The organism is Acuticoccus sp. MNP-M23 (assembly GCF_031195445.1).
GTDB lineage: Bacteria > Pseudomonadota > Alphaproteobacteria > Rhizobiales > Amorphaceae > Acuticoccus.
The window spans coordinates 4,385,143-4,499,536 of sequence record NZ_CP133480.1 but is presented as its reverse complement, the minus strand read 5'-3'; the positions used below and the strand labels follow the sequence as shown (position 1 = coordinate 4,499,536).

The 114,394-nt window shown below is 65.9% G+C and carries 104 protein-coding genes, 1 tRNA gene and 1 riboswitch; of the genes, 60 read left to right on the top strand and 45 right to left on the bottom strand.

From position 1 onward, the window contains the following. Nucleotides 1-164: 164 nt before the first annotated feature. From RDV64_RS20710 to RDV64_RS20700, 3 genes are all read left to right on the top strand, one after another. Nucleotides 165-473 carry a helix-turn-helix domain-containing protein gene (locus RDV64_RS20710; RefSeq protein WP_309196861.1) on the top strand — a complete coding sequence of 103 codons (309 nt, stop codon included), beginning with the start codon at nt 165-167 and terminating at the stop codon, nt 471-473. A 244-nt stretch (nt 474-717) separates the two neighbouring features. Beyond that, complete coding sequence (locus RDV64_RS20705) at nt 718-1,257, top strand: sigma-70 family RNA polymerase sigma factor (RefSeq protein WP_309196860.1); 540 nt, start codon at nt 718-720, stop codon at nt 1,255-1,257. A gap of 2 nt (nt 1,258-1,259) precedes the next feature. After that, nucleotides 1,260-1,952 carry an anti-sigma factor domain-containing protein gene (locus RDV64_RS20700; protein ID WP_309196859.1) on the top strand — a complete coding sequence of 231 codons (693 nt, stop codon included), beginning with the start codon at nt 1,260-1,262 and terminating at the stop codon, nt 1,950-1,952. Nucleotides 1,953-2,565: 613 nt separating this feature from the next. Here the strand turns inward: RDV64_RS20700 and RDV64_RS20695 are convergent. The 3 genes from RDV64_RS20695 to RDV64_RS20685 form a co-directional block, all read right to left on the bottom strand. Then, complete coding sequence (locus RDV64_RS20695; RefSeq protein ID WP_309196858.1) at nt 2,566-2,841, bottom strand: hypothetical protein; 276 nt, start codon at nt 2,839-2,841, stop codon at nt 2,566-2,568. 186 nt (nt 2,842-3,027) lie between these two features. Next, nucleotides 3,028-5,292: a phosphoenolpyruvate--protein phosphotransferase gene (gene ptsP / locus RDV64_RS20690; RefSeq protein ID WP_309196856.1), complete on the bottom strand. Its 2,265-nt coding sequence runs from the start codon at nt 5,290-5,292 to the stop codon at nt 3,028-3,030. A 763-nt stretch (nt 5,293-6,055) separates the two neighbouring features. Beyond that, a complete protein-coding gene (locus tag RDV64_RS20685) occupies nt 6,056-7,285 on the bottom strand; it encodes an aspartate kinase (protein WP_309196855.1) in 1,230 nt (409 codons plus the stop codon). A gap of 83 nt (nt 7,286-7,368) precedes the next feature. On the opposite strand from RDV64_RS20685, the gene ubiG reads away from it, so the two are divergent. Then, nucleotides 7,369-8,127 (top strand): bifunctional 2-polyprenyl-6-hydroxyphenol methylase/3-demethylubiquinol 3-O-methyltransferase UbiG, encoded by a 759-nt coding sequence (gene ubiG, locus RDV64_RS20680; RefSeq protein WP_375143776.1) that lies wholly within the window; start codon nt 7,369-7,371, stop codon nt 8,125-8,127. An 18-nt stretch (nt 8,128-8,145) separates the two neighbouring features. Here ubiG and RDV64_RS20675 read toward each other — a convergent pair whose 3' ends face one another. The 4 genes from RDV64_RS20675 to RDV64_RS20660 all read right to left on the bottom strand — a co-directional run bounded on the left by RDV64_RS20675 (nt 8,146) and on the right by RDV64_RS20660 (nt 12,010). Beyond that, on the bottom strand, nt 8,146-9,516 hold the full coding sequence (locus tag RDV64_RS20675) for an amidase (RefSeq protein WP_309196853.1): 1,371 nt from the start codon (nt 9,514-9,516) through the stop codon (nt 8,146-8,148). A gap of 54 nt (nt 9,517-9,570) precedes the next feature. Next, a complete protein-coding gene (locus RDV64_RS20670) occupies nt 9,571-10,794 on the bottom strand; it encodes a Zn-dependent hydrolase (protein ID WP_309196852.1) in 1,224 nt (407 codons plus the stop codon). A 126-nt stretch (nt 10,795-10,920) separates the two neighbouring features. Beyond that, nucleotides 10,921-11,217 carry an AzlD domain-containing protein gene (locus tag RDV64_RS20665; protein ID WP_309196851.1) on the bottom strand — a complete coding sequence of 99 codons (297 nt, stop codon included), beginning with the start codon at nt 11,215-11,217 and terminating at the stop codon, nt 10,921-10,923. Continuing rightward, entirely contained in the window at nt 11,207-12,010 is an 804-nt protein-coding gene (locus RDV64_RS20660) for an AzlC family ABC transporter permease (RefSeq protein WP_309196850.1), read from the bottom strand. The genes RDV64_RS20665 and RDV64_RS20660 overlap by 11 nt, the downstream gene beginning before the upstream one ends. 128 nt (nt 12,011-12,138) lie before the next feature. On the opposite strand from RDV64_RS20660, the gene RDV64_RS20655 reads away from it, so the two are divergent. Then, nucleotides 12,139-13,635 (top strand): CoA-acylating methylmalonate-semialdehyde dehydrogenase, encoded by a 1,497-nt coding sequence (locus tag RDV64_RS20655; protein WP_309196848.1) that lies wholly within the window; start codon nt 12,139-12,141, stop codon nt 13,633-13,635. 33 nt (nt 13,636-13,668) lie between these two features. Here the strand turns inward: RDV64_RS20655 and RDV64_RS20650 are convergent, their stop codons facing one another. After that, complete coding sequence (locus RDV64_RS20650; RefSeq protein WP_309196847.1) at nt 13,669-13,989, bottom strand: antibiotic biosynthesis monooxygenase; 321 nt, start codon at nt 13,987-13,989, stop codon at nt 13,669-13,671. A 65-nt stretch (nt 13,990-14,054) separates the two neighbouring features. Further along, nucleotides 14,055-14,705 (bottom strand): septation protein IspZ, encoded by a 651-nt coding sequence (locus RDV64_RS20645; RefSeq protein WP_309196846.1) that lies wholly within the window; start codon nt 14,703-14,705, stop codon nt 14,055-14,057. 137 nt (nt 14,706-14,842) lie between these two features. On the opposite strand from RDV64_RS20645, the gene RDV64_RS20640 reads away from it, so the two are divergent. The 10 genes from RDV64_RS20640 (at nt 14,843) to RDV64_RS20595 (ending at nt 27,009) form a co-directional block, all read left to right on the top strand. After that, nucleotides 14,843-15,448: an ATP-dependent Clp protease proteolytic subunit gene (locus RDV64_RS20640; RefSeq protein WP_309196845.1), complete on the top strand. Its 606-nt coding sequence runs from the start codon at nt 14,843-14,845 to the stop codon at nt 15,446-15,448. Nucleotides 15,449-15,490: 42 nt separating this feature from the next. After that, on the top strand, nt 15,491-16,315 hold the full coding sequence (locus RDV64_RS20635; protein ID WP_309196844.1) for an aldo/keto reductase: 825 nt from the start codon (nt 15,491-15,493) through the stop codon (nt 16,313-16,315). Between the two features lie 207 nt (nt 16,316-16,522). After that, nucleotides 16,523-17,173 carry a glutathione S-transferase family protein gene (locus RDV64_RS20630; protein WP_309196843.1) on the top strand — a complete coding sequence of 217 codons (651 nt, stop codon included), beginning with the start codon at nt 16,523-16,525 and terminating at the stop codon, nt 17,171-17,173. 3 nt (nt 17,174-17,176) lie between these two features. Further along, nucleotides 17,177-18,451 (top strand): acyl-CoA dehydrogenase family protein, encoded by a 1,275-nt coding sequence (locus tag RDV64_RS20625; protein WP_309196842.1) that lies wholly within the window; start codon nt 17,177-17,179, stop codon nt 18,449-18,451. Next, the gene (locus RDV64_RS20620; protein ID WP_309196841.1) at nt 18,448-19,947 is read left to right on the top strand and encodes an AMP-binding protein; all 1,500 of its coding nucleotides are present in this window, start codon (nt 18,448-18,450) and stop codon (nt 19,945-19,947) included. Before RDV64_RS20625 ends, RDV64_RS20620 begins: the two co-directional genes overlap by 4 nt. A 16-nt stretch (nt 19,948-19,963) precedes the next feature. Beyond that, a tRNA-Val gene (locus RDV64_RS20615) sits at nt 19,964-20,038 on the top strand. Nucleotides 20,039-20,179: 141 nt separating this feature from the next. Continuing rightward, nucleotides 20,180-21,445 (top strand): DNA repair exonuclease, encoded by a 1,266-nt coding sequence (locus RDV64_RS20610; RefSeq protein ID WP_309196840.1) that lies wholly within the window; start codon nt 20,180-20,182, stop codon nt 21,443-21,445. Continuing rightward, entirely contained in the window at nt 21,442-24,837 is a 3,396-nt protein-coding gene (locus RDV64_RS20605; RefSeq protein ID WP_309196839.1) for an AAA family ATPase, read from the top strand. Before RDV64_RS20610 ends, RDV64_RS20605 begins: the two co-directional genes overlap by 4 nt. A gap of 260 nt (nt 24,838-25,097) precedes the next feature. Continuing rightward, nucleotides 25,098-26,264: a Ppx/GppA phosphatase family protein gene (locus tag RDV64_RS20600; RefSeq protein WP_309196838.1), complete on the top strand. Its 1,167-nt coding sequence runs from the start codon at nt 25,098-25,100 to the stop codon at nt 26,262-26,264. Nucleotides 26,265-26,268: 4 nt separating this feature from the next. Beyond that, nucleotides 26,269-27,009, top strand: a complete 741-nt coding sequence (locus RDV64_RS20595) for an RlmE family RNA methyltransferase (RefSeq protein WP_309196837.1) — start codon at nt 26,269-26,271, stop codon at nt 27,007-27,009. Here RDV64_RS20595 and RDV64_RS20590 read toward each other — a convergent pair. Beyond that, the gene (locus RDV64_RS20590; RefSeq protein WP_309196836.1) at nt 26,973-28,388 is read right to left on the bottom strand and encodes an MFS transporter; all 1,416 of its coding nucleotides are present in this window, start codon (nt 28,386-28,388) and stop codon (nt 26,973-26,975) included. The genes RDV64_RS20595 and RDV64_RS20590 overlap by 37 nt on opposite strands. Nucleotides 28,389-28,637: 249 nt before the next feature. On the opposite strand from RDV64_RS20590, the gene guaB reads away from it, so the two are divergent. The 7 genes from guaB (at nt 28,638) to thiC (ending at nt 37,360) form a co-directional block, all read left to right on the top strand. After that, the gene (guaB, locus tag RDV64_RS20585; RefSeq protein ID WP_309196835.1) at nt 28,638-30,137 is read left to right on the top strand and encodes an IMP dehydrogenase; all 1,500 of its coding nucleotides are present in this window, start codon (nt 28,638-28,640) and stop codon (nt 30,135-30,137) included. A 3-nt stretch (nt 30,138-30,140) separates the two neighbouring features. Continuing rightward, complete coding sequence (locus tag RDV64_RS20580) at nt 30,141-30,539, top strand: DUF2306 domain-containing protein (RefSeq protein WP_309196834.1); 399 nt, start codon at nt 30,141-30,143, stop codon at nt 30,537-30,539. A gap of 3 nt (nt 30,540-30,542) precedes the next feature. Next, nucleotides 30,543-31,832: an RsmB/NOP family class I SAM-dependent RNA methyltransferase gene (locus RDV64_RS20575; RefSeq protein ID WP_309196833.1), complete on the top strand. Its 1,290-nt coding sequence runs from the start codon at nt 30,543-30,545 to the stop codon at nt 31,830-31,832. A 34-nt stretch (nt 31,833-31,866) separates the two neighbouring features. Beyond that, entirely contained in the window at nt 31,867-33,414 is a 1,548-nt protein-coding gene (guaA, locus tag RDV64_RS20570) for a glutamine-hydrolyzing GMP synthase (protein ID WP_309196832.1), read from the top strand. Nucleotides 33,415-33,575: 161 nt separating this feature from the next. Then, entirely contained in the window at nt 33,576-35,105 is a 1,530-nt protein-coding gene (locus RDV64_RS20565; protein WP_309196831.1) for a cryptochrome/photolyase family protein, read from the top strand. After that, nucleotides 35,102-35,275, top strand: coding sequence for a DUF2256 domain-containing protein (locus RDV64_RS20560; protein ID WP_309196830.1), 174 nt, complete (start codon nt 35,102-35,104; stop codon nt 35,273-35,275). The genes RDV64_RS20565 and RDV64_RS20560 overlap by 4 nt, the downstream gene beginning before the upstream one ends. 55 nt (nt 35,276-35,330) lie before the next feature. Then, nucleotides 35,331-35,460, top strand: a riboswitch (TPP riboswitch). A gap of 97 nt (nt 35,461-35,557) precedes the next feature. After that, nucleotides 35,558-37,360 (top strand): phosphomethylpyrimidine synthase ThiC, encoded by a 1,803-nt coding sequence (gene thiC, locus RDV64_RS20555; protein ID WP_309196829.1) that lies wholly within the window; start codon nt 35,558-35,560, stop codon nt 37,358-37,360. A 59-nt stretch (nt 37,361-37,419) separates the two neighbouring features. Here the strand turns inward: thiC and RDV64_RS20550 are convergent, their stop codons facing one another. The 3 genes from RDV64_RS20550 to RDV64_RS20540 all read right to left on the bottom strand — a co-directional run bounded on the left by RDV64_RS20550 (nt 37,420) and on the right by RDV64_RS20540 (nt 40,609). Beyond that, complete coding sequence (locus RDV64_RS20550) at nt 37,420-39,000, bottom strand: EAL domain-containing protein (RefSeq protein WP_309196828.1); 1,581 nt, start codon at nt 38,998-39,000, stop codon at nt 37,420-37,422. A 486-nt stretch (nt 39,001-39,486) separates the two neighbouring features. Further along, a complete protein-coding gene (xth, locus tag RDV64_RS20545; RefSeq protein WP_309196827.1) occupies nt 39,487-40,269 on the bottom strand; it encodes an exodeoxyribonuclease III in 783 nt (260 codons plus the stop codon). A gap of 7 nt (nt 40,270-40,276) precedes the next feature. Next, nucleotides 40,277-40,609: an iron-sulfur cluster assembly accessory protein gene (locus tag RDV64_RS20540; protein ID WP_309196826.1), complete on the bottom strand. Its 333-nt coding sequence runs from the start codon at nt 40,607-40,609 to the stop codon at nt 40,277-40,279. Between the two features lie 101 nt (nt 40,610-40,710). Between RDV64_RS20540 and RDV64_RS20535 the strand changes: the two genes are divergently transcribed. The 13 genes from RDV64_RS20535 (at nt 40,711) to RDV64_RS20475 (ending at nt 54,585) form a co-directional block, all read left to right on the top strand. Beyond that, complete coding sequence (locus tag RDV64_RS20535) at nt 40,711-41,901, top strand: deoxyguanosinetriphosphate triphosphohydrolase (protein WP_309196825.1); 1,191 nt, start codon at nt 40,711-40,713, stop codon at nt 41,899-41,901. A gap of 141 nt (nt 41,902-42,042) precedes the next feature. Further along, on the top strand, nt 42,043-43,770 hold the full coding sequence (argS, locus tag RDV64_RS20530; protein ID WP_309196824.1) for an arginine--tRNA ligase: 1,728 nt from the start codon (nt 42,043-42,045) through the stop codon (nt 43,768-43,770). A 174-nt stretch (nt 43,771-43,944) separates the two neighbouring features. Further along, complete coding sequence (locus RDV64_RS20525; protein WP_309196823.1) at nt 43,945-45,987, top strand: SPOR domain-containing protein; 2,043 nt, start codon at nt 43,945-43,947, stop codon at nt 45,985-45,987. A gap of 5 nt (nt 45,988-45,992) precedes the next feature. Beyond that, nucleotides 45,993-46,991 carry a beta-N-acetylhexosaminidase gene (gene nagZ / locus RDV64_RS20520; protein WP_309196822.1) on the top strand — a complete coding sequence of 333 codons (999 nt, stop codon included), beginning with the start codon at nt 45,993-45,995 and terminating at the stop codon, nt 46,989-46,991. Next, nucleotides 46,988-47,764, top strand: coding sequence for a ScpA family protein (locus tag RDV64_RS20515; RefSeq protein WP_309196821.1), 777 nt, complete (start codon nt 46,988-46,990; stop codon nt 47,762-47,764). Before nagZ ends, RDV64_RS20515 begins: the two co-directional genes overlap by 4 nt. Further along, on the top strand, nt 47,757-48,479 hold the full coding sequence (gene scpB, locus RDV64_RS20510) for an SMC-Scp complex subunit ScpB (protein ID WP_309196820.1): 723 nt from the start codon (nt 47,757-47,759) through the stop codon (nt 48,477-48,479). Before RDV64_RS20515 ends, scpB begins: the two co-directional genes overlap by 8 nt. Continuing rightward, entirely contained in the window at nt 48,406-49,521 is a 1,116-nt protein-coding gene (locus RDV64_RS20505) for an ABC transporter ATP-binding protein (protein ID WP_309196819.1), read from the top strand. The genes scpB and RDV64_RS20505 overlap by 74 nt, the downstream gene beginning before the upstream one ends. A gap of 127 nt (nt 49,522-49,648) precedes the next feature. Beyond that, on the top strand, nt 49,649-49,864 hold the full coding sequence (locus RDV64_RS20500; protein WP_309196818.1) for a twin-arginine translocase TatA/TatE family subunit: 216 nt from the start codon (nt 49,649-49,651) through the stop codon (nt 49,862-49,864). A 21-nt stretch (nt 49,865-49,885) separates the two neighbouring features. Beyond that, nucleotides 49,886-50,398 (top strand): Sec-independent protein translocase protein TatB, encoded by a 513-nt coding sequence (gene tatB, locus RDV64_RS20495; RefSeq protein WP_309196817.1) that lies wholly within the window; start codon nt 49,886-49,888, stop codon nt 50,396-50,398. Next, the gene (tatC, locus tag RDV64_RS20490) at nt 50,395-51,186 is read left to right on the top strand and encodes a twin-arginine translocase subunit TatC (RefSeq protein ID WP_309196816.1); all 792 of its coding nucleotides are present in this window, start codon (nt 50,395-50,397) and stop codon (nt 51,184-51,186) included. Before tatB ends, tatC begins: the two co-directional genes overlap by 4 nt. A 69-nt stretch (nt 51,187-51,255) precedes the next feature. Next, nucleotides 51,256-52,530: a serine--tRNA ligase gene (gene serS / locus RDV64_RS20485; protein ID WP_309196815.1), complete on the top strand. Its 1,275-nt coding sequence runs from the start codon at nt 51,256-51,258 to the stop codon at nt 52,528-52,530. Beyond that, complete coding sequence (locus tag RDV64_RS20480; RefSeq protein ID WP_309196814.1) at nt 52,530-53,180, top strand: protein-L-isoaspartate(D-aspartate) O-methyltransferase; 651 nt, start codon at nt 52,530-52,532, stop codon at nt 53,178-53,180. Before serS ends, RDV64_RS20480 begins: the two co-directional genes overlap by 1 nt. 247 nt (nt 53,181-53,427) lie before the next feature. Beyond that, the gene (locus RDV64_RS20475) at nt 53,428-54,585 is read left to right on the top strand and encodes a peptidoglycan DD-metalloendopeptidase family protein (RefSeq protein WP_309196813.1); all 1,158 of its coding nucleotides are present in this window, start codon (nt 53,428-53,430) and stop codon (nt 54,583-54,585) included. A 102-nt stretch (nt 54,586-54,687) separates the two neighbouring features. On the opposite strand, the gene RDV64_RS20470 is transcribed toward RDV64_RS20475, so the two are convergent. Further along, complete coding sequence (locus tag RDV64_RS20470; protein ID WP_309196812.1) at nt 54,688-55,530, bottom strand: ATP-binding protein; 843 nt, start codon at nt 55,528-55,530, stop codon at nt 54,688-54,690. A gap of 185 nt (nt 55,531-55,715) precedes the next feature. Here RDV64_RS20470 and yajC point away from each other — a divergent pair, with 185 nt between their 5' ends. Genes yajC through RDV64_RS20440 form a run of 6 tightly spaced genes read left to right on the top strand, consistent with a single transcriptional unit; the run spans nt 55,716 to nt 60,988 of the window. Then, nucleotides 55,716-56,051, top strand: coding sequence for a preprotein translocase subunit YajC (yajC, locus tag RDV64_RS20465; RefSeq protein WP_309196811.1), 336 nt, complete (start codon nt 55,716-55,718; stop codon nt 56,049-56,051). 4 nt (nt 56,052-56,055) lie between these two features. Beyond that, complete coding sequence (secD, locus tag RDV64_RS20460) at nt 56,056-57,675, top strand: protein translocase subunit SecD (protein ID WP_309196810.1); 1,620 nt, start codon at nt 56,056-56,058, stop codon at nt 57,673-57,675. A 3-nt stretch (nt 57,676-57,678) separates the two neighbouring features. Then, nucleotides 57,679-58,626, top strand: a complete 948-nt coding sequence (gene secF, locus RDV64_RS20455; protein ID WP_309196809.1) for a protein translocase subunit SecF — start codon at nt 57,679-57,681, stop codon at nt 58,624-58,626. Next, nucleotides 58,623-59,009 (top strand): MTH938/NDUFAF3 family protein, encoded by a 387-nt coding sequence (locus RDV64_RS20450; protein WP_309199558.1) that lies wholly within the window; start codon nt 58,623-58,625, stop codon nt 59,007-59,009. Before secF ends, RDV64_RS20450 begins: the two co-directional genes overlap by 4 nt. Beyond that, nucleotides 59,009-59,866 carry a squalene/phytoene synthase family protein gene (locus RDV64_RS20445; RefSeq protein ID WP_309196808.1) on the top strand — a complete coding sequence of 286 codons (858 nt, stop codon included), beginning with the start codon at nt 59,009-59,011 and terminating at the stop codon, nt 59,864-59,866. The genes RDV64_RS20450 and RDV64_RS20445 overlap by 1 nt, the downstream gene beginning before the upstream one ends. A gap of 3 nt (nt 59,867-59,869) precedes the next feature. Continuing rightward, on the top strand, nt 59,870-60,988 hold the full coding sequence (locus RDV64_RS20440; RefSeq protein ID WP_309196807.1) for a hypothetical protein: 1,119 nt from the start codon (nt 59,870-59,872) through the stop codon (nt 60,986-60,988). A 3-nt stretch (nt 60,989-60,991) separates the two neighbouring features. Here the strand turns inward: RDV64_RS20440 and RDV64_RS20435 are convergent, their stop codons facing one another. Both RDV64_RS20435 and RDV64_RS20430 read right to left on the bottom strand, forming a co-directional pair. Further along, nucleotides 60,992-61,414: a thioesterase family protein gene (locus tag RDV64_RS20435; protein WP_309196805.1), complete on the bottom strand. Its 423-nt coding sequence runs from the start codon at nt 61,412-61,414 to the stop codon at nt 60,992-60,994. Then, on the bottom strand, nt 61,404-62,129 hold the full coding sequence (locus tag RDV64_RS20430; RefSeq protein ID WP_309196804.1) for an aspartate/glutamate racemase family protein: 726 nt from the start codon (nt 62,127-62,129) through the stop codon (nt 61,404-61,406). Before RDV64_RS20430 ends, RDV64_RS20435 begins: the two co-directional genes overlap by 11 nt. A 173-nt stretch (nt 62,130-62,302) precedes the next feature. Between RDV64_RS20430 and RDV64_RS20425 the strand changes: the two genes are divergently transcribed. From RDV64_RS20425 to RDV64_RS20400, 6 genes are all read left to right on the top strand, one after another. Next, entirely contained in the window at nt 62,303-64,006 is a 1,704-nt protein-coding gene (locus RDV64_RS20425; protein WP_309196803.1) for a thiamine pyrophosphate-binding protein, read from the top strand. After that, nucleotides 64,003-65,136, top strand: a complete 1,134-nt coding sequence (locus RDV64_RS20420; RefSeq protein WP_309196802.1) for an enolase C-terminal domain-like protein — start codon at nt 64,003-64,005, stop codon at nt 65,134-65,136. The genes RDV64_RS20425 and RDV64_RS20420 overlap by 4 nt, the downstream gene beginning before the upstream one ends. Then, entirely contained in the window at nt 65,133-66,386 is a 1,254-nt protein-coding gene (locus tag RDV64_RS20415; RefSeq protein WP_309196800.1) for an FAD-binding oxidoreductase, read from the top strand. Before RDV64_RS20420 ends, RDV64_RS20415 begins: the two co-directional genes overlap by 4 nt. Before the next feature lie 52 nt (nt 66,387-66,438). Next, the gene (locus RDV64_RS20410) at nt 66,439-67,410 is read left to right on the top strand and encodes a TRAP transporter substrate-binding protein (protein WP_309196799.1); all 972 of its coding nucleotides are present in this window, start codon (nt 66,439-66,441) and stop codon (nt 67,408-67,410) included. A gap of 218 nt (nt 67,411-67,628) precedes the next feature. After that, nucleotides 67,629-68,156 (top strand): TRAP transporter small permease, encoded by a 528-nt coding sequence (locus RDV64_RS20405; RefSeq protein ID WP_309196798.1) that lies wholly within the window; start codon nt 67,629-67,631, stop codon nt 68,154-68,156. Between the two features lie 4 nt (nt 68,157-68,160). Continuing rightward, nucleotides 68,161-69,477 (top strand): TRAP transporter large permease subunit, encoded by a 1,317-nt coding sequence (locus RDV64_RS20400; protein ID WP_309196797.1) that lies wholly within the window; start codon nt 68,161-68,163, stop codon nt 69,475-69,477. Between the two features lie 108 nt (nt 69,478-69,585). On the opposite strand, the gene RDV64_RS20395 is transcribed toward RDV64_RS20400, so the two are convergent. The 12 genes from RDV64_RS20395 to ilvD form a co-directional block, all read right to left on the bottom strand. Next, the gene (locus tag RDV64_RS20395; RefSeq protein ID WP_309196796.1) at nt 69,586-71,142 is read right to left on the bottom strand and encodes a catalase; all 1,557 of its coding nucleotides are present in this window, start codon (nt 71,140-71,142) and stop codon (nt 69,586-69,588) included. 138 nt (nt 71,143-71,280) lie between these two features. Then, nucleotides 71,281-71,847, bottom strand: coding sequence for a DUF1349 domain-containing protein (locus RDV64_RS20390; protein ID WP_309196795.1), 567 nt, complete (start codon nt 71,845-71,847; stop codon nt 71,281-71,283). 78 nt (nt 71,848-71,925) lie between these two features. Then, nucleotides 71,926-74,694, bottom strand: a complete 2,769-nt coding sequence (gene ppc / locus RDV64_RS20385; RefSeq protein WP_309196794.1) for a phosphoenolpyruvate carboxylase — start codon at nt 74,692-74,694, stop codon at nt 71,926-71,928. A gap of 180 nt (nt 74,695-74,874) precedes the next feature. Beyond that, nucleotides 74,875-75,141, bottom strand: coding sequence for a hypothetical protein (locus RDV64_RS20380; protein WP_309196793.1), 267 nt, complete (start codon nt 75,139-75,141; stop codon nt 74,875-74,877). Nucleotides 75,142-75,226: 85 nt separating this feature from the next. Next, a complete protein-coding gene (locus RDV64_RS20375; RefSeq protein ID WP_309196792.1) occupies nt 75,227-75,523 on the bottom strand; it encodes a hypothetical protein in 297 nt (98 codons plus the stop codon). A 114-nt stretch (nt 75,524-75,637) separates the two neighbouring features. Next, nucleotides 75,638-76,273 (bottom strand): nucleoside/nucleotide kinase family protein, encoded by a 636-nt coding sequence (locus RDV64_RS20370; RefSeq protein WP_309196791.1) that lies wholly within the window; start codon nt 76,271-76,273, stop codon nt 75,638-75,640. Continuing rightward, nucleotides 76,273-77,121, bottom strand: a complete 849-nt coding sequence (locus tag RDV64_RS20365; RefSeq protein WP_309196790.1) for a sugar phosphate isomerase/epimerase — start codon at nt 77,119-77,121, stop codon at nt 76,273-76,275. Before RDV64_RS20365 ends, RDV64_RS20370 begins: the two co-directional genes overlap by 1 nt. A 28-nt stretch (nt 77,122-77,149) precedes the next feature. Next, nucleotides 77,150-78,475 carry a TRAP transporter large permease gene (locus tag RDV64_RS20360; protein WP_309196789.1) on the bottom strand — a complete coding sequence of 442 codons (1,326 nt, stop codon included), beginning with the start codon at nt 78,473-78,475 and terminating at the stop codon, nt 77,150-77,152. After that, the gene (locus tag RDV64_RS20355; protein ID WP_309196788.1) at nt 78,475-78,975 is read right to left on the bottom strand and encodes a TRAP transporter small permease; all 501 of its coding nucleotides are present in this window, start codon (nt 78,973-78,975) and stop codon (nt 78,475-78,477) included. The genes RDV64_RS20360 and RDV64_RS20355 overlap by 1 nt, the downstream gene beginning before the upstream one ends. Nucleotides 78,976-78,979: 4 nt before the next feature. Next, complete coding sequence (locus RDV64_RS20350; protein WP_309196787.1) at nt 78,980-80,026, bottom strand: TRAP transporter substrate-binding protein; 1,047 nt, start codon at nt 80,024-80,026, stop codon at nt 78,980-78,982. Nucleotides 80,027-80,056: 30 nt separating this feature from the next. Then, nucleotides 80,057-80,935, bottom strand: a complete 879-nt coding sequence (locus tag RDV64_RS20345) for an NAD(P)-dependent oxidoreductase (RefSeq protein ID WP_309196786.1) — start codon at nt 80,933-80,935, stop codon at nt 80,057-80,059. Next, on the bottom strand, nt 80,932-82,647 hold the full coding sequence (ilvD, locus tag RDV64_RS20340; RefSeq protein WP_309196785.1) for a dihydroxy-acid dehydratase: 1,716 nt from the start codon (nt 82,645-82,647) through the stop codon (nt 80,932-80,934). Before ilvD ends, RDV64_RS20345 begins: the two co-directional genes overlap by 4 nt. A 157-nt stretch (nt 82,648-82,804) precedes the next feature. Here ilvD and RDV64_RS20335 point away from each other — a divergent pair, with 157 nt between their 5' ends. From RDV64_RS20335 to RDV64_RS20295, 9 genes are all read left to right on the top strand, one after another. Next, on the top strand, nt 82,805-83,512 hold the full coding sequence (locus RDV64_RS20335) for an endonuclease/exonuclease/phosphatase family protein (protein WP_309196783.1): 708 nt from the start codon (nt 82,805-82,807) through the stop codon (nt 83,510-83,512). Then, nucleotides 83,509-84,927, top strand: a complete 1,419-nt coding sequence (gene cls, locus RDV64_RS20330; protein ID WP_309196782.1) for a cardiolipin synthase — start codon at nt 83,509-83,511, stop codon at nt 84,925-84,927. The genes RDV64_RS20335 and cls overlap by 4 nt, the downstream gene beginning before the upstream one ends. A 181-nt stretch (nt 84,928-85,108) precedes the next feature. Beyond that, on the top strand, nt 85,109-86,116 hold the full coding sequence (locus RDV64_RS20325) for a TRAP transporter substrate-binding protein (protein WP_309196781.1): 1,008 nt from the start codon (nt 85,109-85,111) through the stop codon (nt 86,114-86,116). Between the two features lies 1 nt (nt 86,117). Next, nucleotides 86,118-86,612 (top strand): TRAP transporter small permease, encoded by a 495-nt coding sequence (locus RDV64_RS20320; protein ID WP_309196780.1) that lies wholly within the window; start codon nt 86,118-86,120, stop codon nt 86,610-86,612. Then, entirely contained in the window at nt 86,609-87,901 is a 1,293-nt protein-coding gene (locus RDV64_RS20315; RefSeq protein WP_309196779.1) for a TRAP transporter large permease, read from the top strand. The genes RDV64_RS20320 and RDV64_RS20315 overlap by 4 nt, the downstream gene beginning before the upstream one ends. Nucleotides 87,902-87,958: 57 nt before the next feature. After that, a complete protein-coding gene (locus tag RDV64_RS20310) occupies nt 87,959-89,095 on the top strand; it encodes an aminotransferase class V-fold PLP-dependent enzyme (protein ID WP_309196778.1) in 1,137 nt (378 codons plus the stop codon). Further along, entirely contained in the window at nt 89,092-89,541 is a 450-nt protein-coding gene (locus tag RDV64_RS20305; RefSeq protein WP_309196777.1) for a hypothetical protein, read from the top strand. Before RDV64_RS20310 ends, RDV64_RS20305 begins: the two co-directional genes overlap by 4 nt. Before the next feature lie 126 nt (nt 89,542-89,667). After that, nucleotides 89,668-90,612, top strand: a complete 945-nt coding sequence (locus RDV64_RS20300) for a substrate-binding domain-containing protein (RefSeq protein WP_309196776.1) — start codon at nt 89,668-89,670, stop codon at nt 90,610-90,612. Between the two features lie 79 nt (nt 90,613-90,691). Then, nucleotides 90,692-91,699 (top strand): ABC transporter permease, encoded by a 1,008-nt coding sequence (locus tag RDV64_RS20295; RefSeq protein WP_309196775.1) that lies wholly within the window; start codon nt 90,692-90,694, stop codon nt 91,697-91,699. A gap of 86 nt (nt 91,700-91,785) precedes the next feature. Here RDV64_RS20295 and RDV64_RS20290 read toward each other — a convergent pair whose 3' ends face one another. Both RDV64_RS20290 and RDV64_RS20285 read right to left on the bottom strand, forming a co-directional pair. Next, nucleotides 91,786-93,468 (bottom strand): methyltransferase domain-containing protein, encoded by a 1,683-nt coding sequence (locus RDV64_RS20290; RefSeq protein ID WP_309196774.1) that lies wholly within the window; start codon nt 93,466-93,468, stop codon nt 91,786-91,788. A 376-nt stretch (nt 93,469-93,844) separates the two neighbouring features. Next, complete coding sequence (locus tag RDV64_RS20285; RefSeq protein WP_309196773.1) at nt 93,845-95,578, bottom strand: ABC transporter substrate-binding protein; 1,734 nt, start codon at nt 95,576-95,578, stop codon at nt 93,845-93,847. A gap of 110 nt (nt 95,579-95,688) precedes the next feature. Between RDV64_RS20285 and RDV64_RS20280 the strand changes: the two genes are divergently transcribed. Next, the gene (locus RDV64_RS20280) at nt 95,689-96,018 is read left to right on the top strand and encodes a hypothetical protein (RefSeq protein ID WP_309196772.1); all 330 of its coding nucleotides are present in this window, start codon (nt 95,689-95,691) and stop codon (nt 96,016-96,018) included. Nucleotides 96,019-96,098: 80 nt separating this feature from the next. On the opposite strand, the gene RDV64_RS20275 is transcribed toward RDV64_RS20280, so the two are convergent. The 8 genes from RDV64_RS20275 to RDV64_RS20240 all read right to left on the bottom strand — a co-directional run bounded on the left by RDV64_RS20275 (nt 96,099) and on the right by RDV64_RS20240 (nt 104,831). Continuing rightward, nucleotides 96,099-96,395 carry a DUF2160 domain-containing protein gene (locus RDV64_RS20275; RefSeq protein WP_309196771.1) on the bottom strand — a complete coding sequence of 99 codons (297 nt, stop codon included), beginning with the start codon at nt 96,393-96,395 and terminating at the stop codon, nt 96,099-96,101. A gap of 6 nt (nt 96,396-96,401) precedes the next feature. After that, on the bottom strand, nt 96,402-97,154 hold the full coding sequence (locus RDV64_RS20270) for a carbohydrate ABC transporter permease (protein ID WP_309199557.1): 753 nt from the start codon (nt 97,152-97,154) through the stop codon (nt 96,402-96,404). A gap of 125 nt (nt 97,155-97,279) precedes the next feature. Beyond that, nucleotides 97,280-98,149: a sugar ABC transporter permease gene (locus RDV64_RS20265; protein WP_309196770.1), complete on the bottom strand. Its 870-nt coding sequence runs from the start codon at nt 98,147-98,149 to the stop codon at nt 97,280-97,282. Then, entirely contained in the window at nt 98,146-99,213 is a 1,068-nt protein-coding gene (locus RDV64_RS20260; RefSeq protein ID WP_309196769.1) for an ABC transporter ATP-binding protein, read from the bottom strand. Before RDV64_RS20260 ends, RDV64_RS20265 begins: the two co-directional genes overlap by 4 nt. Nucleotide 99,214: 1 nt before the next feature. Beyond that, the gene (locus RDV64_RS20255) at nt 99,215-100,306 is read right to left on the bottom strand and encodes an ABC transporter ATP-binding protein (protein ID WP_309196768.1); all 1,092 of its coding nucleotides are present in this window, start codon (nt 100,304-100,306) and stop codon (nt 99,215-99,217) included. A gap of 63 nt (nt 100,307-100,369) precedes the next feature. Continuing rightward, nucleotides 100,370-101,890: a glycerol-3-phosphate dehydrogenase gene (gene glpD, locus RDV64_RS20250; RefSeq protein ID WP_309196767.1), complete on the bottom strand. Its 1,521-nt coding sequence runs from the start codon at nt 101,888-101,890 to the stop codon at nt 100,370-100,372. Between the two features lie 76 nt (nt 101,891-101,966). After that, nucleotides 101,967-102,755 (bottom strand): DeoR/GlpR family DNA-binding transcription regulator, encoded by a 789-nt coding sequence (locus RDV64_RS20245; protein ID WP_309196766.1) that lies wholly within the window; start codon nt 102,753-102,755, stop codon nt 101,967-101,969. A 90-nt stretch (nt 102,756-102,845) separates the two neighbouring features. Then, nucleotides 102,846-104,831 carry a VTT domain-containing protein gene (locus RDV64_RS20240; protein ID WP_309196765.1) on the bottom strand — a complete coding sequence of 662 codons (1,986 nt, stop codon included), beginning with the start codon at nt 104,829-104,831 and terminating at the stop codon, nt 102,846-102,848. A 423-nt stretch (nt 104,832-105,254) separates the two neighbouring features. Here RDV64_RS20240 and RDV64_RS20235 point away from each other — a divergent pair, with 423 nt between their 5' ends. Both RDV64_RS20235 and kynA read left to right on the top strand, forming a co-directional pair. Beyond that, nucleotides 105,255-106,061, top strand: coding sequence for an alpha/beta hydrolase (locus tag RDV64_RS20235; protein ID WP_309196764.1), 807 nt, complete (start codon nt 105,255-105,257; stop codon nt 106,059-106,061). A gap of 11 nt (nt 106,062-106,072) precedes the next feature. Beyond that, on the top strand, nt 106,073-106,906 hold the full coding sequence (gene kynA / locus RDV64_RS20230; protein ID WP_309196763.1) for a tryptophan 2,3-dioxygenase: 834 nt from the start codon (nt 106,073-106,075) through the stop codon (nt 106,904-106,906). 18 nt (nt 106,907-106,924) lie between these two features. On the opposite strand, the gene RDV64_RS20225 is transcribed toward kynA, so the two are convergent. The 7 genes from RDV64_RS20225 to RDV64_RS20195 form a co-directional block, all read right to left on the bottom strand. Next, a complete protein-coding gene (locus tag RDV64_RS20225; protein ID WP_309196762.1) occupies nt 106,925-107,977 on the bottom strand; it encodes an aldo/keto reductase in 1,053 nt (350 codons plus the stop codon). Continuing rightward, complete coding sequence (locus RDV64_RS20220; protein WP_309196761.1) at nt 107,974-108,339, bottom strand: TIGR04076 family protein; 366 nt, start codon at nt 108,337-108,339, stop codon at nt 107,974-107,976. The genes RDV64_RS20225 and RDV64_RS20220 overlap by 4 nt, the downstream gene beginning before the upstream one ends. 159 nt (nt 108,340-108,498) lie before the next feature. Further along, nucleotides 108,499-109,278 (bottom strand): 3-oxoacyl-ACP reductase FabG, encoded by a 780-nt coding sequence (gene fabG, locus RDV64_RS20215; protein ID WP_309196760.1) that lies wholly within the window; start codon nt 109,276-109,278, stop codon nt 108,499-108,501. Nucleotide 109,279: 1 nt separating this feature from the next. Then, the gene (locus RDV64_RS20210) at nt 109,280-110,089 is read right to left on the bottom strand and encodes an ABC transporter permease (protein ID WP_309196759.1); all 810 of its coding nucleotides are present in this window, start codon (nt 110,087-110,089) and stop codon (nt 109,280-109,282) included. Next, nucleotides 110,089-110,943, bottom strand: a complete 855-nt coding sequence (locus RDV64_RS20205) for an ABC transporter permease (RefSeq protein WP_309196758.1) — start codon at nt 110,941-110,943, stop codon at nt 110,089-110,091. Before RDV64_RS20205 ends, RDV64_RS20210 begins: the two co-directional genes overlap by 1 nt. A gap of 1 nt (nt 110,944) precedes the next feature. Continuing rightward, entirely contained in the window at nt 110,945-112,066 is a 1,122-nt protein-coding gene (locus RDV64_RS20200; RefSeq protein WP_309196757.1) for an ABC transporter ATP-binding protein, read from the bottom strand. Continuing rightward, nucleotides 112,059-113,195 (bottom strand): PotD/PotF family extracellular solute-binding protein, encoded by a 1,137-nt coding sequence (locus RDV64_RS20195; protein ID WP_309196756.1) that lies wholly within the window; start codon nt 113,193-113,195, stop codon nt 112,059-112,061. The genes RDV64_RS20200 and RDV64_RS20195 overlap by 8 nt, the downstream gene beginning before the upstream one ends. A gap of 189 nt (nt 113,196-113,384) precedes the next feature. Here RDV64_RS20195 and RDV64_RS20190 point away from each other — a divergent pair, with 189 nt between their 5' ends. Then, the gene (locus tag RDV64_RS20190; RefSeq protein ID WP_309196755.1) at nt 113,385-114,374 is read left to right on the top strand and encodes a phosphotransferase; all 990 of its coding nucleotides are present in this window, start codon (nt 113,385-113,387) and stop codon (nt 114,372-114,374) included. The last annotated feature ends 20 nt before the right edge of the window (nt 114,375-114,394 follow it).

Sequence of the window (114,394 nt, the reverse complement as noted above, 5' to 3'; positions counted from 1 at the left end):
TGGGAAACAAGCTCCTTAACCGGATTGAGAAGCAGATCGCTCTGTCAACGGCTGTTCATCACTATTGGTCGCATTTCCTTCAGGCCGCTTATGTGCTTAACAAAATGAAGCAAGAATGGCGCTTGTACCTTAAAAATGTAGCGTGAATGTGGGGAGGGGTCTGAATGAGCTCGCTGAACAAGATTGATTCTCCGATCAGAAATCAGGCCGAGAGCGAGTTCCTGCTTAAGCTGGGTGAGCGCGTGAAACGAATGCGCACCGACGCCGGGCTGTCGCGCCGCAAGCTGGCCGACACGTCAGGCCTTTCGGAGCGGTTCATTGCGCAGCTGGAGCATGGAGAGGCAAACATCTCGGTCCTGCGCCTGTGCAACCTCGGTAAGGCGCTCGATGCTCCGGTGGAAGCCTTTCTGCCGCCGATGTTCAGCAAGACCCCGGCCCGCACCGCCGACGAGGGACCGTCCCGCGTCGCCTGACGCATCTGGATGCCCATCCTTCCGTACAAACGCACGGCCTTGCATTCGTCGCCCCGCTGCCACGTCGCTCTGTTCCGTCGGCAAGGTCATCCACGGCCTGAATGACGGCGACGATCTGCAATCTTCGCCGGGTCTGTGGCAACTTGACGCTTTTTAAGCTCGGGTGGCGATAAACTCGATCCCCCCGCAATTGTCAGTTCGGCGGGCCGCGCGTATGTCTCGCCGATAACAGCGGGATCGCCGGATGAACGACGTGGACTTCAACACCCTGATCGAGCGCACTGCTCTCGGCGACCGCGCTGCGTTCCGCACCCTTTATAATCGCTCGTCCCCTAAACTATTCGCCGTTGCGCTGCGTATCCTTCAAGAGCGCAATGAGGCGGAGGATGCCTTGCAGGACGCATACGTTAAGATCTGGCGCTATGCTGAGCGGTTCAGCGCGAGCAAGGCTGCCCCGATGACGTGGATGGCCGCCATTGTTCGCAATGTCGCGATCGACAGGCTGCGCGCCCGCAAGGCACCGTCCGCGGCGCTCGATGCGGCCGAGCGGGTAGCCGACACCACGTTGCGTCCCGACGAGAAGGCGATGGCGAACGGCTTTGCCCGCGTTCTTCTCAATTGCATCAATGGGCTTGGCGATCCCTACGCCCGGCTCGTGCGAATGGCGTATTTCGGCGGTGTGACCTACGCGGCGCTGGCGGAGCGCGACAACGTTCCGCTTGGGACCGTAAAGAGCCGAATGCGCCGCGCACTTGCAGACCTGAAAGGGTGCGTGAGCCAGTGAATGTGACCGACGACGACAAGATCGATGCCATGGAATATGTCCTCGGTCTGACCGGCGAGGACGAGCGGCGCCAGTTCGAGCTTTCCCTGCTCGACGACCCGGCGCTTGCTGCCGAGGTCTGGCGCGCGGAAGCTGAACTCGCACCGCTGGCCGAAGCGCTGCCCGCACGCAAGCCATCGGCGCGGGTCCTCGGCAATGTCGAGAAGAGCCTGTTTTTAGGAACCTCCGGTGCTTCAAAGCGCCGCGGCACGCCGGTTGCGCTGGCGTTCTGGCGCACTGCGGCGACCATGCTGGGCGCAGCGGCCGTCGGCGGGTTTGCTCTGGCTGCGATCCTCATCGTCCGGCCGGGCGTGATCCTCAGCCAGGAGGCGCTCGTCGCGGCAATCGTCGGCAGCGAAGACGGCGGGATCACCCTGGCCCGGCTGCAACGCGACGGCACTTTGGTAACTGCGCCGTTCGGCGCGGCCGTGTCCGATGAGCGCGACCCCGAGCTGTGGCTGGTGATCGATGGCACGGCCCCGGTGTCTCTGGGGCTGCTCAATTCTGCTGAGGGCAGCCGGATCAAATTGCCGCGCGAGAGCGATGCGGTGCTGCGCAACGCGCAACTTGTGGTGACGGCCGAGCCCGCAGGCGGCTCACCCACCGGCGCGCCGACCGGACCGGCATTGGCGCAGGGCGGCTTCCAGTCCCTCTGAGGCCTCAGGCCGGTTCCACCTGCGTCAACGCGATGATCAGGTCTCTCAGCGAATTCACCACGGCATAATGGCGGCCGACATCGCGCAGATTGCCGATGCGGCGTGCCTTCTTTCACGTCGCCGGAGCGTTTGCGCGGCAAAATCTCGCGGTCATCCTAGGATGCCAAGTCGGCAACGGATGCGCGCACGCAGCCGGGTGGGTTGCAGCCGACGATGATGGCGGTCTCACCCCGCTCCTTGACCTGAAATGAGATGGCCGGCGTCTGGAACAGGATCGATGGCGCCGATAATCTCGCCTGCGGTCAGCGGCTTTGTTGATCGAGGGGGCTGCCAGCAGCGCCTTCTGCACGGGCAGGCTGCGTTTTTGTTGCCCGGTCGGCCCACCGGCTCGTTGACGTATCGTTTGGTGCATTCCCAGCAGTTCTCCGCGAAAAAGGCGATGATCGCATCGCGCAAGGGGCCGCCCGGATGAGCTCGCCCAGGCTCAGCATCAGCGCGTCTCAGTTGCCATTCGTCTGGGCGATCGTTCACGGCGCGATAATTTCGCCCACCGTCACGTGGTCGGTGTTGGTGGAACCGTCGAGTTAGTCGCGCGGGGTCTGGGTGAAGCGCCTTAGTTGTGGCCGGTGGTGACCTTCACACTGGGGTTGCGTGCTCCAATGATTTGCGAGGCCAGGAATTCGGGCGGGATGCCACCTTGCCTGTCGATGAGCGCGATCGCGCAGATGTTCCTGCGCGCCGTGCACGCCTTGGTGTCGTAGGCCTTGCTGGGGGCGGTGTAGGTGGTGAGCTCGGCATGCTTGGCGATCAGGGCTTTCGCGTCGGCTGCGCCGGCGTGGGCAGGAAGGGCAAGGCAGCCGGCAGCGGCGGCGAAGGTGTGGGGGCACACAGCCGCACTAAACCGTCTGGCAGCGCAAAAGCCGAAAGCGCGGACCGGCGCTGTAACCAATCCCGCGCGCTGCGAACGGTCATTCTGGATGCAAACCATTCTTCGGAGCGCACGCGTGCGTTCCGCACCGGAGCCATAGGCTGAAGCGAGCTTGCGGGCGCAGAAACGCCGCGCAAGCTGCTGATGTCAGACCGGAATGTCGTTGGCGTCGGCGAAGCGGGCGAGGAGATGGCGCACGTCGTCGTTACCGCGGCCGGGCTCCAGGCGCGGCAGGAGCCGGGCGCGCAGGCGGCCGATGTCGGCCGCACGGATTGCGGATTTGACCGGGCCGATGGCGGCGGGCGGCATCGACAGGTTGGTGAAGCCGAGCGCTACGAGCGCCAGTGCCTCCAGCGGCCGGCTTGCGATATCGCCGCACACGGTGACCGGCACATTGGCCTCGCGCGCGCCGTCGGCAATACGCTTCAGCATTCTGAGGAATGACTGGCCCAGATTGTCGAACCGGCCGGCCACACGCACGTTGGACCGGTCTGCCGCCATGGCAAACTGGAACAGATCGTTGGTGCCGACGGAAATGAAGTCGGTCACGGCAAGGAGTTCCTCCAGCTCGAACAGGAGCGAGGGGGTTTCCACCATGGCGCCGAGCTGCGTCGATTCAGGCACCGGATAGCCGTGCAACTTGAGGAAACGGCGTTCCTTGTCGACCAGCGCGCGTGCGGCGTTGTATTCCGAAACCGTTGCGATCATCGGGAACATGAGCTTCAGCTCGCGGCCGGCTGCAGCGCGCAGGAGGGCGCGCACCTGGGTGCGGAACAGGCCCGGCCGGTCGAGGCCGAGGCGGATCGCGCGCCAGCCCATGGCCGGGTTTTCCTCCTCCAGCGTGGAGAGGTAGGGGAGGATCTTGTCGCCGCCGATGTCCAGCGAGCGGAAGGCGACGGGCTTGTCGCCGGCCAGCTGATAGATCTGCCGGTAAAGCTGCTCCTGCGCCTGCATTCGCGGCAGCGACGGCGCCACCATGAACAGGATCTCGGTCCGGAACAGGCCGATGCCGGTTGCGCCGCTTTCCGGCAGATGCGGCATGTCCGCCAGCATCCCGGCATTCATCGACATGGTGACGTCGAGCCCGTCACGGCTGATGGCGGGGAGGTCCTTGAGGCGGCGGTACTGGGCCTGTCTGCGGGCGCGGAAACGCACCTTCTCGGCGAACACGTTCTCCACGTCCGGGGAGGGGCGGATGTGCACGTCGCCGCCGTCAGCGTCGATGATGATCGCTTCGCCGCTCTCCACCATGGACGTGACGCCGTGCGCCTGGCCGACCACCGGGATTCCCAGCGCGCGGGCAATCAGCACCACGTGGCTTGCGGGCGTGCCTTCCTCCAGAACGAGGCCGCGGACGCGCGCGCGGTCGTAGTCCAGGAGTTCGGCAGGGCCCATGGAGCGGGCGACGATGATGGCATCGCCCGTGATCTCGGCCATGGCGGTGGAGTGACGGCCCTGAAGTTCGCGCAGGAGCCGGTTGGCCAGATCGTCAAGGTCGTGCAGGCGCTCGCGGACCATCCGGTCGGTCGAGCGCAGGAGCTTGGCGCGGTTGTCGGACTGGACGCGCTCCACCGCGGCTTCGGCGGTGAGGCCGGAGCGGATGACGTCGGCCATCTTGCGGGCCCAGCCGCGGTCCTGCGCGATCATCAGGAAGGCTTCCAGCACGTCGCGGCTCTCGTCGCGCGTGTTCACCTCCTGCCGTGACAGGTGCTGCTTGAGGTTGCCGCGCACCTTGTCGAGGGCGGTTTCGAGGCGCGACAGCTCGTGGTCCACATCGTCGGACAGAAGCTCGGTGATGACGACGCGCGGTTCGTGCAGGACGGCGCGGCCGAGGCCGACGCCCTCGTTCAGCATCGCGCCCGAGACATGGAGCTGACGCTTGATGTCGAGCGCTGCGACGTTCTGGGGAATCTGGTCGAGGTCGCCGGTGCCGGCAATTTCGGCAATCACCATGGCAACGGTCTGAAGTGCCTCCACTTCCTCGTTGTCATAGCGGCGGGGAGCACGGTTCTGCACCGTGAGGACGCCCAGCATCCGTCCAGCGCGCAGGACCGGCACGCCGAGGAAGGTGTTGTAGTCGTCCTCACCCACGTCCGGCAGGTAGGCAAAGCTCGGGTGCGAGCGTGGATTGGTGATGTTGAGCGGCTGCGCGGTTTTCGCGACGCGGCCGACGAGGCCTTCGCCGACGCGCAGCCCCGCGCGGTGAACGGCAGACGGATTGAGCCCGTGGGTGGCATAAAGTTCGAGCACAGCGTCGGACCGCAGGACGTAGAGGGACGAGACCTCGGCGACCATGTTGTTCGCGATCAGCCGCACAATTCCGTCCAGCCGCGCCTGCGCTTGCAGGGGGGCGGCCATGACGGCGTGAAGCTGTTTGATCAGCTGTCTCGGACCGGCGAGTGTATCGCGCATCCGTTTCTCCCCGCTCCCTAAACGTCCATCCCGGTCACCGGCGTTCCCGTGCATTCCGCTTGTTGCGAAATGCACGGGTAAACCTGCCGGTGCCGTGTGGCTGTTTGCCTTTGGGCACTTGGTCCGATGCCGTCTCCCGGTGTCGCCCTGATGACACCGGGTCCGTCATCGGCCCGGTTCTCTGACCGATGCCATTTATCTGATCGTATGACGGTCGACCCGTCCCGGAGCTGGTGCGTCAGCACGTCGCGCCATGACGGGGAGGTGGGGGCAGCCTTGGCGCGGTGCAATGCCGGCATCGGCATTTGAGGGTCAACACTTTGATAAAACTGCACGATATTCACCTCTCGGTGGGTATTTTTACCGGCATGCACGGTCAAGCGGAGCGGCACGTTCGCTCGCCCGGATAACAGCTGTGCACGAAACGAAACTGCCGCAATCGTCCGCGATTCATGGATCACGCAAGGTGCGCTGAAAAAACCGTTAAACCAAAAATTGAATCAGCGGGCTGGCTGCGCTTCTGCGGCGCATGTCAGGCTGATGCGTCCGCTAAACCGGGCGCACCGCCATAGAACCACAGAAGCAAGCCGCACGCCAGATTGCCGTGTCAGCATCGAGTTCCGGTCGCATCGCAGCAAATTTCCGGCCGGGGCTCGAATCCGGCCACAGCCGCGAAAGATCAGTGTGGCGGCGGGTTATCGCGCCTTGCAGTTCTGATTGCATCGTCGTTGCTCCGAATCTCGGTGCAACTTAGGCGTGTCTGTCAGCTCTTGTCCAGCCCATAAATCGAATGGAGCGTTCGCACCGCCAACTCGGTGTAGGCTGAATCGATCAGCACCGAGATCTTGATCTCGCTGGTGGTGATGGCGCGGATGTTGATGCCCTTTTCGCCCAGCGCCTTGAACGCAGTCGCCGCAACGCCGGCGTGGCTGCGCATGCCGACCCCAATGACGGAGACCTTCACCACGTCCTTGTCGCCGCTGAGCTTGTCGAACTTGATGTCGTCCTTCGCGGCTTCCAGCGTCGCCATGGCGCGGTCGTAGTCGGCTTCCGGCAGGGTGAAGGTGATGTCGGTGGAGGTGCCGTCGTCGGAAATGTTCTGGACGATCATGTCCACGTTGATGTTGGCCGCCGCCAGCGGGCCGAACACGCGGAACGCAACGCCGGGCGCATCGGACACGTCGCGCAGGGTCACCTGCGCCTCGTCACGGGCGTAGGCGATGGAGGTGACGGCTTCTTGTTCCATGATATCTTCGCCTGTGATGAGCGTGCCGGGCGGTGCGACGGCGGGGTCGGTAAAGGTGGAGCGGACCATCAGCGGCACGTCGTAGAGCATGGCAAGCTCCACGGAGCGCACGTGCAGGACCTTGGCGCCGAGGGACGCCATCTCCAGCATCTCCTCGTGCGAGATCTTCGGCAGGCGGCGGGCGGTCTTCACGATCCGCGGATCGGTGGTGTAGACGCCGTCGACGTCGGTGTAGATGTCACAGCGGTCGGCATCGAGTGCCGCCGCCAGCGCGACGGCCGTGGTGTCGGAGCCGCCGCGGCCGAGCGTGGTGATGCGGTTCTGCGGCGATAGGCCCTGGAAGCCGGCGACCACCGCCACCTGCTTCATGGCAAGGCGCTCCAGCACCACCTTGGCGTCGATGTCCTCGATCCGCGCAGCGCCGTGCGCGTCGTCGGTGCGCATGGTGATCTGCCAGCCCTGCCAGGACCGCGCGTCGATGCCCATCGACTGCAGAACGATGGCAAGGAGCCCTGAGGTGACGTTTTCCCCAGAAGAAACAATGGCATCATATTCCCGCGCATCGTGCAGCGGGGAGGCGTCGCGGCACAGCGAGACGAGCTTGTTAGTCTCCCCGGCCATGGCCGAGACCACCACGGCAACCTCGTTGCCGGCCTCGACTTCGCGGGCGACGTGGGCCGCCACATGGCGGATGCGGGACAGGTCGGCGACGGACGTACCGCCGAATTTCATGACGAGGCGAGGCATTGGAACGACTTCGAAGGATTGCGCGATCGGCAGGAACCGCTAGCTAGCAGCCTAAGGAACATCAAACAACCGCGGTGGGTGCCATGAGCGAGACAACGATCGACGCGCGCGAGGTGGACAAGTTCGACCGCCTGGCCGCCGAGTGGTGGAACCCGAACGGCAAGTTCAAGCCGCTGCACAAGTTCAACCCGGTGCGCCTGCGTTTCCTGCGCGAAAAACTGTGCCGCCACTTTGACCGGGACCCCCGTGCCGAGCGGCCGCTGGAGGGCCTGCGCATCCTCGATATCGGTTGCGGCGGGGGGCTGTTGTCGGAGCCGCTGGCCAACATGGGGGCAGATGTTGTGGGGGCGGACGCTGCGCCCACCAACATCGAGATCGCAAAGCGCCATGCCGAGCAGACCGGCGTGCCGGTCGACTACCGGGCGACGACCGCCGAGGCGCTGGCGTCCGCGGGCGAAGAGTTCGATGCGGTGCTGGCGATGGAGATCGTCGAGCATGTGTCGGACGTGGATGCCTTCGTGGCGGCGTGCTGCACGATGGTGCGGCCGGGCGGGATCACCGTGTTCGCCACCATCAACCGAACGCTGAAGGCGCTGGCGCTCGCCATCGTGGGCGCCGAATACGTGCTGCGCTGGCTGCCGCGCGGCACCCACAACTACGATCGGCTGGTAAAGCCACGCGAGCTGGAACGCGCGTTCACCGCCAACGGGATCACCCCGCAGGAGCCCATCGGGGTGGTCTACAATCCGGTCAAGGATGCCTGGTCGCTCTCAAAGGACAGCGACGTGAATTACATGATCATCGGCCTGCGCCCGGAGGCCAAGGCCCTTCCCGCCGCCTGAGCGGAAAGGGCGCGATCATCAACCGCCGCGCACCATGTTTTCCATGGCCCATGCGGCGGACAGCACCGTCTCGTCGGTGTTTGCAAGGCCGGAGACCAGAAGGCTGACCGGCATGGGCGAGGGGCTTGCGGCGGGCAGCGCCACGCCCGGCAGGTTGAGGAAGTTGCCCACCATCGTGTTGCGCAGCGAACGCATGTTCACGTCGTTGAAGAGGGCCGGGTCAGCGTCCAGCGGCGCGATCTCCGGCGCAATGTGGGCGACCGTGGGGTAGATGAGGAGCGCGCCGTTCAACGTTGAGGCAAGGCTGGCTGCCAGACGACGCCGGCCGATCTGAAGCTCCAGAAGGTCGTCCGCGCTCATGGTCTTGCCGCGCAGGATGCGGGCGGCAACGCGGCCGTCGATCTCCTCCACGTCCGGACCGTCCACGCGCTCCTTGTGGAAGTGATAGGCCTCCGCGTTGGCGATGGTGCCGTGGGTGGCCAGCATCTGGCTCGCCTCGGCAAGCTCGGCAAATTCGTGCCGCTCGATGGTGGCGCCGGCCTTAGCCAGCCGCTCCACCGCAGCCTCGAACGCGGTGAGCACAACCTCGTCGCAATCGTCCATGGGCAGCCCTTCGGCCACCACCAGCTTCAGGTCCGACAGGTTGCCGCGGGTCACGGTCGGCGACGTGCCGCGCAGGGCAGCGTCCGTCAGCACAGCGTCTTCCACGGTGCGGCAGAGCGGTCCGACAGTGTCGAGCGTGTAGGACAGCGGGTAGGCGCCGCGGGTGCTGATCCGCCCCTCGGACGATTTGGCGCCGACAAGGCCGTTGAAGGCTGCGGGCACGCGCACCGAGCCGCCGGTGTCGGAGCCGATGGCGACGGGCACCAGCCCGGCGGCCACCGCCACCGCCGAGCCGGACGAAGAGCCGCCCGGACAGCGCGGCGTTTCGGAATCCCACGGGTTGGCGCACGTGCCGTAATGCGGGTTGAGGCCGAGCGCGGAGAACGCAAATTCGGTGAGGTTGGTCTTGCCCACCGCCACCATGCCGGCAGCGGACAGCTGCGCAACCACCGGCGCGTCGGCCTCGGCCGGCGGGGCATGGCGCAGGAGGGCCGACCCTGCGGTGGTGACCTCGCCTTCCATGTCGAACAGGTCTTTCCAGGCCACCGGCACACCGTCGACCGGGGAAGCAGGGCGCCCGGCGGCGTAGCGGGCGCGCGATGCTTCCGCCTCGCGCCGCGCCCGGTCTTCGGTCACGGCAAGGAAGACGGAGGCGCCGCTCGCCTGCGCAATGCGCGACAGGCACACTTCGGTAACGGCGACCGGGTCGGCTTCGCCAAGGCGATAGGCGCGCGCGAGCGCTGCGACCGAGAGATCAGCGGCAGCGTCGGGGGTAAGTTCGGGCATCTTGGCTTTCCTGGGCGGCAGAGGGTGCGCCTGATCTTCGAAGGGTGGCGTTGATCAGCGGGCGAGGCGGAGGATGGTATCGAGCAGGATCTGGCCGCCGGCGGTACAGTGGCCGGGCGTCGCGCTTTCAAGCTCGTTGTGGCTGATCCCGTCCTTGCAGGGGATGAAGATCATCGCGGTGGGGCAGGTGGATGCCATGTAGAACGCATCGTGCCCGGCGCCGGAAATCATCTTGCGGTGCGGCAGGTCTTTCGCTGCGGATTCGATGGCGTCCACCACCAGCTTGTCGAACGTCGTCGGATCCTTGCGGAAGCTGCGGCGGGTCTCGATCGTCACGCGCCGTTCCGCAGCGATCGCCGCGATGCGGGTGGCAAGTTCCGTTTCCATCGCGCTGAGCGCGTCATTGTCCGGATGGCGGAATTCCGCCTTGAACGTGGCGGTGCCCGGAATGGTGTTGCGCGAACCCGGCAGGACGCGGACCTCGCCGACGGTGCCGACGCCTGCGGGGCCGTGCTGGCGCGCAATGTCCTCGATGGCGAGGGTGACGGCGGCAAGGGCGGTCATCGCATCGCGCCGGAGGGTCATCGGCGTCGTGCCGGCGTGGCTGTCCTGCCCGGTGATCGTGCCGTCGAACCACAGGAGGCCCTGGCCGCCGGTGACGACGCCGATGGTCTCGTCCGCCGCCTCCAGAAGCGGCCCCTGTTCGATGTGCAGCTCCACAAAGGCGTGAAAGCGCCGCTCGCCGATGGGCTCGTCGCCGGCGTAGCCGATCCGCGTGAGCTCGTCCTCGAACGTATGGCCGTCGCCATCGACGCCGGCCAGGACGGGGGCCAGCGGCAGGTCGCCGGAGTAGACACCGGAGCACATCATGGCGGGGCTGAAGCGTGCCCCTTCCTCGTTGGTGAAGTTGACGAGGGTGAGGGGGTGTTCGGTGACGTAGCCGGCATCGTTCAGCGTGCGGATGGCTTCGAGCCCCGCCAGAACGCCCAGGATGCCGTCGAACTTGCCGCCTGCGGGTTGCGTGTCGAGGTGGCTGCCGAAGGCGACTGCCTTGGCAGCCGGATTGGTTCCGGGGCGGGTTGCGAACATGTTGCCCACCCCGTCGACGGTGACGGTGAGGTCCGCTGCCTCGCAGGCGCTGCGAAACCAGTCCCGCACCATCCTGTCTTCATCCGACAGGGCGAGCCGGCGGATGCCGCCCAGCGGGAGCGCGCCGAAGCGGGCGGTCTCCATCAGACTGTCCCACAGCCGCTCGCCGTCGATTTTCAGATTCTGCATCGTCAATCCGTCCCGTTCGCGCCTTTGCCGGACTGGTCATCGCCGGCGGAGGCCGCAGAGGCAAGCGACGCGCCACAACAGGGCGCAGAGCAACCGTCGGCGCGGTCTCCCGCCGGCGCAAGTCCTTCAGGTATAGGCGCGAAGAGCAATCAACAGGAAGACCGGCGCAAAAACCACGATGGCAAAGCCGAACCGCAACGAGACGAGCGCGGCAAAGACAATCACCACAGCCTCGCGCCATGTGCCCGAGATGAGGGCCGGGGCGGCAAGCGCGGTCATCACTGCCGCGGGCACTGCATCGAGACCCACCTCCACCCGCCGCGGAACGGATTTGAAGCGCGACAGGAAAATGTAGCCGCCAGCGCGCGCGCCATAGGTGATAAGGCCGCCAAGAAGGATGAGCGGCAGGAGATCAACGGTCATGGGCTGGCTCCTCTGCGCCCATGGCAGGCACGTATTCGCCCTCGGCAACGCGCAGCATGCTGCGGTGCGGCCCGGCTGGCGGCCAGATGGCGGCCGCGGCCACGCCCGCCAGCCCGCCGATGGTGACGTGCCAGGGGGCGCCCAGCCACTCGATGCCCATCTGCGGTGCGTTGTAGACCAGAAGCGACACCGCGCCGCTGGTGAGGACCACAAGCCCCCAGCGAGCGCGCTTGCGAAATCCCATGACGAGGCCGACGAAGTAGATCGGCAGCAGCATGTCGATGCCGAGAGCCTCGGGATGGGCAATCAGCCGCCCGGCAAAGGCACCGGCCGCCGTCAGCGCGACCCAGATGAAATACATCGGCAGCCCGAGCCCCAGATACCAGGCAAGCGAGAATGGCTTGCCTTCCTCCGCGCGCTTCTCGGTCAGCGCGAATTGCGGGTCGACCAGAAGCAGGAACACGAGCGCTTTTGCCCAGGCCGGCTGCCCGCTGATGATCGGCGTCAGCGATGCGGAGTAGAGGAGGTGGCGGAAATTGACGGCGAGGACCGACAGGAGGATGGTCCACATCGGCACGTTTGTGCCGAGAAGCTCGACCGCCGCCATCTGGCTCGCCCCGGCAAAGAATGTGAGGGACATGAGCGTCGCGTCGGCAACGGTCATGCCTTTCTGGGCGGCAAGCGTGCCGAACACCAGTGCAAACGGTGTGACCGCACCCAGCAGCGGCAGGATCATGAGGAACCCCGCCCTGGCTTCGGCTGCGGCGCTGCGGGACGGGGTATGTTGCTGCATCCGGCGTCTCTAGCGCCCGGCATTGGACAGCGCAACGCGAAGCGTCCGGTTCGCCGTGATCGGCTGGCATGTGTCGCCAAATTGTGCAGGATATTTGCTCAAAAGCGACGCAGGCGGCGGGAGACATTATGCGTGAGGTTGGCCATTTCATCGGCGGGACCATTGTGGCGGGAACCTCTGGACGGCAGGCGGACGTGTTTCGCCCGGCAACCGGCGAAGTTCAGGCCCGTGTGGCCCTTGCCAGCGCAGACGAGGTGCGCGCGGCCATCGCCAACGCAGCCGAGGCGCAGCCGGCCTGGGCTGCCACCAACCCCCAGCGGCGTGCCAGGGTGATGATGCGCTTCGTTGCGCTCCTGAACGAGAACATGGAGGAGCTGGCCGAGCTTCTGGCCGCAGAGCACGGCAAGACCGTGCCCGACGCGAAAGGCGACATTCAGCGCGGGCTCGAGGTCGCCGAGTTTGCGGTCGGCATTCCGCATCTGATGAAGGGCGAATTTTCCGAAGGGGCCGGGCCGGGGATCGACATCTACTCCGTCCGGCAGCCGCTGGGGGTCGTGGCGGGCATCACCCCGTTCAATTTTCCCGCGATGATCCCGATGTGGAAATTCTGCCCGGCGATCGCCTGCGGCAACGCCTTCGTTCTGAAGCCGTCCGAGCGGGACCCCGGCGTCCCCATGCGCCTTGCCGAGCTGATGATGGAAGCCGGGCTGCCCGCCGGCATCCTCAACGTGGTCAACGGTGACAAGGAGGCGGTGGACACGCTGCTGACCGAACCCGACGTGATGGCAGTGGGCTTCGTCGGCTCGTCCGACATTGCCGCCTACGTCTATGCCACCGGCGCTGCGCACGGAAAGCGCGTCCAGTGCTTCGGCGGCGCGAAGAACCATATGATCGTGATGCCGGATGCCGACATGGAGCAGGCGGCAAACGCCCTCATCGGCGCCGGTTACGGCTCGGCCGGCGAGCGCTGCATGGCCGTCTCCGTTGCGGTGCCGGTGGGCGAGAAGGCGGCGGAGGCGCTGATGGCGCGGCTCGTCCCCAAGGTCGAGGCGCTGCGGATCGGCCCGTCGGAAGACCCGGACGCGGACTTCGGCCCGCTCGTCACCCGCGCCGCGGTGAACCGGGTGCGCTCCTACGTGGACAAGGGCGTCGAGGAGGGGGCCGAGCTGGTGGTCGACGGCCGCGGCTTTAAGATGCAGGGCTACGAAGACGGCTTCTACATGGGGGCGTGCCTGTTCGACCGTGTCACGCCGGACATGACCATCTACCGCGAGGAGATCTTCGGCCCCGTCCTCTCGGTGGTGCGTGCGGCGGATTACGATGAGGCGCTGCGGCTGCCGACCGAGCACGAGTACGGCAACGGCGTCTCGATCTACACGCGCGACGGCGATACTGCGCGGGACTTCGTGTCGAAGGTCGTCACGGGAATGGTGGGGGTGAACGTGCCGATCCCGGTGCCGCTGGCCTACCACACGTTCGGCGGCTGGAAGCGCTCCGGCTTTGGCGATCTCAACCAGCACGGCCCTGATTCGATCCGCTTCTACACCCGCACGAAGACCGTCACCCAGCGCTGGCCGAGCGGCGTGAAGGAAGGCGCCGAATTCTCCATGCCGGTGATGGAATAGGCGAGCGGCGGCCCCGCGCGGGCCGCCCTTCCGTCAATCCTTTGCGACACGCTGGAGTGAGGTGAACGTCTCCAGCTCCGGGTGGCCGACATAGATCGATTTGGTGCTTCCCGTGCCGGCATGCGCCTTGCGGAAGCTCTCGGAGCGCGTCCAGTCGAGGAACACCGCCTCGTTCTGCCAGACCGAGTGGGAGGCGTAGAGGACGTGGTCGTCCTTCTCGGGTCCCTTCAGAAGCTGGAATTCCACGAAGCCCGGCACCTCGGTGAGATACGAATCGCGGGTCAGCCAGACCTGTTCGAACTCTGCCTCGCTGCCCTTTTTCACCTTGAAGCGGTTCATGGTGATGTACGCCATCTGCGTTGCCTGTCCTGCCGGTTGCGTTGGGGGGACCTTATCCCAAGCTGCGGCCGCCGACAGGGTCAATGCGCTGGGTGGAGTGCGGTTTTCGGCCCCACCGGCGGCGTTTCGGTCAGCTGGACGCCGTGCTCGCCTGACAGATTGTCGCGTATAGTGCGCCAGCTCAGCGCCAGGAACACCAGGTTGAACACCGGCGTCACGGTCTTGAAGATTGCCCAGGTTTCGGTGCTGAACGTGAGGCGCATGAATTCGTTGGCAGCGGCCATGATCGACAAGAAGATGATCATCCGCAGCGTCAGCACCCACCAGGCGCCATCGGTGAGGCGGAAACCGTCCTGCAGCGAGTTCTTCAAGACGAGCTTGCCCATCAACAGGCCGACCAGCAGCGCGACCGCGCCCCCAGCGTTAACGAGGGTTGCACGAAACTCGATCCATGCCGCGTTGTCGAACGCGATCGTGGCCGCGCCGAACACCGCCGCAAGCACCACCATTCCGAACGGAATGTACGGAAAATGCCGCTTCTCGAACCACGAGTAGAGAGCTGTGCCGAGGGTTGCGACAATGAAGAACAACGTGGCCTGATTCAGTCCCAGAATTTGCAGGGCAATGACGAAGGCGAGCGCCGGGCCGATCTCGATCGCAAAGCGCTCGAACAGCTTGCGCTTGTTGATCTGTTCCCAGGCGGTCTTGGGTTTTTGCTCCACAGTCGTCACCGATCGCTCCATTCGTTGAACTGCGACAACGGTTCACACGCCGGTTTTGATCCCTTTGTGGTTGCAGAGCGCGATGGTGTTTGCGTTTGGCGGCCACATTCCATAGATAGCGAGCCATATTTCCAGGACAGGATGTGATGCCGCTAATCCCCCGTTTCGACGACGAAGATGACGACGACGAGAAGGTCAAGGCACAGCAGTCGATCCCGGTCGACAAGCACCTCTTCGAGGCGCGCCAGGTGATGATCGTCGGCCCGATCACGATGGACCTTGCACGGGACGTGTGTCAGCGCCTTCTGGCGCTCGCTCACGTGTCGAGTGACCCGATCACGCTGATTGTTTCCTCACCCGGCGGACACGTTGAGTCCGGCGACATGATCCATGACACGATCGGCCTCATCAAGCCGGACGTGAACATTCTTGGCATGGGGTGGGTCGCCTCCGCCGGTGCACTGATCTACATCTCCGTTCCCAAGGAACGGCGTTACTGCACACCCAACACGCGCTTCCTGCTGCACCAACCCTCCGGTGGCGCAGGCGGCGTGGCGTCCGACATCGAGATCCAGGCACGCGAGATCATCAAGATGCGCGAACGGCTGAACCACCTGTTCGCCAATGCGACAGGCCAGCCGCTGGAGCGCATCGAGACCGATACCGACCGTGATTATTGGATGGGTGCGGACGAGGCGATCGATTACGGGCTCGTCGGCAAGATCGTGAGCCGGGTCGAAGACCTCGGCTAGCGTGCAGCACCGCCCGTTCGGCAACGAAAGGGTAGCGACGTGTTGAACTTCAAGACCGCGAACGTGACGATCCCCAAGCTCGGGATCGGCACGTTCGAACTCCATGACGACGTGTGCATCAAGGCCGTCTCGTCCGGGATCGATGCCGGTTACCGCCACGTCGACACCGCCGAGCGGTACGAGAACGAAGAAGCGGTGGGCGCCGGCATTCGCGCCGCCAGCATCCCGCGCGACCAGATCTTCGTCACCACCAAGGGTTGGCACGACCACTTGGCAGCAGACGTTCTGCCCGCCACCTGCGAAGCATCGCTCGGCCGCCTCGGCCTCGACTATGTGGACCTTTACCTCATCCACTGGCCGGGAGAGACGACCCCGCTTTCCGAATCGGTGCCTGCGCTTTGCGAAGTCCAGAAGCGCGGCCTTGCCCGTGCGGTCGGCATTTCCAATTTTCCACCGGCACTGATGCGTGAGGCCGCCAGCCTCGCCGAAGTGCCCCTTGCGGTGAACCAGGTGGAATATCACCCCTTCCTCGACCAGTCGGACATTCTGAAGACCGCCGAAAGCCTGAACATGGGCGTCACCGCCTACAGCCCGCTCGGCCGCGGCAAGGTGATGGACGATCCGGTGCTGAAGGAGATTGCGGCGGCGCACGGCACCAACCCGGCGATCATTTCGCTGGCGTGGCTCCTCCAGCAGGAGCGCGTGCTGGCGATCCCCAAGAGCCAGTCTCCGGAGCGTCTTGCAGCCAACCTCGGCGCGCAGGAGATCGAACTTTCCGCTGAGGACGTGCGCCGGATCGACGCGCTGGGCTCCAAGGCCGGCCGCCTGATCGACCCCGCCTTTGCGCCCGACTGGGATCTCGTCTGATCCATCGGCCCTGCGTTGTCACGCGGCCTCACACTCAGGGTGAGGCTGCGCAAACGTGCTGTGCAGTGTTTTCGGTGCCGGGGGCGTGGACCTTTGGCATCATCTTCGCAATGATTGCAGCTCCTGGCGTGATCCACGCGCCCGCACCGGCGCGGTGACGACGCTCCGGCGCCGTTCACCGAACCATGGAAGAGACAAAGACAGGCTATGCGTTACACGATTGTCGTCGGCAACAAGAACTATTCCTCCTGGTCGCTGCGGCCGTGGCTGGTGCTTGACCACTTCGGTTTCGAGTACGAGGAAGAACTCGTCCCTCTCGATACGCCCGAGACCCGCGCAACTCTGCTGACCTATTCTCCGGCAGCCAAGGTCCCGATCCTGGTCGACCGTTCCTATGCCGTCTGGGACAGCCTTGCGATCATCGAATACCTGGCCGAGGTGAAGCCGGACGCGGGGATCTGGCCGGAGGACATGCAGGAGCGTGGCCGCGCGCGCACCCTGTCGGCTGAAATGCATTCCGGATTCCCGGGCCTGCGCAAGGCCTGCCCGATGAACCTGCGCAAATCCTTCCCCTACAAGGAGCGCGGCGGCGCCCAGGCCCGCAAGGACGTCGAGCGTTTCGAGGGGATCGTGCGGGACCGGATGATGCGCTCCGGCGGCCCGTTCCTGTTCGGCAAATGGGGTGCGGTGGATGCGATGTTCACGCCGCTCGCCACACGTCTTCGCACCTATGCCTGGCCCCTCAACGACGAGACCGGCAAGTACGTGGACGCACTTCTGGACAACGCCAGCTTCAAGAAGTGGCGTGACGAAGGGGTCAAGGAAAGCTGGGTTCTTGCCCACGACGAAGTGAAATAAGCCATGAACATCGCGCAGCCACCCGTCGCGGACACGGTGCTGGATGCGCCGATGTTCGACCCTGCCGCCTTCCGCCTCACCCCCTTCGAGGCGGAACTGGCGGCAAGGGCTCGTGCGCTCGGTCCCACGTTTGCAGAGCGTGCCTTCGTCATTGATCGCGAGGCCCGCTTTCCGACCGAGAATTTCGACGACATGCACCGCGCCGGACTTCTCGGCATCTGCATTCCCGAGCGGTTTGGCGGGGAGGGGGCGGACTATCGCGCCTATTCGCTGACCGCCGCCGAAATCGGCCGTTATTGCGGCGCAACGGCGCTGACCTGGAACATGCACGTCTGCTCCACGCTGTGGTCCGGCCCGCTCGCCGATGATCTCGACATGGACGACGAGGCCCGCGCCACCCACGAGGCGCGCCGCGGCGTCCATTACAAGCGCATCGTCGAGGATGGTGCGATCTACGCGCAGCCCTTCTCCGAAGGCGGGGCGGCCGCGTCCGGCGCCGTGGCATTTGCCACCGAAGCGGAGCCGGTGGACGGCGGCTGGATCGTCCGCGGCAAGAAGATCTTCGCGTCGCTCTCCGGCAGCGCCGATTATTACGGTGTCCTGTGCACCGAAACCGACGGGTCAGGCCAGAAAAGCCGCCGCAACACGCTCTATCTCGCCATCCCGGCCAACGCCGAGGGCGTGTCCGTGGTGGGCGAGTGGGACCCGCTCGGCATGCGCGGCACAGTCTCCCGCACGCTCATCTTCGAGGATGTGTTCGTGGCGGAGGAGGCGGCGCTGATGCCGCGCGGTGTCTACTTTCAGGCCGCATCCAACTGGCCGCACATGTTCATGACGCTTTCGCCGGCCTACATGGGCCTTGCGCAGGCAGCCTACGACTTCACCGTGAGATATCTGCGCGGCGAGATGCCGGGGACCCCGCCGGTCAAGCGCCGCCAGTACGCCACCAAGCAGATTGCGGTGGCCGAGATGAAGATCAAGCTGGAGCAGGCAAAGACGCTGTGGTTCCAGGCCATCAGCGAGGCCGGGCCGCGCCCGTCCAAGGACCAGGTGATGCGCGCCTGGGCTGCCCAGTACACGGTGATGGAGTTTGCCAACGACATTGCGCGCCTTGCCATCCGCACATGTGGCGGCCAGTCGATGCTGAAGCGCCTGCCGCTGGAGCGGATCTACCGTGACAGCCGGTGCGGGGCGCTGATGCTGCCATGGACCGCGGAGCTGTGCCTCGACCGTCTGGGCAAGGCGGCCCTCTACGAGCCGGGCGAAGACGACGATTGAGCGATCTCTTCACCCCCGTCGAGCGCAACGCAGCGTTCGATCCTGACCGGGTTGCGATCCGGTTCGGCGGGGAGGCGGTGCGCTACGCCGACTTCGTCGCCAGAGTTCATGCCGTGGCGTCGGGCCTTGCAGCATCCGGTGTGGCACCGGGCGACCGGATTGCGGTGCTCGCCCACAACCATCCCGACACGCTGGCGCTGCTGTATGCCGCGGCTCGGCTCGGCGCGATCCTCGTTCCTCTCAACTGGCGCCTTGCGGAGGCGGAGCTGCTCTGGGCCATCGCCCACGCGCGCCCGTCGCTGCTGGTGCATGACGAGGCGCTTGCTGCAACCGCCGCGGCACTGATGCCGGCAGGTGAGCGCAGGTGCATGGGCAAGGCGGGTGATCTTGCCGCTGTACGCCGGCCTCTGGCGGCTTCGGGCGGGGCAGACCGGCCGTGCCTTCTGGTCTACACCTCCGGCACCACCGGGCGGCCGAAAGGGGCGCTGCTGCCGCAGTCGGCGCTTCTCTTCAATGCCATCCAGTCCCACCACATGCATCAGATGACGGCGGCCGACCACGTCCTCACCGTCCTGCCGATGTTCCATGTCGGCGGCCTCAACATCCAGACCACACCCGCCCTGATGGCCGGCGCCACAGTGACCCTCCACGACAGGTTCGACGCCGGCGAAACGCTCCGCGCCATCGCGGCCGACCGGCCGACGCTGAGCGTCTTCGTGCCGGCCGTGATGAAGGCGCTTCTGGCGCACCCGGCGTTCGAGGCGGCGGACCTTTCGTCCCTGCGCGCCATCGCCACCGGCTCCACCATCGTGCCCGAGCCGCTGTGCGCAGCCTTCGAGGCCCGCAACATTCCAGTGCTGTGCATCTACGGCGCCACGGAAACGACACCCATTGCGGCCTACGACCGCTATGGCACACCCCGCACCAAAGGCAGCACGGGACGTTCCGGCCTCCTCAGCGACATTGTCATTCTCGACGATCAGGGCACGTCGCAGCCAACCGGCACCCACGGCGAGATTGCCGTGGCAGGCCCCATCCTGTCGGCCTATTTCGACGACGATGCGGCAACGACAGCGGCGTTTGCCGGCCGCCATTTCCGCACCGGCGACATTGGCAGCATCGCCGCCGACGGCACGCTCACCGTTCACGAGCGCAAGAAGAACATGATCATCTCGGGCGGCGAGAACATCTATCCTGCCGAGGTCGAGCGCGTGCTGTCCGCCCATCCATCCGTCAGCGCCTGCGCCGTGGTCGGCAAGCCGGACCCGCACTGGCAGGAGACCCCGGTGGCCTTCGTGGTCGGCACCGGCATCGATCCCGATGCGCTGGTGTCGCACATGGCGGCCCAGCTTGCGCGCTACAAGGTGCCGCGGGACATCCGCGTTGTGGACAGCTTGCCGCTGACGGCGCTCGGCAAGGTCCGGCACGACATTTTGCGGGGGCTAGCGGCGGAAGGTTCGCATCAGCCCCTTGCGCCCGCCAAAGCGACGGGATAAGTCAGCCGGGCCTTGGGGGCGCGTAGCTCAGCGGGAGAGCACCTCGTTCACACCGAGGGGGTCACAGGTTCAATCCCTGTCGCGCCCACCATCCCCCGGCACGCCCCAGCCTTCCGACATGACGCAGCGTCAGCCCTGATGCCGCAACCGCCGCAAACTTTGCTGTTGAGCCGGCATATTGCCATCTTGCGTTGCCGGGGCAGGGCGCGGGACAAGCCGGTGCGGAGGGGTCATGGCGTTCAGCTTCATTCACACCGGCGACCTTCATCTGGACAGTCCGCTCACGCGGCTGGTGTCGATGGAGGACGAGCGCGCGGTCGAGATTGCCCGCGCCGGGCGCCGGGCATTCGCCGAGCTGGTGGACATGGCCATCGAGCGCGGGGTGAACGCCTTCCTCATTGCCGGCGACCTGTGGGACGGGGACTGGCAGGACGTCGGCACAGGGCTTTTCGTGCAGCGGCAGGTGGCGCGGCTTGCCGATGCCGGGATCGGGGTGTTCGCCATTCTCGGCAACCACGATGCCGCCAGTCACATCACCGACCGGATCCGCCACTTCGACAAGCTGACACTGTTCGGAACCGACCGCCCCTCATCCGTCGAATGCGGCGAGGCGGTGATCCACGGGATGAGCTTTGCCCGGCGCGAGACGGTGGACAACCTCGCCGTCCGCTATCCGCCCGCCTGGCCGGGGCGAATCAATATCGGCCTCCTGCATACGGGTCTTGAAAACCCGCGCGGCCATGCGCGCTACGCGCCATGCTCACTCGCCGAGCTTTCGGCCAAGGGCTACCATTACTGGGCGCTCGGCCACATCCATGCCCGCGAGACGCTGCAGGAAAACACCGCAACGCTGGGGGGCACGATCGCCTACTGCGGTGTCCTGCAGGGCCGTCATGTGCGCGAACCCGGCGTCAAGGGCGCGCTCCACGGCACGGTGGAGGGCGAGCGGGTCCACCTTGCCGAGATCGACCTTGCCCATGTGGAGTGGTTCGAGGAAACGGTCGACGTGACATCCGAGCCGGTCGAAAGCGCGATCCGGGCCGCATTGGAGCGTGTTGCGACCGGCGCGACGGCGGAGATCGTGCCGGTTCGCCTTGTCCTCACCGGCGCAAGCGAGCACCATTTTGCGCTTCTGGCCCGGCAGCGTGCGCTTCTGGACGACGCGCGCCTTGCCGCCAGCGGCCTTGCCAACGGCCGCCTTCTGGTGGAGCGGGTGCGCATCGCCACCACCCCGCCGGCGGCCGAAGGCACCCCCCACCTCCCAAGCCATTTTGACGATTTCCTGGCACGCGCCGCGGCCGATCCTGCTGTTGCGAAGGGCGCCCAGGACGACATTCTCGCCATCCTCGAAAATGCCGGCTCCGGGGAGGCGCGGGCTGCGCTTCTGGAACTGTTGCCCGAGATCGCGGCATTCGAGAATTTCCGCGACCTCTCGGCGCTGACCGAGGCGGCCGCCGCGACGGTGGCAGGCCGCCTTGCCGGACCGGACCGGTCATGACGGCAGTGCGGTTCTCCAGCATCGGGCTCGCCCCTTACGGGATCTTCGAGGACCGGACCTTTGCGTTCGCGCGCCCGAAAGGGCCGGATCTGCATTTGGTCATCGGCCGCAACGAGGCCGGCAAGACAACGCTGAAGCACGCACTCATCCATGCGCTTTTCGGCATTCCCCGCGGCAATGCCTACGGTTTTCGCGGCACGCCAAGGCTTTCCGCCGAACTGACGATCGGCAGCGCAAATGTGCGGGTCGACCGTGCCGGCGCCAGCCGCACGTTGAAGGACAAGGCCGTTGCCGCCGTGCTCGATGCAGCGCTCCGCGCGGCGGATGTCACGGCGGACACGTTCCTGCTGAGCCAGGCATTCTCCCACGACGAGATGCGTGAGCACGCGGACGCGCTGTTCGATCAGTCCGGCGATCTGCGCACGCTTCTGGAAAAGGCGGCGGGAGGGCTCGTCCATGTGGAGAGCGTCAAGCGTGGGCTGGAGAAGGATCTTGCCAGCCTTTTCGTGCGGCACAAGGGCAACAAGCAGAACCTCATTCGCCAGCTGGAGGCAAGGCGGGAGGCGGCCGACGCCCGCTATCAGGCAGCACGGCTCGACACCGGCACCTACGCGCAGCTGATGCGTGAGGTGAGCGACGCGGAGGCTGCGCAAACGAGCCTGCGCCGTGCGCTGGAGGAGGCCCGCGCCGAGGTGGTCCGCCACACGCGCATTCGCGACCATGCCGGCACCGGCGCCCGCCTTGTCGCCATTGCGAGCGCGCTCAATGCGTTGCCGCGGACCGTCATGGCGCCGGGTGCCGTTGCACGGGTCGGTGCGCTGTTGTCCGAGGAGGCGATTGCGGCGGCCGAAGTGCGCCGGCTGACGGCCGACGTTGCACGCGAGACGACCGCCCGTGACGCGGTGATCGTGGACGCCGATATTCTTGCTGCTGCGGGGGAGATCGAGGCGCTGGCCACCCGCGCGGCCGCCATGCCGCAGCATGATGCGCGCCGCGGCGAATGCCGGGACAATGCGGCAGCGGCCCGTCTGGCCGCAATCCGCCGCGCGGCCGATGTGGGCCTTGCGGTGCCGGAGGGCGACGTCGCCCGTCTGGCAGAAAATCTGCCACCGGCCATCGACCGCAATGACGCTCGCCGCACCCTGGCGGAGCGGGCCGAGCACGACCGTGCCGTCCAGACCGCTGCCGCAGCGCTCGCCCGCGCCGAAGAAATCACCCCGCCAGACGCGCCCGAGCCGCCGCCCGAACCTCTCGTCCGGGCATTGGACGAGATTGCACGGCTGGGCGACTATGGCGCGAACCTCCAGATGCTGGATGCTGCCGTCGACGCGGCGGAGGGCGCGCTTGCCGCTGCCACACGCGCTGCCGCCGCCGACCCCGTTGCCGACAACCCGCCCGCCGACACCGAAGGCGTGCGCCGCGAGAAGGCGATCGACGCCGCCCGCGAAGACCTGCGCGCCGCTGAGGCCGCGGTGGAGGCTGCGCGCTTAGACCACGCCCGCCGCAAGGCGGCTGTGGATGCCCATCGCGCGCTGAAAATCCCGAGCAGCGCCGACATCGAGGCGGCGCGAACGGGCCGCGACACGCTGTGGCGGGAAATTGTGGCGGGGCGCCCGCTGGCCGAGGCTGCCGCACCCTACGAGGCGGAGGTGAGCGCGGCCGACAAGCTGGCGGACGAGCGCTTTGTCCAGAGCAAGGCCGTTGCCACCGCCGAGCAGCTCCGCGTCGAGGCCAGAGAGGCCCAGAGCATCCTGACGGAGCGCGAGGCCGCACGGGATGCCCGCTGCGCCGTGGTGGACGACCTCGTTGCGAACTGGACAGAGACCCTGGCAGGCGCCGGCCTGTCGCCCGTGCCCCAGGACTATGCCGCCTGGCACCGCCGCCGCGCCGACCGCGCCGACGCCGCCAGAAGTGCGGCAGACGCCACCCGGCGCCGCGATGCCTTCTCGGCGCGGATGAAAGCGGCTGTTGACGCCTCTGTCGCCGCGCTGGGCGAGACGGGCGACGAAGTACCCGCGGCAGAGCTGGACCGGCTTGCTGCGCAAACGCGGGCCGCGATGGCTGCGGCGCAAAGAGCCGAGGCGGAGGCAAAGGCAGCGCACAAGGCGTTTGCCACCGAGCAGGCAAATCTGCCGCGGCTGCGCGAGGTTCTGGCCCAGAGCGAGGCAGAGCGGGCCGCATGGCGCACCCGCTGGGAGGGGCTCGCGGCCCGCTGCAACCTTGAGGCTGACATTACGCCGGCACGGCTCGACGATCTCTTCGACGCCTATGGCGACATCGTTGCCGCCGCCAAGCAGGTGGCCGACGGTACGGCGGAAGCAGAGCGGATCACTCGTTTCGAGGATGCGCTGGCCGACGACGCTGCCCGCCTTGGCCGCGCGTTGGGTGTTGCCGCAGATGCCTATGGCCCGGTGGTTGCCGCATTGCGCGCGCGCCTGACCGAGGCGCGTGACGCCGAACGCCGCCGGATGGAGCTGACGCTAAGGCTGGACACGGCGGTGGCCGACCGGGACACGGCTGTGGAGGCCAGAGCGCGGGTCCGCAGCGGTCTTGCCGCCGATATCGACGCTGCCGGTCTGGCGCAGGACGCGCCTTCTGAAGCGCTGGCCGCCGCGGCGGAGGCCAGCGACCGTCGCCGTGCGTTGCACGCCGAGCGCGACGAGCGTCTCTCCGCCCTTGAGATTGCCGGCCTCTCGCCCGAATCACTGGCCGAGGCGTTGAAGGACACTGACGATGCTGGGCGCGCAACCGCCCTTGCCGGCGCAGAGGACCGCCTGAACCAGGCGGAAGCTGCCGAAAGGGCGGCGAATGACGAGGCGGTTCGCGCCCGGCAGGAGCTTCACCGGAGCGAGGAGGCGAGCCGCGAAGGCACGGCAGCCCGCGCGCGCATGGAGCACACCGCCATCGAGCGCGAGACGGCGGAGGCTGCAGCGGCCGCCATCCGCCTGCGGCTTGAACTTGCCGTCCTTTCCGCCGCGCAGGATCTTTTCGCCCGCGAATACCGTTCGCCCATTCTGGAGCGGGCTTCTGCGGTGTTTGCCGGCTTTACCGGCGGCGCCTACGACCGGATCGAGGCCGGAACGGGGGACGATGCCTTCGTCCTTGCCCACAGGGTCGACGACGATATCGACGTCAACGTGCGCCAGATGTCCGCCGGAACGCGCGACCAGCTTGTTGCATCGGTGCGATTCGCCGCAGCGCAGGACAGCGCGCTCCCCTTTATTGCCGATGATCTGTTTGTAAATGCCGACGATGCGCGCGCTGCCCACGGTTTTCGCGCCCTCGCCAATCTGGCCGAGGGCCGGCAGGTGTTTTACCTTACCCACCACGACCATCTGGAGGCTGTCGCGCGCGATGCGATCTCCAGCGAAATCAATGTGGTAAAACTCTAGGTAATTTTCGGGGAGGGCGACTGGGGCGCGGTGTTTGGCGCGTCGTGGCCCCGCGGTGACACGCATGACAGATTTGTCGCTGCGGCCGGTCGAAAATTTGAACTTGGCCTCGATCTTGTTATGTTTGGATCTGACGACGGCAAACCAATGGCAGCCCGATGGTGCCAAACGGTTTGGAGACGCTCGGTGCGCAGCAGAAATGCTGCATCGCCGAGAGCAGGAGAGAAGACGAGGGTCATCGCGAGTTAGGGAGGCGACGCATGGACGTCCTGAGCAATACGGAGCGAGAGCCGCGCTGCATGCCCGCAGAAGCGATGGCACGATCCGTGGGCGAAGATACGCGCCGGGCCCGCCGCCCTTACCCTGTCGCCAGCGAGGCGCGCCCTGCCACCGCCCGCCGCTATGCCGCGCTCGACCTTGGCACCAACAATTGCCGCCTGCTGATCGCGGAGGCACGCCGCGGCGGCTTTCGCGTGGTGGACGGGTTTTCGCGCATCGTGCGGCTGGGCGAGCACCTTTCCCAGGAAGGCGCCCTGTCCGAAGAGGCGATGGACCGCGCCATCGGGGCCCTCCAGATCTGCGCGTCCAAACTTGCCAATTCCGGCGTTGCCCACGCCCGCACCATCGCCACCGAAGCCTGCCGCGCTGCGGCCAATTGCGAGCGTTTCACCAGCCGCGTGCTGGACGAGACCGGCCTCGACCTTGAGGTGGTCGACCGGCAGACAGAGGCGCGCCTCGCCGTCGCCGGTTGCGCCCCGCTGGTGGACGACGACGCGGAAGGCGTGCTGCTGTTCGACATCGGTGGCGGTTCCTCCGAAATCGTGTGGCTCGACCTCAGGAGCCGGTACAATCTGCGCGGCACGGGCCTTGTCCACTGCATCCGCGCATGGACATCGCTGCCCATCGGGGTTGTCTCGCTGGCCGAACGGCATGGCGGCAAGGACGTGGACGAGAAGAAGTTCGCCGCCATGGTGGACGACGTGCTCGGCCTCCTCGCCAAGATCGACAGCCGCGGCGTCCTCTCCGAGGCGGTTTCGCGGGGCGGGGTGCATCTCCTCGGCACGTCGGGCACCGTCACCACGCTGGCGGGGCTGTTTCTGGGCCTCAAGCGCTACGACCGGCGGCAGGTGGACGGAACGTGGCTTGACAACCGGCAGGTCGACACGCTCATAGCGCAACTGTTGGGCATGTCGTTCGACGACAGGGTGGCCAATCCCTGTATCGGTGCCGACCGTGCGGATCTCGTCCTCGCCGGCTGCGCCATTTTCGAAGCGATTCGCCGGCGTTGGCCCTGCGAGCGACTGCGTGTGGCCGACCGTGGCCTGCGCGAAGGAATGTTGATGGAACTGATCGAGCGCGACCGGCTGGCCGCGCAGCGCAGCCGCCGGCAGCGGCGGAGCGCCAACCGCGTTCCGATCCACGCCTGATCTTATGGCAAGTGGAAAAGGCAAGACCGGCGGCGCCAAGAGCGGCGCCGGCGGCAAAGGCTCGGGCACGGGTGCAAACCCCCGCCAGATGCACACCCGCGTCAAAACCGCGAAGGGGCGCAAGCTCTCGTCCACCTTGTGGATCCAGCGCCAGCTGAACGACCCCTACGTGCAGCGCGCGAAGGCGGATGGCTACCGCTCGCGCGCGGCCTACAAGCTGATCGAGATCGACGAGCGCTACAACATCCTCAAGCGCGGGCAGACCGTGGTCGATCTTGGCGCGGCGCCCGGCGGCTGGTGCCAGGTGGCGGTCCAGCGCTGCAATGCCACCGCGATGTTGCCTGTGGTGGCCATCGACATCCTGCCGATGGACCCGATGACCGGCGTGAAAATTCTCCACCAGGATTTCACCGCAGACGAAGCGCCCCAGATGCTGATCGACGCGCTGGGCGGTCGCCGCCCCAACGTGATGCTGAGCGACCTTGCGCCCGAAACCATCGGCCACCGCGCGACCGACCACCTGCGCGTGGTGCACCTTGTGGAGCTGGCGCACGATTTTGCGCGTCAGACGCTGGCGCCCGGCGGATCGTTCCTTGCCAAGGTGTTTCAGGGCGGGGCGGAGGCGGACCTTCTGGCCGCCATGCGCCGGGACTTTGCGATCGTGCGGCACGTCAAGCCGCCGTCCTCGCGGCCCAAATCGCCCGAAACCTACATGCTGGCGACGGGCTTTCGCGGCGGCACCTGAGGCTTCTGCGCCATCTCCGCCGCCGCATCGGCGGGGAGGCGAAGGTAGAAGATCACCGAGCACAGCGAAATCAGCGCGACCGTGGCGAAGGCGGACACAAAGTCGGTCACCAGAATCTCGTGGCCGTCCCGCATGGCGCGCTGAAACTCGATCACGGCCGCGCCGATCGCCACCCCGGCGGCCAGCGACACCTGCTGCGCCACGCTGAAGAGGCTGGTGGCCAGACTCATCCGTTCCTGCTCCACCTCGGCGTAGGCCATGGAGTTGAGGCAGGTGAACTGGAGCGAACGGAAGAACCCGCCCACCAACAGCACCGACACCATCAGGATGGCCGGCACGTTGTAGGCAAACAGTGCCATGGCAAGAAGCGCCGCGCTGGAAATCAGCCCGTTCCAGATGAGCACGCTGCGAAAGCCGAAGCGATAGACCAGCGGCTTTGCGGTGAACTTCATCAACAATGCACCGGCAGCGGAGAAGAAGGTGAGCCCGCCTGCCTGGAAGGCGGACAGGCCGAGCCCGATCTGCAGCATCAGCGGCAGAAGGAACGGGATCGACCCGATGCCGATGCGAAACAGCGATCCGCCGACGGCGCTGCAATAAAATGTCGGCAGGCGGAACAGCGTGAGGTCCAGCAGAGGCGCCGCCACCTTGCGGGCATGCGCAAGGTAGAGCGCCGTCGAGATGGCGCCGGTGCCGATCATCGCAAGGGTGATGGGAAGGGGCAGCATGTTCTGCCCCAGCACCGAAAGGCCGAAGACCAGACCGGACAGCCCGATGCCGGAGAGGGCAAAGCCCACAAGGTCGAGCGGCCTGCGGTCAAGGCTCTTCACATCGTCGATGAAGATCGAGATGAGGATGATCCCGGCAATTCCGACCGGAATGTTGATCCAGAAGATCCACCGCCAGTCAAAATAGGTGGCGATGAAACCGCCCAGCGGCGGCCCGAACAACGGTCCCATCAACGCTGGCACGGTCAGCCACGCCATGGCCGACAAAAGCTCGGACTTGGGCGTTGTGCGCAAAAGCACGAGGCGGCCGACGGGCGTCATCATCGCCCCGCCAGCGCCCTGGATGATCCGCGCGATCACGAATTCGGGCAGCGAGCCGGCCATCGAGCACAGGATCGACCCCAGCATGAACACCACTATGGCGCAGCGGAACACCAGCCGTCCGCCCAGCCGGTCCGCCGCCCACCCCGAAATCGGAATGAACGTGGCAAGGCTGAGAAGGTAGGCGGTGATGGCAAGCTTGAGGCGTATCGGATCGGTGCCGATGTCTGCCGCGATGGTCGGAAGGGCCGTGGCGATGACGGTCGAATCGACGTTTTCCATCAGCAGCGCCGAAGCGATGATGAGCGCGGTCAATTGCGGACGGGTCAAGGCAGGCTCTGGATTGGGCGGGTGCCCCAACTGTATGGCATGGTTTGACCCGCCGCAAACAGCGCCCCGCACGTGAACGGCTGTGTGCAATGGCGAAATGCATAGCACGATTGACACGCGCTCCATTGAAACGGCAGCGGTCGCCCGTATACATGGCGCAACCCGCGCGGACCGTAACGCCGCTGCCCGCGCGATGCCGGGCGCCGGCGGGCCCCCGGCTGATGCCGGGCGCAAATGGGAGGTCTCACCGTGGCTGAATTCATTACCCTAGAGAGCGGTGAGGCACTGACGTTCGACGACGTTCTGCTCGCCCCAGGCCCCTCCAGCGTCCTGCCCAACGCGACCGACGTGCGCACCTTCGTCACCCGCGAGCTGGCGCTCAACATCCCGATCCTGTCCGCAGCCATGGACACCGTGACCGAGCCTGAGCTTGCGATCGCCATGGCGCAGGCCGGCGGCATCGGCGTGATGCACCGCAACATGACGCCCGAAGAGCAGGCCGCTGCGGTGCGCCGCGTGAAGAAATACGAAAGCGGGATGATCGTCGACCCGGTGGTGATCGGCCCCGAGGCGACCCTCGCCGATGCGCTGGCGCTGATGGACCGCTTCGGCATCTCCGGCATTCCGGTTGTCGAGAATGGCGGCATGGGCGGCCAGGTGAAGGGCCGTCTCGTCGGCATCCTCACCCACCGCGACGTGCGCTTTGCCTCCGACCCGCGCACCCCGGTTCGCGAGCTGATGACGGCGGAAAACCTTGTCACCGTGCGTGACGGCGTTGGCCAGGAGGAGGCCAAGCGGCTCCTCCACCAGCACCGCATCGAGAAGCTCCTGGTGGTGGACGACGCCGGCAACTGCACCGGCCTTGTCACCGTGAAGGACATGGAAAAGGCGCGGGCCTACCCCAACGCGGTGAAGGACGGGCGCGGCCGCCTGCGCGTCGGCGCCGCCTCCACCGTTGGCGACAAGGGCATCGAGCGCGCCGAGGCGCTGATCGACGCCGGCGTCGACCTTGTGGTGATCGACACCGCGCACGGCCACTCTTCGCTGGTGCTGGAAACCGTGCGCCGGGTGAAGCTTCTCTCCAACTCCACCCAGATCCTCGCCGGCAACGTTGCCACCCGCGACGGCACCAAGGCGCTGATCGACGCAGGCGCGGACGCCGTGAAGGTGGGCATCGGCCCCGGCTCCATCTGCACCACGCGCGTTGTGGCGGGCGTCGGCATGCCGCAGCTCACCGCCGTGATGGAAGCCGCCGCAGCCGCCTCCGGCCCCGACATTCCGGTGATTGCGGACGGCGGCATCAAGTTTTCCGGCGACCTTGCCAAGGCGCTGGCTGCCGGTGCGTCCTGCGCCATGGTCGGCTCGCTTTTGGGCGGCACCACCGAGGCGCCGGGCGAGGTCTACCTCCACCAGGGCCGCAGCTTCAAATCCTACCGCGGCATGGGCTCCATCGGCGCCATGGCGCGCGGCTCGGCCGACCGCTACTTCCAGGCCGAAGTCAGCGACAGCCTGAAGCTGGTGCCCGAGGGCATCGAGGGGCAGGTGCCGTTCCGCGGCCCGGTCGCCACCGTGCTCCACCAGCTCGTCGGCGGCCTCCGCTCCGCCATGGGCTATGTGGGCGCTGCCGACCTTGCCGAGCTGCGCGACAAGGCCCGCTTCGTGCGCATCACCAATGCCGGATTGACGGAAAGCCACGTCCACGATGTCGCCATCGTGCGCGAAAGCCCCAACTATCCGTCCGGCCGCTGATCCATGAATCTTGCGCCGCTCCTTGCTGCCGTCCCGCCGATCCCCTCCCATGCCTTTGCCGCGATGGCGGGGACGGTGATCGGCATTGCGCAGTTCGCGCTGCCGAAGGGTACGCTGCGGCACCGGGTGCTGGGTTGGGTTTTCGTGGTCGGGCTCGCCTATGTCGCGGTGACCGGCCTCTTCATTCACACGCTGCAAATCTGGGGGCAGTGGAGCCCGATCCACCTTCTGTCGATTGCGACGCTGGCGCTGTTGGTGCGCGCCGTGCTTGCCGCACGCAGCGGCAACATCGGGCGGCACAGCCGGGCGATGACGCTGATTTATCTGGGTGCGCTGGTGGTGGCGGGGGCATTCACGCTGATGCCCGGCCGGGTCATGCACAACGTCGTCGTGGGAGGCTGAGCGGTGCGGACACCAGGGCGCATTCAGGCCGCAATCGAAGTGCTGGAGGAGCTCAGCCGCCGGGAGCGCCCGGTCGCCGACGCCATCAAGGACTGGGGCCTGTCGCACCGCTTTGCCGGCTCCGGCGACCGCGCGGCCATCGCCAACCTCGTCTATGACGCGGTGCGCTGGAAACGCTCCTCGGCGTGGCGCGCCGACAATGACACGCCCCGCGGCGTGGTGCTCGGCACCCTGCGCTTTCGCTGGGGCGTCGGCCCGGACGACCTCGCCACCCTCGGCGCCGAGGGCTTCGGCTTCGGCGCACCCACCGGGGCTGAGGCCGCAGCGCTCGCCGAGGACCGCCTGTCCACAGCCCCCACCCCGGTACAGGTGGACATTCCCGACTGGCTCGCAGGCCCGTTCGAAGAAAACTTCGCCGAGGAGTGGCCGGACGAGGCCGCGGCGCTCGCCGCACGCGCGCCGCTCGACCTTCGCGTCAACACGCTGAAGGCTGACCGCGAAAAGGTGCTCCACCAGCTCAAGCGCTTTGGCGCCACGGCGGGCCGGATCAGCCCCGTCGCCGTGCGCCTTCCGGCCCGCGCGGGCTGGGAGCGGGCCCCCAACATCCAGCGCGAGGAGATTTTCCAGCGCGGCCATGTTGAGGTGCAGGACGAGGGCTCGCAAGCCGCGGCGCTTCTGGTCTACGCGCAACCCGGCGACCAGGTGCTCGACCTGTGCGCAGGCGCTGGCGGCAAGACGCTGGCCTTGGCCGCTCACATGGAAAACCGCGGCCAGATCCACGCCACCGACGCCGACGCCGGCCAGCTCGCCCCCATTTTCGAGCGGGTGAAGCGGGCAGGGGCGCGCAACGTCCAGATCCACGGCGCGCGGGACGACCTTTCGGCGCTGGAAGGCAAGATGGACCGCGTTTTGATCGACGCGCCATGCTCCGGCAGCGGCACATGGCGGCGCCGGCCCGAGACCAAGTGGCGGCTCTCTGAGCAAACGCTGGAGCGGCGGATGGAAGACCAGGCCGAAGTCCTGGAGCGCGCCCGCAGCTTCGTGCGGCCGGGCGGCTACATCGTCTACGTCACGTGCTCGATGCTGCCGCAGGAGAACGAAGGCGCCATCGACAGCTTCCTGGAGCATTCGCCCGAGTTTGCCCCGGTTTCCGCCGGCGAGGCGTGGGAAGACCTCTTCGGCGTCGGCGGCCCCAAGCCGTGGAGCGCCGACGGCATGAGCCTCACCATGACCCCCGCCGCCACCAACACCGACGGCTTCTTTCTCGCAGTCCTCGAACGGATGACCGATTGATCCGCGCCAGCACCAACACGCCCAAGGGAAACCGATGAGCCACGACACCATCCTGATCGTCGATTTCGGAAGCCAGGTGACGCAGCTCATCGCGCGGCGCGTTCGGGAGGCGGGCGTCTTCTCCGTCATCGCCCCGTTCTCCGAAGCCGCCGCCGCGTTCCGCGAGCACCAGCCGGCCGGCGTGATCTTCTCCGGCGGTCCGGGCTCCACCCACGCCGAAGGCAGCCCCCGCGCACCGCAGGAAATCGTTGACGCGGACGTGCCGATCCTCGGCATCTGCTACGGCCAGATGACGATGACCACCCAGATGGGCGGCCGCGCCGAGGCCGACGACCACCGCGAGTTCGGCCGCGCCGAAATCGAGGTGGTCGGTAAGAGCCCCTTGATCGAGGGCATCTGGTCCCCCGGCGAGAGCCACACCGTGTGGATGAGCCACGGCGACCGCGTGGTCGAGCCGGCCCCCGGGTTCGAGGTGATCGCCCGCTCCCCCGGCGCGCCGTTTGCGCTGATTGCCAACGAGGAGCGCCGCGCCTACGGCCTGATGTTCCACCCCGAGGTGGTCCACACCCCCGACGGTGCGCGCCTCATCGAGAATTTCGTGCGCCGGATCGCAGGCGCCACCGGCGACTGGACCATGGCCGCCTTCCGTGAGGAGGCGGTGGCCCGCATCCGCGCACAGGTGGGCGACGGCAAGGTGATCTGCGGGCTTTCGGGCGGCGTCGATTCGACCGTCACCGCTGTTCTGATTGCCGAGGCGATCGGCGACCAGCTCACCTGCATTTTCGTCGACCACGGCCTTTTGCGCCAGAACGAGGCGGCGGAAGTGGAGGCGATGTTCGCCGGCCGCAACGATGTGGTGTTCAACAAGGTCGACGCTTCGGACGCCTTCCTCTCCGAGCTTGCCGGCGTCACCGACCCCGAGCAGAAGCGCAAGGTCATCGGCCGCGTGTTCGTCGAGGTGTTCGAGAAGGAAGCCAAGGCCGTTGGCGGCGATTTCCTTGCACAGGGCACGCTCTACCCGGACGTGATCGAGAGCGTTTCTGCCACCGGCGGCCCCTCCGTCACCATCAAGTCGCACCACAATGTCGGCGGCCTGCCGGAGCGCATGGGCCTCAAGCTGGTGGAGCCGCTGCGGCTTCTCTTCAAGGACGAGGTGCGCGCGCTTGGCCGCGAGCTCGGCCTTGGCGAGACATTCGTCGGCCGCCACCCGTTCCCCGGACCCGGCCTTGCGATCCGCTGTCCCGGCGAGATCACCGGCGAGGGCCTCGACATCCTGCGCCGCGCCGACGCCATCTATATCGAGGAAATCCGCGCGGCCGGCCTTTACGACAAGATCTGGCAGGCCTTTGCCGTCCTGCTGCCTGTAAAGACCGTTGGCGTGATGGGCGACGCGCGCACTTACGAGCACGTCCTCGCGCTGCGCGCCGTCACCTCCACCGACGGGATGACCGCCGACGTCTACCCGTTCGACCCGATGTTCCTCTCCCGCGTCGCAAGCCGCATCGTCAACCAGGTTCGCGGCGTCAACCGCGTAGTCTACGACGTGACGTCGAAGCCGCCCGGCACCATCGAGTGGGAATGACCGCCTGACTGCGACAGGCTGACAGAGACGCGCTGCCGGACGGGGCGGCGCGATCTCACGTCACAGGCCAGCGCTCTTGGCGGCGCGTCGCTGCCGGGCAAATGTCCCGGCATGAATTCAGCGTTTGCCAGCAACCCCGGCCGGCGGGGAGCCCTTGCTCGATGACCGGCGTGCGAAACCTCATTCTCGTTCTGGGCGATCAGCTCACGCGCGGGCTGTCCAGCATTGCTGCGGGCGATCCGGCGCGCGACCGCGTGCTGATGGCCGAAGTGCACGACGAAGCCACCTACGTGCGCCACCACAAGAAGAAGATTGCATTCCTGTTTTCCGCCATGCGCCACTTTGCAGCCGAGCTGCGCGAGGCTGGCTGGCAGGTCGATTACGTCACGCTTGATGCAGACGGCAACACCGGCAGCTTCACCGGCGAGGTTGAGCGGGCGGTGGCAGCGCGCGGGCCGGAGCGGATTGTCGTCACCGAGGCTGGCGAGTGGCGCGTCGCGGCGATGATAAAGGGGTGGGAGGAGCGCTTTTGCGTGCCCGTCGATATCCTTCCGGACGATCGGTTTCTGTCGTCGATCGAGGCCTTCGCCGCGTGGGCGGACGGGCGCAAGCAGCTCCGCATGGAGTATTTTTATCGCGAGATGCGCAAGAAGACCGGGCTTCTGATGGACGGGAGCGAACCTGCCGGCGGCAAGTGGAATTTCGACCACGACAACAGAAAGCCCGCAAAGACCGATCTTTTCATGCCCCGCCCGAACGAGATTGCGCCGGACGAAACCACGCAGGGTGTCCTGGCGCTGGTTGCCGACCGGTTCGACAATCATTTCGGCGACCTCGCGCCATTCACCTTCGCCGTGACGCGGGGGGACGCCGAGGACGCATTCGCAGCGTTCGTCGACAAGGCGCTACCAAGGTTCGGGGACTATCAGGACGCAATGCTCGCCGGCGAGCCGTTCCTCTACCATTCCGTCATCGCGCTCTACATCAATGCCGGGCTTCTTGATCCGCTTAAGGTGTGCGCGGCGGTGGAGGACGCCTGGCGGGCGGGGGACGTGCCGCTCAACGCCGCAGAGGGCTTCATTCGCCAGATCATCGGCTGGCGCGAATATGTCCGCGGGATCTACTGGCTGAAGATGCCCGGCTACGAGGCCAGCAATTTCTTCGGCCACAAGCGCCCGCTGCCGGACTTCTACTGGACCGCAGAGACCGACATGATGTGCCTGCGCGAAGCGATCACGCAGACAAAGGAGCTGGCCTACGCGCACCACATCCAGCGGCTGATGGTGACCGGCAACTTCGCAATGCTGGCGGGGGTCGACCCGGCAGAGGTGCACGAGTGGTACCTGTGCGTCTACGCCGATGCCTATGAGTGGGTGGAGATGCCCAACACCATCGGGATGAGCCAGTTTGCCGATGGCGGGCTCTTGGCGTCCAAGCCCTACGCGGCGAGCGGGGCCTACATCAACCGCATGTCCGACTATTGCGGAAACTGCCGGTACGACGTGAAGCAGCGCACCGGGCCGGAGGCCTGCCCGTTCAACGCGCTTTACTGGGGTTTCGTATCCCGCAACCGGAACAGGATCGGCAACAACCCCCGCATGAAGCAGATGGTGCGGACCTATGACAGGTTTGACGGGGACGAGCAGGAGCGGATCACGCAGAGCGCAGCCGCCTTTCTGGACAGCCTGTGACGGACAAGCGCTACACCAAGAGCAACCTGCCGCAGAAGGTCTGCGCCGCTTGCGGCAGGCCGTTCGCCTGGCGGCGCAAATGGGCGCGCGACTGGGACAACGTGAAAACCTGCTCGGAGCGCTGCAAGGGCGCGCTCCGCAAGATGAATGCCCAAGAGCGCAGGGGCTGACCCGGCGATCTTTCATTCGGACAATTGACAGGGCCGGGGCACAACGGCGATCATCGACGCTCACCTGGGGGGTCCCGACAAGGGGCTGAGATTCTGCTGGTGCGGTGCCAAGGCCCGCGTAGCGCAGTGACCCGATGAACCTGATCCAGTTCATACTGGCGTAGGGATGGTGCGCGCTTCGACAGGGCCGATCCGTTAGGCGGTGGCCCGCCTTCACGCCGAAGCCTCCTGCCGTTTTTACCCGCCGAACTGGGTCTCCATTGCTTGAGCAGGGAGGCTCATTTGGACGCTTTTGCAAAGACCGTCACCACAGGTCCGTTGCCCGCCTCGCGCAAAATCCATGCGCAGGGCATCCTTCATCCGGACATCCGCGTGCCCATGCGCGAAATTGCCGTGCATCCCACCGCCGGGGAACCGCCGGTCGCCGTCTACGATTCCTCCGGACCCTATACGGACGGCAAGACGGCCGTTGCGGTGAACGCCGGACTTGCCCGCATTCGCGCGCCCTGGGTGGACGCCAGAGGCGATACCGAGGCCTATGATGGACGCGCCGTCGAGGCGGCGGACAACGGCTTCGTCTCCGCCGAACGGCTGACCCCGCCGTTTCCCGCCCGGCACCGGCCGCGTCGTGCCAAGGACGGCACGGCAGTGACGCAGCTTGCCTACGCACGGGCCGGCATCATCACGCCTGAAATGGAGTTCGTGGCGATCCGCGAAAACATCGGCCGTGACGCTGCCGCCGCCGCCACGCGCGATGGCGAGGATTTCGGCGCCGCAATTCCGGACCACGTGACGCCCGAGTTCGTCCGCGAGGAAGTGGCGCGGGGCAGGGCGATCATCCCCGCCAACATCAATCATCCGGAAGCCGAGCCGATGATCATCGGCCGCAATTTTCTGGTGAAGATCAACGCCAACATCGGCAACTCCGCCGTCACCTCGTCCATGAGCGAGGAGGTGGAGAAGATGGTCTGGGCGATCCGCTGGGGCGCGGATACGGTGATGGACCTCTCCACCGGCCGCAATATCCACAACATTCGCGACTGGATCATCCGCAACGCGCCGGTGCCCATCGGCACGGTGCCGCTCTACCAGGCGCTGGAGAAAGTCGGCGGCGTTGCAGAGGACCTCACGTGGGAAATCTACCGCGACACGCTGATCGAGCAGGCCGAGCAGGGGGTGGATTATTTCACCATCCACTCGGGGGTGCGGCTTCACATGATCCCGCTCACCGTGGACAGGGTCACCGGCATTGTCTCGCGCGGCGGGTCGATCATGGCCAAGTGGTGCCTCCACCATCACCGCGAGAGTTTTCTGTACGAGCATTTTGACGAGATCTGCGACATCTGCCGTGCCTACGACGTGTCGTTCTCGCTGGGCGACGGGCTGCGTCCGGGCTCCATCGCCGACGCCAACGACGCGGCGCAATTTGCCGAGCTGGAGACGCTGGGGGAGCTGACCGAGATTGCCTGGGCCAAGGACTGCCAGGTGATGATCGAGGGGCCGGGCCACGTTCCGATGCACAAGATCAAGGCCAACATGGACAAGCAGCTTGCCGTTTGCGGCGAGGCGCCGTTCTACACGCTGGGGCCGCTGACGACGGACATTGCGCCGGGCTACGACCACATCACCTCCGGCATTGGCGCGGCGATGATCGGCTGGTTCGGCACCGCGATGCTTTGTTACGTCACGCCCAAGGAGCACCTCGGCCTGCCGGACCGGGACGATGTGAAGACCGGCGTGATCACCTACAAGATTGCCGCCCATGCGGCCGATCTTGCCAAGGGGCATCCGGCAGCGCAGGCCCGCGACGACGCCCTCAGCCGCGCGCGGTTCGAGTTCCGCTGGGAGGACCAGTTCAACCTCTCGCTGGACCCCGAAACGGCGCAGAAATTCCATGACGAGACGCTGCCCAAGGAGGCGCACAAGGTGGCGCACTTCTGCTCCATGTGCGGGCCGAAATTCTGCTCCATGCGCATCAGCCACGATATCCGCGCCGAAGCGCAGAAGGAGGGGCTTGCGGCGATGGCGGAGAAATTCCGCGAAGCCGGTGAGCTTTACCTGCCGGTGACGCCAGACCGGAGCTGAATGGGACGGGCCGGCGGTGTCAGCTGCCGGCCCCCTCAGGCCGCGGTCGCTGGCGCGCTTCAGCCGGTGCGCAGTGCCTTGTCGCTGGCGGTGACGAAGGCGATGAAATCGCGCGCCGGCATCGGCTTTGCGTAAAGGTATCCTTGGCCATAATCCACGCCTTCATCGCGCAGGTAGGCCGCCTGTTCCTCTGTGCTGATCCCTTCGGCGACGATGCGCAGCTTCAGCGTTTTGGCAAGCGCGATGATGTGCGGCGTCACCAGGCTGGTCACCGAGTCCGAGCCGATGGTGTCGACGAACGACTTGTCGATCTTCAGGACGTCCAGCGGCAGGTTCTGAAGGTGGGACAGGCTGGAGTAGCCCGTGCCGAAATCGTCGATGGCAATGGTGTGCTGGCGGTTGCGGGCGTCGTCCAGTCCGGCCTTCGCCACTTCGGCGTCGAGGAAGGCGCGCTCGGTGACTTCGAGCCAGATCTGCTGGTTCTCGATACCGCTGCGGTGCAGCGCCTTTTCGAGAACGCGCAGGACGCGTCCGCCTTCAATGTCGCGGGCGCCAAGATTGATGGCGATGTGCAGGTCGCGCCGGTCGCGCAGGAAGCGTTTCAACTCCCGCACCACGCTGGCGATCACCGAATCGGTGACGGCCGATATCACGCCGTGCGCCTCGGCGAAGGGGATGAACACGTCGGGCGCGATCGTCCGGCCGTCCTGGCGGTGCCAGCGCACCAAGGCTTCTGCGCCTATGCAGCGGCCGCTCTTCATGTCGACGAGCGGCTGGTAGTGGACCGTCAGCTCTCCCTTGCGGATGGCGCTCAGCATTTCGGCGCTGGGGGACAGGTGCCGCCGCAGGACCCAGATTGTGAGGCCCATGACAAACAGCGCAATGAAGGCCCCCCACGGCAGGAGCTGGACCTGTTCGCGGCGCACGGCGGCGTGAATGCTGGCAAGCGGCTTGGCCGCGAGCGCTGCCAGGCGCGCCTTGCGGGCCGACCCGTAGATGTAGCCCTTCGCCACGCCAACGTCCGGTGCGGTGGTGAGGGCCTTCACCGGCGCTGCGTCGACCGCGCCCCGGAGGCTGAGCAGCGTGCCGTCCGTGGTGCCCAGCATGAGAATGGTCGAGCGCGTGCCGATGAAATCGACGAATTGGTCCGGGTCCAGCTCGGCGACATAGTTGCCCGAGCGGACCATCAGCATCGGGTCCGCTGCCTCGGTGTCCGGACCGTCGACACCGGGCGGTGTGCGGAAAATCTCAAGGCCTGCATCGGTCACGAAGTCAGGCTCGCCCAGGTTGAGGGTCTCGAACGTCCTGTTCCACGGGGTGCAGCGGATCGTATCGTTCTCGAAAAAATAGAGCTGATAGATGGGCAGGGTGCGTGCGGTCAGATGGCGCATCAAACCGATGTGGCCGTCCGAACAGGCCTCTCCGGTAAAATCGTTGAGGCTGACGAGAGCCGCGTCCAACCCGTCGATGGTCCGTTCAGCCCGCTCCAGCAGCTCGCTGGCAAATTCGCTCATGGTTTCCTGGGCTGCGGAGACGGCAGTGCGCCACGAAACGTAGGACATTGCGGCAAGCGGCAGGATGGCGCCCACAAGCGCAAGCGCGACGGCAATTGCAATGATGCGCAGGCGCCGGAGAATCATCGAATGTCGTCCGTCTTCAAATATTGGCTCTTGCCGTGTGCAAGTCTTATCCCAAGCGGCCGTTCGTACGACCTTGTAACCACCCAGTATACCAGCAAATTCTGACGAACCGGTGATTTTTCGGGTGCTGGACGTGATGCACTGTGGCCATGCGGCAGCAGGCTTGTGCGGCGGTGTGACCTGCGGACGCAATTGGCTTGAAGTTCGCGCGAATCATGGCAATCTTGGTGCTGTGTTCAACGCATCGAAAGGAGGTGATCCAATGTCGAGTGGGATTCTTATGCGGACGGCGACGTCTGGATCGAATCGGCGGACTCTGGGGCAACCTCTGGAATCTTGCTGACAGATCGGGTGTTACGCCGGACTTAATCCGTCCGCGAACATTCCACGGAGGGCCGCGCAAGCGGCCCTTTTCCGTTTCAGCGGGCCGCTCGTGCGGCCCGTTTGCGTTTGGCGGGCAAAAAAGGGGCGGGCTGCCACAGGCCGCTAAAGGTCGAGCGTTGCGACCACCGGCACATGGTCCGACGGCTTGGTCCAGCCGCGCGTTTGCTTCTCCACCGTGACACCCGTCAGCCTGTCGGCGGCCTGGGGCGAGAGCATCAGGTGGTCGATGCGGATGCCGTTGTTCTTCTGCCACGCCCCGGCCTGATAGTCCCAGAAGGTGTAGATCCCGTCCGAATTGTCCACGGCGCGCTGGGCGTCGGTGTAGCCAAGGTTCACCAGAGCGCGGTGTTTGGCGCGGCTTTCCGGCTGGAACAGTGCATCGTCGGTCCAACGGTCCGGGTGGCGGGCGTCGTCCGGCAGCGGGATCACGTTGTAGTCGCCGGCCAGCACGATGGGCGTATCGGTGGCGAGCAACCCCTCGGCGTGGATGAGGAGACGGTCCATCCACGCAAGCTTGTAGGGGTATTTTTCGGTGTCGATCGGGTTGCCGTTGGGCAGGTAGATGCTGGCCACGCGCACGGCACCGGTATCGGTGGAGACCGTGGCCTCGATATAACGCGAATGCTCGTCTGCATCGTCGCCCGGCAGGCGGCGCATCACGTCTTCCAGCGGCCGCTTGGACAAAAGCGCGACGCCGTTGAAGCCCTTTTGCCCATGCGTGGCAATGTTGTAGCCGAGCCGCTCGATGGCTTCGGCCGGAAAGGTCTCGTCCTGGGACTTGATCTCCTGCAGGCACGCAATGTCCGGCGCGCTCTCCTCAAGCCAGCGGGTCAGGCTGTCGATCCGCGCCTTGACGCCGTTGATATTCCAGGTGGCGATCCGCACGAAAACCTCAGAGCAGTGAGAAGGAGGTGCCGCAGCCGCAGGACGACTGGGCGTTGGGGTTCTTGATCTGAAAGGACTGGCCCATCAGGTCGTCCACATAATCAAGCTGTGCTCCGGCGAGGAAGGGGAGGGAGACCGGGTCCACAACAACGGTGGCGGTTCCGCCCTCAAGGACGAGATCGTCGGACGCCGGACCTTCCACAAGATCGTACTTGTACTGGAAGCCCGAGCAGCCGCCACCTTCCACCGAAACGCGAAGGGCGGACGCTTCCTCGGCGGACAGGATCTTGGAGACGCGGGCGAATGCGCGGGACGTGACCTCGAATGTGGTTTCGGCCATGACATGCTCCACAGTGGCAAAGGATTTACACGCCTTCATATAGGGCGGATCGTTGCCGCGCCACCTAATGCCGATTCGCTACCGGAGTCTGGAGTCTTTCCGTGCAGAACGTGCGACCGTCGCCGCGGCTTCTTGCCCCGTTCGCCACCGACCCTGCGCGCTCGCGAGGGCGCCGCATTGCCGAGCCGGTGTCCGCCACCCGCACGCCCTTCCAGCGGGACCGCGACCGGATCGTCCATTCCTCCGCCTTCCGCCGGCTGACCCACAAGACGCAGGTGTTCATCACCACCGACGGGGACCATTTCCGCTCCCGCCTGACCCACAGCCTTGAGGTGGCACAGATTGCCGGCTCCATCGCACGCGTCCTGTCGCTGGACGAGGATCTGGCCGAGGCGCTGGCTTTGGCGCACGACTTTGGCCACACGCCGTTCGGCCACGAGGGCGAACGCGTTCTGGCGCGGATGATGGCGGACCACGGCGGCTTCGATCACAATGTCCAGGCCTATCGGATCGTGACGCGGCTTGAACGCCGCTACGCCCATTTCGATGGCCTGAACCTGACCTACGAGATGCTGGAGGGTCTGGTGAAGCACAACGGGCCGCCCGGCGACGACCGCACCAGCCCCTTTTACGGCGATCCCGAACTGGCGGACCTCAACCTGGTCGATCAGGCAGGGCTTGAGGCGCAGATTGCGGCCCTGTCGGACGATATCGCCTATGACAGCCACGATATCGACGATGGCCTGCGCTCCGGCATCCTGTCGCTGGACGCGCTGCGCGAGGTGGACCTCATTGCCGATATTGTGGCCGAGGTGGAGGCGGAAGCGCCGGGGCTGGAGCCGATCCGCCAGACCCATGAGCTGGCCCGCCGTCTTCTGACCCGCATGATCGAGGATGCCATTGCCGAAACCATCCGCCGCATTGCCGGCGCCGGGGTCGCGAGCGCTGACGACGTTGCCGCGCAGCCCGGTCCGATGGTGGCGTTTTCCGGCGAGATGGCCGCCGCGGAAAAGGCATTGAAGCGAACCCTTCACCGCGAACTTTATGCGGACGTGGACGTCCTGCAGGCCCGCGACAAGGCCGGGCAGGTTGTGGCGGACCTGTTCGAGGTGTTTGCGAACGATCCTGCGTTGCTGCCCGATAGCTGGCGCGATCCGGCCGACGAAGCACCAAGGCGCCTGCGCCGCACGTGCGACTACATTGCCGGGATGACCGACCGCTTTGCCCTTGGCGAACACAGCCGCCTGGTGGGCAACACCCCGCAGTTGAAGGAATGGCGTTCGGTCGGGTAGGGCGTTCGCAAGGCGCACGGCGGGATCGGCACGGCCTGCCGCGCGCAGCCCGCATGGCGGGCGTGCAGCACATGCCCCTCGCGCTTGGCAGGCGAACGCGCTATGCGAGCGCACTTTGATCGCCAACCGCCGGACCACTTCATGCACCTTATCGATACGCTCAGGACACGCATCATCGCCATCGCCGAGGCCGAGGGCCTCTCCGAGGGCCTGGCGCGCGTTGCGGTCGAGACGCCGCGTGATCCGACCCACGGGGACTTTGCCACCAACGTCGCCATGGTTCTGGCCAAGTCTGCCGGGCGCAAGCCGCGCGAGCTGGCGGAAATGATTGCCGCACGCCTTGAGGCTGATCCTTTGATCGAGAAGGTCAGCGTGGCGGGCCCCGGGTTCATCAACCTCACCATTACGGCGGATGCGGCATCGGCGGTGGTCCGCGCCGCGCAGGACGGTGCGGCCTACACGGCGCTTGCGCGCACGGACACGCCGCGGCGGGTGAACGTGGAATATGTGTCGGCCAACCCCACCGGCCCCATGCACGTGGGTCACGCCCGCGGTGCGGTGGTGGGCGACGTGCTCGCCTCCATTCTGGAGGTGCGCGGCCACGAGGTGACGCGCGAATATTACATCAACGACGCCGGGGCGCAGGTGGATGTCCTCGCCCGCTCGGCCTACCTGCGCTATCTCGAAGCGCTCGGCGAGACGATCACCATCCCCGAGGGGCTTTATCCCGGCGACTATCTCGTTCCCATCGGCGAGGGTCTGAAAGCCGAGTTCGGCGAGAGCCTCAAGGCCATGGACGAGGCCGAATGGCTGCCGCTCGTCCGGGACCGGTCGATCGACGGCATGATGGCGATGATCCGCGATGATCTCGGCGCGCTCAACATTGTCCACGACACGTTCTTCTCCGAGCGCACGTTGCAGCAGCCTCTGGACAAGGTCGCCGCAATGGTGGCGCGGCTGCGGAACGAAGACCTCGTCTACGAGGGGACGCTGCCGCCGCCGAAGGGCCAGTCGGAGGACTGGGAGGATCGCGAGCAGACGCTGTTCCGCTCTTCCGCGTTCGGCGACGACATCGACCGTGCGTTGATGAAGTCTGATGGCAGCTATACCTATTTCGCGTCCGACATCGCCTATCACGATGACAAGCTCTCGCGCGGCTACGAGCATCTTGTGGATGTGCTCGGCGCCGACCATGGCGGCTATGTGAAGCGGATGACGGCCGCCGTGAAGGCGCTGTCTGGCGGGAAAGTCCCGCTCGACTGCTTCATGTGCCAGCTGGTCAAGCTGACACGGGGCGGCGAGCCGGTGAAGATGAGCAAGCGCTCGGGGAACTTCGTCACCCTGCGCGAAGTTGTGGACGAGGTCGGTGCCGACGCGGTCCGCTTCATGATGCTCTTCCGCAAGGCGGACGCACCGCTGGAATTCGATTTCCAGAAGGTGACGGAGAAGAGCCGGGAAAATCCCGTGTTCTACGTTCAGTATGCCCACGCACGTTGCCGCTCGGCCCAACGTCAGGCTGTTGAGGAATTCGGTCCGGACATACTTGACGGGTTGGACCAGGTATCCTTGGATGCACTCACGGACAGTGGCGAGCGTGGGCTTGTCGTGCAACTGGCGGGTTGGCCGCAAACGGTCGTGAATGCTGCCGATCATGCGGAGCCGCACCGGCTCGCCTTTGCATTGCACGACCTTGCCTCGGCCTTGCATATGCAATGGAACAGGGGCAAGGATGATCGAACTCTACGATTTGTTAAGGCGGATGATCGAGAGTCCACGCGCAGTCGTCTTGCTCTTGTCGAGGCAGTGAGAGCGGTGATTGCAGAGGGTCTTCGAACGCTCGGTGTCACGGCACCGGACGAAATGCGGTAGCCGCTTCCCCGAAACCAAGCGACAGGGTGTGTCGCGCGACTGGGGGTGCGAGAGTTGAGTGGCGGGCGACCCATGAATGGTCCAACGCGGCCCGGATCCTTTAAAAACGAGCGTCCTCTCGGTGGAGGGCGTCAGAATTCGGCTGCAGACATCTTTGATGAGTTGGACCAGTTCGTGGACAGCGAGCCGGTCGGATGGTCCGAACGCCGTTCGGAGCGACGTGTACCTGCGCCCGCAATTCCCTCTGCGGAAGAGGCCGAGGCCGGACCGCCAGACGTTGAGCCTTATCAGGATCCTGCGCCGCGCAATGGTGCGCCGGAGGGGCAGCCGGTCGAACGTACGGCGGACGATGTTGCCTTCAGCCGGGCGCCAGCAGCAACCGGCCGGCGCGAGGCGTTCCAGGCCCGCCTGAATGCCGAGCTTTCCCGCCCGGCGCCGGAGGCCCCGGCCCGCAGCGCGCCAGCGCCCGAACCAGACGATACCCCGTTTCAGCCGCCACACGCTGCAGCACCGGACACGGCGCCCGAATCGAGGCCGCGCCGCCAGACCGAATGGTCGAAGCCGATGCCCGCCGTCGAAAATGTGCACCCGGCGCCGGACAGCCTGGCCGATGCCGCCGAGGTGGACGACGAGGCCGATTCTGATCCGGTGCAGCCCGTTGGCAACGAAGAGCCTGTCGATGCGCTGGACTGGGAACTGGACAATGCCATTGGTGCCATCATCGCAAGCTCGGCCGCTGGCAATGCCGCCACTGCGCCGCCCGAACTGGAGAAAACCGCGCCGACATTGAACGAGACGCTGGAGCCTGTGCCCGCACCCAAACCCCGCCATGTGGCGCTGGAAGACGCCGCGGAGCCGGACCCCGGCCCCGATCCGTTCTCATCCAGGGCCGGCGCGACCATGCCCCAGATGGAGGCCCCCGTGCGCCCCGTGTCCGGGGCAGGCCGGTCCAAGCCCATCCCCACGTTCCGCTTCGACCGGCGGAGCGATGCGGACGAGCACAAGGTCGCCGCCGCACCCGATCTCGACAATCCGCTCTCCAGCATCTTCTTCCAGAACTACCGCGCCCCGGCGCCGGGCGAAGATCAGGACGTGGACAGCGCCGACCTTCTGGCCGACATCGACGCCGACAGCGATGATCACGAGTTTGCCGACTACGATGGCGAGATTGACGATGCGCTGCCGCCCTCTCTGGTGCGTGAGGCCGACCGCGGCCCCCGCCGGCGCTTCCGCTTTGCCGGCATTGCCGCCGCCATCGGAGCGCTCGCCGTCTTGTCGGGTGCCGTGTTCATCGGCATCAACCTGTTCAGCGGTGACGGCAGCGCCACCAGCGGCGAACCGCCGATCATCCGCGCCGACGCGGTGGACGTGAAGGTGCGCCCCGCCGAAGACAATTCCCCCGAGCCCGAGCCCGACATTGCCGAGCGTGCCGAAATCGGCGACAGCGACAGCCTCGTCATGCCTGACCGGGTGGAGATTGGCGGCTTTGAGACCGATGCCGAACCCCTCCCTCAGGACGATGAGGCTGCCGACATCCTGTCGCGTCGCGTGCGCACCGTGACCGTGCGACCCGACGGCACCATCGTGCGCGGCGGTGATGCGGATGCGCCGCCAGCCTGGTCGGCCGCAGATGAGGCCAGCGCCCCTGAAAGCGTTGATGCCGCAACCCCGGCAGGCGACGCATCGGTCGACGTTGCGTCAGCAGACCCGGCCACGGGCACCACGACCGGGTTCAGCGATGCACCCACCGACGAGGAAGAGCCGTTCGCGGACCAGGCCCTGCCGGAAGAGACCGAAACGCTTGCGCCCGCCGGGCAGGGGGAAAGTGTCATCCCCGCGCCGCGGCCGACCCCACCAGTGCGCAGCCGCACAGCGTCTGCCAGCACCACTGGCGGCCCGGTGGATCTTGCCAGCCAGCGTAGTGCAGCGCCCGCGGCCCCTGCGCCCGCTGTCGCGGCGGCCGATCCGTCCGCGCCATGGGGCGTCCAGGTGTCCTCGCAGCGTACCGAAGCGGATGCGATGACGTCCTATCGCAACCTCCAGAACCGCTTCCCGTCGATCCTCGGGTCGGTTCAGCCGATCATCATGGCGGCGGACCTTCCGGGCCGCGGGCGTTTCTTCCGCGTTCGCCTTGCCGCTAACTCGCGCGGGGAGGCGGCGGCCCTGTGCCAGCGGCTGAAATCCGCCGGGGCGGACTGCTTCATCGGGCGAAACTGATCGGCATGGCGCCACTCATCGTCGGCCTCTCCGGCACGCGCCTCACGGCCCGTGAAGCGGACTATCTTTCCAGCGTGCGTCCGCTGGGGCTGATCCTGTTTGCCCGCAACATCGAAACCGGCCCGCAGGTGACGCAGCTTGTGGCGGACGCTGTTGCCGCGTCCGGTGCCGGTCTCGTGTTCGTCGACCAGGAAGGCGGGCGGGTGCAGCGGATCCGGCCGCCGCTGGCACCGCGCTACCCGGCGGGTGCCGTGATTGGCGCGCTATATCTGCGCGACGCTGCGGCGGGCTTGCGCGCGGCGTGGCTGGCCGGTCGCCTCATTTCGGCCGATCTCCTGCCGCTCGGCCTCAATGCCCCGTGCCTGCCGGTGGCCGACGTGCCGGTGCCCGGCGCCCATGACATTATCGGCGATCGCGCCTACGGCACGGCGCCGGACGTTGTCGCCGCGCTCGCCGGGGCCGCTGCCGAGGGCGTCCTTGCCGCGGGCGCGCTGCCGGTTCTGAAGCATATTCCAGGTCACGGCCGCGCCGGTGTCGACAGCCACGTTGCGCTGCCGCGCGTGGATGCCGACCGGGCCGCGCTTCAGGCCGATTTCGCGCCGTTCCGCGCCCTGTCCCACCTGCCGATGGCCATGAGCGCGCACGTTCTTTACACCGCGCTTGATCCGGCCGCCCCGGCCACGCTCTCGCCATCCGTGATCCGCCTCATCCGCGAGGATATCGGCTTCGACGGCCTGTTGATGACCGACGACATCTCGATGGGTGCCCTTGGCGGCTCCATTGCGGACAATGCCGCGGCAGCGCTCTCGGCCGGGTGTGACTGCGTGCTCCATTGCAACGGGCGGATGGACGAGATGGAGCGCATTGCAAGCGCTCTGCCGCCGATCTCGGCCGAGGCCGCACGCCGGGTCGTGCGTGTCGACGAGGCCCGCCGCCCGCTCCCGGCAGACGATGTGGCTGCCCTTCGCCGCGAATTCGAGGCGCTGGTGGGGGCTGCTGCATGAGCGAAGTCGATCCGTTCGAGGATGCCCCCCGCGAAGCCAAGACGCCGGATGAACAGCTGATCGTCGACGTGAACGGCTTCGAGGGGCCGCTCGACCTGCTGCTGGCGCTTGCGCGGCACGAGAAGATCGATCTCATGAAAATCCAGATCCTGCCGCTGGCCGAGCAATATCTGGCGTTCGTGGAGCGTGCGAAGGCGCTCAGGATCGAGCTGGCGGCGGATTTTCTGGTGATGGCGGCATGGCTTGCCTGGCTGAAGAGCCGCCTGATTGCCCCCGCCGACGACAAGGACGCGGAGACCGGCGAGGAGCTCGCCGAGGACCTTGCCTTCCGCCTGCGAAGGCTGGAAGCCATGCGGATCGCCGCGGCGGGGCTGATGAAGCGGCCTCATCTCGGCGAGGACATTTTTGCGCGCGGCATGCCGGAGCGCGTCGCCGTGCAGACCGAGACTGTATGGAATGCCTCGCTGTTTGACCTCCTGTCGGCCTATGGCAGCGTCCGCCAGCAGGAAATCGTGCGCACCATGACCATGGAAAAGCGTCCCGTTTTTTCGCTGGTGGATGCGCGGCGGATCATGGAGCGGCTGATTGGCCCGCAGTCGGAGTGGATGCCGCTGTCGCTGGTGATTTCGGCGATGCCGCGTTCCGAAGACCGCCGCGCGCTGACCGCCAGCGCCTTTGGTGCCGCGCTGGAAATGGCGCGCGAGGGGCGGATCAGCGTGCGCCAGTCCGCACCCTTCGCGCCGCTTTATATCAGGGGAAATCCGGATGGCTGAGGCCATTGCACTTTTTGCAGGCGATCCGGCAGAAGGCGAGGCGCTCAGGCGGCTGGAGGCGGTTCTGTTTGCCGCGTCCATTCCACTGTCGGAGGCGACGCTCGCCTCGCGCCTGCCCGAAGAGACCGACGTTGCGGCCCGCCTGAAGCAGTTGCAGACGGTCTACGCCAACCGCGGCGTCAATCTGGTGGAGGTGGCCGACGGGTGGGCGTTCCGCACCGCGCCTGATCTTGCCGCGCTGATGACGGCCGAGCGTGAGGCGACACGCCGCCTCAGCCAGGCCGCGCTCGAAACCCTGGCCATCATCGCCTACCACCAGCCTGTCACACGGGCCGAGATCGAGGAGATCCGAGGCGTTGCGGTGGCCAAGGGCACCCTCGACATCCTTCTGGAAACCGGGTGGGTGCGTTTGCGCGGGCGCCGCAGGGTGCCGGGCCGCCCGGTCACTTTCGGCACCACGCCGGAATTTCTCAACCATTTCACGCTGGCATCCATCGCGGACCTGCCGGGCCTCGACGATCTGCGCGGCTCAGGCCTTCTCGAAGGGACACCCCCTTCCAACTTTGCCATGCCGCAGCCCCGCGACGATGACGCGCTGGACGCCGACGAAGACCCGCTGGATGACGAAGCCCCGCTGTACGATGACGGCGAACTTGACCGGACCGGCGACACAGCGAAGGACGGCGACGGGGAGACTGACAATCAGGACCGCTGACAAACCGCAGCCGGACGCACCGCTTTCTCTGGAGGGCATCACGTTCGAGGCCGGCGGCCACAAGATCCTCCACGGGATCACGCTGGACGTGCGCCAGCGCGAGATCGTGTGCCTGCTCGGCCCCTCCGGTTGCGGCAAGACGAGCCTTCTGCGCATTGCGGCGGGCATTTCGCGCCAGTCGAGCGGGACGGTCCGCGTCTCGGGTACGGTGGTGGCGGACGACAACCGCTTCGAGCCGGCCGAAACCCGCCCCCTGGGCCTCGTCTTTCAGGATCTGGCGCTGTTTCCGCACATGCGCATTGCCGATAATGTGGGCTACGGCAAGCGGGGCAAGGGGGCGCGGACGGAGGCGTCGGCAGCGCTGAAGAGCGTTGGCCTGGCCGGCTATGAGCGCGCCTATCCACACCAGCTTTCAGGCGGCGAACAACAGCGGGTGGCGCTTGCGCGGGCGCTTCTGCCGGCACCGAAGGTGGTGCTGTTCGACGAGCCTTTTTCGGGGCTCGACCGGTCTCTCCGCGACACGGTGCGCGAGGACACGCTGTCGCACCTGAAAAGCCGCGAAGCCACTGCGGTGATCGTCACCCACGATCCGGAGGAGGCGCTGGCCATGGCCAGCCGCATCGCGCTGATGCGCGAGGGGCGGATCGTGCAGGTGGCAACGCCGGAGGATATCTGGCGCTGGCCGGTGGATCTGGAGGCCGCGCGGGTCTTTTCTCACGTGAACGTGTTCTCGGGCCGGGCGCAAAACTGCATGATCGAAACCGCCATCGGCCGCGTCCCGGTGTCGCCCGAACGCGACGGAGAGAAGCTGACGATTGCTTTCCGGCCCGAAGCGCTACAAGTGTTTCCCCATGAGCGCGGCGCAGGCGTCGAGGTTCAGGTCATGCGGCGGCGCTTTTTCGGCACGCATGTGGAAATCACCGGCCATGTCGGCGAGGCCGAAGTGGTGCTGCGCGCCGACCCCTACGCCATGCCGCATGGTGAAAAAGTGCGCGTTGTGCCTGATTTACGTCAGGCGATCATTTTGCCGAGGCAACAATAGGCATAGGCAAGACCGGCGCGAGTTCGCTATACGGAGAATATGGGGCTTTTAATCAGCCCGGATGTGAAACACGCGCCGCAATGCGGTCAAGGCGCGGCCCCGCAGGGGGCCAAGAGAGGAAAGACCAATGGGTATCAGTGTTTGGCAGATCCTCATCATCGGTGTGATCCTGGTGCTCCTGTTCGGGCGCGGGAAAATCTCCGAGCTGATGGGTGACGTTGCAAAGGGCATCAAGAGCTTCAAGAAGGGCATGGCCGAGGACGAGGACGATCAGAAGACGATCGACCACACCCCGCCGTCGACCGTGAATGCCAAGGAAGCCGAGAAAAGCCACAACGCCTGAACCGAAGACGGGTAAAATCAGGTGTTCGATATTTCGTGGACCGAGATCATGGTCGTCGCGGTGATTGCCATCATCGTGGTCGGCCCGAAGGAACTGCCCGGCATGTTGCGGGCGTTCGGCAAGACGTTCGGTCAGGTGCGGCGCACGGCGCGCGAGTTCCAGTCGACCTTCAACGATGCCCTGCGCGAGGCCGAGCGCCAGGCAGGCATCGACGAGGTGAAGAACGACATTGGCAAGATGGATCCCACCAAGGATCTGCGCAAAACGCTCGACGACACGAAAAAGGCGTTTTCCGGCAAGGTGGACGACAAGTCTGCCGCCAAGCCAAAGCCGAAGGCTGACAGCGACGCTGCCGAGCCCGCCACGGCGGCGAAGCCGGATGCCGCCACCACCGGCGAAACGCCGACCAGCACCGCCGCCGCCGAGATGGCAGCGGCCGCAGAGCCGGTTGCCGTTCCGCCTGTCGACACCACACCTGCAGACGATGGCGCGGCCGACAAGCCGCGCGCCGCTGCCGGAGCCGAGGGCCGATGAGCCAGGACGATATCGAGGCCTCGAAGGCACCGCTGATCGAGCATCTGATCGAGCTGCGGTCCCGCCTCATCAAGTCGGTGCTGGCGATCGCGCTGGCCTTCGTGATCTGCTTCTACTTCGCAGCCGACATCTTCAACATTTTGATCGTGCCGTACGAGCGGGCGGCGGGCGCCACGGCGGACATCGAGTTCATCTACACCGCCCCGCAGGAATATTTCTTCACCCAGCTGAAGCTTGCCCTGTTCGGCGCGCTGTTTCTGGCGTTTCCGGTGCTGGCGTCGCAGATCTACATGTTTGTTGCGCCGGGGCTCTACAAGAACGAGCGCGGGGCGTTCCTGCCGTTTCTGGTGGCAACGCCGATCCTGTTCGTTCTGGGGGCGTGCCTCGTCTACTTCATGGTGATGCCGCTCGCGATGGCGTTCTTCATGTCCATGGAGCAGGCCGGCGGAGACGGGCAGGCGGCCATCAAGCTCCTGCCGCGAACCAGCGAATATCTGGGCCTCATCATGGTCCTCATCTTCGCGTTCGGCATCGTGTTCCAGACGCCGGTGATCCTCACGCTGCTGGGCCGCGCGGGCCTCGTTTCGGCGGCGGACCTGCGCAAGAAGCGCAAGTACGCCATCGTGATCGCATTCGTTCTGGCGGCCGTCCTGACCCCGCCGGACCCGATCAGCCAGATCGGCCTCGCGCTGCCGGCCCTGCTTTTGTACGAGATCTCGATCATGTGCGTCGTCTACATCGAGCGCCAGCGGGCCAAGGCGGAGAAGGCAGCGGCGGAGGCGGACTGACGCCTCACCCCTCGCATCCGGACGCAGGAGGCGGTATTACGCCGCCTCAAGCAGAAGTGAGCGAGACCGATGTACGATATTCGCGCCGTGCGCGACGACCCTGCCGCCTTCGACGAAGCGCTGCGCCGCCGCAAGATGGACCCGGCCTCCGCCGGTCTCATTGCGCTCGACGATGAGCGCCGCGCCGTCATCGCCAGACTTCAGGATGCGCAGACCCGCCGCAACACAGCGTCCAAGGCCATCGGCAAGGCCAAGGCCACAAAGGACGAGGCGGAAGCCCAGCGGCTGATTGACGAGGTCGCCCACCTGAAGGCTGAGATCCAGAGCGGGGAGGAGGCCGAACGCGCCGTATCCCAGAAACTGGAGACCGCGCTGGCAGGCTTCCCCAACACGCCGCTTGCCGAAGTGCCGGACGGGGTGGACGAGAGCGACAACGTGGAGCTGCGCCGCGTCGGCGAGCCGCCGAAGTTCGACTTCGCGCCGAAGGAGCACGATGCGCTGGGCGAAGCGCTGGGGCTGATGGATGTGGGCAAGGCCGCCGCCATTGCCGGCGCCCGCTTCACCATCCTCACCGGCAAGCTGGCGCGGCTGGAGCGAGCGCTCGGCCAGTTCATGATCGACCTTCACACGGGAGAGCATGGCTACACCGAGGTCAGCCCGCCGCTTCTGGTGCGCGACGAGGCGGTGTTCGGCACCAACCAGCTGCCCAAATTTGCCGAAGACCTGTTTCGCACCACGGACGGGCGCTGGCTGATACCCACCGCAGAGGTGCCGCTCACCAATCTGGTGCGCGAGGAAATCCTCGACGCCTCGGCGCTGCCCATGCGGGTGACGGCGCTCACCCCGTGTTTCCGCTCGGAGGCCGGCTCGGCCGGGCGCGACACGCGCGGGATGCTCCGCCAGCACCAGTTCAGCAAGTGCGAGATGGTTTCGATCACCACGCCGGAAACCGCGCTGGACGAGCATGAGCGGATGACCGCCTGCGCCGAAGCCGTCCTGAAGGCGCTGGGCCTTGCCTACCGCGTCGTGACGCTCTCCACCGGCGATCTCGGGTTCGGCGCCCGTCGCACCTACGACCTCGAAGTCTGGCTTCCCGGACAAGATACCTATCGGGAGATCTCCTCGGTGTCGGTCTGCGGTGACTTTCAGGCGCGGCGGATGAATGCGCGCTACCGGCCGCAAGCCGATGCTGCGCCCCGCTTCGTGCACACGCTGAATGGCTCCGGCGTTGCCGTTGGCCGTGCGCTGATTGCGGTGATGGAAAATTATCAGGACGCCGATGGCTCGATCCGCGTGCCTGACGTTCTGGTGCCCTACACAGGGTTCGACCGGATCGCGGCCTGATGGAGGACAACGCCGAGCAGGTCGCGCGAGCCGAGCTTGCGATGCACCTGCGCCGGCAGAACGTGGCGGGCCGTGCGGTGCTCGCTGCGCTGGAGAGCGTGCCCCGCTCGCTCTTCCTCGATGCCCGCCACAAGACGCTCGCCTACGCCGACCGTGCTGCGCCGATCGAATGCGGGCAGACCATCTCGCAGCCCTCCGTGGTGGCGATGATGACCGAGGCGCTGGGCCTCACGCCTGAAATGCGGGTGCTTGAGATCGGTACCGGCTCTGGCTACCAGACCGCGATTCTCGCCCGGCTCGCTGCCGAGGTGGTGAGCGTGGAGCGTTATCGCTTCCTGTCCGACCTTGCGGCCGACCGGTTCCGCGTTCTGAAGATCGCCAACGTTGCGCTTGTGGTGGGCGACGGGCACGAGGGCTGGCCCGATGGGGCGCCTTACGACCGCATCATCGTGACCGCTGCGGTGGAGGCGGTGCCGGCGCCGCTGGTGGAGCAGCTGGGGGAGGGCGGTATCATCGTGGTTCCCGTCGGTCCGCGCGACGGGCCGCAGGAACTCCTGAAGTGTACGCTGGCCGATGGCCTCCTGGAGGGCGAGCGGTTGGCGGACGTGCGTTTCGTTCCGTTGCTGCCGGGCACCTCGCCCCGCCTGTGACACGCACGCAACACCCTCAGAAGGATGACCATTTTCGGACGGGCATCTGAGGAGGGAGGGCCAATTGTCCTATTCGAGTTAAAGTTTCGTCAACGCAATCAGCCGCCTTATGACCCTCGATCTCCTGCGACGCACAAGGGTATTAGTCATGCGCGGCCGGCACAAAACAAGCGGATATTCCCTGGTCTCTCGCCTCGTCCTGGTGGGAGCGTTGGCCGGACTGGTTGCCGGTTGCTCCAACGGGAACATGCGCCTGGCCGGGACGCCGCTCTTCGGCGGCAACAACGCGCAGCCGACACCCCTCAGCCCCATCGAAAGCGCGGAGCTTCCGCCCGCAGCGCTGACGCCCGGCGCGCAGATCGGCACCCCGGCGCGGCTGAAGGCGCAGGGCTACACGCTCGAAAACGCACCCATCGTCGAAATTGGCGCTGCCGACACGGCGCAGACCATTGCGACGGGCTACGGCGTTCCGGTTTCCGTTCTGCTTGAGGCCAACGGCGTTGCCCGGCCGGAAGATGTGCGGGTCGGCATGCGTCTCATCGTTCCGGTTCGCGCGCCGCTCGGCAACAACCCCTACGACACCGCCGGCCTCGCGGGTTCCACCACGGCGGTCGGTGCGCAGGCGGCCCCCGTGAGCCAGCAGACCGATGGCGGGCGCCATGTGGTCCAGTATGGCGAGACGCTGCGCTCCATTGCCCAGATGCACCGCGTGGAGCCCGCCGCGCTGGCGCAGCTCAACAACATTCCGCCGACCGCTTCCGTGACGCTGGGCCAGACCCTGCGCATTCCCGCACCGAGCCTTGCACAGAGCGGGCCGGGGGCAACCCAGGTTGCAAGCCTTCAGGCGCCCACCCTGACCGATGCCACCCCGACGCAGCCGGAGGCACCGGCACCGAACACGCTTCAGGCGCAGGCCGTGCAGCAGGCACCGGCGGCCGCTGCTGCTGCACCGGCAGCCCCCGCCGCAGTGCAGACCGCATCCATCGCGCCGACGGCGGCAGCACCCGTCGCCGCCGAGGCCGCAGACTCCGGCTTCCGCTGGCCGGTTCGCGGCCGCATCATCGCCGGCTTCGGCAAGCAGGCCGACGGTGCCCGCAATGACGGCATCAACCTTGCCGTGCCCGCCGGCACGCCCGTCCACGCCGCCGAAAACGGCACCGTGATCTACGCCGGCAACGAGCTTGAGGGCTATGGCAACCTCATTCTCGTCCAGCATGAGGGCGACTGGGTTTCCGCCTACGCCCACAACGAGACGCTGAAAGTATCCCGCGGCGACAAGGTGAGCCGGGGCCAGTCCATCGCCAGCGTCGGCAAGTCCGGCTCTGTGGAACAGCCGCAGCTCCACTTCGAGCTTCGCAAGAAATCCAAGCCCGTCGATCCGCTGCCCCATCTGGCCGGCGCCTGAGCGCCCGGCGCCGCACCCGCAACGCGGACGGCACAACGAAAAGCCCGGCCCACCTTCGAGGTGGCCGGGCTTTTTCGTGTCCTGTTGGTCGAAGGCTTCGCGTCAGGCGGTGTGAATGCCCTTGCGGCCGGCAAGATCCTGCACGAACTGCCAGGCCACACGGCCGGAGCGCGAACCGCGCGTGGTGGCCCACTCCAGCGCATCGCGGCGGAGGTCGCCCTCGTCGATCCCCAGGTCGAAGGCCTCTGCGTACCCGTTCACCATCGCCAGATACTCGTCCTGCGAGCAGCGGTGGAAGCCAAGCCACAGGCCGAACCGGTCCGACAGCGAAACCTTCTCCTCAACTGCGTCGCCGGGGTTGATGGCGGTGCCGCGCTCGTTCTCCACCATGTCCCGCGACAGGATGTGGCGGCGGTTGGAGGTGGCGTAGAAGATCACGTTGTCCGGCCGCCCCTCAACGCCGCCATCCAGCACCGCCTTCAGCGACTTGTAGGAGGTCTCGCCGGGGTCGAACGAGAGGTCGTCGCACAGGATGACGAATCGGTGCGCAGCGGGCCGCAGGATGCCCATGAGCTCGGGCAGGCTGAAAATGTCCTCGCGGTGGATCTCCACCAGCTTCAGGCCGGGGATGGCCGCATGGATCGCCTTTACCAGCGAGGACTTTCCCATCCCCCGTGCGCCCCAGAGCAGCGCGTTGTTGGCGGGGAGGCCCTTGGCGAATCGCTCGGTGTTGTCCATCAGCCGGTCGCGGTTGGCGTCGATCCCCTTGAGGAGGCCGATGTCGACGCGGCTCACCTTCGGGACCGGGGCCAGATGGTGCGCGGCAGCGTGCCACATGAAGGCCTCCGCTGCGGCAAAATCGGGCTCGGGCGGGGCGGGAGGGACGGCGCGTTCCAGAAGCGCAATGAGCGTGTCCAGGCGGGCGATGAGTTTCTTGCTTGTCATTATCGGGTTCCGGCTCGGGTTCGCCCCCTAGCACGGCGCCGGGCCGCTGCAAACGGAACCGGGATTGCCGGTTTGCCGGGACCCCACTGCGTTGCAATCGAACGACGCAGGGGTTAAGTGCCCAGATGAACGGCGTGGTGCCGACGTGACCCAGTCCACGCTCCCCATTTTCCAAAGGTTGACCCATGTTCGTGACCGAGGCCTACGCGCAGACCGGAGGTGCCGGCGGCGGCGCAGACTTCATCGTTTCGCTTGCGCCCTTCCTCCTGATCTTCGTGATCATGTATTTCCTGATCATTCGCCCGCAGCGCCAGCGGATGAAGGCGCACCAGGCGCTTGTCGCCGGCGTGAAGCGCAATGACATTGTCGTGACCGCCGGTGGCCTCGTCGGCAAGATCACCAAGGTGGTCGACGATGCGGAGATCGAAGTGAAGTTTGGCGAGAACGAGCCGGTTCGCGTTGTGCGTTCGACCATCACCGAGGTCCGCGTCAAACCCGAACCTGCCGCCGCCAACGACTGATCCCATGCTCCACTTCGCGCGCTGGCAGATTGTCCTTATCGTCCTCACCGTGGTGGTCGGCATCCTTGCGGTGCTGCCCAACCTGTTGCCGCGCAGCGTCCTTGCGGACATGCCCGGCTGGTTGCCCAAGCAGCAGATCGTGCTGGGCCTCGACCTGCAGGGCGGTGCCTACCTTCTCTACCAAGTCGACAAGCAGGATTATATCGACAAGCGCCTGCGCGCGGTCACGGCCGAGGTCCGCACCGCGCTGCGCGCCGAGCCGCGGATCGGCTACACCGGTCTTGGTGTGGTCGACGGGGCGGTGCAGGTCCGCATCCGCGATGCGACCCAGTTTGCCGAAGCACGCGAGCGGCTGTCCGGGCTCACCAACCCGCTCAACCAGTCGCTCTTCGGTGGAGCCTCGGTCGACGAGTTCGGCCTGACCGAAGGCTCCAACGAGACCCTGCGGCTGTCGTTTACCGAGGACGGGCTCAACCAGCGGATTCGCTCCATCGTCGACCAGTCCATCGAGGTGGTCCGCCGCCGTATCGACGAACTGGGCACCACGGAGCCTTCGATCCAGCGCGAAGGTGAAGACCGTATTCTGGTCGAGGCACCGGGCGGCGATCCCGAGCAGCTCAAGAGCCTCGTCGGCACCACCGCACAGCTGACGTTCCACATGGTGGACACCTCCATCTCCGGCGAAGAGGCCATGCGCACGCGCCCGCCCGCCGGCACGATGGTCCTGACCACCTCCGAGGACGACGAATTCGAACCGGCACGGCCCTATGTGGTCGACGAGAACCCGCTTCTGAGCGGCGAAGACCTCGTCGACGCACAGCCGGGCTTCGACCAGCAGACCAACGAGCCGCTGGTGACGTTCCGCCTCACGACGTCCGGCGCACGCCGCTTCGGCGAAGTGACCAGCCGCAACGTCGGCACGCCATTTGCCATTGTGCTGGATGACGAGATCATTTCGGCGCCGGTCATCCGCGAGCCGATCACCGGCGGGTCGGGCCAGATTTCGGGCAGCTTCTCGGTTCAGGCGGCCAACGACCTTTCGATCCTCCTGCGCGCCGGTGCACTGCCTGCCGGGCTGACCCTGGTGGAAGAGCGCACCGTCGGCCCCGGCCTTGGTGCCGACTCCATTGCGGCAGGCGAGACGGCGGCCATTGTCGCGGCGGTTCTGGTCGCCGTGTCGATGATCCTCGTCTACGGGCTGTTCGGCGTGTTCGCCAACATCGCGCTCGTCACCAATATCATCCTCCTGATGGGGCTCCTGTCGCTTCTCGGTGCCACGCTTACATTGCCGGGCATTGCCGGCATCGTCCTCACCATGGGCATGGCGGTGGATGCGAACGTGCTCATCTACGAGCGCATCCGCGAAGAGGGGAAGGCGGGACGCACCCCCATCCTCGCCATCGACACCGGCTTTGCCCGCGCGTTCAACACCATCCTCGATGCCAACGTCACCACGCTGATTGCCGCGGTGATCCTGTTCCAGCTGGGCTCCGGCCCGATCCGCGGCTTCGCCGTGACGCTGGCGCTGGGCATCCTGACCACGGTGTTCACCGCATTCCTGTTCACCCGGCTTCTCGTGGCGCTCTGGGTGCGCCGCAAGCGGCCGACTGCGATCCCGGTGTAATCCATGAAGCTCATTTCGCTTCCCAGCGACACCAGCATTCCGTTCATGCGCTGGCGCGTGCCGGCCGTCGCCACGTCACTCGTCCTTTGCATCGCATCCATTGCGCTCTTCCTCACGTTCGGCATGAACTACGGCATCGACTTCCGCGGCGGGTCCGTGGTCGAGCTGCGCTTCGAAGAGCCGCGGGACATTGGCGAGCTGCGCAGCGAAATCGGCAGCCTCAACTTCGGCGATGTCCAGATTGTGGAGTTCGGGCAGCCGACCGACGTGATGATCCGCGTGGCCGAGCAGCCGGGCGGGGAAGAGGCGCAGCAGCGCGTCGTCATCCTCCTGCGCGAGATGTTTGGCGAAGTGGCGCAGTTCCGCCGCGTCGAGGTGGTGGGCCCGCGCGTTTCGGGCGAACTGGCCCGCGCCGGCGCCATTGCGGTCGTTGCCGCACTGTTTGCGATCATGGCGTACATCTGGCTGCGGTTCGAGTGGCACTTTGCCGTTGGCGCCGTGCTCACGACGTTGCACGACGTGATCCTCACCATCGGCCTTTATTCGGCGACACAGATTGACTTCAACCTCACATCAATTGCGGCGGTGCTGACGATCGTCGGCTATTCGCTCAACGATACTGTGGTGGTGTACGACCGGGTTCGCGAGAATCTGCGGCGCTACAAGCGGATGTCGATGCCCGAACTTCTCAACCTGTCGATCAACCAGATGCTGTCGCGCACGTTGATGACCTCCATCACCACGGTGCTGGCGCTGATTGCGCTGTTCATCTTCGGTGGCGAGGTGATCCGCTCGTTCACGTTCGCGATGATCTGGGGCGTGGTGGTGGGGACGTTCTCGTCCATCTTCATTGCCGCACCGCTTCTGATCACGCTGAACCTGCGGTCAGGCCGGACCGGCGGCGGCGATGCTGCGGCCGACGCTGTGGCCGAGGAGCCGGCGGCCTCCTGATGGCGGGGCTGATGATCCGCGACGCGCACTTTCCGGGGCGCGCGCCGATTGATGCCTACGGCAATGGCGGTTTCCGCTTTGCGGACATGTCGCACAAGGGTTCGCTCCTGTGCGTCCCGTCCGGCATCTACGGGTGGGATCCCGTGCTGGCCGATGCGATCACGCCGGACGCCGTTGCCCGGGTGATTGCCGAGTGTGCCGACATTGACGTGCTTCTGGTAGGCGTCGGCACCATGCCGCTGCCGCTGGCGGACGACACCGCGGTGGCGCTGCGCAAGGCCGGCGTCCGGTTCGATACGATGAACACCGGTGCCGCCGTGCGCACGTACAACGTGATGATTGCCGAGGAGAGGCGTGTCGCTGCGGGCTTCATCGTCGTCTGATGGATTTTGCCGCCGACGTCCGCACCGGCGATCGCACCCAGTACCTCGCCACGCTGTTTGCCCCTGAAAGCGCCCGGCCGGCCCTTTATGCGCTGGCCGCCTACCGGCTTGAGCTTGCGCGCATCGTTGCCCGCGCGCGCGATCCGCTGGCCGCCGAGGTGCGGCTCCAGTGGTGGCGCGATGCGATCCGCAACGAGGGCTTCGGCGAGGGTGCGCCGGTCCCGTTGGTGCTGGCCCTGCGCGACGGAATGGCCCGCTACGGCTGGCCGGCCGAGACGCTGGCCGCCATGAGCGAGGCCCGCATTCACGATCTTTACGCCGATCCTTTCGAGGACACTGACGGGTTCGACGGTTTCGCCGGCGAGGCGTTCGCCGCGCCATTGCAGCTTGCCGCCATGGCCCACGCCATCGCCCATCACGGCGAGGAGGCGGGCTTTGCCGCAGCGCGCACCGCAGCGGGGGCAGCCGGCCATGGCGGTGTTGCGCTGGCCGCGGCCGATGCAGCGCTCGGTGAAGCGCAGCGGCTTGGCGCAGGTCGCACGCACATTCCAGCAACCCTGTGGCAGGCGGCGGGGGTGGCCAACATTGCCGCCCACATCGAAGCTGGAACGGTGCCGGATGCGCTGCCAGCGGCGGTCCGCGCCATCGTCGACCATGGCGAGGCTGCGGATGCTGCATTCCGGGGCGCCTTGAAAGGGGCAGACCCGGCGGTGCGTGCGGCGCTTCTCCCGGCCTTCACCGCCCGTCCTGCGCTGGCAGCTGCCCGGAAACGCCCCGCCGCCCCCCGCATGCCGGGACCCCTCGGCGTGCAATGGACTCTCTGGCGCGCCGCCCGGCGCCTCGGTCCCGGTGCCTGACAGGTGGCGCCGCAGCCGCCCGACGCCATCAGCGCGCATGGGCTCTGCGCAGATCAGGCGCGCTGGCGGGACGGCTTTGCCCGGCTCCTTTACGGCCCTGTGCCCGCTGCTCCGTCAAAGGTTCATGTGGCCATGGCGCCGGTGGACGGGGAACCCTGCCGCCGCCTGACCATCACGATAGAAACGGCCAAAGGCGCCCACGCGGTGGATGCTGCACTCTGGCTGCCGGATGTGCCACGTCCGGTGCCTTTGGTGATCGGGCTTTCGTTTCTGGGGCCGGCCGGCGTTCTCATGGGATCGGCCTTTCCCATCGACCCGCGGATGATTGTGGATGCCGACCCGGCGCTCGGCCTTGTCAACGGCGCGCCATCACCGCGGATGCGCGGCCGTCACGCTGCGCGTTGGCCGGTCTCCCGTTTCATGGCGCACGGGGTGGGGCTGCTCCTTGCGCCCTACGGGTCCTTTGTGCCCGATTGTGCCGAGAGGTGGCAGAGCCGGGGGCTTGCGCCGCTTCTTGGCACCGGCGTGCCGCGTCCCGGCGCAATCAGCCTGTGGGCCTGGTCCCTGTCCCGGCTGGTGGATGCGGCGTTGATGCTGCCGCAGGTGGATCCAGTGCGCATTGCGGTGGCGGGCCATTCGCGGCTTGGAAAGGCGGCCCTCTGGGCGGCCGCCAACGACAGCCGGATTTCGGCGGCCATCGTCAACAATGCCGGGTGCGGCGGGACGGCAATGGCCGCCATCTCGCGCGGGGAAAGCCTTGGCGCGATGGCCGCACGCTATCCGCACTGGGGGGCAGAGGGGCTGGCCGGTGACCCGGACCGGGTCCGCCGCGCGGGACTGGACCAGCAGCACCTCATCGCAGCGGTTGCACCACGGCAGGTGATTGTGGGCTCGGCAGCGGCAGATGCCTGGGCAGATCCTGCCGCCGAATATGCCGCGATCTGTGCCGCTGCGCCCGCCTGGGGCGTGGCGTTTCCGCCTTCTCCTGCGGTTTTTGCAGAGCCGCGCACCACAACGCTGGCGCTGACGCGGGGAGGGCTGGCGTGGCATCTGCGGCCGGGAGACCACGCGCTGATGCCGGAAGACTGGCGCCATTATCTGGCGGCGTTTACCGGGAGCTGACCGTCAGCCAGCCTCCACCAGCGGCGCAAGGCGGCTGCGCACCGCATCGGGGATGGGTGCCTTCGCGATCACGCCGTCCACTTCACGCACCATCACGCGGGTTTCCATGCCCTTTGCCACCAGTGTGCCGTTGCGGGTGAACACGTAGGTGAGCGAGAGGCTGGTGGTGCCGAGCTTGGTGAGCTTTGAGGCAATCGTCAGCACGTCTCCAAAGCGGGCCGGCGCGTGGAACGTGCAGCCTGTATCGCGCAGCGGCGTGCCGAGGAGGCCGTGGTCGGCCAAAAGGGTGCGCTGGTCATAGAAGGCGCACGCCTTGGTGAAGCGGTGATAGTGCCCGTCAATCCAGCGGTAGAAATTGGGGAAGAACACGATGCCTGCCGCGTCGCAGTCGCCCCATTCCACCAGCCGTTCGGTCTCATAGGCCATAGCGCCCTCCATCCAGCCTGGGCGACAGCGCGCTGTGGAACCAGCTTGCAAACCCCACCATGGTGAACACCGGGCGCCCGGTTGCGGCCCGAATGGCGGCGGCATAGGGCGTCATGTTGGTGCATTCGAGGACGATGGCGCCGACGCTGTCATCTGTGCACAACATCAGCGCAGCCGAAACGTTGTCGGCCTCCGCAAGCGCGGGATCGAGCGTTTCCTCGTCGTCCAGAATGGCGCGGGTGAATTCGGCGCCGCCCTCGGTGGTGGCGATTGGCGTGTCGGGTGGCACGCCGGCGGCGACGAGATGCGCATCGGTCAGCGTCGATCCCGAAATGGTGAGGAGCCCGGCGCGTTTGCCGGCGGGGAGAAGCCGGTTCACCGTGGCAACCTGCATCAGCGAGGATGTGGCGACGGGGACGTTGACCGCCGCCGCCAGCTCGGTCTGGAACAGCGAGAGGAAGCCGCAATTGGTGGTGATGCCGTCGCAGCCATGGCGCACGAGATCGCGCGCGGCATCGACAAACGGGCCGAGCAGGCCATCGGCCCCGTGGCGGACCACTCGGTCGGGACTTGCGCCATCCACCAGGCGGTATTGCACCGGAAACGGGAAGGTGTCCGCGTGGCCCATATCGCCGACAATGCGGGGAAAACGCGCCTCCAGCATCAGGATACCAAGGGTCGCGCCATAGATCGATTTTCCGCCGGACAGGCGCATGGGGGTCTCCCGTTGTGGCTCCCTGGTGAATGGACGCAGTGCCGGGCCTTGGCAAGATGTTGTCACGTTCGCACGCTCCAGCCATTGTATACAGACCGAAATACCGTGTACTCCTGTGCCATGCAAAGCGCGCCGCGCGACAGACCCAGACACGAAGACGAGAGGAATTCCCGATGGACGGTGGCAAGCCGCTGAGCAACGCATTGACCGGCGCGGAAGCAATGGTGCGCATGCTGGAGGCCTACGAGGTCGACACCATTTTCGGCCTCTGCGGCGACACCACGCTGCCTTTTTACGATGCGATGGCGCGGATGAAGCCCGACATCGACCACATCCTGACCCGCGACGAGCGCCACGCCGGCTACATGGCCGACGGTTATGCCCGCGTCACCGGCAAGCCCGGCGTGTGCGAGGGCCCCTCCGGCGGCGGCGCCACCTACATTCTGCCCGGCGTGGTGGAGGCCAACGAAAGCTCCATTCCCATCCTCGCCATCACCACCGACGTTGCGACCACCTCGCGCGGAAAATACCCGCTGACGGAGCTCGACCAGGTGGCGATGTTCCGCCCGCTGACCAAGTGGAACACCTCGCTCGACAATGCGGCCCGCCTGCCGGCAATGATGCGCACCGCCTTCCGCGCCATGACCACCGGCACCCCCGGCGCGGTCCACCTGGCGCTGCCCTTCGACACCCAGAAGGGTGCGGTCGACGCCGAGGAAATTTTTGCGGACAAGCGCCATACCCATTTCCCTGCCGAACGGGCGGCTCCCGAAACCGGCGCCATCGAAGAGGCGGCATCGCTCTTGGCCAACGCGTCCCGCGCGGTAATCGTGTGCGGCGGCGGCCCGGTCATCGCCGGGGCGTATGATGCGCTGGCGAAAGTCGCACGGCTGCTGGACTGCCCGGTCGCGACCACCGTGTCCGGTCAGGGCGCGATTGCCGAGACCGACCCCAACGCGCTGGGCGTGGTTGGCTCCAACGGCGGCGCGCCGTCCACCCGCGACGTGATCGACGGGGCGGACGTGGTGATGTTCGTCGGCTGCCGCGCTGGCTCCGTCACCACCGAGCGGTGGCGCTCCCCGCCGCGCAGCGCCACCATCATCCACATCGATTCGGACCCCATGGTGATCGGCGCCAACTACGACACCGCCGTCGCCATCGCCGCCGACGCGCGCCTTTCGCTGGACGCGCTGGCCGCGGCGCTGGAGACAAAGTCGCCCGAAGGGCAGGGCGGTGCGGCGCTGGCGAAAAAGGCGTGGGAGGCCAAGCTCGAAGCCTTCAACGCCCTTGCCGCCGAGACAGACCGGCCGATCCGGCCCGAAGCCGTCATCAAGGCGCTGATGGACGTGCTGGACGACGACGCCATCATCGTTGCCGACCCCGGCACGCCGTGCCCGTATTTCTCGGCGCACTACCGCTGGCGCAAACCCGGCCGCAACTTCATCACCAACCGCGCCCACGGGGCGCTCGGCTATGCGCTGGCCGCCTCCATGGGCGCCCACAAGGGCCGGCCTTCGGTCAAGACGGTCGCGGTGATGGGCGACGGCTCGTTCGGCTTTTCGTGCGGCGAGTTCGAGACCATCGTGCGCCACAACATGCCGATCACCTCGGTCGTGTTCTCCAACTCCGTCTTCGGGTGGATCAAGGCGGGGCAGGATTCCGGCTTCGGCAAGCGCTACTACAATGTCGACTTCAGCCGCACCAACCACGCCGCAGTCGCCGCAGCCTTCGGCGTGAAGACGTGGACGGTGGAGGACCCGGCCGACCTGCCGCGCGTCCTGAAAGAAGCGACAGCCCATGCCGGGCCGACGCTGGTGGACGTGATCTCGCAGCCTCTCCACGAAGCCGCGGCGCCGGTCTCCGAATGGATCGCATGACGGCGCTCGGCGATACCATCGAGCGGCTGGACCTCTGGCATCTGTCGCTCCCCGTGGTCTCCCGGCGGGACCACGGGATCGGCAGCGTCGGCGGGGCGGTGGAGGTGGTCATCGTCCGCCTCACGTCCGCCGGCGGCATCGAAGGCTTTGGCGAGGCGGCCTGCTGGTCCGTCTTCACCGGCACGCCCGAAAATGCCTACGCCGCGCTCGACCGCTACATGCGCCCGGCGGTGATCGGCGCAAGGGTCGGCGACATTGCCGGCGTGATGGCGCGGGCCGAGCGGACGGTCGCCTTTTCCACCGACGCCAAGGCGGCTCTCGAAACCGCCTTGCTGGATCTTGCAGGCCGGGCGGCTGGCATTCCCGTCTGGGCGCTGCTGGGCGGCAAGTGCCGCGATGCGATCCCGCTCTCGGTCTCGCTCGCCGATCCCGACTTCGAGGCCGATCTTGCCTTGTGCGGGCGGCTTGAGGCGGACGGCGTCGGCATCGTCAAGCTCAAGGCCGGCGTGCAGGATCACGGCTTCGACATCATGCGGCTCGACCGGCTGGCGCGGGACTTTCCGGGCATCAAGGTGCGGGTCGACTACAACCAGGGTCTTTCGCCGGCGGAGGCGATGGGCCGGGTGGTCGACCTCGATTCCCGCGGGCCCTCGTTCATCGAGCAACCTGTGCGCGCCGACCAGTTCGCCCTGATGCGCCGCTTGCGCGAGGCGACCGCAGCCCCTCTCATTGCAGACGAAAGCGTCTTCGGGCCGGAGGATATGGTGCGCGCCATCAGGGAAGAGATTTGTGACGGCATATCCGTCAAGGTGATGAAGGCAGGCGGACCGCGCCGTGCCGCCCAGGTGGCCGAGATGGCCCGTGCCGCAGGCCTTTCAGCCTATGGAGGCGACATGTTCGAGACCGGGCTTGGCCATCTGGCCGGGGTTCACGCCATAGCGGCCAGCCCCGGCATCACGCTCGGCTGCGAGTTCTACCAGGCGAAATATTATCTGGCGGAAGACATTCTGGCCGAGCCGTTCGCCATCGACAACGGCATGGTCATCGTGCCGGACGGCCCCGGCCTCGGCATCCTGCCGGACGCCGAAAAGCTTGCCCGCTTCGCGCTCCGCTCCACGGTGACGGCATGAGCCGCGTCGTCATTGTCGGCGCCGGCATCGTCGGCGTCTCCACCGCACTCTGGCTTCAGCGCGACGGGCACGAGGTCACCGTGATCGACCGCGGCGCCCCCGGCGACGGCACCAGCTACGGCAATGCCGGCGTGCTCGCCTCCTGCTCCATCGTGCCGGTCACCGGGCCGGGGCTGGTGAAGAAGGCGCCGGGAATGCTGCTGGACCGCAACCAGCCGCTCTTCCTCAAGTGGGGGTACCTTCCCAAGCTGATGCCGTGGCTGCGCAAATATCTTGCCCATGCCAACGCCGAGGATGCCAGGCGGATCGCCAACGGGCTGGCGCAGATCGTGCCGGACTCCGTCAACGAGCACATGGAGATCGCGCGCGGCACGCCCGCCGAGCGCTTCATCGCCATGTCCGACTATAATTTCGGCTACCGCGACCTTGCCCACTTCAAGGGCGACGCGTTCGGCTGGAGCATCCGCCGCGATCACGGCATGTCGTGGGACGTTCTGGAGGGCCAGTGGGTCCGCAAGTACGACCCCGCCCTTGGCGAGGCCATCGGCTGCCTCGTTCGGGTCGGCAACCACGGCCATATCAAGGACCCCGGCGCCTACGTGAAGGCGCTGGCCGCAGAGGCCGAGGCCAGGGGCGCACGTTTCATCCGCGGTGAGGCGACCGACGTGTTGCGCGAAAATGGCGCGGTCACCGGCGTGCGCGTCGGCGGTGAGACCGTGCCTTGCGACAAGTTCGTGCTGGCAACGGGCGTCTGGTCCGGTCCGCTGGCGAAGGCGCTCGGCATCGACGTGCCGCTGGAAACCGAGCGCGGCTATCACATCGAGCTGATCGAACCGTCGGTGATGCCGAGCGCGCCGCTGATGGTGGCATCGGGCAAGTTTGTCGCAACGCCCATGGAGGGACGGCTGCGCTGCGCCGGGATCGTCGAGTTCGGCGGGCTGGATGCCGCGCCGTCCCGCCGGCCGTTCCAGCTTCTGGAGGAGCAGGTGAAAAAGGCGCTGCCGGGCCTCACCTTCAAGGACAAGCGCGAGTGGATGGGTCACCGGCCGGCAACGGCGGACTCCCTGCCGCTGATTGGCGAAGTGGATGGCATCAAAGGTGCTTTCCTCGGGTTCGGCCATCATCACATCGGGCTGACGTCGGGGCCCAAGACAGGCCGGCTCCTGGCGCAGCTTATCGCAGGACGGGCGCCTAATATTGACATTTCAATGTTCGCGCCATCACGCTTCGCATCTCGGCCCGCAAAGTAACGGGCCCCTGCCGACGGCGCACAGAACGCCGCACAGAACGGAGTTTTCGGGAATGAGCAAAGCAATACTGGTCAGCGCCACGGCCGTGGCCACCCTCTGGTCCGCAGCGGCGTTTGCGGAAAAGTGGGACATGCCGATGGCGTATGCGGCGAGCAACTTCCACTCTGAAACCGGCGCCGAGTTCGCCCAGTGCGTCACCGACGGCACCGACGGCGCGCTGGAAATTGCAGTCCACCCCTCGGGTTCGCTGTTCTCCGGCGACCAGATCAAGCGCGCGGTGCAGACCGGGCAAACGCAGATCGGCGAGCGGCTCCTGTCGGCGCACCAGAACGAGGATGCGCTGTTCGGCGTCGATTCGATCCCCTTCCTCGCCACATCGTTCGAACAGCATGACAAGCTATGGGAAGCGGCCAAGCCTGCCATGGAAGAGCTTCTGGAGAGCCAGGGCCTCACGCTCCTCTACTCCGTGCCGTGGCCGCCACAGGGGCTCTATTTTGCCAAGCCGGTGAACAGCGTTGCCGACATGGAAGGCGTGAAGTTCCGCTCCTACAACAACGCCACCGCCCGCCTTGCCGAGCTGACCGGAATGCTCCCGGTGCAGATCGAGGCCGCCGAAATCAGCCAGGCGTTCGCGACGGGCGTTGCTGAATCGATGGTCTCGTCAGGCGCCACCGGCTACGACCGCAAGGTCTGGGAAAGCCTCACCAACTTCTACGAGGTCGACGCCTGGATCCCGCGCAACTACATCTTCGTCAACACGTCCGTCTGGGATGGCGAGTCTGACGAGATCAAGTCCGTCGTCACCGACTGCGCCGCCAAGGCCGAGGAAGCCGGCACCAAGCGGGCTGTCGACTACACCGACTTCACCCTCGGCGAGCTGAAGAAGAACGGCATGAGCGTCGAGCCGCCGTCCGAGCAGCTTGCCACCGAACTGCGCGAGATCGGCGACACGATGACCGCCGAGTGGCTGGATGCGGCCGGCGATACGGGCAAGACGATCGTCGACACCTACAACGCCAACTGATCCTGCATTCCGGACCGCTTGCCTGACCGGTCCGTCGTCCGATGCCAACGAAGGCGCCGCAAGCTGGCGGCGCCTTCGTCTTTCGGTGCCGCGCCTGGCGCATGGCTCCGCATGATGGGGCGGCCGATTGAAGGCATTGCAAAATCCACGGGTTCTGGTGCGTGCGGGTGTGCGGCCGCAACCGGTCGCGCGTTGACGCCAAGCCGAGAGGGTTCACGGTGAAGAGGACAATCCGCGCCATCCTTGATGGTCTTTATTTCGGCTCGGGCGTCTTGGGGGCGCTGTGCCTCATCGCGATCCTGGTGCTGATCGTCGTCCAGATGGTCGCCCGCTGGACCGGCGAAGTGTTTCCCGGCGCGCCCGACTATGCGGGCTATGCCATGGCAGCGGCCTCGTTCTTTGCGTTTGCCCATGCGCTTAACCGCGGCGCGCATATTCGCGTCTCGATCCTGCTTAATTCCGTGCCCGCCGGTGCGCGGCGCTATGTGGAGATCTGGTGCTTCGGCATCGGGACGGCGCTGGCGTGGTATTTCGTCTATTACGGCGTCCGGTTCGTGTTCTGGTCATGGAAATTTCAGGACATCAGCCAGGGGCCGGATGCCTCTCCGCTGTGGATCCCGCAGACCGCCATGCTGTTCGGCGCTTTCGTGTTCGCGCTGGCGCTGACCGACCACCTCATCGCCCTGTTCACCGACGGCGATCACCGCATCAAGAACAACGTCATCGAACAGAGCCACGGGGAATAGGGTCTTGGAAAACGTCTCGATCATTCTCCTTTTCCTGTTCGTCCTGTTCACGCTTCTGGGCACCGGCGTCTGGGTCGGCCTTGCGCTGCTGGGCGTCGCGTTCGTCGGCATGGAGCTCTTCACCACTCGCCCCACCGGCGATGCGATGCTCACCACGGTGTGGCACGCCTCCTCGTCGTGGACGCTGACGGCGCTGCCGCTGTTCATCTGGATGGGGGAGGTGCTGTACCGCACGCGATTATCGGAAGACATGTTCCGCGGGCTGTCGCCATGGCTGCGTTCGCTGCCGGGCGGTCTCATTCACACCAACATTGTCGGCTGCACCATCTTTGCCGCGGTTTCCGGCTCATCCGCCGCAACGCTCACCACGGTGGGCAAGATGTCGATCCCGGAGCTTCGCCGCCGCAACTACCCTGAGCGGATGATCATCGGCACGCTGGCGGGTGCAGCAACGCTCGGCCTGATGATCCCGCCGTCGCTGACGCTCATCGTCTATGGCGTCACCATCAACGAATCGATCACCAAACTGTTCATGGCCGGTGTTCTGCCGGGGCTGGTCCTGGCCGGGATGTTCATGGCCTATGTCGGCATCTCCGCAAAGCTCTCCAAATCGTTCAACCCGGACCCCGAGCCGTCCATGAGTTTCGGCGAGCGGGTCGCCAACTCACGTTTTCTCATTCCGGTGATCCTGCTGATCTCCGTCGTGATCGGGTCCATGTATCTCGGCTATGCGACGGCCACCGAGGCTGCGGCCTTCGGTGTCATCGGTGCGCTGGTGCTGGCGGCGACGCAGGGCTCGCTCACGTGGAAGACCTTCACCGCCTCGCTGATGGGGGCGACCCGCACTTCGGCGATGATTGCGCTCATTCTGGCAGGCGCTGCCTTCCTTTCGCTGGCCATGGGCTTTACCGGCCTGCCGCGCGGGCTTGCCAACCTCATTGCCGAGCTGGAGCTTTCCCGCTTCGAGCTCCTGATGGTGCTGCTGGTCTTCTACATCATCCTCGGCTGCTTCCTCGACGGCATCTCCTCGGTGGTGCTGACCATGGCTGTTGTGGAGCCGATGATCCGCCAGGCGGGGATCGACATCATCTGGTTCGGCATCTTCATCGTGGTGGTGGTGGAGATGGCGCAGATCACTCCGCCCATCGGGTTCAACCTCTTCGTCCTTCAGGGGATGACGGGCCACGAGATGACCTTCATCGCCCGCGCGGCGATCCCGATGTTCCTCATCATGGTGGTGATGGTGTTCGTCCTGATCTTCGTGCCGGACCTTGCCACCTGGCTGCCGGACCAGATGGTGAGCCGGCCGGGATCCGGATAGGCAAGGGGAGCGGGTCAGCCTGCCGCGCCGCAAACGAAAAAAGCCGCAGGCGGGCGCCTGCGGCTTTTCCTTGTGGCGAGCATCGCTGAACCCAGCGCTGCTCGATGATTATTCCGCGGCGTGGGCGATGGGCGGGAGGCCCGTGCCGCCGTCGCCCTCGGTGGACTGCGGCGTGTTGCCGGTCACCGGGATGCCGTTGGGGTCGTAGCCGGCATCGGCAGATGCCGTTTCCCAGGCCTTGCGCACACCGGCTTCGTATCCGGGGTCGACCTGCTTCAGGTGGCCGAACCAGCGCTCGACGATCTCGGTCGGGACGCCAACCATCGCGCCGCCCATGTTCTGGTGCAGGCGGTCACGCTCGCCGTCGTCCATGACCTTCAGGTAGAGGTCGCGGACCTGAACGTAGTCGTCGTATTTCCTGTGATCGTAGCGGAAGGCATCGCCGGAGATCCGCAGCGGCGGCTCCTGTGCTGCCGGGACTTCCGCAGCGCCATTGAACGAGTTGGGCTCGTAATAGGCATTCTCGTTGCCGGTCGCGACGCCGCCATAGACGTTCATCTGCCCGTCGCGGTGGTAGTGGTGCACCGGGGTGACCGGACGGTTGATCGGCAGCGTCTCGTAGTGCGTGCCGAGACGGTGACGGTGCGCGTCGGCATAGGAGAAGATGCGTGCCTGCAGCATCTTGTCCGGCGACCACGAAATGCCGGGAACGACGTTGGACGGCGAGAATGCCGCATTCTCGATCTCGGCGAAGTAGTTTTCGGGGTTCCGGTTCAGCTCGAAGTAGCCGACGTCGATGGGCGGGTAGTCCGCATGCGGCCACACCTTGGTGAGGTCGAACGGGTTGTACTCGGTCTTCTCGGCGTCCGTCTCCGGCATGATCTGGATCTGGAATTTCCAGCGCGGGTAGTCGCCCTGTTCAATGGCGTTGAAGAGGCGCTCCTGGTAGCCCTCGCGAGTCTTGCCGATGATCTCTTCGGACTGCGCGTTGGAATACCACTTGTGACCCTGCTCGGTCTTGAAGTGGAACTTCACCCAGAACCGCTCGCCCTCGTTGTTCCACAGCGAGAAGGTGTGGCTGCCATAGCCGTTCATGTTGACCGGGCTTTGCGGCAGACCGCGGTCCGACATCAGGATCGTGACCTGGTGCAGCGCTTCGGGGGAGAGCGACCAGAAATCCCACATGGCGGTGGGGGAGCGCATGTTGGTCTTGGGGTGGCGCTTCTGGGTGTGGATGAAGTCCGGGAACTTCATCGGGTCGCGCACGAAGAAGACCGGGGTGTTGTTGCCAACCATGTCCCAGTTGCCGTCTTCGGTGTAGAATTTCAGCGCGAAGCCGCGCACGTCGCGCTCGTGGTCCGCAGCACCGGCTTCGCCGGCCACGGTGGAAAAGCGCGCCAGCATCGGCACTTCGGCGCCGGGCTGCAGGCACTTGGCGTTGGTGTAGCGGGAAATATCGCCAGTGATGACGAGCTTGCCGTGGGCACCCCAGCCCTTGGCGTGAACGGCACGCTCCGGAATGCGCTCGCGGTTCTGGTGGGCGAGCTTCTCGATCAGCTGGTAGTCCTGCAGGAGCAGCGGGCCGCGCTCACCGGCAGAAACCGAATCCTGGTTGTTGGGCCACGGCGCGCCAGCCGTGGTCGTCAGTTTGGGACGCTCCGCCATATTCGAAGTCCTCTAATTCATGATTTGTTGCTCCTGAATATCCTGCAGACTGATAGGAAGTCCAATAAATTTTAAGCAGGCATCAATAGGCGTCCCCTATGGTATGCCGCAGCACGCCACAGGGCAGCCCCAACAACCTCAGTGAACGCCGCGCACCAGCGGTTCGGTCAGCGCAAAGCTGTGGAAGCTCGCCTTGAAGCCGGCCCGCTCGGGCGAGCAGAAATACGGGCCCACCGCAGCGTCCGCATCCGCGGCGAACGGGGCAAGGCGCACCATGGACCAAGCGCCGTCCGCACCGCCAAGCTGCATGAAGACGGCATCGCCGATGCGGGTGGCGCGGATGGTGAGAGGGCCGTCCAGCGCAATGATCCGGGCCGACCAGTCCGACGAGCCGTCGGTCACGACGACGCTGAGGTGGGTTGCCCCGTCGGTCAGCTCGATGCCGAACTTGATCCAGCGCTCGGCCGAGGCACGGATCATCAGCCCGGCCTGATCGTAAAGGGTGTGGTAGTCGCCCGAGAAGGTCAGCGCGGCGCTGAATTCGGCGTCTGCCGGTAGGAGGAGGGCGTGGCCGTTGTCCCGCTCGAAGCCATAATGAGTGCGGCGCCAGAAGTCCGTCTTGCCGGCGCTGCGGGCGTTGAGGACGCCGTTGGTGTCGATGCTCCAGTCCGGCGGCGGATTGAGCCAGGTGCCTTTGTCGAACATTTCCGGTCCCCTGCATTTGTTTTGCAGGGAACCTACACCGGACGGCTGCCCCCGGCCATTGGCACCGGGGGCCGGAGCCTAGCCGCTGTTGCGCAGACCCGCGGCAACGCCGTTGATGGTGAGGTTGATGCCGTGGATCACCCTGTCATCGGTATCGCCGGCGCGGTGGCGCTTCAGAAGCTCCACCTGCAGGTGGTTGAGCGGATCGAGATAGGGAAAGCGGTTGCGCTCGGAACGCGCAAGCCACGGGTTGCTTTCCAGAAGCGCGGTCTGCCCGGTGATCTTGAACAGGACCTCGATGGTGCGCGCATGTTCTTCGCGAAGGCGGGGGAAGACGGCATTGCGCAGCGCCTCGTCTTCCACCAGCTCGGCGTAGCGCGACGCGATCGCAAGGTCGGTCTTCGACAGCACCATGTCGAGGCTGGACAGGAGGGTGCCGAAGAACGGCCAGTCGCGCGCCATCTGGTGGAGGAGGGCGAGGCCCTCCTCGCCGCGGGCGTCCAGAAACCCCTCGACCGCGGCGCCGAAGCCGTACCAGCCGGGCAGCATCACCCGGCACTGGGACCAGCCGAACACCCACGGAATGGCGCGCAGATCCTCGATGGCGCGGGAATTCTTGCGGCTTGCCGGGCGGGAACCGATGTTGAGGTTGGCAATCTCGGAAACGACGGTTGAGGACCAGAAATAGGTCTCGAACCCGTCAGTCTCGTAGACCAGCGCGCGAAAAGCCTCGAAGGCGCGTTGCGACAGGTCGTCCATCGCCGCCATGAACTCGGCAGGGGCCTTGTTGTGCGTGTCGGGCACCATGGTGGCTTCGAGCGTGGCAGCGGCAATCGCTTCAAGGTTGCGGCGGCCAAGCTCGGGGTTGGAATACTTGCCGGTGATCACCTCGCCCTGTTCGGTGATGCGGATGGCGCCGGCGACGGCGCCTTCCGGCTGGGCGACGATCGCCTCGTAGGACGGTCCGCCACCGCGGCCGACCGAGCCGCCACGCCCGTGAAAGAGGCGCAGCTTGGCGTTGTGCTTGGCGAAAACGTCGACCAGCGCGAACTCGGCCTTGAACACCTCCCAGCGGGAGGTGAGGAACCCGCCGTCCTTGTTGCTGTCCGAATAGCCGAGCATCACCTCCTGCAGGCGCCCGCGGCTTTCCAGGAGCGGCTTGTACGCCGGCAGCTCGAACAGCGTTGCCATGATCTGCGGTCCGGCGCGCAGGTCGCCGATGGTCTCGAACAGCGGCACGATGTTGAGTTCGAGCGTCCCGTCCGTCGGGCGCATCAGCCCCGCCTCCTTGAGGATGACGGCAACTTCCAGAACGTCCGACGGCGCATCGGCCTTGGAGATGATCGCGTTTTCGATGGCAGCGTTGCCGTAGAGGCGGCGCGCCTCCGCAGCGCGGCGCACGATGGCAAGCTCCGAGTTGGTCTCTTCGGAATAGTCGACGAACGGGGAGGCGAGAAGGCGCGGCACCTGAAGCTCGGCAGACAGCACGTCCACGCGTTCGTCTTCGCAAAGACCGGCATAGTCGGCGTGGACGCCGGCCTTGGCGAACAGCTCGGCGACAACGCGCTCATGCACGTCGGAATTCTGGCGAAGGTCGAGCGTCGCGAGATGGAAGCCGAACACGTCGGCAGCCCGGCGGAGCTGGCGCAGGCGGCCGCTCGCCAGCGCCTCGGAGCCGTTGGCCTTCAGCGAGGCGGCAATGGCTTCGAGGTCGGCGCGGAAATCGTCGCAGCTCGCATAGGGCTTGGCGGGGGTGCGCAGCGGCCCGTCGCCGTTGAGCCCGAGGCCGTGGTGGGTGGCGGTGAGGCGGTTGCCGATGCCGATCAGCGCGCGGCGGTAGGGCTCGCCCTGGCGGTGGGGCGAACGGTCGTCCGCTGCGGTTGCCAGCGCGTCCACTTCGGGAGAAACGGAGACCAGCCGCTCGTCCAGCGAAAGCTCGGCTGCAAGCGCCATCACCTCGCGCAGATAGTGGCTGAGGATCTTGTCGCTCTGGGCCGAGAGGGCTGCGGACAGGACGTCGGCGGTCACGAAGGGGTGCCCGTCACGGTCGCCGCCGATCCACGAACCCATGCGGAAGAAGGAGGGAAGGCTGTCCTTGCCGCTCTCGGGCTTCAGCATGTCTTCGAGCTGGCCGTACAGCTTCGGCAGTTCTTCGAGGAAGGTGTAGTCGTAATAGGCGAGCGCGTTGGTCACCTCGTCCGGCACCTTCAGCCGGTTGCGGCGCATGATGGAGGTTTGCCAAAGGGTGAGGATCGCCCGCTCCAGCGCAGTGCGGATGTCGAGCTCCTCGTCGGGCGCGAGCCCGCCGCGGGCGCGCTCGGCCAGAAGCTCGGCAATCTCGCGCTCACGGTCCAGCGTGGACTTGCGGCGCACCTCGGTGGGGTGGGCGGTGAGGACGGGGCTCATCAGGCCGAGCGACAGCGCCTCGCGGATCTCGGCGTCGGAATGGCCGGCAGCGCGGATGCGGCCCAGCGCCCGGTCGAGCGTGCTGTTGCGCGGCTCGGACCCTTCGATCTTGTGCGCGCGGTTGCGGCGGATGTGGTGCTGATCCTCCGCAATGTTGGCAAGGTGCGAGAAATAGCTGAACGCGCGGATGGTCGAGATCATCCCGTGACGGGACATGGACGAGAGGATCTGCCCCAGCTCGTCGCGGGCGGACTGGTCCTCGTCGCGGTGAAAGCGGATCGCGTTCTGGCGGACCGTTTCGATGGCGGAGAATATCTCGCCGCCCTCCTGGTCCCGCACCACGTCGCCAAGCAGCCGGCCCAGAAGCCGGATGTCTTCGCGCAAGGGAGTGTCCTTGTCCGGAGTGTCGTCAACGCTCGTCATGTCGGGCATGATGGTCATGGCCGGATCCTCGACGCGGCAGCCGCCCTGCCGCCTTGTGGCGTGGTTTCTTGGTTTGTGCAGCGCAACACTGCCCCGCACATCGAGTGCGAGCAAGTCCCGCACCGCAATCAGTTTGCGGTGCGGGATAATTGCCGAATGGCAGGGATGCCCTTGGGCCGAGCCCGTCGGGCGCGCCTTTTACTGCGGCAGGCCGAAGCCACCGCGGACGTCATGCACCAGCTCCAGGCACTTGTCCGGGTTGCCTTTGATGCCTTCCTGCGCGGCGTGTTCGATCCTCTGGGAGAATTCCATCTGCTTCTGCTCGTTCTGAGACAGGGTGATGTTGTCTTCTGCGGCCTCCTGGGCGGACGCCACGGCGGCCTCGCAATCGGCTTCGGTGGCAGCTTCGGCGGCAAAGACCGAGAGAGTCATGGCAAGGGCCGCTGCGCTGAGGATCTTGAACATTTCGTGGTGCTCCTGTGTGGACGTTTGCGGGGAATCCATAGCACCGATTTCGCCAATTCTGCGCCCGGCCTTCAATGCTCTGGCACTATTTTTCTTGAACCTGCCGCCGGTCGCGCTTCTCGGGAAAGCCGAAGCCCCCGCGCGCGTTGCGGACGATCTGAAGGCACTTCTCGTATTCGCCGATCTTGCCCTGGTGGACCGCCGCGTAGATCATCTGCGAAAAGCGCATCGACTTCTGGCTGTCGTTCTTCAGGCCGATGCTTCTGCTGCCCTGATGGTGCGCCGCATGGACCGCGGCCATACAGTCTGCCTCGGTTGCTGCATGCCCGGCGGAGATGAACGCAATGAGGAGGAGTGATGCGATGACGAATGCTGTCCGCATGAAGTTTTCTCCAGGCTCGATACTGCAAAACAGGTGAAACGGTCGAGACCAGCCGGTCACATGCCGGCCGCCTTGCAAGGACGCAGAGCGCCCTGCTGCGCCGTCGTTTGCAGCTCAGATGATCCGAATGTCCGGCTTGCGGCTGCGCGCGGTCACGAGACGGGCATTGGGAAGGTCGTTCTCGTCCACCTTGGCAGCAATGTCCGCCGGCGCAAGGCCATGCCCCTCCCAGCGCGCTGTGAGGCGCCGTTCAAGTTCCGCCTCGTCCACGTCAAGGGTTGCGGTCATGTCAAAGGCGCGGGCGAGGGTGCGCCAGGGGGCTTCATCCAGCAGCAGGTAGTTGCCTTCGCACACGATCAGGCGCGCGTCCCGGCCGATCAGGATGGCCCCCGCCCGTGCGATCTCGATGCTACGGTCAAAGCGCGGGACGACGACCGTGTCCTCTCCGGCGCGCAGCCGGTGGAGAGCGCTGGCAAGGCCGCCAACGTCGAATGTGTGCGGCGCACCCTTGCGGGCAAGGTGACCGCGTTGGCGCAGCAGCTCGTCGTCATAATGGAAGCCGTCCTGCGGCAGAAGGGCCGCGCGTCCGGGATGGGCTTCGTTGGCAGCGTCCACCACCGCCTCGGCTAGCGTGGACTTGCCGGAGGCGGGCGGCCCGGCAATGGCGATGATGCGCCGCTCGCCGCCGGTCAGCTGACCGGCAAGCGTCACAAGTTCGGCGGTGAACGCATCGGCGCCAAGGGTGCGCATCAGATCAGCCGGTACTGATGCGCCATGTTGCGCAGGAACGGCAGGCCCTCGGCCATCACCTGTTCTGCACTGTCTGCCACCGGCCGCCAGACCGAGAGCGCGGACCCGATGCGCGGCGGCAGATTGATGAAGCTTTCCATGGCCATCCCGCCCTTGTAGCCGATGGCGGCGAGGGCGGCAAAAACCTCGTTCCAGCCGATGGTGCCAGCCCCCGGCACGCCGCGGTCGGACTCCGAGAGATGGATGTAGCGAAGGTGCTCGCGGCAATCGAGGATGCCGTTGGCAAGGCCCTTCTCCTCGATGTTCATGTGATAGGTGTCGAGGTGGGCGAAGAGATTGTCCGAACCGACCTTCTCGATCATGTCGCGGGTCTGCCAGCCGGTGTTGAGGATGTGGTTCTCGTAGCGGTTCACCGCCTCGATGCCGAATGCGAGGCCCTTGCTCTTTGCGTAGTCCGCCGCGACCTTCAGCGCACGGGCGACATCGTCCTGCTCGGCCTCGGTGGGCGGATGGCCCGTGCGCTCGCCGATGCCGCCGAAGGTGACGCCGGTGAACGCGATGGCGCCACATTCGGCGGTCTTGTCCAGCGCCATCTTCAGGTAGGCGATGCCGGCCTCCGGGTCGCGCGAGGGCCAGGCTTCCTCCGGCAGGCCAAGGGAGCAGACGGCAGTCATCTCCGCCTTGTCGAGGAGCGCTGCGGTGTGCGGCGCATCGACCGACGGCGGGTCCAGAAGCGCAATCTCGATGAAATCGATCGGGTGCTTCTGCGCCTCGGCGATTGCATATTCGGCGGCATCGCGCGTCCAGTCGATGGACCACAGCGAGGTGTGGACGCCAAAACCCTTCATGCCTTCCTCCAGTTTTGTCTTGTCGTGTCTAAAGTGCCAGACCGGGCAGGATCAGCACCACCGACGGAACTGCGATGATCAGCAGGAGCCGCGCGGCATCGGCGATCACGAATGGCATGATGCCGCGGTAGATGGTGCCGATGGGGACGTCCCGCACCACCGAGCGCAGGACGAACAGGTTGAGGCCGACCGGCGGCGTGATGAGCGAAAGCTCCGTCACCATCACCACGAAAATGCCGAACCAGACCGGGTCGTACCCAAGTTCGCCCACCACCACGGGAAAGAAGATCGGCACGGTGAGGAGCATCATGGAGAGCGATTCCATGAAGCAGCCGAGCACGAGGTAGATGGCGAGGATGATGAAGATCACGCCGACCGGCGAGAGGTTGGCTGCGGCAATGACGGTCTTCAGCGCATCGGGCAGGCCGGCAAGGTTCATGAAGTTGGAAAAGAGGAGCGCGCCGATCAGCACCGTGAAAAGGGCTGCCGTGGTGACGACGGTTTCCACCAGCACCGCCATGATGAGGCGCGGCGTGAGCGCCCGCCGCCACAGTGCGAACAGGAAGGCGAAGAAGGCGCCGACGCCCGCGGCCTCGGTGGGCGTGAAGACGCCGAGATAGATCCCGCCGATGATGACGAGAAAGAGGAGGACGATGGGTCCGATGGAGGCAAAACCGCGCCAGCGGTCCGCCCACGACGTGCGCGGCGCCGAGGGGCCGGCGTCCGGCTTCAGCAGCACCACCACCCATACGGCGGCGATATAGAACAGGATCGCGATGATGCCGGGCACGATCCCAGCGATGAACAGCGCGCCGATGTCGGTCCCTGTGGCAATCCCGTAAAGAACGAGGATGACCGACGGCGGAATGAGAATGCCGAGCGTGCCGCCCGCGGCAACCGAGGCGGAGGCCAGGCTGTCGGCATAGCCGAAGCGGCGCATTTCGGGCATCGCGACCTTGCCCATGGTGGCAACGGTCGCCAGCGATGAGCCGCACACGGCCGAGAAGCCGCCGCACGCAACCACGGTTGCCATGGCAAGGCCGCCGCGCCGGTGGCCGAGAAAGGCATGGCAGAGGCGGTAAAGGTCCTCCGACATGCCGGCTCTGGCGACCAGAACGCCCATCAGCACGAACATCGGCACCACCGACAGGTCGTAGCTGACGACGGTGGTGTAGGGGAGCTGGCCGAGCATACCGAGGATCGAATTCTGGCCGATGACGGCCCAGATGCCGGCAGCGCCCACGGCCATCATCGCATAGGCGATGGGCAGGCCGATGAGGATAAGAAGCAGCACCCCGCCAAAGCCGAGCGTTGCCGCGCGCCATGCGAGCGGCAGTTCGAAGAAGAATTCCATTAGCGGCGCCGGCGGATGAGAACGGAAGCAAAGCCGAGGATGCAGGCGAGCGCGGCAAAGGCGGCCAGAACGCTCATGGACTGGACGATGAGGCCCTTGGGCACACGCAGCTCAAGCGTGCGCTCGCGATAATTCCACAGCCGCTCGCCGTAGGCCCACATGCGCCACGAGATCAGGCCGAAGAGGCCCGCCCCCACAAGATCGCCCAGCGCATCGACAATGCGCTGCCCGGCCAGCGGATAACGGTCGGAAATGACGCTGACGAGGATCATCTCGCGGTGGTGGATCGCCAGCGGCAAGGCTGTGAACACGATCAGCCCCATGGAGATTTCGGTGACCTCGAAAGCGCCATGGAGCGGGTTGTTGAAGATATACCGGCCCGCAACGTCGATGGTGGTGGTCACCATCATCACCGCCGCGAGCAGGCCGGACGCGTACGCCAGCACCCGGAAGGGGAGCGCAGCCCATGGAAGTTCTTCAGAATAGTCGGCTGCGCTCACGGGATCACTTCTGGTTGACGGTCTTGTCGGCGGTGTAAGCCTCCACCATGCCGCGGGCGTAGTCGAGAATCTCCTGTCCGGGAAGGTCGCGGCTTGCCGCTTCCGCCAGCCACTCGTCGGTCAGAACGGTGAGGCGTTCCTTGGCTTCGGTGACGCTGGCCTCATCCATGGTGACGAACTTGACGCCCGCCTCGTCGAGCGCTGCCTTGCCGACGGTGTCGCCGTTGGTCCACGCCCAGCCCGAAAGGAGCGCGATGGACATGCCCGAATGCTTCTCGATGGCGGCGCGCTGAACATCGGTCAGCCCGTCCCAGACGCCCTGGTTGATGGCGATCCAGAAGGTGTCGGTGTAGAGGCCGCCGGGGATTTCGACCGAGCCCTTGATGGCCGGGGTGATCGAGAAGAAGTCGATGGATTCCAGCGGGAAGGTGATGGCATCGGCCACGCCGCGGCTCATCGCGGTCTGCGCCTCGGTGGGGGGAAGCTGCACGGGGGTGCCGCCAAGCGCGGAGATGATCCGGCCGGTGACGTTGCCGCCGACGCGGACCTTCATGCCCTCGAGGCCGTTGAGCGTGGTGATCGGCTCGCCGCGGGTGTGAAGATACGGGATCGAGTGGACGAAGAGGCCGACAACGTGGGCGCCCTCGTGCTCGCCATATTGTTCGCCGTAGCGCTCATAGGCCGACCAGGCGGCGGCGGAACCGGCCCACGGGTCCGGCGAGGAGAAGGGGAGGTCCATCACTTGCGTCATGGTGAAACGACCGGGGTTGTGGCCCGAAACGCCCCAACCTGCATCCACCGTGCCGTCGATCACCATGTCGAAGTACGCAGGCGGAGGCCCGAGCGCGCTTGTCATGATTTCCATCTTCAGCTCGCCGTCCGTCTCCAGCGCGATGGCTTCGGCCCACGGCTCAAGAATGCCGGTGACGATGAGGTGGTGCATTGGCAGCCAGTTGCCGACGCGAATGACGGTCTCGGCCGAGGCCGGCAGAGCCGACGCCGCGATGGCCGAGAGCGCGGTCGCGCCGACCAGCAAAGTGCGAATCGCCATGGTGTTTCCTCTCATTGCTTTGGTTTGTTATTAATCGAGGCGCTTGCGGGCCGATAGCTTGTAAATCTCGAGGGCGTCGTTTCCGCCGCGCGCCAGCAGCAGGCGGAAGGTTTCGGCGGCAAGGGATGTCATCGGCAGCGGCGTGCCGGTTTCCCTTGCAAGGGTACGCACATTGTCGAGGTCTTTCAGCATGGTGTGGCCGTGGCCGAGCGGGGGCTCGTGCTGACCGGCCACCATGCGCGGCACGAAGAGCTGGAGCGGGATTGAATCGGCAAACCCGCCTGCCAGCGCTTCGGGCAGCCTGGCGGCATCGACGCCGGCATCTTCGGCAAGGCGGGTGGCCTCGGCCAGCACGGCCATGGTGCAGCCGACGATCACCTGGTTGCACAATTTGGCCGTCTGCCCTGCGCCGGACGGCCCCATGTGCGTGAAGCGTGCGGCCATCAGCATCACCGTTTCGCGGACCGCCTCCACCGCGGACGCCTCACCGCCGGCCATGATGGCAAGGGTGCCCTGTTCGGCGCCGGGAACGCCGCCGGATACCGGCGCGTCGACCCATTCCATGCCGCATTCGTCCAGAAGCCGCTGGCGAAAGCGCACGGTGTCATCCGGTGCAATCGACGAGAAATCGACCAGGATCTTGCCGGCTGCACCGCCTTCCGCCACGCCGCCTGGGCCGAATACGGCAGCTTCCACGGCCCTGGTGTCGGTGAGGCAGAGGCACACGATATCGGCGGCGCGCGCCACGCCCGCAGGCCCATCGCCGAGGATGGCGCCATCGGCGAGCGCTGGGGCGGTCTTCTCCGTGGTGCGGTTCCAGACCGTCACGGTGCGCCCTGCGGCAAGGAGGCGCCGCGTCATCGGCAGGCCCATCAGGCCGATGCCGATATAGCCGAGCGGTGCACTCACAGGCGGTCACTTTCCGGCCATACGGCGCCGCCGGCGTGGGTCACGGCACCCTCGTGGGACGGGCCGACCGTGGCGGCATATTTGGAGAGGAGCCCCGCGCGGTGGTTGGGCGGCGGCGGTGTCCAGCGTTCGCGCCTGTCCGTCAGCGTAGCATCGCCGACGTTGAGGGTTATCGTTCCGGCGGCGCCGTCGATTGCAATCTCGTCGCCGTCCTCCACCAACGCCAGCGGACCACCGACGGCGGCCTCCGGCGAGGCATGGCCGATGCACATGCCGCGCGTTGCGCCCGAAAAGCGGCCGTCGGTGATGAGCGCCACCTTCTCGCCCATGCCCTGGCCGTAGATCACCGCGGTGAGGCCCAGCATCTCGCGCATGCCGGGGCCGCCCTTGGGGCCCTCGTTGCGCACGATAATCACGTCGCCCTCGGCGTAGGCGCGCCCGTTGACCGCCTTGACCGCCATGTCCTCGCTCTCGAACACCCGCGCACGGCCGGTGAACTGCTTGGATTTGAGCCCTGCCACCTTGAGGAGCGCACCATCGGGGCAAAGGTTGCCCTTGAGCACGGCAAGGCCGCCGGTGTTGCTGATGGCCGCTGAAAGCGGGCGGACCACCTCGCCGTCGGGTGCGGCGGCGCTGGCGACTTCATCGCCCAGCGTGCGGCCGGTGACGGTGAGGACGCCGCCGTCGATATGACCGGCCTCGACGAGGGCGCGCAGCACGACGGAGGAGCCGCCGATGCGGTAGACGTCCAGCGCGTGGTACTTGCCGCCGGGGCGCAGGTTGCCGATGAGCGGCGTGGCATTGAACACCGCGGCCACGTCGTCGACGGTGAAGCGGATCCCCGCCTCGTGCGCAATCGCCGGAATATGCAGCGCCGCGTTGGTGGAGCCGCCGGTGGCCGCGACAATGGCCGCAGCATTCTTCAGCGAGGCGAGGGTGACGAGATCGCGGGGCAGGGGGCCGCCACCCCGGATGGCGTCGAGCACGATGGCACCAGCGCGGATGCCGACACCGCGGCGCTCCGAATGAACGCCGGGGATCATCGCGGTGTTGGGGACGGTGAGGCCCATGGCTTCGGCCACCATCGCCATGGTGTTGGCGGTAAACTGGCCGGCGCAGGCGCCGATGGTGGGCTTGCAGGCGCGCTCCATCAGCGCCAGCGTTTCCTCGTCGAGCGCGCCGCGCTGCACCTCGCCGACCGCCTCGTAAACGTCGAGCACCGAAAGGTCGCGCTCGCCGAACCGGCCGGGCAGGGCCGCCCCGCCATAGATGAACACCGATGGCACGTTGCAGCGGACCATGCCCATCATCACACCCGGCAGGGTCTTGTCGCAGCCACCGAAGCCGATCAGCCCGTCATAGGCGTGGCCATGGACGACGGCCTCGATCGAATCGGCAATCAGCTCGCGGCTCACCAGCGAGAACTTCATCCCCTCGTGGTTCATGCCGATGCCGTCGGAGACGGAGATGGTGGCGAACTCGCGCGCGGTGCCGCCTGCGGCTTCGATGCCGGTTTTGGCGTATTCCACCTGTGCCGGATGGGTCATGTTGCACGGGGTGGTCTCGCCGCGCATCGAGACGACGCCGACCATCGGCTTGGCGATCGCGTCGTCGTCGAGGCCCATGGCACGCATGAAGGCGCGGTGCGGCGTCCGGTCCATGCCGTCCGTCGTGATGCGCGACCTGAGCGGCCGCGTCGTTCTTTTGGTCAATTCTGCCCGCCTCCCTGCGGAGCATTCAGGCTATTGCGCGTAGCGGAAGAGTGTCAACGCGCCGCAGATGCAATTCCCGTCGGCGGTGAAACCGCTTGTCTTGGCCCCCGCGTCCGCCCAATTGGGAGCGACGGCGAGCTGGCGAGAGGGCGGAGCGATGCGGCTGAGGGTGGCGACGTACAACGTGCGCAAGTGCGTGGGCCTCGACTGGCGGCGCGACCCGGACCGGGTGCTTGCGGTCATCAATATGCTGGATGCCGACATTGTGGTGCTGCAGGAGGCGGACCGGCGGTTCGGCCGGCGGATTGCGACGCTGTCCCACTCCAGCCTGCGCGATTCGGGCTGGTACGCTGTCCCGCTGGCGCCCCACGATGGCGGCATCGGCTGGCACGGCAACGCGGTGCTGGTGCGCAACGACATGGAGGCCGAGGCGATCCACCGGGTAAAACTCCCGGCGCTGGAACCGCGCGGCGCCGTGATCGTCGACCTTGCCACCGCCAGCGGCCCCATCCGCGTGGTGGGGGCGCATCTGGGGCTGACTCGCGGGATGCGGGTGCGCCAGGCCCATCAGATCGTGGAAGAGGTTGGCGCAATGGCGGCGCGCCCCACCGTCATCATGGGCGACCTCAACACCTGGCATCAGACCGGCGGCTCCATTGCGGTGCTGGCCGGCGCCTACGCGCTGGTGCCGCCGGCGCCGACCTTTCACGCCAGCCGCCCCGTTGCCGCGCTTGACCGCATCGCGCTCAGCCACGACATCGCACTGAGGGCGCAAGGCGTGATGCGCGAAGGCGTGGCGCCTGTGGCATCCGACCATCTGCCGCTGTGGGCCGATATCGAGGTGGTGAAAGGCGAAAGCCGATGACAGCGCTTGTCTGGGTCATGATCGTGATCGCCATCCACGTCGTCGGCGTGGTGGCGGCCTTCCGCGCCGCGCAGCATGCGCACACCGCGCAGGGTGCTGTGGCATGGGGCATCTCGCTGATTGCGATTCCTTATTTCGCGTTGCCGCTCTACCTCTTCATCGGGCCGCCGCGGCCGGGGGAGCTGGAGGTGGACCAGGCCGATTTCCGCGCCGATGCCTACGCGTCGCTGCTGACGCTCAGGATGCCGCCGGAGGCGATTGCGCCTATCGAGGAGAAGTGGCGCCTTCTGGAACGACTTTCGCCGGCACCTGCGATCTATTCCGGTCCGCCGCGCCTTCTGATCGACGGCGGCGAGGTATTCGACGCGGTGTTCAAGGCCATTGAGGCCGCCGAGCACGAGATTGTGGTGCAGTTCTACATCTACCGCGACGACGGGCTCGGCCGGCGCCTGCACGAAGCCTTGTGCCGCCGTTCCCGCGAGGGCGTGAAGGTTCTGCTATTGTATGACGGGATCGGCGCGCGCAACGTCCCGGAAGCGTACTGGGAGGGCTTGCGCAAGGCGGGAGTGGATGCGCACGAATTCCATCTCAGGCGCCGTCTGCCCAAGGTCATGCGCCTGAACTACCGCAACCACCGCAAGCTCGTCGCCGTGGACGGGAAGGTGGCCATTATCGGCGGACCCAATGTCGGCGACGAATATCTGGGCCTCGACCCCAAGTTCGGCGCCTGGCGCGACACCGCCATCGAGATCACCGGCCCCGCCGCCCGCGTGGCGCAGGCAAGCTTTGTGGTGGACTGGCAGTGGGCTGGCGGTGACCCCGCGGCCCTTGAGCATCCACCGGTGAAAGTATCGCCGTCGTTCGCCAACACACCGGTTCTGCTGCTGCCGACCGGGCCTGCGGACACGCTGCCGGCATGCTCGCTTTCGCTGATGCATCTCATCGGCTCGGCGCGCAAACGGCTATGGCTCACCACGCCCTATTTCGTGCCGGACCTCGATGTTCTCAGCATGCTGAAGGTGGCGGCGCTGCGCGGCGTGGACGTGCGTGTGATGATTCCCGACCGGCCGGACCACACCATTGTCTGGCTCGCGGGCTTCACCTACGCCGACGAGGTGATGCGCGCCGACGTGAAGCTCTACCGCTACATGGAAGGCTTCATGCACCATAAGGTGATGCTGGTTGACGACGAGGTGGCCGCCATCGGCACCGTCAATTTCGACAACCGATCCCTCCACCTCAACTTCGAAAACACCGTGGTGGTGATGGACAAGGCGTTCACCGCGAAGGTGGCCGCGATGCTGGAGCGCGACTTTGCCCGCTGCCGGCCGCACATGGACAGCCCCTACGCAGGCTTTCACCCCATCACGCGGGCGATCGCCCCGGCAACCCGTCTTCTGGCGCCGCTTCTTTAACGCGGTGCAAAAAACGCTCTGGTGCGTGCCGGCGAGCAACGAGCCATTTGAGGGCGACCGGCAGGGACCTATCGGGCGGAAGATTGGGAGTGGCGTGTTTTGAGAGCAGCCATCCACGCTTAAATAGGATATATGTTTCCGAGGAACGCCGCCGCAGGTGCAAGGACGAGGAGTTGAAGCCATGGGTCTGAAGTCGAAATTTGCGCTTGGGGTGCTGCTGGCCTCCATGGCGATGCCTGTGGGCGCGATGGCGCAGGAGATCACCGTCGGCCTCTCGCTGCCCGAAAACATGGCCGGGCTCGATTTTGCCAACGGCATGTACGAGACCTTCCGCGACGAGGTGGAGGCAAACTCCGATCTGACCGTCAACCTTGTCTATGGCGGCGCGCTCGGCTCCCCCAATGACCGGCTGGCCCAGATGCGGCGCGGCCTGATCCAGATGTCCGACACGGCGGACGGCAATCTTGCCACTGTGTTCAGTGACGTGATGGTCTTCAACACGCCCTATCTCTTCCCGTCGGAAGAGGTGGCGTGGGAGGTGCTGGACGGCCCCCTCGGTGACAAGCTGGCGCAAAGCCTTCTCGACAAGACCGGCATTCGCGCGCTCGGCTGGTGGGAGTCTGGCGGCTTCAAGCACTTCAGCGCCAACCGCGAGATCCATTCTCCGGCCGACATGGACGGGCTCAAGATCCGCGTTCTGGGTCCGCTCGCCACCATTCCGGTGGAGGCGATGGGGGCATCTGCGGCGCCCATCTCGTTCGGCGAACTCTACACCGCACTCCAGACCAGGGTGGTGGACGGGCAGGACAACTCGGTCGCCGTCTTCAAGCTGGTCAACCTGTTCGAGGTGCAGGACACCCTGGCGCTGACCGGCCATGTCTATGCGTTCGGTCCGCTTGGCATCAACAATGCCTTTTACGAGGGGCTGACCGACCCGCAGCGCGCCGTGATCGACGCCGCCGCCGAAAAGGCCATCGCGTTCAACCGCGAGACCTCCCGCGCGCTGGAGGCGGACGCCATTGCCTTCGTGGCGGACAAGGGCGTCAACGTCATCACGCTGACGGACGATGAAAAGGCGGCGTTTCGCGATGTGATGCAGCCGGCCGCCATCGAATGGCTGCGCACCGAAATGCAAACACCGGAGCTGATCGACGAGGCACTTGCCGCCGTCGAAGCTGCCGGAAAATAGGATGCGGCGGCTGGTGCAGCTGGTGGAGGGGGGCTTGCGCGCGGTCGCAGCCCTCTGCCTTGCCGGATTGACGGGGCTTGTCCTTCTCCAGGTGGTGCTGCGCTACACCGGCGCCGGGGTGCCGGCTTTCATCGAGGAGGTGGCCCGCTACGCGATGATCTGGATGGCGCTCCTCATTGCCGCCGTTGCCGTGCGTGAGGGAAGCCACATTCGTATCGATATTCTGCCCGCGGCCATCGGGGCCCGCTCGCCGGCCGCACGACGCGTGCTGGAAGCATTCCTCGACACCGTGTCCCTGACCATCTTTCTCGTTCTCCTCTGGTACGGGATCGACATGGTCCGCTTCGGCGCGATGCAGACCAGCGAGGGGATGCGCATTCCGCTGTCCTACCCCTATGTCTGCGTGCCGGTCGCATTCGCGCTTGCTGCCGTTTTCGCAGCGCTGCGCATCATCGCCAACCGGCACCGGGAACACGCGCCAGAGCGCGCCGCATGAGCGACACGATCGTGCTGTTTGCCGGCACCTTTCTGGGGCTCTTGGTGGTGGGCCTGCCCATCGCATGGTCGATGCTGGCGGCGGTGATGATCTGGATGGTCGTCTCCGGCAATCTTCACTTTCTGCCCGTGGTGCCCGAGCGGGTCTACCAGGGCATGGATGCTTTCGTGCTGATGGCCGTGCCGCTCTTCATTCTGGCTGGCGAACTGGTCAACGAAGGGCGGATCACCGGGCGGCTGATCGACCTTGCCAACGGCCTCTTCGGCTGGATGCGGGGCGGGCTGGCGCAGGTGAATATCGGCGCGTCCATCCTGTTTTCCGGCATCACCGGCGTGGCGCTGGGGGACATTGCGGCGCTCGGGCGGATCTTCATTCCCGCAATGGTGGCGGGGGGTTATACGCCCGCCTATGCCGCCGCCGTTACCGCATCGTCGTCAATCATCGGTCCGATGGTGCCGCCATCGCTGATTGCGGTGATCTACGGCTCGATGACCGGCGTTTCCATCGGTGCGCTGATGGCAGCGACCCTCGTTCCGGGTCTGCTCATCGGCGCGGTGCAGATGGGCCTCGTGGGCGTTCAGGCGCGGATCAACAATTTCCAGCCCGTGCCCATGGACCGCTCGCCGCGCATTCTTGGCGGCCTTGCCGCGCGCGCGGCGGTTCCGCTGATGATCCCCGTCATCATCATCGCCGGAATGCTCGGCGGCATCATGACGCCGACGGAGGCGGGCGCTGTTGCCGCGCTCTACGCGCTCGTTGTTTCCGTGGTGCTGTACCGTTCGCTGTCGCTTCGGGCGCTGGGGGCGGTGTTTTCGCGCTCGGCGCTTTTTTCGGGGCAGCTTCTCATCATCGTTGGCTGCGGTGCGGCATTCTCGTGGGTGATGGGCATCGAGAACGTGCCGCGGATGGCCGCCAGCGCGCTGACAGGGCTCGACCTTGGCAGCTTCGGAACGCTTCTCTTCCTCAACGCCATCCTCCTCGGCCTCGGGATGATCATCGACCCCACAACGGCGATCATCCTGTTCGGGCCGCTGTTTTCGCAAATTGCCGTGGCGGTGGGGATCGACCCGCTGCACTTCGGCGTGATCGCGATCCTCAACCTCAACATCGGGCTTCTGACGCCGCCGCTGGGTGTGTGCCTGTTTGCCGCCGAGCGCATTGCCGGCTGCGGGATCGTGCCCCTGATGCGCGCAACGCTGCCTTTTCTTCTCGTCAACCTCATTGCGCTTGCGCTGGTGGCTGCGGTGCCGGGCTTCAGCCTGTGGCTCCCGCGCGTCCTCGGTTTCTAGCGCCCGACCTTTTGCGGCAGGCGCCGCGCGTCCAACCCGAAACCCGAGCGAGCTTCGATGACTGCACAAGACCCCGCCTATTTTCTCTACCACTCCATCGGTCAATATCCGGGCAAGGCGGCGGAAACGGGGGAGGCGCTGGCGGCCTTTGCACAAAGCTGGGCAGCGCTTGACGACGGGCAGTGGGGCCGCGCGCTGACCGAGCGGGAGACCTTCCTTGCCCTGTGGCGCCGGCTGATCGGCGCCCCCGAAGGTTCGCTGACTTCGGCGGAAAACGTCACCACCGCGCTCTACAGCGTTCTCGGCGGCCTGCCGCGCGAAAGACTGTCGGGCAAACGTGTTCTGGTCGCGCAGGATTGCTTCCCGAGTTTGCACTTCCTCCTCGCCGGATTGGCGCCGCGCTTCGGCTTCACGCTGGACACCGTGCCGATGCGCCCCGGCGAGAGCTTTGTGCGCGAGGATGACATGATCGCCGCGTGGGGGCCGGATGTGGGTCTTGCGCTTCTCACCTTCGTGACCTCGACCGCGTCCTTTTGCGCCGACCATGCGCGCCTCACCGCTCACGGCCACGCCATGGGGAGCCTCGTTGCGCTCGACCTCACGCAGGGCATCGGCATCGTGCCGTTCACGCTGGCGAAGGATGGGCCAGACATCGTGCTGTCCACCTCGCTCAAATGGTTGTGCGGCACGCCGGGCGCGGGGATCCTCTACGTGCGGCCGGAGCTTGCCGCCGCCTGCGCACCGGAGCTGCGGGGCTGGTTCAGCCAGCCGAACCCGTTCTCGTGGGACCTTGATGCATTCGACTATGCGCCCGATGCGCGAAGGTTCGACCATGGCACGCCGGCGGCAATTGCGTGCATCGGCTCTGTGCCGGCGCTGAAATGGCACGCGGCCGCCGACAAGCCCGCGCTGCTGGCCCACACTCGCACGCTACAGGCAACGATTGCCGCGGAGGCCGCCGCGCTTGGCCTGCCGCTGGCAAGCCCGGCCGATCCCGAGCAGCGCGGCGGCAGCATCATGGTGCGGTTGCCGGAGAGCGCCGACCCGCCGGCGCTGGTGAGCCGGCTGCGGGACAAGGCGATCCACCTTGATTGCCGGGGCAGCGTGATGCGCATCTCGCCTGGCATCGTGACCCGTGAAGCCCATGTGGAGCGCCTGTTCGAGGCGCTTCGTGCCGAAGGCCTCGGCGCATGAGCGACCTGTCCCACATCGCCACCGCGCGCCTTGCCGTGCCCGCCGAAATTGCGTTCGAATTCATCACCGATCCGCTGTCGCTGGGGCGCTGGTCGTTCGGTTGCTGGTCTACCCAAAGGACGCCGGAGGAGGGGCTTTATACCGGCACGTCGCTTTTCGACAAAAGCGAGACGTGGTTCCACGTTGAGACGGACGCCGAACAGCTTACCGCCACCTACCATGTGGGCACACGCCTTGCGCGCAGCCCGCGGATCGTGGCGCGCGTGGTGCGCGGGTCAACCTGCAACCTTGGGGACGGGGCGTGCTATGTCAGTCTCATCGCGTGGCGCGCAGCCGATATGGACGACGCGCGCTGGGAGCGTCTGCGCCGGGCACACGATCTCGAAATTCTTCTCATCCAGGCCCAGTGCGAGGGCGAGTATGCGGCGGGCGGAACGCTTGAATGATGCGACGCTCGGCAACGCGCGACTGCCGCAAGGCTATTGACCGGCAGATGGCTGCACGGGGATAGTCGTTTCTGAAACTTTGGAGAGCGGGCGTTCAAAAAGACCCGCTCCACAGGAGGAAACCCGATGAGAAAAGCATTCAAGGGAGCGGCGCTCGCCTCTCTCATGGCAGGCGTGATGGCGTTTGCCAGCCCGGCGTCGTCGCAGGATCTCGAGATTGTCACCTCGGTGCCGAGCCTTGGCTTCCCGTTTTTCGTCCACATGGAAAACTCGCTCAACGCATCGGCCAAGGAGCTGGGCGGCATCACCACCATCAACCAGGATGGCCAGAACTCCGCCCCCAAGCAGACCGGCGATCTTGAAGCGGCCATCATCCAGGGCGTCAGCGGCGTGGTGATCAGCCCGCTCGACAGCGTTGCGATGGCGCCCGGCGTTCGCCAGGTGGTGGAAGCGGGCATCCCGGTGATGACCATCGACCGCACCGTCGAAGGCGTCGACGGCATTCTCGGCCACGTCGGCGCAGACAACGTTGCCGGCGGCGTTGCACAGGGCGAGCTGGTGAAAAAGCTCTTCCCGGACGGTGCGAAGATCGTCAACCTCCAGGGCCAGCCCGGCGCTTCGCCCGCCATCGACCGCAACAAGGGCCTCCACCAGTCCCTCGACGGTGATGACAAGTACGAATTCGTTGCCGAGCAGACCGCCAACTTCGCCCGCGAAGAAGGCGCATCCGTCACCGAAGCCATCCTCGGCGGCATGGATACGCCGCCCGACGTGATTGTCGCCGCCAACGACGACATGGCCCTTGGCGCCATGCAGGTGGTCTCCGAGCGCGGCGACAAGATCGCCATCATCGGCTTCGACGCGCTGCCCGAGGCTCTTGCCGCCATCCGCGACGGCAACCTCACCGCCACCATCGAGCAGATGCCGGGCGGCCAGTCCGCCGAGGCGATGCGCGCGCTGGTGACGTTCCTGCGCGACGGGACCAAGCCGGAAGCGGTGACGCTCCTTCAGCCGTTCGCGCTGACCAAGGACAATCTCGACAAGGCAGAACGCCTCGGCGAGATCAACTGAACCGTCTGCGGGGGCCACACTTGGCCCCCGCAACATTTCTTGAGGCGGGGCCACCCGCCCTGCCAAGGCAATAAAGTCGATGACGACACGCGACCAAGGCCAGACCGGTTTCGACCTTGTCGGCTTCCTCGCCCGCTATGCAGCGCCCCTGTTTCTGGTCGCGCTTGTGGCGCTGTTCGCAATTCTCGAACCGCGTTTTCTCCACCCCCTCAACCTCATGAACATCCTGCGGCAGGTCTCCATCTCCGGCCTCGTCGCCGTCGGGATGACCTTTGTGATCCTGACGGCGGGGATCGACCTTTCGGTCGGCTCGCTGGTGGCGCTGTGCGGCCTCGTCGGCGCATACGTGGCCAAGGGCGGGCTCGACGACCGCTTTGCCCTCGGCGCTGCGGCCGACAGCGGCAACCCGGTGATCTTTGCGGTGATGGCGGCCGTTGCCGTCGGCATGGCATGCGGCGGCATTCAGGGCTTTGCGATCACCAGGTTCAAGGTGCCGCCATTTGTGGTGACGCTGGGCGGGCTTACTGCCTTCCGCGGCGCCGCGCTGCTCCTGTCGGGCGGCGGTCCGATTTCCGGTTTCGAGATGGGCTATGTCTGGTGGGGGCAGGGGCGTATCTGGGGCATTCCGGTGCCGGTGATGATCTTCGCGCTGGCCGCGTTGATTGCACACGTCGTCCTCACCCAGAGCCAGTTCGGCCGGCATGTCTATGCCATTGGCGGCAACCCGCAGGCCGCGGAGCTGAACGGCGTGTCCACCAAGCGCACCACGCTGATGGTCTATGTCATCATCGGCGCATTCTGCGGCATTGCCTCCTTCCTGTTGTCGGCCCGGCTCAATTCGGCCGAGGCAGTGGCCGGGCTTCAGCTGGAGCTGGACGTTATTGCAGCGGTGGTGATTGGCGGCACGTCGCTCTTCGGCGGAGTGGGGTCGATCTTCGGCACCGTGGTCGGTGTCCTGTTGATCGGCGTTCTGCGCAACGGGCTGGTGCTTCTCAACGTGTCTTCGTTTGTCCAGCAGATCCTGATCGGCGTCATTCTGGTGCTGGCGGTTGCCATCGACCAGCGGGCCAAGCAGCGCGGCACCTGACCAGCCTTCGCGACCGAGCCGCACCATAAAAAACGCCCGGGCGTGTCGCGCCCGGGCGTTCGTGTGTCTGGCGTGCTGCGGCGGGCTCAGCCCGGCTTGCGGAACACCTGGATGCCCCATGCCAGATGACCGGCATCTGCCGCATCCACCCAGTGCTGGAGGCCGGTGGCCATGTTGTCCAGATACGCGGCCGACGCGCCGGCATCGCGCAGCGCCGGCGTGTTGGCCAGCATCTCTTCGCGCACCCGTGCGTAGTGATTGCGCAGTTCGTGCGTCAGGTCTTCCTGCTCCACCACCTCGAAGCCGAGCGCGGAAGCCGCCTCCCGGTAGAAGCGGAACGAGCCGAGATCCTTGAGCTTGATCCGGTTGTAGACCGGCTGGAGCACGCCCGGCCCGACATCGTCCGCCTGGCAGGGGTCGGTGAAGATCAGCGTGCCGCCGGGCTTCAGCACGCGGAAGGCTTCGGCCATCACCTTGCCGCGCTGGTCGGAGTGGAGGAAGGCATCCTGGCTCCACACCACGTCGAACGTCCCGTCGTCTTCCGGCACATCCTCGAACACGCCGTGCTTGACGGTGATCTTGTCCGTCATGCCCGCCTTGCGCACGCGGTGGCGGTTGCGGTCGTTCTGCGTTGCCGAAATGTTGAGGCAGACCGCGTCGGCGCCGGTGGTGCGCACCATGTGGCGCATGGCGCCGCCGTAGCCTGCGCCAAGGTCGAGGATGCGGCCGCCTGCGCCGAGCGTGACCTTGGAGGCCATGCGCTCCACCGTCTTGTCGCTCGCTTCACGGATCGCCTTGGACTCGGTCTCGTCATAAAGGCCGACGTGAATGTCTTCGCCGCCCCAGACGAGGGAGTAGAACGTGTCCGCATCGTCGGAGTCGTAATAGTCTTCCGTGGTGGCCTGGATGTCTTCGCGCGATGACGAGGCGCCGCTCCAGCGCGATTCGATTGCAGACTTTTCCGCAACGTGGATGAAGAAGTCCGGGTCGCCCTCGGCGTAGGTTTCCTGGAAGTCGCCAAATGTGCGAACCCGCTGAAAGCCTGCTTCGTCGAGCAGGCGGCGGACGTAATTCTTGCGGACGGGACACATGTTGAGCGTGTATTCCGACCCGTCCGGGAACGTGTACTTCATCCGGATCAGGCCATCATCCAGATATTCCGGCTCCGCCGACACCTTGTCGCCCACATAGTAGAATTTGTGCTTGGTGGAGAAGCCGTGGTCCAGCATCTGGTCGTAGTTGCGCTGGTCGAGGATCAGCACGCCATCGTGCTTCAGCGCGGCGTAGAACTCCGCCAGCGCGCGGCGGCGGTCGCTCTCGTCGTGCAGGTGGGTGAAGGAGTTGCCGAGGCAGATGATGGCGTCGTACTTGCCCTTGATACCCTTGTTGAGCCAGCGCCAGTCCGCCTGCACCGTCTTGAGGATGAGGCCGCGGGCAGCCGCGTTGGAAAATGCCTTGGCAAGCATTGCGGCCGAGCCGTCCGCGGAGGTGACGTCAAATCCCGCTTCGGCAAGGCGCACGGAGTGGAAGCCGGTGCCGGTGGCAACGTCGAGCACGGTCTCCTTGGAGCGGGCGCGCAGAATGTCGATGAAGAACTGGCCTTCGCTCTCGGCCCGCCCGTCCCAGTTGATGAGCTCGTCCCATTTTTCGACGAACGACATCACGTATTCCTGCCGGTAGTGGTCGGTCTGCCGGTCGGTCAAAGGGTCGTCTGAGTAGGATTGTTCCTCAAGTTTGAGGTCGGCGTTGTGTTCGCTTAGTTCAGTCATCGAATTGCGATCCTCTCTCGAACAAATTTCGAGCTTGCGGCCCCCGCCAACAGAGTTGTCGGCAAGATGGGGTAGGGGATTTCAGCCGCGTGGGCACGGCGGGCCCTGACAAGGGCATGATTGATCTCACGCGCGGTGCACGTGGGCACGGCCATTGCAGCCGCGCCAGGGGGCAATAGGCTCCCCGACCGAATGATGTCAGAGCTTTATTACGACTATTGAACGGGAGTGCAAACCCGAGCCGTATTTTCCATGTGGTTTTATCCGCAGGCGCTTCAGGGTTTGCGTGCAGCCCGCCGGGTCACGCGCAGACGCCCGGCCACAAAAAAAGGGCCGGCGCGCGGCCGACCCTTTCCCGTCACTCAGGCAGAATGGCCTACTGCCACTGCTTGATGAGTTCCTCGTAGGCGATGGTCTCGCCCTGGGGCTTTTCGTTTGCCAGCATCGGCTTGGGCGAACCGGCAACCTCGTTCAGCCAGTAGGAGGGGTCACGCTCCTCGTTGAGGCGCGGACCGCAACCGCCGTAGACGTTGGCCTTCTCGTCGGCTTCCTGCATCCGGCCCATGATGGTGTCCATCTCGGAAGCGAGACGATCCATGGCGACCTGCGGGGTGTAGTTGCCTGCGTTCACGTCACCGATGTACTGCCACCACAGCTGCGCCAGCTTCGGATAGTCCGGCACGTTGACGCCGGTGGGGGTCCACCGCACGCGGTCCGGCGAGCGGTAGAATTCGACGAGGCCGCCCAGCGCCGGCGCGCGCTCGGTGAAGCTCTCGCCATTCACCGTGGAGTTGCGAATGAAGGTGAGGCCGACGTGGGACTTTTCAGTGTCCACGGTCTTGGAGGTGACGAACTGGGCGTAGAGCCAGGCCGCCTTGCGGTTTTCCACCGGGGTCGACTTCATGAACGTCCACGAGCCAACGTCCTGGTAGCCGACCTTCATGCCCTCTTCCCAGTAGGGGCCGTGGGGTGAGGGGGCCATGCGCCAAAGCGGCATGCCCTCGTCGTCAACCGTCTGGTTGCCTTCGGACTTCGGCTTCACCATGTCGGCGGTGAAGGCGGTGTACCAGAAGATCTGCTGGGCGACGTTGCCTTGGTTGAGCGCGGGGAGCGACTGGTAGAAGTCGTAGGATGCAGCTGCCGGCGGGGCGTAGGTGCGCAGCCACTCGTCCCATTTGCGGATGGCGTAGACGGACGCCGGTGCGTTGGTGGCACCGCCGCGCGAGGTGGATGCGCCAACCGGGTTGCAGGAGCCTTCCTCCATGCGGATGCCCCATTCGTCGACCGGGCGGCCGTTGGGGAGGCCCTTGGAGCCGGTGCCGGCCATGGAGAGCCACGCATCGGTCATCCGCCAGCCAAGGTCGGGCGCACGCTTGCCGTAATCCATGTGGCCGTAGATCTTCACGCCGTCGACTTCGCCCACGTCTTCGGTGAAGAACGCCGCAATGTCCTCATAGGCGGACCAGTTGACCGGGACGCCAAGGTCGTAGCCGTATTTTTCCTTGAAGGCGGCCTGATAGTCGGGGTTGTCGAACCAGTCCTTGCGGAACCAGTAGAGGTTGGCGAACTGCTGGTCGGGGAGCTGCCACAGCGCGCCGTCCGGCCCGGTGGTGAAGTCCTTGCCGATGAAATCGTCGAGGTCGAGCGTGGGGCTCGTCACGTCGGCGCCTTCGCCGGCCATGTAGTCGGTCAGGTTGACTGCGGCCTGGAGGCGGGCGTGGGTGCCGACAAGGTCGGAATCGTTGACGTAGCCGTCGTAAAGGTTGCGGTTGGTCTGCATCTGGGTCTGGACCGCCTGGACGACCTCGCCTTCACCCAGAAGCTGGTGGTTCACCTTGATGCCGGTGATTTCCTCGAAAGCCTTAGTCAGGACTTCCGACTCGTAGGTGTGGGTCGGGATCGTTTCGGACAGGACATTCACTTCCATGCCCGAGAATGGTTCGGCGGCCTTGATGAACCACTCCATCTCCGCCATCTGCTCCTCCTTGGAGAGGACGGAGCGTTGGAACTCGTCATTGATCCAGCGTTCTGCAGCTTCCATGTCGGCCATGGCGGGGCCGGCACCGTAGAGCACTGCCATGCAGGTTGAAGCCATCAATAGGCGTTTCATGCGTGTAAAATCTCCCTGGGTTCTGATTGGGCGTGTTTCGCCGTCGTTGCCGCGCTAGTGTCGTCCGGCGCGGTGCCGATCCCGGCACGCGATCCGCGTGCAGGAACAGGATGGGTATGGTGTTTCGGATCTTCGTCGCGTGCGCCGCGACGGTTGTGGTCGGCTTCGTCGCAGCGTGCGCCAACAAGCCGATCGATCTTTCCTCGGACGCGTTCGTCGGCGCATGGCGCTGCGGCGGAACCGAGCTGGTGATGACGTCCAAGACCGTTGCGGTGGACGGCAAGTCGCAGAACATCGCCTGGATCGAAACCGGCAAGAATGTCGACTACGGCCTGTTCATGACCGACGGTGGCCGCTACTCGGTCTCCAACACCACCCGGCGCTCGCTGAATTTTTACGACCACACCACCAAAATGTCGCGCGCCTGCACCGCCGCCTGAGGCAAGGCCGGCGGCATCTTCGCCGCGGGGCGAGAGGTTCGCTGGAAGAGTGTTCGGCCGAAGCGCAACCATGCGGGCGCCTAAACGAACGCGAAGATGAGAAGCGCGACCACCACCGCGATGATCGAGGCGCCCCACAGCGGCGCGGTGGTCACCAGCGCCAGCCAGCCGAGGTGGATGAAGGCGGCCGCCATCAGGCTGATGAACAGCCGGTCGCCGCGAGTGGTGGTGAGCCCGAGGATGCCGTGGCGCGGGTGGCCGCCCGGACGGGCCAGCTCCCACACCGTCATCGCCACGAGCGATGCACCGATTGCGGCGAAGAAGGTGGCCGTCTGCCACGTCCACGCCATCCAGCCGAGGCCGATTGCGTCTGCCATAGATCCTCACACCCGCCCGAGGGCAAAGCCCTTGGCGATGTAGTTGCGCACGAAGTAGATGACGATCGCGCCGGGGATGATGGTGAGGACGCCTGCCGCAGCAAGGAGCCCCAGTTCGTAGCCCGAGGTGGAGGCGGTGCGCGTCATCACCGCCGCAATGGGCTTGGCGGCCACCGTGGTGAGGTTCTTCGCCAGCAGCATCTCCACCCACGAGAACATGAAGCAGAAGAATGCCGTCACCCCGATGCCGCTCGCGATCAGCGGCATGAAGATCTTCACGAAGAATTTGGGGAACGAGTAGCCGTCGATATAGGCGGTCTCGTCGATTTCTTTCGGGACGCCGGACATGAAACCTTCGAGGATCCAGACCGCCAGCGGGATGTTGAAGAGGCAGTGCGCCAGCGCCACCGCAAGGTGCGTGTCGAAGAGCTGCATCGAGGAGTAGAGCTCGACGAACGGCAGGACGAACACGGCCGGCGGCGCCATCCGGTTGGTGAGGAGCCAGAAGAAGAGATGCTTGTCGCCGACGAACTTGTAACGCGAGAAGGCATACGCTGCCGGCAAGGCCACCGCCACCGAGATGACCGTGTTGATGGTCACGTAAATCAGCGAATTGATGTAGCCCCAGTACCAGGCCGGGTTGGTCAGGATCTCGACGTAGGAGTCGGTGGTGAAGTTCTGCGGGTAGGGGCTGAAGCCGCCGAGAATCTCGTTGGTGGTCTTGAAGCTCATGTTGATGAGCCAGTAGATCGGCAGCATCAGGAACAGGATGTAGAGCGTCGGCACCAGCCACTTCAGCTTCAGCCGGCGGGCGGGTTTCTGCTGCGCACGCGCCAGCGCTTCGGGAGAATGGCCGGCGGCAGGTATCGCCGTGTCTTGCGCGGTCATGACTGGCGCTCCCTGTCGTTGTTCATCAGCGTGAAGAAGAGCCAGCAGACCAGAAGCGTCATCAGGAAGTAGATGATCGACATGGCCGCCGCGATGCCGAGGTTGAACTCGCCCACGGCCGCCTTCACCAGGTCGATGGAAAGGAACGTGGTGGCATTGCCGGGCCCGCCGCCGGTGAGGACGAACGGTTCGGTGTAGATCATGAAACTGTCGATGAAGCGCAGGAGGACCGCAATGATCAGCACCGTGCGCAGCTTGGGCAGCTGGATGAAACGGAACACCGCCCAGCGGGAGGCACCGTCAATCTTGGCGGCGCGATAATACGCCTCGTCGATGGACTGGAGGCCGGCATATGCGAGGAGCACCACCAGCGAGGTCCAGTGCCACACGTCCATCAGGATGACCGTGAACCAGGCCGAGAGGGGCTGGTTGGTATAGTTGTAGTCAAAACCCAGCGCGTTGAGGCCCCAGCCGAGCAGCCCGATTTCGGGCAGCGCGAAGATGTTCCAGATCGCACCGACGACGTTCCACGGAATGAGCAGCGGCAGCGCCATCAGGACAAGGCAGACCGAGGCCCAGGCCCCCTTGCGCGGCATGGCGAGCGCCACGGCAACGCCGAGCGGAATTTCGATGACGAGAATGATGCCGGTGAAGATCAGCTGGCGGATCAGCGCGCCGTGAAAACGCTCCGAACCCAGAACTTCGACATAGTGGCGCGTGCCCACCCAGTCCCAGAAGCCGGCAATGAAGCTCTCCTGCAGGGAATAGTTCACCACCGTCATCAGCGGGATGACGGCGTTCATTGCCACCAGAAGGAGGACGGGCAGAACGAGGAACCACGCGCGGTTGTTGACTGTCTTGTTCATGCGGCTGTCTCCACGCGCCAGCTGTCGGCGTAGATGTTGATGCCTTCGGCGGCGAAGGCGGCGCGCGGTTCGGCGGGCACCTCCGTGCCTTCGGGCAGGATGGCGGCCAGCGGATGGCCGGACAGCGTGCCGTGGACGATCTTCTCGCGGCCGATATCGTCAACGCGGGTCACGGTGAAGGGGAGACCCTCAGACCCCAGCGTCACGAATTCGGGGCGGATGCCAAGCTCCATCGTTGCGCCGTCGCGGGCGCTTGCAGCGCCCGGCAGTGCGATGGTCTGATCGCCCAGCGCCGCGGTCGCGCCGTCGAGGGTGACGGGAAGCACGTTCATGCCGGGCGAGCCGATGAAATAACCGACGAAGGTGTGGCCGGGCCGCTCGAACAGCTCCTGCGGCGTGCCCACCTGCACGACCTCGCCGTCGTACATGACGACCACCTTGTCGGCGAAGGTGAGGGCCTCGGTCTGGTCGTGGGTGACGTAGACCATGGTGTGGCCGAACTCGCGGTGGAGCGTCTTCAGCTGGGCGCGGAGCTGCCATTTGAGGTGGGGGTCGATGACGGTGAGCGGCTCGTCGAACAAGATGGCGGAAACGTCCTCACGCACCATGCCGCGGCCGAGCGAGATCTTCTGTTTCAGGTCCGCGGTCAGGCTTTCGGCGCGGCGGTCGGCAAGCGCGGCAAGGCCCAGCATGTCGAGAATGCGGGGGACGCGCACGTCGATCTCCGCCTTGGGCACGCCGCGGTTTTTCAGCGGAAAGGCGAGGTTCTGGCGCACCGTCATCGTGTCGTAGACGACGGGGAACTGGAACACCTGCGCAATGTTGCGCGCCTCGGGCGGCAGGTTGGTCACATCCCGGTCGCCAAACAGGACACGCCCTTCCGACGGGGTGATGAGGCCCGAAATGATGTTCAAAAGCGTGGTCTTGCCGCAGCCGGAGGGTCCGAGGAGCGCGAAGGCGCCACCATCGGTCCACACATGGTCTAGCTCCTTCAGCGCATAGTCGGACGCGGTGCGGGCCGGGCCGTAGGCGTGGCGAATATGGTCGAGCGTGATCTTTGCCATGTCAGGCTGCCATTCTTTCGCCGGTGGGGGTGATGGCCGTGCCATCGGCATCGAAGAGGAGCAGGTGCCGGGGGTTGAAGCCGATGGTGAACTGCGTTCCGCGGTCGTAGATGCGGATGCCATGCGCAAGGAGAACGAATGGCTCTCCGAGGCACGTGATGTGAACGTAGCTCTCCGAACCGGTGATTTCGGTGATGCGAGCGGTGGCGGGCAGGGTGATGGCATCGGCGTCGCTGCCGCCTTCCACCGGGGCGACGTGGTGGGGGCGGACGCCGAGATTGTAGTCACCGTCGCCAAGGGCGCTGAGGGCGGCCGGCACGGGGGTTTCGTGACCGCTGGTGTGGCGGAATGTGTTGCCCGTCTTCGTCATCGGCACGGCATTCAGCGGCGGATCGGAGAATGTGCGCGCGGTCGCCAGCGTGTTGGGGCGGCGGTAGACATCCACGGTCGGCCCGAACTGGGTGATCCGGCCTTCCTTCAGCGTGGCGGTGTTGCCGCCCAGAAGCAGCGCTTCTTCGGGTTCGGCGGTGGCGTACACGAAAATGGCGCCGGATTCGGCGAAGATCTTTGGGAGTTCCGCGCGCAATTCTTCGCGCAGCTTGTAGTCGAGGTTGGCGAGCGGTTCGTCGAGGAGGACGAGGCGGGCGTTCTTGGCCAGCGCGCGCGCCAGGGCACAGCGCTGCTGCTGCCCGCCGGAGAGCTGAAGGGGCAGCCGGTCGAGGTAGGGGTCGAGCTGGAGAAGGGCGGACACGCGCTCGATGGTGGCGGCGATCTCGGCCTTTGACTTTCCGGCAATCTTCATCGGCGACGCGATGTTCGCGCGCACCGTCATCGCCGGATAGTTGATGAACTGCTGGTAGACCATCGCAACGTCGCGCTTCTGGACCGGGACGCCGGTCACGTCCGCGCCGTCCATGAAGATCGCGCCGGCAGTGGGCCGGTCGAGCCCGGCCATCATCCGCATGAGGCTGGTCTTGCCCGCAAGCGTCGGCCCCAGCAGCACGTTGAGCGAGCCGGGTTCCAGTGCCAGATCGATGTCGACAAGATGCACCTCGTTGCCGATGCGCTTGTCGACGCCCTTTAACTCGAGCATTTATCCTCCCTTGCGGTCGTTGCCGCTACACCCGGTGCTTTGCCGAGGCGTCTATTTGTAGCGTTACGTCACGATGGCGCTTGAGTCCTGTTTTTCGTCTTGCATGAACGCGGTAATTTCTTCCGCGACATCTGGCGATAGTCTGATGCCGAGTTTGGTGCGGCGCCAGAGGACGTCTTCGGCCGTCTGTGCCCACTCGTGGTCCATCAGGTAGGTGATTTCGCGCGCGGTCAGTCCCGCGCCAAAATCCCGGCCGAGACTTTCAAGGCTGTCGGCGCCGTCGAGGATGGCGAGCGCGCGGGTGCCATAAAGGCGCGCAAGGCGGCGCGCATTTTCCTCGGGCAGCCAGGGGCACATTGCAGTGAGGCGCGCGGAAAAGCGCTGTGCCTCGTCCACGGGCATGTTGCCGCCCGGCAAGGGCGCACCTGCGGTCCACGGTTCGCCCTTGGCGCCGATCAGTCCGGCGAGCTTTTCGGCGGCAGATTCGGCGAGCCGGCGGTAGGTGGTGAGCTTGCCGCCGAACACGTTGACGAGCGCGGGGCGGCCATCGCCGCCTTCGCTGCGCAGGACATAGTCGCGCGTGGCTTCCTGGGCCTTGGAGGCGCCATCGTCGAACAGCGGACGAACGCCCGAAAATGTCCAGACAATGTTTTCTTCGAGCACCGGCTTGGCGAAATACTCGCTGGCAGCATCCAGCAGATAGCGCGTCTCCTCGGGCGTGATCTTCACGTCCTGCGGGTCGCCCGTATAGTCCTGATCGGTGGTGCCGATGAGGGTGAAATCGTCCTCGTAGGGAATGGCGAAGATGATCCGGCCGTCGCTGTTCTGGAAGATGTACGCCCGGTCGTGGTCGTAGAGCTTCTTCACCACAATGTGGCTGCCCTGCACGAGGCGGACATTGTGTGCATCGTTTCGGCCAAGCGCAGACCCGAGAACGCGGTCCACCCAGGGCCCCGCCGCGTTGACCAGGGCGCGGGCGGAAATTTCGCTCTCGCCGTCTGCACCGCGCAGGGTGACGCGCCAGAGATCGCCCTCGGTGCGCGCGGAAACCACCTCGGTGCGCGGCATGATGGTGGCGCCGCGGTCGGCCGCGTCTCGCGCGTTGAGGATGACGAGGCGCGCGTCGTCGACCGAGCAGTCGGAATATTCGAAGGCCTTGCCGTAATCCTTGCCGAGGGGGGCACCGGCCGGGTCGGAACGAAGGTCCAGCGTGCGGGTCGCCGGCAGCAGCTTGCGTCCGCCCAGATTGTCGTAGGCAAAAAGGCCGAGGCGCAGCATCCAGGCCGGACGCAGACCCTTGTGGTGCGGGAGAATGAAACGGAGCGGGCGGATGATGTGCGGTGCCATCGACATCAGCACTTCGCGCTCGATCAGCGCCTCGCGCACCAGCCGGAATTCGTAATGCTCCAGGTAACGCAGGCCGCCGTGGATGAGCTTGGTGGACCAGGAGGACGTGCCGGACGCGAAATCGGCCTTCTCGGCAAGCGCGACGGTGTAGCCGCGACCGATGAGATCGCGCGCGATGCCGCATCCGTTGATGCCGCCCCCAACCACCAGAACATCGTAGGTGCCGTGTTTATTCACGTGCGTTTTCTCCCTGTAATCAACGCTAACGAACGCCGAACGAATGTCAAACGAAAATCGTGCGGCAAAAATAGCCTTATCCCGTCTCGATCAAGCGCACCTCGTTTTCGCTGCAAACAGAGCGAAACGCCGGTGTGCAATGGTCGGTGACGAAGGTGTGGACCTGCGAAAGGTGAGCGATTCGCACGGGCGCGGTCCGGTCGAACTTGGTGGCGTCGGCCACCAGGATCACATGGCGCGCATTTTCGATGATCGCCTGCGCCACGCGCACTTCGCGAAAATCATAGTCGAGAAGGGCGCCATCGGCATCGATCGCCGAGGTGCCGATGACGGCGTAGTCCACCTTGAACTGGCGGATGAAATCGCTCGCCGCTTCGCCGACAATGCCGCCGTCCGAGCCGCGCACCACGCCACCCGCAATCACCACCTCAATCTGCGGCTGGAGGCGCAGGCGGTTGGCGACATTGATGTTGTTGGTGATCACCATCAGCGCACGGCGGGACTGAAGGGCATCTGCCACGGCCTCGGTGGTGGAGCCGATGTTGATGAACAGGGACGCCCCCTCGGGGATGAGGCTGGCGGCCGCTTCGCCGATGGCGGCCTTCTCGGTGGCGGCCAGCTGCCTGCGCTTTTCATATTCGAGGTTTGCAACGCCGGTGGCAAACACCGCGCCGCCGTGGACGCGCTGGAGGACGCGGCGGGCGGCAAGCTCGTTGAGGTCGCGCCGGATCGTCTGGGGCGTCACGTCGAAATGGGCGGACAGCTCGTCCACCGTCACGCGGCCGTTTTCGCGGGTCAGCGCAACGATCGCATCCTGCCGCACCACGACCTCTGCCGGGCGTGCAAGGTCGATATCGCTCTTCATGGGGTTCTCCTGCCGGCACGGCACGCACTCAGTGGTGCACTATGGCCCGCTGCACAGGTGCGGGCCAATCCACAGGGGCGCGGCGGCCGCTCAGTCGTCGGCGGCGGCGTCGGAGCGTCCCATGCGCACGATCGCCGCGTCACCGCCTGATTCGGCGCCGTCCATCACGGTGGCGATGATTGCGCTCACCTCGTCGGGCGTCGCGCGCCGATCGTCCAGAAACGTGGTCATGCCGAACGAGTGTTCCAGCACTTCCGCCTCCAGCGCCCCAACGCTCAGCGATTTGCCCCCGACGTTGTAGCGCGACGGCCAGAGGCGGAACACGAGCCGCCGGTCCGCGTCGCCGTCCTTCACGAAGGTCTCCACCGGCAGGCGGCCGAGATGAAGGCGCGGCACCGGCGGCAGTTCGTCGAGCGAACTTCGCCCGCGGAAGAGGGCGGTGACGGCGGTCAGATCCCACGGCTCAGCTTTCCGCCAGCCATCGGCCAGAAGCGCGGCATCGAGCGCTGTGCGGTCGCCCAGCCACTGGGCGTGGAAGGGCGATTCAACGTCACCCTCAAAGTCGATCCGTCCGGGGCCGATCACCTGCCAGCCCTGCTGCTCCCATTGGGCCAGGGTCAGCTGTTCGGTGAGGGTGTGGGGCGCGTAGGCCGCCTTGTCCGCCTCAAAGCCGGTGCCGATGTTGAGGCCACCCACCACTGCGAAGGTGGCCAGAACCACGGCCCCGAGGCGCCAGGGGCGGACCTCGTGGTCCGGCAGGACGCTGAGCGAGAGGGCGAAGCCTGCAGTGACGGCGGCGGCAAACGCCAGGCCGGCCACCACATCGGACGGCCAGTGCGCCTGCAGGTAGATCCGCGAGAAGGCGATCAGGAGGACCGGCATCAGGAGGAGCGTCGCCATCACCCAGCGCATCCGCCCGCGCACCGACCCCGCCAGCAAGACTGCCAGAAGGCCGAGGACCACCGCCGAGTTGGTGGTGTGCCCGCTTGGGAAGCTGAAGCTGTCGACGCCGTCATAAAGGTCGGTGAGGGGGCGCGCCCTTGCAAGCATCCCCTTCACCAGCGGCACGAACAGGAGCGGTGACAGGATGCCGAGCACAAACGTGCCCGCAATCCAGAAGTGCCGGTAAAAGAGCAGGAAGCCGATGATGGCGATGACCACGGAGGCGAGCACAATGGCATCGCCGAAGCTGGTGATGATCACCATCGCATCGTCCAGTGACGGCGTGCGCAGGGATTGCACGAACCGGCTGAACGCGAGGTCGATGGTGATGATGTTCTTGCCCGACCACACCGCTTCCAGAAGGCCGGCGAATGCGACGACGCCCGCGATCAGAAGCGAGGTCCAGAAGATGATGAGAAGACCGGACGTGTCTTCCGGCGACAGGGTTCGCGCCAGGACACGCGACGCGCGATCGCTGCGCCGCGAGGCCCAGCGGTGCACCTTGTTGCGCACCCGCCGGATGACGCCGATGGAGAAGATCGTTGCAATCCGCGCCAGCCAGATTGCGATGCCCAGCACGATCAGCGCGCCGATCATCACCGCTGCCAGACGGCCGCCGATTTCGGCCAGCGCACTGGCGGCAAGCCCGACGCCGAACACATGGAGCGCCGCCCACACGATGCCGGACAGCCCGTTGGCGACCGTGAATGTCACCGGCGACATTTTCGCGATGCCGGCGAAGGTGGGCACGAGCGTACGCACCGCCGGCAGGAAGCGGGCGATCGCGACGCTCATGAACCCGCGCTTTTCAAAGAATGCTTCGGACTTTGCAAAAACGTGAGGGCGGCGGGCAAGCGGGCCCCATCCGGCGATCTTCATGCCGTAGCGGCGGCCCACCCAGTAGGAGATGAGATCGCCCGAGATGGTGCCGATGGCGACGGCGAGAAACACCGGCCACAGACCTTCGCCCGCGGCACCGGCCGCCGCGGCAATGGCCAGCACAATGGTCACGCCGGGCACGAAGGTGCCAACGATAATCACCGCCTCTGCCATGGACAGAAGGCCGACGATCAACGCGACGCTCAAGGGATTGGTGGCCAGCTGGTCGGTCAGCCAGTCGATCATGCCGGTCATCGGCATGCACCTTTGCACATGGGGCACGCGTGAGGCTGGTGCACTGCGCGTCTGGGCTTGCTTCGCGTCACGGTGGGCCGCTCGTCCTTTGCGATGTTCGTCATCTCACCGGGTATAAATGGGGGCGGCTGCATTCGGTTCGCACCCCGCCCGACACAGTTTGCGGCAGATCCGTGCCGGGCCGGGCTGCGGCCGTCAACCTGATCACCCGGTTTGCAGGTCTGCGGCGGCACGGGGACTGCCGATGCCGGAAGAATCAAACTAGTTTAGAGCTAAAATGTTGATGGTTGAAATAGGCCGGAGCGGCGCCTAGCCTGATGTTGCGCCTGCCGCGTGTGCCGCGACGGTGCGGGCCTCCAGCCGCTTGCGGCATAATGGCCGCATGGCCTTCCATGCCGCATTCTTCTTCGAGGACATTTGACGATGATTGACTGGGACGATGCCTTCGTGAATTCGGTCCACGTTCCGCAGGAGGAGCGTGATCCGGACGCCTGGGCCGAAATTGCCGCTTCGTTTCGCGGCGCGCGCCCGGACGGCACGTTTGAAACGCTGACCTACGGCACGAAAGAGCGCAATCAGCTCGATCTCTTCCGCCCCGAAGGGGAGGCGCGCGGCCTCGTCGTCTTCGTTCATGGCGGCTACTGGCATTCGCTCCACCGCTCATACTGGTCGCATCTTGCGCAAGGCGCGCTGGCGGCTGGCTGGGCGGTCGCCATTCCCGGTTACACGCTGGCACCAGAGGCCCGCATTGCAGAGATCACACGCGAGGTGGCGGCCGCCATCAACTGTGCCGCAGGCGCCGTGGCCGGGCCGGTGCGGCTGATCGGGCATTCGGCCGGCGGCCATCTGGTGGCGCGCATGGCGTGCACCGATGTCCCGCTGGACGCCGATGTCAGCGCCCGCATCGAGCGGATCATTCCGCTGAGCGGCGTCTTCGACCTGACCCCGCTCCTCGCCATTAAAATGAACGACAAGCTGCGCCTGACCGCCGAAGAGGCCGCCGCCGAAAGTCCGGCACGTCTGGAGCGCAGAGGCGAAATCCCGATCCTGCTTTGGGTGGGCGCCAACGAGCGGCCCGAGTTTCTGCGTCAGACCCGCCTGATGAGCGAAGCCTGGCGGCCGGGGGGCCGCCCGCTACCGCAGCGCTATGACGAGGGGAAGAATCACTTCACCGTCGTTACCCAGCTTGCAGATCCGGACAGTCCGCTCACCCGCGCACTCGTCGACTGAGGACAAAGACCATGGCCAAGGGCTACGACCCCGGCTCCGAAGGCGCCAAGATGTCCTTCAAGGACGATATGAGCTACGGTGATTATCTGGACCTTGACCACATTCTACGCGCCCAGCACCCGCTGTCCCACGCGCATGACGAGCTTCTGTTCATCATCCAGCACCAGACCAGCGAGCTGTGGATGCGGCTGGTGCTGCACGAGGTCGGTGCCGCGCGGGCCGAGTTCGAAGCCGGCCACTGTGCACCGGCGTTCAAGATGCTGAGCCGCGTTGCGCGCATCTTCGAGCAGCTGAACAACAGCTGGGACGTTCTGCGCACCATGACGCCGAGCGACTACACCACGTTCCGCGATGACCTTGGCGCCTCGTCCGGCTTCCAGTCCTACCAGTACCGGATGATCGAGTTCATGCTCGGCAACCGCAACACGGCGATGATGAAGGTCCACGACCACCGGAGCGAGATCCACCAGAAGCTCTCCGCCGAGCTTGCCCGCCCTTCGCTCTACCACGCCGCGCTGCGCCTTCTGTCCGCTGAAACCGGGATTGAGTTTGACGCGGATGTGTTCGCGCTGGAAGGCCCGCATCAGCCGAACGCCGAAGTCCAGCGGGCGTGGCGCATGGTCTACCGGGATACCGGCCGCCATTGGACGCTGTATGAGCTGGCCGAGAAGCTTGTGGACCTTGAGGACTATTTCCGCCGCTGGCGGTTCAACCACGTGACCACGGTGGAGCGGATCATCGGCTTCAAGCGCGGCACCGGCGGGACCAGCGGCGTCAAATATCTGCGCAAGATGCTGGAAGTGGAGCTGTTTCCCGAGCTGTGGCACCTGCGCGGCGAGCTTTGACCGCCGCGCCCGCCACCGTCAGGCGGCGTTGAGATTGTACTTCATGATCGAGCCGTGGCGCCCGGTCTTGTCGCGCTCCAGATCGAAGACGTCGCCCTCCAACGGCGTCGCTTCGGCAAGCGCTGCGTCGATTTTTGCGTGGTCTTCGGCATCCAGAACGAGATCGAACAGGGCAGCATGGCGGCCAAGGTGGCCGCCATGGCGCACGCCGACGATGATGCCCGCCACCTGCGGCTCCGCCAGCATCGCCCGCATGGCCACCGAGGCGATGTCCACCCCGTGCCTGTCGGCGATGGCGCGCAGTGTGGCGAGCAATGCCTGAAACGCGTCCCAGCCGCCCATGTCTTCAATGATGAGCCGGTATTTGACCAGCGAGCGGTTTTCGAGCGGGCCGGCTGGCTCGGCAACGCCCAGCCACCTGTCCGACAGGAAGCCGCCCGCCACCGTGCCGTAGCACAGGATCTTGATGTTTCGCTCGGCGCAGAAATCCACCATCCGCTTGGTGGGCCGCCGGTCCAGAAGGGAGAATTGCAGCTGGATCGCCGCGGCATCGAAGCCGGAGGAAACCAGCTCGTCCATGCAGTCCGTGTTGAAGTTGGTGGTGCCGAGGAGGTCGATCTTGCCGGCCTTCTGAAAGTCGGAAAGCCAGCTTGCAACTTCCACGTACCGCTTCACGTCGGTGTCCCACCAGTGGAACTGGACGAGGTCCAGCCGTTCGGCGGACAGCCGCTTCAACGAGCGGTCGATGGTTGCTTCCACGTCCGCCTTGGTGATGGTCGCAAGCTTGCCAAGGTCCGGCACGCACTTGGTGTGGACCTTGAGGCGGTCAAGCTGCGCATCGTTGCCGTTCGCCATGGCGTCGCGGCGAAAGTCGCCGATCTTCTCTTCCACGCCGGTGTAGATGTCCGCGCAGTCGAAGGCCGTCACGCCGGCGTCGAGGTAGTCGCCCATCTCGGCGGTGGCGCTGGCGCTGGCCGCATCGCTGTGGCCGGTGGCCAGCTGCCACCCGCCCTTGATGAGGCGGCTGATCTGGTAGCCGGGGCGCAGCGATGCGGTCTCGATGGCGGTCATTTCGTGTCCTTGGCGCCGAGGGGAACGGCGGTTGTGTCGGCGTGGCTGAATGTGCGTTTGCCGATGCGGGTGATCCGCAGCTGGCCGGGGCAGTTCGGGTCCGGACAGGCGACTTCGGCGTCGGTGGACATCCAGTCGTTGGGGGCGGTCTCGCGCTGCTTGGCGGCAATGAGCGGCAGGACGGCGGACAGGGAATAGATGGAAAAGCCCTGTCCGTCCGGCAGATGCAGCATCTCGCCGCGCATCTCGAACCAGTCGCCTTCCTTGCCGCAATAGATCCGGCCCTCGCCGCGGCGCACGATTTCGACGCGAAGGTCGTAAAGCGTGAACGCGTCGGACGGGGCCGCTTCGGGTTCGTTCAATCCACTCGCCTCACTGGAAGGGGGTTGCGCGGGCAAAATTGTTGCGAGCCGCTCGCGCATGATTTCGAGATCGCGGATCAAAAGTCAACGAACGGCGAAGGTTGCCCCCCGCGCGCCGCTGCCATTGCGGACAGGCGGTTTGTCTGATGACCGGCGCGGTCAGATTTCGGCAATGGCATCCAGCGATTCGGGCAGGATCTGCCCGCCATCGACCACAATCTGCTGGCCGGTGACGTAGCCGGCTTCGTCCGACGCGAAGAAGAGCGCCGCGTTGCCGATGTCCTCTACGGCGCCGAGGCGCTTGAGCGGAATGGAGGCGGCCATCGCCTTCATGTAGTCCTCGCCAAGGTCCACCAACCCTTCGGTGATGATGTTGCCCGGCATCACCGCGTTGATGGTGGTGTTGTAGCGGGCAAGCTCCATGGCGGCGGTCTTCAGGAAGCCGAGCTGGCCTGCCTTGGAGGCGCCATAGTGCGCCCAGCCCGGATAGCCCGTGACCGGCCCGGTGATGGATGAGGTGACGACGACCCGCCCCTTGCCCGCCTTCTCGAATGCCGGAATGCACGCCTTGACGCACAGGAACGTGCTTTTCAGGTTGGTCGCCATCACGCCGTCCCACTCGGCGGGGTCCATGTCGACGATCTTGGTCTGCGGGAAGGCGCCGGCATTGGCGCACAGGATGTCGACCCCGCCGAACACTTCGGTGGTTCTGGCGACCATGGCCTGAACCGCGTCCCAGTCGGTCACGTCGGCGGCAAACCACTCGGCGGTGCCGCCGGCCGCGCGCAGCGCTTCCACGGTGGCAAGACCGTCCGCCTCGTTGCGGCCCACCACCATCACCTTGGCGCCGGCTTTGGCGAACACGGCGGCAATTCCCTTGCCGATGCCCTTGGAGGCGCCGGTGACAATGGTGGAACGGCCGGAAATGGGGGTCAGCATGTCAGTCTCCAGGTTCGGTGCGCCGGAGGGCGCGCAGGATCCACGGCACGGTCAGCCCGACGGCGAGCAGCAGCACCGAAGCGGCGATGGACAATATCCCGACGGTGGGCACCAGCGGCGAGTAGCCTGATACCATTTTGGCGTAGAGCCATTCGGGCAGTGTGGAGTCGGCACCCGTGGTGAACAGCGACAGCGGGAAATTGCCCCACGACAGCAGGAAGGCGAACAGCCCGGCCGAGATCACACCCGGCATCAGGAGCGGGATCGTCACTTCGCGCAACGTCACAAAGGTGGAGGCGCCCATGTCGCGCGCGGCCTCTTCCAGCGCGGCATCGAAGGAGTAGGCGCGAATGGCGATGATGAGCGTCGCGATGGGCGCGATCCAGACCAGATGCGCAATCACCGCCGTGTGCCATGAGGGGATGACCCCGATGGCGTTGAACCACATGAGTAGAGCGAGCCCGAGGACCGTCTGCGGAAAAAAGATCGGCAGGAGGATCAACTGCTGGAACGTCTTGCGGAAGCGCCAGTGGTAGCGGGCGAACGCCAGCGCGCCGAAAAAACCCACCAGCATGGAGATGATGGTGACCAGCACCGCGACCTTGAGCGAGGTCGCCACGAGGTCGTGCACCGTGGGGCTTTCGATGGCTTCGGCGTACCAGCCGGTGGCGTATCTGCGGATGGGGAAGGTGAGGTAGCGCGCCTTGGAAACGCTCGCGAACCCGACCGACACCAGCGGCAGGTAAAGGACCAGAATGGCGACAATACCGTAGACGTAGAGCGCAATGGTGGTGGCGCGGGACGGCTTCATCAGCGCTTGCGCCCCATCACCGCATCAAGATCCACCCGGCTGATGCCGAAGAGGGCAAAGGCGCCGATGATGACGATCAGCACGACGGCAATCGCCGACCCCAGCGGCCAGTTCTGCCCGTAGGTGAACGCGGTTTCGATATCGTCGCCAATGACGATGACCGCCTGTCCGCCCAGAAGCTTCGATTCGGCAATGGCGCCCGCGGAGAGAACGAAACAGAGGAGGCACCCCACGACAATGCCGGGGGCGGCCAGCGGCAGTTCGATCTCGCGCAAGATGGTCCAGCGGGAGGCGCCGAGGTCGGCGGCGGCCTGGCGCGCATCGTCCGGCACCATGGCGATCCCCTGTGCCAGCGGAAACAGCATGAACGGGAAATAGACGTAGACGAGACCGAACACGATGACCGGCACGTTGTAGAGGAGGCCGTCGAAGCCCTCGCCGGTCCACGCGCGCCAGTGGCCCTCGATGAGGCCGCCTTTCATGAGCGTCAGCACCCAGCCGAACAAGCGGATGTTTTCGGACACGAACAGCGAGAGGACCACGAAGATGGTCAGGACCAGCGTGAAGCGGCCGAATATTTTTGCCAGGCCGTAGGCCAGCGGCCACGCAACGAGAAAGAGGATGAGTGTCGCCGCCAGCGCCATGCCGAGCGACCATGCGAGCGACTTCCAGTACCCCTGCCGCACGAACTCGGCATAGGACGAGAAATCCGGCGTGTTGGCGAGCGAGAAGACGCCCTGCGGCATGACCGAGAACGCCGCCACCACAAGAAGTGGCGCCAGAAAGCCAAGTCCGAGAAGAACCGCGACGGGTGCTGCCGAAAGGGCGCCAAGGCGGCGGTCGTGTCGTTCCACCTCAGCTCTCCTGAATGATGTGGGCGGTGGCAAGATCCCACCCGAGCCGCACCGGCGCGCCGGGGCCGACATTCACCCGGTCCTCGCGCAGAACTTCGGCGGTGAGCTTGCCGCCGCCGGGCAGGTCTACCTCGTACTGGTGGCGCGAACCGAGCGCATATTCGGTGTGGAGCGTGCCCTCGATGATGGCGTCCGCATCGCCGTCGGGCGGGAGGAAGTGCAGCGTTTCGGGGCGGACGACCAGCGCGCCGCTCTCGCCGGGCGCAAGACCGAGGCGGGCAGCGGCATCCGGATTGAGGGTCACGCCGTCACAGGTCACGCCGGCTTCGGTGGCGCGGATCTCGAAGAGGTTCACCTCGCCCATGAATTCGGCAACGAAGCGGCTTCTGGGCCGGGCATAGATCTCGTCCGGTGTGGCGATCTGCTCGAAGCGGCCGGCGCGCATGATGGCGATCCGGTCCGACATCACCATCGCCTCTTCGAGGCTGTGGGTGATGTAGACGAATGTCTTGCCCGTGCGGTCGTGAAGGTCCTTCAGCTCCTTCTCCAGCGTCTTCCTGAGGCGATAGTCGAGCGCGGAGAGTGGCTCGTCGAAGAACAGGATCTCGGGGTCGAACGCCAGCGCGCGGGCGAGTGCCACGCGCTGCTTCTCGCCGCCGGAGCATTGCTGGATGCGCTTGCCATAATAGTCCGACGGCAGCCGCAGGAGGGCAAGGAGTTCCAGCGCGCGCGCCTTTCTCTCGGCGCTGCCGACGCCGCGGATCTTCAGCGGGAACTCGATGTTCTGGCCCACCGAGCGGTGCGGGAAAAGGGCGAGCGACTGGAACACCATGCAGGTGGGCCGCTTGGCGGCGGGCACGGTGTCGATCCGCTGGTTGCGCAGCCAGATGGTGCCCTCGGTGGGCTCGTCCATCCCCACCAGCAGGCGGATGAGGGTGGACTTGCCGCTGCCCGACGGGCCGACAATGGTCAGGAACTCGCCCTCGCGGACCTTGAGGTCCACGCTGTGCAGCGCGGTAAACGTGCCGAACGTCTTTTCGAGCCCGGCGATGGTGAGGATCGGCTGGTTGGTCTGCGCCGCCGGCTCGGACGGCGCAGTGGTCGCGGCGCCCGTGTCAGCCACGCTTGGCCGCGTTGTAGATTTTCGACAGTTCGTCGTAGGAGGCCACCACCTGGTATTCCACGGAGTTCGCCATCTCCTCCTCAAGGCTGTCCCACTGGATCGCGTCCAGCTCGTCGGCGTCCCACTGGTCGAACACGGCCTGGTCGCCCATCTGGCAGACCGGGTTGTAGGTGCCTTCCGCAAAGCCGACCGCCTTGCAGATTTCGGGCTGCTGGACGAACTCCAGGAAGTCTTCCGCCAGGGTGGACGGATCGGGGTTGTTCACCGCCGACGTCAGCTCGATCCACACCACGCCGCCCTTGCCGTCCAGCGGGCCGGACCTCGGGGTGATGCCGCGAATGTTGGTGAGGCCGTCCAGCCGCGCCGGGGAGGCGGTGTAGGTGCCGCCGGTGAAGTAGGCGTCGATCTCGCCGTTGATGAGCGCTGTGTTCATCGCCACCAGATCGTCGGACAGGAGCTTGGCGCCACCGAAGATGGTTTCGGCGGTGGACTTGAAGGTTTCAAGGCCCGCGCCTTCGATGGGCTTGAACGGGTCCTGGTCGCCCGTCAGGCACATGTGCATGACGTTCCAGTTGTCATAGGTGAGAACGCCGTAGCGGTCCTTCATGGCGGGATCGAGGAACAGCTTCCAGCCCTGGTCCTCGGCCATCTCGCGGCTGATCTTGTCGGTGTTGACCACGAAGGAGAACGGGCCGAAGCGCTGCGGCATGCCGATCAGCTCGCCATCGTCGGCGAAGGCGAGCGGGTAGGGCGGGTTGGTGAACCCGGTCATGTATTTCTCGAAATAGGGCATGAAGCGCGCCTTATCGAGCGGCTTGATCAGGCCTTCGGGGTAAAGCCGCTGGCGGGCCCATGGCTGGTTGAGGTTGATGAGGTCCCACACCTTCACCTCGCCGGCGCGCAGCTTGTTGACCATGTCGGGGTCGGACGTGCCGCTTTCGGCCCGCACCGTTGCGCCGGGGTTGGCGGAGCGGAACGGGGAGAGCACGTCGTCGGTGTTGTACCCTTCCCAGCACAGGATGTTCAGCCGGTCGGACGTCTGGGCCAGCGCGGCGCGGGAGCCGGCGAAGGCGCCCATGCCAGCGAGCGCGGCGGCGCCCTGTGTAAAGCGGCGGCGGGTCAGCGACATGACATTCTCCTTCGGAAGGTTGCGCAAGTGCCGGGGTCGGCCGGCAGCAGAGTTCGCGGCGGGAGGATCGCGATTTGTTAAATGTATCGTGTCCTGCGCAAATTTTCAGCGCAAGAGCAAAATTCTTGCGAAGGTGATGCGGCGCCGATAGCATTTGTACGAACCAGTCGGGAAAGTGAAAAGGCAGAGATGGCGGGGCTTTACGAGGACAAATTCATCGAAGAGCTGCGCCGTGGTGCCCAATCCTTGGTCAGCGAATGGGGGCTGTCGGAGCACGCCGACGTCAGCCTCCTCACCGTGTCGGAGAATGCCACATTCCGGGCCGACGCCGCCGGGCAGGCGCCGGTGATCCTGCGCGTCCACCGGCCCGGCTATCATACGCGGCGCGAGATCGAGTCGGAGCTGGCGTGGATCGAGGCGTTGCGGGCGGACCGGGTGGTGGACATTCCGGCGCCGCTCGTCTGCCGCAGCGGTGGGCACATTGCCGGGTTCGACGCGGACGGCGCGGGGCGGGACGTCGTGGCCTTCGCCTTCATGCCCGGCGTGGAACCGGCGCACGGGGAGGGGCTGGTTGCAGGCTTTCGCCAGCTGGGCGCCATCAATGCGCGGCTCCACGGGCATGCGCGCAGCTGGCAGGCGCCGGAATGGTTCGAGCGCAAGGTCTGGAATTTTGACACGACGGTGGGTGCGCTCCCCCATTGGGGCGACTGGCGGGCCGCCATCGGCCTCACCGCGGAGGGCCGGGCGCTGCTGGAAGAAACCACGACAGTGCTGCGCGACGTTCTGGCGGAATACGGCACCGGCCGCGACCGCTTCGGCCTCATCCACGCAGATCTTCGCCTTGCCAACCTTCTGGTGGACGAGACCGGCCACATCGGCGTGATCGACTTCGACGACTGCGGTTTCGGCTGGTTCATGTACGATTTTGCCGCCGCGGTGTCCTTTTTTGAGGAAGACCCGGCGCTGCCGGCCTGGCAGGCGGCGTGGCTTGAAGGCTATCGCACCGTTGCTCCCGTCAACGCTGCGGAGGAGGCGATGCTGCCCACGTTCGTGATGCTGCGCCGGCTCCTTCTCACCGCCTGGCTTGCCAGCCATGCCGAAACACCCACGGCGCAGGAGCTGGGCGTCGGCTACACCGACGGCACGCTGCGCCTTGCAAAAGCGTATCTTGCCCGATGACCGCAAAACGCATTGCGCCG

Bases quoted from the DNA above. Each gene is read 5' to 3' on its own strand.
- RDV64_RS20710 (WP_309196861.1), top strand. From the start codon at position 165: ATGAGCTCGCTGAACAAGATTGATTCTCCGATCAGAAATCAGGCCGAG.
- RDV64_RS20705 (WP_309196860.1), top strand. From the start codon at position 718: ATGAACGACGTGGACTTCAACACCCTGATCGAGCGCACTGCTCTCGGC.
- ptsP (WP_309196856.1), bottom strand. From the start codon at position 5,292: ATGCGCGATACACTCGCCGGTCCGAGACAGCTGATCAAACAGCTTCAC.
- RDV64_RS20685 (WP_309196855.1), bottom strand. From the start codon at position 7,285: ATGCCTCGCCTCGTCATGAAATTCGGCGGTACGTCCGTCGCCGACCTG.
- ubiG (WP_375143776.1), top strand. From the start codon at position 7,369: ATGAGCGAGACAACGATCGACGCGCGCGAGGTGGACAAGTTCGACCGC.
- RDV64_RS20675 (WP_309196853.1), bottom strand. From the start codon at position 9,516: ATGCCCGAACTTACCCCCGACGCTGCCGCTGATCTCTCGGTCGCAGCG.
- RDV64_RS20670 (WP_309196852.1), bottom strand. From the start codon at position 10,794: ATGCAGAATCTGAAAATCGACGGCGAGCGGCTGTGGGACAGTCTGATG.
- RDV64_RS20665 (WP_309196851.1), bottom strand. From the start codon at position 11,217: ATGACCGTTGATCTCCTGCCGCTCATCCTTCTTGGCGGCCTTATCACC.
- RDV64_RS20660 (WP_309196850.1), bottom strand. From the start codon at position 12,010: ATGCAGCAACATACCCCGTCCCGCAGCGCCGCAGCCGAAGCCAGGGCG.
- RDV64_RS20655 (WP_309196848.1), top strand. From the start codon at position 12,139: ATGCGTGAGGTTGGCCATTTCATCGGCGGGACCATTGTGGCGGGAACC.
- RDV64_RS20650 (WP_309196847.1), bottom strand. From the start codon at position 13,989: ATGGCGTACATCACCATGAACCGCTTCAAGGTGAAAAAGGGCAGCGAG.
- RDV64_RS20640 (WP_309196845.1), top strand. From the start codon at position 14,843: ATGCCGCTAATCCCCCGTTTCGACGACGAAGATGACGACGACGAGAAG.
- RDV64_RS20630 (WP_309196843.1), top strand. From the start codon at position 16,523: ATGCGTTACACGATTGTCGTCGGCAACAAGAACTATTCCTCCTGGTCG.
- RDV64_RS20625 (WP_309196842.1), top strand. From the start codon at position 17,177: ATGAACATCGCGCAGCCACCCGTCGCGGACACGGTGCTGGATGCGCCG.
- RDV64_RS20610 (WP_309196840.1), top strand. From the start codon at position 20,180: ATGGCGTTCAGCTTCATTCACACCGGCGACCTTCATCTGGACAGTCCG.
- RDV64_RS20605 (WP_309196839.1), top strand. From the start codon at position 21,442: ATGACGGCAGTGCGGTTCTCCAGCATCGGGCTCGCCCCTTACGGGATC.
- RDV64_RS20600 (WP_309196838.1), top strand. From the start codon at position 25,098: ATGGACGTCCTGAGCAATACGGAGCGAGAGCCGCGCTGCATGCCCGCA.
- RDV64_RS20595 (WP_309196837.1), top strand. From the start codon at position 26,269: ATGGCAAGTGGAAAAGGCAAGACCGGCGGCGCCAAGAGCGGCGCCGGC.
- RDV64_RS20580 (WP_309196834.1), top strand. From the start codon at position 30,141: ATGAATCTTGCGCCGCTCCTTGCTGCCGTCCCGCCGATCCCCTCCCAT.
- guaA (WP_309196832.1), top strand. From the start codon at position 31,867: ATGAGCCACGACACCATCCTGATCGTCGATTTCGGAAGCCAGGTGACG.
- RDV64_RS20565 (WP_309196831.1), top strand. From the start codon at position 33,576: ATGACCGGCGTGCGAAACCTCATTCTCGTTCTGGGCGATCAGCTCACG.
- RDV64_RS20550 (WP_309196828.1), bottom strand. From the start codon at position 39,000: ATGATTCTCCGGCGCCTGCGCATCATTGCAATTGCCGTCGCGCTTGCG.
- RDV64_RS20540 (WP_309196826.1), bottom strand. From the start codon at position 40,609: ATGGCCGAAACCACATTCGAGGTCACGTCCCGCGCATTCGCCCGCGTC.
- argS (WP_309196824.1), top strand. From the start codon at position 42,043: ATGCACCTTATCGATACGCTCAGGACACGCATCATCGCCATCGCCGAG.
- nagZ (WP_309196822.1), top strand. From the start codon at position 45,993: ATGGCGCCACTCATCGTCGGCCTCTCCGGCACGCGCCTCACGGCCCGT.
- RDV64_RS20515 (WP_309196821.1), top strand. From the start codon at position 46,988: ATGAGCGAAGTCGATCCGTTCGAGGATGCCCCCCGCGAAGCCAAGACG.
- scpB (WP_309196820.1), top strand. From the start codon at position 47,757: ATGGCTGAGGCCATTGCACTTTTTGCAGGCGATCCGGCAGAAGGCGAG.
- RDV64_RS20505 (WP_309196819.1), top strand. From the start codon at position 48,406: ATGACGGCGAACTTGACCGGACCGGCGACACAGCGAAGGACGGCGACG.
- RDV64_RS20500 (WP_309196818.1), top strand. From the start codon at position 49,649: ATGGGTATCAGTGTTTGGCAGATCCTCATCATCGGTGTGATCCTGGTG.
- tatC (WP_309196816.1), top strand. From the start codon at position 50,395: ATGAGCCAGGACGATATCGAGGCCTCGAAGGCACCGCTGATCGAGCAT.
- serS (WP_309196815.1), top strand. From the start codon at position 51,256: ATGTACGATATTCGCGCCGTGCGCGACGACCCTGCCGCCTTCGACGAA.
- RDV64_RS20480 (WP_309196814.1), top strand. From the start codon at position 52,530: ATGGAGGACAACGCCGAGCAGGTCGCGCGAGCCGAGCTTGCGATGCAC.
- RDV64_RS20475 (WP_309196813.1), top strand. From the start codon at position 53,428: ATGCGCCTGGCCGGGACGCCGCTCTTCGGCGGCAACAACGCGCAGCCG.
- RDV64_RS20470 (WP_309196812.1), bottom strand. From the start codon at position 55,530: ATGACAAGCAAGAAACTCATCGCCCGCCTGGACACGCTCATTGCGCTT.
- yajC (WP_309196811.1), top strand. From the start codon at position 55,716: ATGTTCGTGACCGAGGCCTACGCGCAGACCGGAGGTGCCGGCGGCGGC.
- secD (WP_309196810.1), top strand. From the start codon at position 56,056: ATGCTCCACTTCGCGCGCTGGCAGATTGTCCTTATCGTCCTCACCGTG.
- secF (WP_309196809.1), top strand. From the start codon at position 57,679: ATGAAGCTCATTTCGCTTCCCAGCGACACCAGCATTCCGTTCATGCGC.
- RDV64_RS20445 (WP_309196808.1), top strand. From the start codon at position 59,009: ATGGATTTTGCCGCCGACGTCCGCACCGGCGATCGCACCCAGTACCTC.
- RDV64_RS20435 (WP_309196805.1), bottom strand. From the start codon at position 61,414: ATGGCCTATGAGACCGAACGGCTGGTGGAATGGGGCGACTGCGACGCG.
- RDV64_RS20430 (WP_309196804.1), bottom strand. From the start codon at position 62,129: ATGCGCCTGTCCGGCGGAAAATCGATCTATGGCGCGACCCTTGGTATC.
- RDV64_RS20425 (WP_309196803.1), top strand. From the start codon at position 62,303: ATGGACGGTGGCAAGCCGCTGAGCAACGCATTGACCGGCGCGGAAGCA.
- RDV64_RS20420 (WP_309196802.1), top strand. From the start codon at position 64,003: ATGACGGCGCTCGGCGATACCATCGAGCGGCTGGACCTCTGGCATCTG.
- RDV64_RS20415 (WP_309196800.1), top strand. From the start codon at position 65,133: ATGAGCCGCGTCGTCATTGTCGGCGCCGGCATCGTCGGCGTCTCCACC.
- RDV64_RS20410 (WP_309196799.1), top strand. From the start codon at position 66,439: ATGAGCAAAGCAATACTGGTCAGCGCCACGGCCGTGGCCACCCTCTGG.
- RDV64_RS20395 (WP_309196796.1), bottom strand. From the start codon at position 71,142: ATGGCGGAGCGTCCCAAACTGACGACCACGGCTGGCGCGCCGTGGCCC.
- RDV64_RS20390 (WP_309196795.1), bottom strand. From the start codon at position 71,847: ATGTTCGACAAAGGCACCTGGCTCAATCCGCCGCCGGACTGGAGCATC.
- ppc (WP_309196794.1), bottom strand. From the start codon at position 74,694: ATGACCATCATGCCCGACATGACGAGCGTTGACGACACTCCGGACAAG.
- RDV64_RS20380 (WP_309196793.1), bottom strand. From the start codon at position 75,141: ATGTTCAAGATCCTCAGCGCAGCGGCCCTTGCCATGACTCTCTCGGTC.
- RDV64_RS20375 (WP_309196792.1), bottom strand. From the start codon at position 75,523: ATGCGGACAGCATTCGTCATCGCATCACTCCTCCTCATTGCGTTCATC.
- RDV64_RS20370 (WP_309196791.1), bottom strand. From the start codon at position 76,273: ATGCGCACCCTTGGCGCCGATGCGTTCACCGCCGAACTTGTGACGCTT.
- RDV64_RS20365 (WP_309196790.1), bottom strand. From the start codon at position 77,121: ATGAAGGGTTTTGGCGTCCACACCTCGCTGTGGTCCATCGACTGGACG.
- RDV64_RS20360 (WP_309196789.1), bottom strand. From the start codon at position 78,475: ATGGAATTCTTCTTCGAACTGCCGCTCGCATGGCGCGCGGCAACGCTC.
- RDV64_RS20350 (WP_309196787.1), bottom strand. From the start codon at position 80,026: ATGGCGATTCGCACTTTGCTGGTCGGCGCGACCGCGCTCTCGGCCATC.
- RDV64_RS20335 (WP_309196783.1), top strand. From the start codon at position 82,805: ATGCGGCTGAGGGTGGCGACGTACAACGTGCGCAAGTGCGTGGGCCTC.
- cls (WP_309196782.1), top strand. From the start codon at position 83,509: ATGACAGCGCTTGTCTGGGTCATGATCGTGATCGCCATCCACGTCGTC.
- RDV64_RS20325 (WP_309196781.1), top strand. From the start codon at position 85,109: ATGGGTCTGAAGTCGAAATTTGCGCTTGGGGTGCTGCTGGCCTCCATG.
- RDV64_RS20320 (WP_309196780.1), top strand. From the start codon at position 86,118: ATGCGGCGGCTGGTGCAGCTGGTGGAGGGGGGCTTGCGCGCGGTCGCA.
- RDV64_RS20315 (WP_309196779.1), top strand. From the start codon at position 86,609: ATGAGCGACACGATCGTGCTGTTTGCCGGCACCTTTCTGGGGCTCTTG.
- RDV64_RS20310 (WP_309196778.1), top strand. From the start codon at position 87,959: ATGACTGCACAAGACCCCGCCTATTTTCTCTACCACTCCATCGGTCAA.
- RDV64_RS20305 (WP_309196777.1), top strand. From the start codon at position 89,092: ATGAGCGACCTGTCCCACATCGCCACCGCGCGCCTTGCCGTGCCCGCC.
- RDV64_RS20300 (WP_309196776.1), top strand. From the start codon at position 89,668: ATGAGAAAAGCATTCAAGGGAGCGGCGCTCGCCTCTCTCATGGCAGGC.
- RDV64_RS20295 (WP_309196775.1), top strand. From the start codon at position 90,692: ATGACGACACGCGACCAAGGCCAGACCGGTTTCGACCTTGTCGGCTTC.
- RDV64_RS20290 (WP_309196774.1), bottom strand. From the start codon at position 93,468: ATGACTGAACTAAGCGAACACAACGCCGACCTCAAACTTGAGGAACAA.
- RDV64_RS20285 (WP_309196773.1), bottom strand. From the start codon at position 95,578: ATGAAACGCCTATTGATGGCTTCAACCTGCATGGCAGTGCTCTACGGT.
- RDV64_RS20280 (WP_309196772.1), top strand. From the start codon at position 95,689: ATGGGTATGGTGTTTCGGATCTTCGTCGCGTGCGCCGCGACGGTTGTG.
- RDV64_RS20275 (WP_309196771.1), bottom strand. From the start codon at position 96,395: ATGGCAGACGCAATCGGCCTCGGCTGGATGGCGTGGACGTGGCAGACG.
- RDV64_RS20270 (WP_309199557.1), bottom strand. From the start codon at position 97,154: ATGCTGCCGATCTACTGGCTCATCAACATGAGCTTCAAGACCACCAAC.
- RDV64_RS20265 (WP_309196770.1), bottom strand. From the start codon at position 98,149: ATGAACAAGACAGTCAACAACCGCGCGTGGTTCCTCGTTCTGCCCGTC.
- RDV64_RS20260 (WP_309196769.1), bottom strand. From the start codon at position 99,213: ATGGCAAAGATCACGCTCGACCATATTCGCCACGCCTACGGCCCGGCC.
- RDV64_RS20255 (WP_309196768.1), bottom strand. From the start codon at position 100,306: ATGCTCGAGTTAAAGGGCGTCGACAAGCGCATCGGCAACGAGGTGCAT.
- RDV64_RS20245 (WP_309196766.1), bottom strand. From the start codon at position 102,755: ATGAAGAGCGATATCGACCTTGCACGCCCGGCAGAGGTCGTGGTGCGG.
- RDV64_RS20240 (WP_309196765.1), bottom strand. From the start codon at position 104,831: ATGACCGGCATGATCGACTGGCTGACCGACCAGCTGGCCACCAATCCC.
- RDV64_RS20235 (WP_309196764.1), top strand. From the start codon at position 105,255: ATGATTGACTGGGACGATGCCTTCGTGAATTCGGTCCACGTTCCGCAG.
- kynA (WP_309196763.1), top strand. From the start codon at position 106,073: ATGGCCAAGGGCTACGACCCCGGCTCCGAAGGCGCCAAGATGTCCTTC.
- RDV64_RS20225 (WP_309196762.1), bottom strand. From the start codon at position 107,977: ATGACCGCCATCGAGACCGCATCGCTGCGCCCCGGCTACCAGATCAGC.
- fabG (WP_309196760.1), bottom strand. From the start codon at position 109,278: ATGCTGACCCCCATTTCCGGCCGTTCCACCATTGTCACCGGCGCCTCC.
- RDV64_RS20210 (WP_309196759.1), bottom strand. From the start codon at position 110,089: ATGAAGCCGTCCCGCGCCACCACCATTGCGCTCTACGTCTACGGTATT.
- RDV64_RS20195 (WP_309196756.1), bottom strand. From the start codon at position 113,195: ATGTCGCTGACCCGCCGCCGCTTTACACAGGGCGCCGCCGCGCTCGCT.
- RDV64_RS20190 (WP_309196755.1), top strand. From the start codon at position 113,385: ATGGCGGGGCTTTACGAGGACAAATTCATCGAAGAGCTGCGCCGTGGT.